Origin of the sequence: Klebsiella sp. MPUS7 (assembly GCF_009905335.1) — a bacterium.
GTDB lineage: Bacteria > Pseudomonadota > Gammaproteobacteria > Enterobacterales > Enterobacteriaceae > Klebsiella > Klebsiella grimontii.
Map to the genome: position 1 here is coordinate 4,763,917 of NZ_CP047604.1, position 115,343 is coordinate 4,879,259.

General features: G+C 54.1%; 104 protein-coding genes, 2 pseudogenes and 1 riboswitch (2 of these 107 only partly in view). Of the genes and pseudogenes, 47 read left to right on the forward strand and 59 right to left on the reverse strand.

Annotation, left to right across the window (positions count from 1 at the left end):
* From folK to panD, 4 genes are all read left to right on the forward strand, one after another.
* On the forward strand, positions 1-56 hold the 3' end of the coding sequence (folK, locus tag GUC22_RS22240) for a 2-amino-4-hydroxy-6-hydroxymethyldihydropteridine diphosphokinase (protein ID WP_064342180.1). 424 nt of this gene lie to the left of the window's left edge; 56 of the gene's 480 nt are visible here — the last part of the coding sequence; the start codon falls outside the window, past its left edge; it ends in the stop codon at positions 54-56.
* Positions 57-174: 118 nt separating this feature from the next.
* Positions 175-966, forward strand: coding sequence for a 3-methyl-2-oxobutanoate hydroxymethyltransferase (panB, locus tag GUC22_RS22245; RefSeq protein WP_004098680.1), 792 nt, complete (start codon positions 175-177; stop codon positions 964-966).
* Positions 967-977: 11 nt separating this feature from the next.
* Complete coding sequence (gene panC, locus GUC22_RS22250) at positions 978-1,832, forward strand: pantoate--beta-alanine ligase (RefSeq protein WP_154955227.1); 855 nt, start codon at positions 978-980, stop codon at positions 1,830-1,832.
* A 93-nt stretch (positions 1,833-1,925) separates the two neighbouring features.
* Positions 1,926-2,306 (forward strand): aspartate 1-decarboxylase, encoded by a 381-nt coding sequence (panD, locus tag GUC22_RS22255; RefSeq protein ID WP_004129045.1) that lies wholly within the window; start codon positions 1,926-1,928, stop codon positions 2,304-2,306.
* 1 nt (position 2,307) lies between these two features.
* On the opposite strand, the gene GUC22_RS22260 is transcribed toward panD, so the two are convergent.
* From GUC22_RS22260 to GUC22_RS22275, 4 genes are all read right to left on the reverse strand, one after another.
* Entirely contained in the window at positions 2,308-3,561 is a 1,254-nt protein-coding gene (locus GUC22_RS22260) for a polysaccharide deacetylase family protein (RefSeq protein ID WP_049130712.1), read from the reverse strand.
* Positions 3,562-3,618: 57 nt separating this feature from the next.
* The gene (locus GUC22_RS22265; protein WP_004872110.1) at positions 3,619-4,059 is read right to left on the reverse strand and encodes a PTS sugar transporter subunit IIA; all 441 of its coding nucleotides are present in this window, start codon (positions 4,057-4,059) and stop codon (positions 3,619-3,621) included.
* Positions 4,060-4,180: 121 nt separating this feature from the next.
* Complete coding sequence (locus tag GUC22_RS22270; RefSeq protein ID WP_004129040.1) at positions 4,181-4,951, reverse strand: ABC transporter permease; 771 nt, start codon at positions 4,949-4,951, stop codon at positions 4,181-4,183.
* Positions 4,948-5,874 (reverse strand): ABC transporter ATP-binding protein, encoded by a 927-nt coding sequence (locus GUC22_RS22275; RefSeq protein ID WP_004872112.1) that lies wholly within the window; start codon positions 5,872-5,874, stop codon positions 4,948-4,950. Before GUC22_RS22275 ends, GUC22_RS22270 begins: the two co-directional genes overlap by 4 nt.
* A gap of 107 nt (positions 5,875-5,981) precedes the next feature.
* Here GUC22_RS22275 and can point away from each other — a divergent pair, with 107 nt between their 5' ends.
* A complete protein-coding gene (can, locus tag GUC22_RS22280) occupies positions 5,982-6,644 on the forward strand; it encodes a carbonate dehydratase (RefSeq protein ID WP_004129036.1) in 663 nt (220 codons plus the stop codon).
* A 50-nt stretch (positions 6,645-6,694) separates the two neighbouring features.
* On the opposite strand, the gene hpt is transcribed toward can, so the two are convergent.
* On the reverse strand, positions 6,695-7,231 hold the full coding sequence (gene hpt / locus GUC22_RS22285; RefSeq protein ID WP_014227950.1) for a hypoxanthine phosphoribosyltransferase: 537 nt from the start codon (positions 7,229-7,231) through the stop codon (positions 6,695-6,697).
* Between the two features lie 203 nt (positions 7,232-7,434).
* Between hpt and GUC22_RS22290 the strand changes: the two genes are divergently transcribed.
* Positions 7,435-9,825: a glucose/quinate/shikimate family membrane-bound PQQ-dependent dehydrogenase gene (locus GUC22_RS22290; RefSeq protein ID WP_004872116.1), complete on the forward strand. Its 2,391-nt coding sequence runs from the start codon at positions 7,435-7,437 to the stop codon at positions 9,823-9,825.
* Between the two features lie 80 nt (positions 9,826-9,905).
* On the opposite strand, the gene cueO is transcribed toward GUC22_RS22290, so the two are convergent.
* Positions 9,906-11,489 (reverse strand): multicopper oxidase CueO, encoded by a 1,584-nt coding sequence (cueO, locus tag GUC22_RS22295; RefSeq protein ID WP_064342177.1) that lies wholly within the window; start codon positions 11,487-11,489, stop codon positions 9,906-9,908.
* 146 nt (positions 11,490-11,635) lie between these two features.
* On the opposite strand from cueO, the gene GUC22_RS22300 reads away from it, so the two are divergent.
* The 5 genes from GUC22_RS22300 to speD all read left to right on the forward strand — a co-directional run bounded on the left by GUC22_RS22300 (position 11,636) and on the right by speD (position 16,198).
* Complete coding sequence (locus GUC22_RS22300) at positions 11,636-11,983, forward strand: YacC family pilotin-like protein (RefSeq protein WP_004872121.1); 348 nt, start codon at positions 11,636-11,638, stop codon at positions 11,981-11,983.
* A gap of 266 nt (positions 11,984-12,249) precedes the next feature.
* Entirely contained in the window at positions 12,250-12,669 is a 420-nt protein-coding gene (locus GUC22_RS22305; RefSeq protein WP_024360328.1) for a hypothetical protein, read from the forward strand.
* Complete coding sequence (locus GUC22_RS22310; RefSeq protein ID WP_049130715.1) at positions 12,666-14,375, forward strand: FKBP-type peptidyl-prolyl cis-trans isomerase N-terminal domain-containing protein; 1,710 nt, start codon at positions 12,666-12,668, stop codon at positions 14,373-14,375. Before GUC22_RS22305 ends, GUC22_RS22310 begins: the two co-directional genes overlap by 4 nt.
* A gap of 150 nt (positions 14,376-14,525) precedes the next feature.
* Entirely contained in the window at positions 14,526-15,389 is an 864-nt protein-coding gene (gene speE, locus GUC22_RS22315) for a polyamine aminopropyltransferase (RefSeq protein ID WP_004872131.1), read from the forward strand.
* A gap of 14 nt (positions 15,390-15,403) precedes the next feature.
* Positions 15,404-16,198: an adenosylmethionine decarboxylase gene (gene speD, locus GUC22_RS22320; RefSeq protein WP_004872133.1), complete on the forward strand. Its 795-nt coding sequence runs from the start codon at positions 15,404-15,406 to the stop codon at positions 16,196-16,198.
* Positions 16,199-16,229: 31 nt separating this feature from the next.
* On the opposite strand, the gene yacL is transcribed toward speD, so the two are convergent.
* Both yacL and acnB read right to left on the reverse strand, forming a co-directional pair.
* Entirely contained in the window at positions 16,230-16,592 is a 363-nt protein-coding gene (gene yacL, locus GUC22_RS22325; protein WP_004129024.1) for a protein YacL, read from the reverse strand.
* A gap of 175 nt (positions 16,593-16,767) precedes the next feature.
* Positions 16,768-19,365, reverse strand: coding sequence for a bifunctional aconitate hydratase 2/2-methylisocitrate dehydratase (gene acnB / locus GUC22_RS22330; RefSeq protein ID WP_024360326.1), 2,598 nt, complete (start codon positions 19,363-19,365; stop codon positions 16,768-16,770).
* 355 nt (positions 19,366-19,720) lie between these two features.
* Here acnB and GUC22_RS22335 point away from each other — a divergent pair, with 355 nt between their 5' ends.
* Both GUC22_RS22335 and GUC22_RS22340 read left to right on the forward strand, forming a co-directional pair.
* Positions 19,721-21,307 (forward strand): DUF3300 domain-containing protein, encoded by a 1,587-nt coding sequence (locus tag GUC22_RS22335; protein WP_116944010.1) that lies wholly within the window; start codon positions 19,721-19,723, stop codon positions 21,305-21,307.
* 10 nt (positions 21,308-21,317) lie between these two features.
* Positions 21,318-22,112, forward strand: coding sequence for a DUF2950 family protein (locus GUC22_RS22340; RefSeq protein ID WP_098363127.1), 795 nt, complete (start codon positions 21,318-21,320; stop codon positions 22,110-22,112).
* 50 nt (positions 22,113-22,162) lie between these two features.
* Here GUC22_RS22340 and GUC22_RS22345 read toward each other — a convergent pair whose 3' ends face one another.
* The 5 genes from GUC22_RS22345 to pdhR all read right to left on the reverse strand — a co-directional run bounded on the left by GUC22_RS22345 (position 22,163) and on the right by pdhR (position 29,708).
* The gene (locus GUC22_RS22345; protein WP_004872139.1) at positions 22,163-22,447 is read right to left on the reverse strand and encodes a hypothetical protein; all 285 of its coding nucleotides are present in this window, start codon (positions 22,445-22,447) and stop codon (positions 22,163-22,165) included.
* Positions 22,448-22,609: 162 nt separating this feature from the next.
* Positions 22,610-24,034, reverse strand: a complete 1,425-nt coding sequence (gene lpdA / locus GUC22_RS22350) for a dihydrolipoyl dehydrogenase (RefSeq protein WP_004098637.1) — start codon at positions 24,032-24,034, stop codon at positions 22,610-22,612.
* Positions 24,035-24,241: 207 nt separating this feature from the next.
* The gene (aceF, locus tag GUC22_RS22355; protein ID WP_004872140.1) at positions 24,242-26,131 is read right to left on the reverse strand and encodes a pyruvate dehydrogenase complex dihydrolipoyllysine-residue acetyltransferase; all 1,890 of its coding nucleotides are present in this window, start codon (positions 26,129-26,131) and stop codon (positions 24,242-24,244) included.
* 14 nt (positions 26,132-26,145) lie between these two features.
* Positions 26,146-28,809 (reverse strand): pyruvate dehydrogenase (acetyl-transferring), homodimeric type, encoded by a 2,664-nt coding sequence (gene aceE, locus GUC22_RS22360; RefSeq protein WP_049090141.1) that lies wholly within the window; start codon positions 28,807-28,809, stop codon positions 26,146-26,148.
* A gap of 119 nt (positions 28,810-28,928) precedes the next feature.
* Positions 28,929-29,708 (reverse strand): pyruvate dehydrogenase complex transcriptional repressor PdhR, encoded by a 780-nt coding sequence (pdhR, locus tag GUC22_RS22365; protein ID WP_004098632.1) that lies wholly within the window; start codon positions 29,706-29,708, stop codon positions 28,929-28,931.
* A 652-nt stretch (positions 29,709-30,360) separates the two neighbouring features.
* On the opposite strand from pdhR, the gene aroP reads away from it, so the two are divergent.
* The 3 genes from aroP (at position 30,361) to GUC22_RS22380 (ending at position 34,264) form a co-directional block, all read left to right on the forward strand.
* Positions 30,361-31,731, forward strand: coding sequence for an aromatic amino acid transporter AroP (aroP, locus tag GUC22_RS22370; protein WP_098067371.1), 1,371 nt, complete (start codon positions 30,361-30,363; stop codon positions 31,729-31,731).
* Between the two features lie 176 nt (positions 31,732-31,907).
* On the forward strand, positions 31,908-33,314 hold the full coding sequence (locus GUC22_RS22375) for a glycoside-pentoside-hexuronide (GPH):cation symporter (RefSeq protein WP_004872145.1): 1,407 nt from the start codon (positions 31,908-31,910) through the stop codon (positions 33,312-33,314).
* The gene (locus GUC22_RS22380) at positions 33,314-34,264 is read left to right on the forward strand and encodes a family 43 glycosylhydrolase (protein ID WP_024360321.1); all 951 of its coding nucleotides are present in this window, start codon (positions 33,314-33,316) and stop codon (positions 34,262-34,264) included. The genes GUC22_RS22375 and GUC22_RS22380 overlap by 1 nt, the downstream gene beginning before the upstream one ends.
* 31 nt (positions 34,265-34,295) lie before the next feature.
* Here GUC22_RS22380 and ampE read toward each other — a convergent pair whose 3' ends face one another.
* Complete coding sequence (gene ampE, locus GUC22_RS22385) at positions 34,296-35,150, reverse strand: beta-lactamase regulator AmpE (RefSeq protein WP_024360320.1); 855 nt, start codon at positions 35,148-35,150, stop codon at positions 34,296-34,298.
* 9 nt (positions 35,151-35,159) lie between these two features.
* A complete protein-coding gene (ampD, locus tag GUC22_RS22390) occupies positions 35,160-35,711 on the reverse strand; it encodes a 1,6-anhydro-N-acetylmuramyl-L-alanine amidase AmpD (protein WP_004872150.1) in 552 nt (183 codons plus the stop codon).
* Positions 35,712-35,905: 194 nt separating this feature from the next.
* On the opposite strand from ampD, the gene nadC reads away from it, so the two are divergent.
* From nadC to GUC22_RS22405, 3 genes and pseudogenes are all read left to right on the forward strand, one after another.
* Entirely contained in the window at positions 35,906-36,799 is an 894-nt protein-coding gene (gene nadC, locus GUC22_RS22395) for a carboxylating nicotinate-nucleotide diphosphorylase (RefSeq protein WP_004872153.1), read from the forward strand.
* A 183-nt stretch (positions 36,800-36,982) separates the two neighbouring features.
* Entirely contained in the window at positions 36,983-37,414 is a 432-nt protein-coding gene (gene ppdD / locus GUC22_RS22400; RefSeq protein WP_004872155.1) for a prepilin peptidase-dependent pilin, read from the forward strand.
* Positions 37,415-37,424: 10 nt separating this feature from the next.
* Positions 37,425-38,369 (forward strand): annotated as a pseudogene (locus tag GUC22_RS22405) (ATPase, T2SS/T4P/T4SS family); the annotation flags it as partial.
* 37 nt (positions 38,370-38,406) lie between these two features.
* Here GUC22_RS22405 and GUC22_RS22410 read toward each other — a convergent pair.
* The 10 genes from GUC22_RS22410 to GUC22_RS22450 form a co-directional block, all read right to left on the reverse strand.
* Complete coding sequence (locus GUC22_RS22410; RefSeq protein WP_160183771.1) at positions 38,407-38,745, reverse strand: hypothetical protein; 339 nt, start codon at positions 38,743-38,745, stop codon at positions 38,407-38,409.
* On the reverse strand, positions 38,738-38,926 hold the full coding sequence (locus tag GUC22_RS22415; protein WP_160183772.1) for a hypothetical protein: 189 nt from the start codon (positions 38,924-38,926) through the stop codon (positions 38,738-38,740). The genes GUC22_RS22410 and GUC22_RS22415 overlap by 8 nt, the downstream gene beginning before the upstream one ends.
* A gap of 2 nt (positions 38,927-38,928) precedes the next feature.
* Positions 38,929-39,189 (reverse strand): hypothetical protein, encoded by a 261-nt coding sequence (locus tag GUC22_RS22420; RefSeq protein ID WP_160183773.1) that lies wholly within the window; start codon positions 39,187-39,189, stop codon positions 38,929-38,931.
* Positions 39,189-39,764 (reverse strand): hypothetical protein, encoded by a 576-nt coding sequence (locus GUC22_RS22425; protein WP_227673663.1) that lies wholly within the window; start codon positions 39,762-39,764, stop codon positions 39,189-39,191. Before GUC22_RS22425 ends, GUC22_RS22420 begins: the two co-directional genes overlap by 1 nt.
* A gap of 408 nt (positions 39,765-40,172) precedes the next feature.
* Complete coding sequence (locus GUC22_RS22430) at positions 40,173-41,009, reverse strand: hypothetical protein (protein ID WP_038991815.1); 837 nt, start codon at positions 41,007-41,009, stop codon at positions 40,173-40,175.
* A 162-nt stretch (positions 41,010-41,171) separates the two neighbouring features.
* Positions 41,172-41,339 (reverse strand): hypothetical protein, encoded by a 168-nt coding sequence (locus GUC22_RS22435; RefSeq protein ID WP_154598169.1) that lies wholly within the window; start codon positions 41,337-41,339, stop codon positions 41,172-41,174.
* Positions 41,329-41,460, reverse strand: a complete 132-nt coding sequence (locus GUC22_RS27525; RefSeq protein WP_256044401.1) for a hypothetical protein — start codon at positions 41,458-41,460, stop codon at positions 41,329-41,331. The genes GUC22_RS22435 and GUC22_RS27525 overlap by 11 nt, the downstream gene beginning before the upstream one ends.
* A 1-nt stretch (position 41,461) precedes the next feature.
* Positions 41,462-42,025 (reverse strand): helix-turn-helix domain-containing protein, encoded by a 564-nt coding sequence (locus GUC22_RS22440; RefSeq protein ID WP_049086393.1) that lies wholly within the window; start codon positions 42,023-42,025, stop codon positions 41,462-41,464.
* 57 nt (positions 42,026-42,082) lie between these two features.
* Positions 42,083-42,232 (reverse strand): hypothetical protein, encoded by a 150-nt coding sequence (locus GUC22_RS22445; RefSeq protein WP_154598168.1) that lies wholly within the window; start codon positions 42,230-42,232, stop codon positions 42,083-42,085.
* Positions 42,233-43,100: 868 nt separating this feature from the next.
* Complete coding sequence (locus GUC22_RS22450) at positions 43,101-43,655, reverse strand: recombinase family protein (protein WP_160183774.1); 555 nt, start codon at positions 43,653-43,655, stop codon at positions 43,101-43,103.
* Between the two features lie 229 nt (positions 43,656-43,884).
* Between GUC22_RS22450 and GUC22_RS22455 the strand changes: the two genes are divergently transcribed.
* Together GUC22_RS22455 and GUC22_RS22460 are read left to right on the forward strand one after the other, a co-directional pair.
* Positions 43,885-44,220, forward strand: a complete 336-nt coding sequence (locus GUC22_RS22455; protein ID WP_042893383.1) for a hypothetical protein — start codon at positions 43,885-43,887, stop codon at positions 44,218-44,220.
* A gap of 290 nt (positions 44,221-44,510) precedes the next feature.
* Positions 44,511-45,434 carry a hypothetical protein gene (locus GUC22_RS22460; RefSeq protein ID WP_160183775.1) on the forward strand — a complete coding sequence of 308 codons (924 nt, stop codon included), beginning with the start codon at positions 44,511-44,513 and terminating at the stop codon, positions 45,432-45,434.
* A gap of 202 nt (positions 45,435-45,636) precedes the next feature.
* On the opposite strand, the gene GUC22_RS22465 is transcribed toward GUC22_RS22460, so the two are convergent.
* Together GUC22_RS22465 and GUC22_RS22470 are read right to left on the reverse strand one after the other, a co-directional pair.
* Positions 45,637-46,455 carry a hypothetical protein gene (locus tag GUC22_RS22465; RefSeq protein WP_160183776.1) on the reverse strand — a complete coding sequence of 273 codons (819 nt, stop codon included), beginning with the start codon at positions 46,453-46,455 and terminating at the stop codon, positions 45,637-45,639.
* 31 nt (positions 46,456-46,486) lie between these two features.
* Positions 46,487-48,109 carry a recombinase family protein gene (locus GUC22_RS22470; protein ID WP_160183777.1) on the reverse strand — a complete coding sequence of 541 codons (1,623 nt, stop codon included), beginning with the start codon at positions 48,107-48,109 and terminating at the stop codon, positions 46,487-46,489.
* 52 nt (positions 48,110-48,161) lie between these two features.
* Between GUC22_RS22470 and GUC22_RS22475 the strand changes: the two are divergent.
* Together GUC22_RS22475 and hofC are read left to right on the forward strand one after the other, a co-directional pair.
* Positions 48,162-48,617: pseudogene (locus GUC22_RS22475) on the forward strand (ATPase, T2SS/T4P/T4SS family); the annotation flags it as partial.
* On the forward strand, positions 48,607-49,812 hold the full coding sequence (hofC, locus tag GUC22_RS22480) for a protein transport protein HofC (RefSeq protein WP_004872159.1): 1,206 nt from the start codon (positions 48,607-48,609) through the stop codon (positions 49,810-49,812). The pseudogene GUC22_RS22475 and the gene hofC, both read left to right, overlap by 11 nt.
* 29 nt (positions 49,813-49,841) lie before the next feature.
* On the opposite strand, the gene GUC22_RS22485 is transcribed toward hofC, so the two are convergent.
* Complete coding sequence (locus tag GUC22_RS22485; RefSeq protein ID WP_049087180.1) at positions 49,842-50,885, reverse strand: GMP reductase; 1,044 nt, start codon at positions 50,883-50,885, stop codon at positions 49,842-49,844.
* Positions 50,886-51,229: 344 nt separating this feature from the next.
* Here GUC22_RS22485 and coaE point away from each other — a divergent pair, with 344 nt between their 5' ends.
* From coaE to yacG, 3 genes are read left to right on the forward strand one after another with little or no spacing between them, the layout of a single operon-like run.
* Positions 51,230-51,850: a dephospho-CoA kinase gene (gene coaE, locus GUC22_RS22490; protein WP_004872162.1), complete on the forward strand. Its 621-nt coding sequence runs from the start codon at positions 51,230-51,232 to the stop codon at positions 51,848-51,850.
* Entirely contained in the window at positions 51,850-52,593 is a 744-nt protein-coding gene (gene zapD / locus GUC22_RS22495) for a cell division protein ZapD (RefSeq protein ID WP_024360317.1), read from the forward strand. The genes coaE and zapD overlap by 1 nt, the downstream gene beginning before the upstream one ends.
* A gap of 9 nt (positions 52,594-52,602) precedes the next feature.
* Positions 52,603-52,797, forward strand: a complete 195-nt coding sequence (gene yacG / locus GUC22_RS22500) for a DNA gyrase inhibitor YacG (protein WP_004872170.1) — start codon at positions 52,603-52,605, stop codon at positions 52,795-52,797.
* Positions 52,798-52,849: 52 nt separating this feature from the next.
* On the opposite strand, the gene mutT is transcribed toward yacG, so the two are convergent.
* The 24 genes from mutT to GUC22_RS22620 form a co-directional block, all read right to left on the reverse strand.
* Entirely contained in the window at positions 52,850-53,257 is a 408-nt protein-coding gene (mutT, locus tag GUC22_RS22505; protein WP_024360316.1) for an 8-oxo-dGTP diphosphatase MutT, read from the reverse strand.
* Between the two features lie 60 nt (positions 53,258-53,317).
* On the reverse strand, positions 53,318-56,023 hold the full coding sequence (gene secA, locus GUC22_RS22510; RefSeq protein ID WP_024360315.1) for a preprotein translocase subunit SecA: 2,706 nt from the start codon (positions 56,021-56,023) through the stop codon (positions 53,318-53,320).
* Between the two features lie 62 nt (positions 56,024-56,085).
* Positions 56,086-56,595 carry a secA translation cis-regulator SecM gene (secM, locus tag GUC22_RS22515; RefSeq protein WP_004872173.1) on the reverse strand — a complete coding sequence of 170 codons (510 nt, stop codon included), beginning with the start codon at positions 56,593-56,595 and terminating at the stop codon, positions 56,086-56,088.
* Positions 56,596-56,842: 247 nt separating this feature from the next.
* Positions 56,843-57,760 carry a UDP-3-O-acyl-N-acetylglucosamine deacetylase gene (gene lpxC / locus GUC22_RS22520; RefSeq protein ID WP_004098599.1) on the reverse strand — a complete coding sequence of 306 codons (918 nt, stop codon included), beginning with the start codon at positions 57,758-57,760 and terminating at the stop codon, positions 56,843-56,845.
* 100 nt (positions 57,761-57,860) lie between these two features.
* Positions 57,861-59,012 carry a cell division protein FtsZ gene (gene ftsZ / locus GUC22_RS22525; protein ID WP_004098597.1) on the reverse strand — a complete coding sequence of 384 codons (1,152 nt, stop codon included), beginning with the start codon at positions 59,010-59,012 and terminating at the stop codon, positions 57,861-57,863.
* Positions 59,013-59,074: 62 nt separating this feature from the next.
* Positions 59,075-60,331, reverse strand: a complete 1,257-nt coding sequence (ftsA, locus tag GUC22_RS22530; RefSeq protein WP_004098594.1) for a cell division protein FtsA — start codon at positions 60,329-60,331, stop codon at positions 59,075-59,077.
* On the reverse strand, positions 60,328-61,161 hold the full coding sequence (gene ftsQ / locus GUC22_RS22535) for a cell division protein FtsQ (protein ID WP_049087179.1): 834 nt from the start codon (positions 61,159-61,161) through the stop codon (positions 60,328-60,330). Before ftsQ ends, ftsA begins: the two co-directional genes overlap by 4 nt.
* Position 61,162: 1 nt before the next feature.
* Complete coding sequence (locus GUC22_RS22540; RefSeq protein WP_004872176.1) at positions 61,163-62,083, reverse strand: D-alanine--D-alanine ligase; 921 nt, start codon at positions 62,081-62,083, stop codon at positions 61,163-61,165.
* Entirely contained in the window at positions 62,076-63,551 is a 1,476-nt protein-coding gene (gene murC, locus GUC22_RS22545; RefSeq protein ID WP_024360312.1) for a UDP-N-acetylmuramate--L-alanine ligase, read from the reverse strand. Before murC ends, GUC22_RS22540 begins: the two co-directional genes overlap by 8 nt.
* 47 nt (positions 63,552-63,598) lie before the next feature.
* Positions 63,599-64,669, reverse strand: a complete 1,071-nt coding sequence (gene murG / locus GUC22_RS22550; protein ID WP_160183778.1) for an undecaprenyldiphospho-muramoylpentapeptide beta-N-acetylglucosaminyltransferase — start codon at positions 64,667-64,669, stop codon at positions 63,599-63,601.
* Complete coding sequence (gene ftsW, locus GUC22_RS22555; RefSeq protein WP_004128950.1) at positions 64,666-65,925, reverse strand: cell division protein FtsW; 1,260 nt, start codon at positions 65,923-65,925, stop codon at positions 64,666-64,668. The genes murG and ftsW overlap by 4 nt, the downstream gene beginning before the upstream one ends.
* Positions 65,925-67,241: a UDP-N-acetylmuramoyl-L-alanine--D-glutamate ligase gene (murD, locus tag GUC22_RS22560; RefSeq protein WP_024360310.1), complete on the reverse strand. Its 1,317-nt coding sequence runs from the start codon at positions 67,239-67,241 to the stop codon at positions 65,925-65,927. Before murD ends, ftsW begins: the two co-directional genes overlap by 1 nt.
* 2 nt (positions 67,242-67,243) lie before the next feature.
* Entirely contained in the window at positions 67,244-68,326 is a 1,083-nt protein-coding gene (gene mraY, locus GUC22_RS22565; protein ID WP_004098585.1) for a phospho-N-acetylmuramoyl-pentapeptide-transferase, read from the reverse strand.
* Complete coding sequence (murF, locus tag GUC22_RS22570; protein WP_024360309.1) at positions 68,320-69,678, reverse strand: UDP-N-acetylmuramoyl-tripeptide--D-alanyl-D-alanine ligase; 1,359 nt, start codon at positions 69,676-69,678, stop codon at positions 68,320-68,322. The genes mraY and murF overlap by 7 nt, the downstream gene beginning before the upstream one ends.
* Entirely contained in the window at positions 69,675-71,162 is a 1,488-nt protein-coding gene (murE, locus tag GUC22_RS22575; RefSeq protein ID WP_004872180.1) for a UDP-N-acetylmuramoyl-L-alanyl-D-glutamate--2,6-diaminopimelate ligase, read from the reverse strand. The genes murF and murE overlap by 4 nt, the downstream gene beginning before the upstream one ends.
* On the reverse strand, positions 71,149-72,915 hold the full coding sequence (locus GUC22_RS22580; protein WP_004098582.1) for a peptidoglycan glycosyltransferase FtsI: 1,767 nt from the start codon (positions 72,913-72,915) through the stop codon (positions 71,149-71,151). Before GUC22_RS22580 ends, murE begins: the two co-directional genes overlap by 14 nt.
* Before the next feature lie 15 nt (positions 72,916-72,930).
* Positions 72,931-73,296 carry a cell division protein FtsL gene (gene ftsL, locus GUC22_RS22585; RefSeq protein ID WP_002888550.1) on the reverse strand — a complete coding sequence of 122 codons (366 nt, stop codon included), beginning with the start codon at positions 73,294-73,296 and terminating at the stop codon, positions 72,931-72,933.
* Entirely contained in the window at positions 73,293-74,234 is a 942-nt protein-coding gene (gene rsmH, locus GUC22_RS22590) for a 16S rRNA (cytosine(1402)-N(4))-methyltransferase RsmH (protein WP_004128935.1), read from the reverse strand. The genes ftsL and rsmH overlap by 4 nt, the downstream gene beginning before the upstream one ends.
* Position 74,235: 1 nt before the next feature.
* Positions 74,236-74,694: a division/cell wall cluster transcriptional repressor MraZ gene (gene mraZ, locus GUC22_RS22595; protein WP_004108122.1), complete on the reverse strand. Its 459-nt coding sequence runs from the start codon at positions 74,692-74,694 to the stop codon at positions 74,236-74,238.
* A gap of 625 nt (positions 74,695-75,319) precedes the next feature.
* Complete coding sequence (gene cra, locus GUC22_RS22600) at positions 75,320-76,324, reverse strand: catabolite repressor/activator (protein ID WP_004098577.1); 1,005 nt, start codon at positions 76,322-76,324, stop codon at positions 75,320-75,322.
* A 180-nt stretch (positions 76,325-76,504) separates the two neighbouring features.
* Positions 76,505-76,996, reverse strand: coding sequence for an acetolactate synthase small subunit (gene ilvN, locus GUC22_RS22605; RefSeq protein ID WP_004098573.1), 492 nt, complete (start codon positions 76,994-76,996; stop codon positions 76,505-76,507).
* Positions 76,997-76,998: 2 nt separating this feature from the next.
* Positions 76,999-78,723 carry an acetolactate synthase 3 large subunit gene (gene ilvI, locus GUC22_RS22610; protein ID WP_004872187.1) on the reverse strand — a complete coding sequence of 575 codons (1,725 nt, stop codon included), beginning with the start codon at positions 78,721-78,723 and terminating at the stop codon, positions 76,999-77,001.
* 391 nt (positions 78,724-79,114) lie between these two features.
* The gene (gene leuO / locus GUC22_RS22615; RefSeq protein WP_098067380.1) at positions 79,115-80,083 is read right to left on the reverse strand and encodes a transcriptional regulator LeuO; all 969 of its coding nucleotides are present in this window, start codon (positions 80,081-80,083) and stop codon (positions 79,115-79,117) included.
* Positions 80,084-80,453: 370 nt separating this feature from the next.
* A complete protein-coding gene (locus GUC22_RS22620) occupies positions 80,454-80,660 on the reverse strand; it encodes a hypothetical protein (protein ID WP_128805007.1) in 207 nt (68 codons plus the stop codon).
* A 26-nt stretch (positions 80,661-80,686) separates the two neighbouring features.
* Here GUC22_RS22620 and leuL point away from each other — a divergent pair, with 26 nt between their 5' ends.
* The 9 genes from leuL to aroD all read left to right on the forward strand — a co-directional run bounded on the left by leuL (position 80,687) and on the right by aroD (position 90,878).
* Entirely contained in the window at positions 80,687-80,773 is an 87-nt protein-coding gene (gene leuL / locus GUC22_RS27635) for a leu operon leader peptide (protein ID WP_009654551.1), read from the forward strand.
* A gap of 95 nt (positions 80,774-80,868) precedes the next feature.
* A complete protein-coding gene (gene leuA / locus GUC22_RS22630) occupies positions 80,869-82,440 on the forward strand; it encodes a 2-isopropylmalate synthase (RefSeq protein ID WP_004128923.1) in 1,572 nt (523 codons plus the stop codon).
* The gene (gene leuB, locus GUC22_RS22635; RefSeq protein ID WP_004872190.1) at positions 82,440-83,531 is read left to right on the forward strand and encodes a 3-isopropylmalate dehydrogenase; all 1,092 of its coding nucleotides are present in this window, start codon (positions 82,440-82,442) and stop codon (positions 83,529-83,531) included. Before leuA ends, leuB begins: the two co-directional genes overlap by 1 nt.
* Before the next feature lie 2 nt (positions 83,532-83,533).
* Positions 83,534-84,934, forward strand: coding sequence for a 3-isopropylmalate dehydratase large subunit (gene leuC / locus GUC22_RS22640; protein WP_004872192.1), 1,401 nt, complete (start codon positions 83,534-83,536; stop codon positions 84,932-84,934).
* A 10-nt stretch (positions 84,935-84,944) separates the two neighbouring features.
* Positions 84,945-85,550: a 3-isopropylmalate dehydratase small subunit gene (gene leuD / locus GUC22_RS22645; protein WP_024360306.1), complete on the forward strand. Its 606-nt coding sequence runs from the start codon at positions 84,945-84,947 to the stop codon at positions 85,548-85,550.
* 405 nt (positions 85,551-85,955) lie between these two features.
* Positions 85,956-87,989, forward strand: a complete 2,034-nt coding sequence (locus GUC22_RS22650; RefSeq protein ID WP_004872195.1) for an FAD-dependent oxidoreductase — start codon at positions 85,956-85,958, stop codon at positions 87,987-87,989.
* Positions 87,990-87,999: 10 nt separating this feature from the next.
* Positions 88,000-88,863 carry a shikimate dehydrogenase gene (locus GUC22_RS22655; protein WP_024360304.1) on the forward strand — a complete coding sequence of 288 codons (864 nt, stop codon included), beginning with the start codon at positions 88,000-88,002 and terminating at the stop codon, positions 88,861-88,863.
* 11 nt (positions 88,864-88,874) lie between these two features.
* On the forward strand, positions 88,875-90,089 hold the full coding sequence (locus tag GUC22_RS22660) for an MFS transporter (RefSeq protein ID WP_024360303.1): 1,215 nt from the start codon (positions 88,875-88,877) through the stop codon (positions 90,087-90,089).
* A 33-nt stretch (positions 90,090-90,122) separates the two neighbouring features.
* Positions 90,123-90,878 carry a type I 3-dehydroquinate dehydratase gene (gene aroD, locus GUC22_RS22665; protein WP_024360302.1) on the forward strand — a complete coding sequence of 252 codons (756 nt, stop codon included), beginning with the start codon at positions 90,123-90,125 and terminating at the stop codon, positions 90,876-90,878.
* A 37-nt stretch (positions 90,879-90,915) separates the two neighbouring features.
* Here aroD and GUC22_RS22670 read toward each other — a convergent pair whose 3' ends face one another.
* The gene (locus GUC22_RS22670; RefSeq protein ID WP_004872203.1) at positions 90,916-91,812 is read right to left on the reverse strand and encodes a LysR family transcriptional regulator; all 897 of its coding nucleotides are present in this window, start codon (positions 91,810-91,812) and stop codon (positions 90,916-90,918) included.
* A gap of 216 nt (positions 91,813-92,028) precedes the next feature.
* Here GUC22_RS22670 and GUC22_RS22675 point away from each other — a divergent pair, with 216 nt between their 5' ends.
* A complete protein-coding gene (locus GUC22_RS22675) occupies positions 92,029-93,339 on the forward strand; it encodes an MFS transporter (RefSeq protein ID WP_049090147.1) in 1,311 nt (436 codons plus the stop codon).
* Positions 93,340-93,385: 46 nt separating this feature from the next.
* Here the strand turns inward: GUC22_RS22675 and GUC22_RS22680 are convergent, their stop codons facing one another.
* The gene (locus GUC22_RS22680; protein ID WP_004872206.1) at positions 93,386-94,570 is read right to left on the reverse strand and encodes a sugar efflux transporter; all 1,185 of its coding nucleotides are present in this window, start codon (positions 94,568-94,570) and stop codon (positions 93,386-93,388) included.
* A 231-nt stretch (positions 94,571-94,801) separates the two neighbouring features.
* Positions 94,802-94,954 (reverse strand): glucose uptake inhibitor SgrT, encoded by a 153-nt coding sequence (gene sgrT, locus GUC22_RS22685; protein ID WP_071830630.1) that lies wholly within the window; start codon positions 94,952-94,954, stop codon positions 94,802-94,804.
* 87 nt (positions 94,955-95,041) lie between these two features.
* On the opposite strand from sgrT, the gene sgrR reads away from it, so the two are divergent.
* The 4 genes from sgrR (at position 95,042) to thiQ (ending at position 100,114) form a co-directional block, all read left to right on the forward strand.
* On the forward strand, positions 95,042-96,697 hold the full coding sequence (gene sgrR / locus GUC22_RS22690) for an HTH-type transcriptional regulator SgrR (protein ID WP_004872209.1): 1,656 nt from the start codon (positions 95,042-95,044) through the stop codon (positions 96,695-96,697).
* 37 nt (positions 96,698-96,734) lie between these two features.
* A riboswitch (TPP riboswitch) is annotated at positions 96,735-96,828 on the forward strand.
* 31 nt (positions 96,829-96,859) lie between these two features.
* Positions 96,860-97,843: a thiamine ABC transporter substrate binding subunit gene (gene thiB, locus GUC22_RS22695; protein ID WP_004872211.1), complete on the forward strand. Its 984-nt coding sequence runs from the start codon at positions 96,860-96,862 to the stop codon at positions 97,841-97,843.
* A complete protein-coding gene (thiP, locus tag GUC22_RS22700) occupies positions 97,819-99,429 on the forward strand; it encodes a thiamine/thiamine pyrophosphate ABC transporter permease ThiP (RefSeq protein ID WP_049132165.1) in 1,611 nt (536 codons plus the stop codon). The genes thiB and thiP overlap by 25 nt, the downstream gene beginning before the upstream one ends.
* Positions 99,413-100,114: a thiamine ABC transporter ATP-binding protein ThiQ gene (gene thiQ / locus GUC22_RS22705; RefSeq protein WP_049132164.1), complete on the forward strand. Its 702-nt coding sequence runs from the start codon at positions 99,413-99,415 to the stop codon at positions 100,112-100,114. The genes thiP and thiQ overlap by 17 nt, the downstream gene beginning before the upstream one ends.
* Here the strand turns inward: thiQ and GUC22_RS22710 are convergent.
* Complete coding sequence (locus GUC22_RS22710) at positions 100,101-100,868, reverse strand: DedA family protein (protein ID WP_049132163.1); 768 nt, start codon at positions 100,866-100,868, stop codon at positions 100,101-100,103. The genes thiQ and GUC22_RS22710 overlap by 14 nt on opposite strands.
* A 128-nt stretch (positions 100,869-100,996) precedes the next feature.
* Positions 100,997-101,842: an arabinose operon transcriptional regulator AraC gene (gene araC, locus GUC22_RS22715; RefSeq protein WP_004128863.1), complete on the reverse strand. Its 846-nt coding sequence runs from the start codon at positions 101,840-101,842 to the stop codon at positions 100,997-100,999.
* A 337-nt stretch (positions 101,843-102,179) separates the two neighbouring features.
* On the opposite strand from araC, the gene araB reads away from it, so the two are divergent.
* The 6 genes from araB (at position 102,180) to rluA (ending at position 112,509) form a co-directional block, all read left to right on the forward strand.
* Positions 102,180-103,889 carry a ribulokinase gene (gene araB, locus GUC22_RS22720; protein WP_024360298.1) on the forward strand — a complete coding sequence of 570 codons (1,710 nt, stop codon included), beginning with the start codon at positions 102,180-102,182 and terminating at the stop codon, positions 103,887-103,889.
* Between the two features lie 10 nt (positions 103,890-103,899).
* Positions 103,900-105,402, forward strand: coding sequence for an L-arabinose isomerase (araA, locus tag GUC22_RS22725; RefSeq protein WP_024360297.1), 1,503 nt, complete (start codon positions 103,900-103,902; stop codon positions 105,400-105,402).
* Between the two features lie 73 nt (positions 105,403-105,475).
* Positions 105,476-106,171: an L-ribulose-5-phosphate 4-epimerase gene (gene araD / locus GUC22_RS22730; protein WP_004872223.1), complete on the forward strand. Its 696-nt coding sequence runs from the start codon at positions 105,476-105,478 to the stop codon at positions 106,169-106,171.
* A gap of 214 nt (positions 106,172-106,385) precedes the next feature.
* Positions 106,386-108,743 (forward strand): DNA polymerase II, encoded by a 2,358-nt coding sequence (gene polB / locus GUC22_RS22735; protein WP_160183779.1) that lies wholly within the window; start codon positions 106,386-106,388, stop codon positions 108,741-108,743.
* A 187-nt stretch (positions 108,744-108,930) separates the two neighbouring features.
* A complete protein-coding gene (gene rapA, locus GUC22_RS22740; RefSeq protein ID WP_160183780.1) occupies positions 108,931-111,837 on the forward strand; it encodes an RNA polymerase-associated protein RapA in 2,907 nt (968 codons plus the stop codon).
* Between the two features lie 12 nt (positions 111,838-111,849).
* The gene (gene rluA / locus GUC22_RS22745) at positions 111,850-112,509 is read left to right on the forward strand and encodes a bifunctional tRNA pseudouridine(32) synthase/23S rRNA pseudouridine(746) synthase RluA (protein WP_004872228.1); all 660 of its coding nucleotides are present in this window, start codon (positions 111,850-111,852) and stop codon (positions 112,507-112,509) included.
* Positions 112,510-112,590: 81 nt separating this feature from the next.
* On the opposite strand, the gene citX is transcribed toward rluA, so the two are convergent.
* Together citX and GUC22_RS22755 are read right to left on the reverse strand one after the other, a co-directional pair.
* On the reverse strand, positions 112,591-113,130 hold the full coding sequence (citX, locus tag GUC22_RS22750; protein WP_024360295.1) for a citrate lyase holo-[acyl-carrier protein] synthase: 540 nt from the start codon (positions 113,128-113,130) through the stop codon (positions 112,591-112,593).
* Positions 113,131-113,298: 168 nt separating this feature from the next.
* The gene (locus tag GUC22_RS22755) at positions 113,299-114,654 is read right to left on the reverse strand and encodes a 2-hydroxycarboxylate transporter family protein (RefSeq protein WP_004872233.1); all 1,356 of its coding nucleotides are present in this window, start codon (positions 114,652-114,654) and stop codon (positions 113,299-113,301) included.
* Positions 114,655-114,977: 323 nt separating this feature from the next.
* On the opposite strand from GUC22_RS22755, the gene GUC22_RS22760 reads away from it, so the two are divergent.
* Positions 114,978-115,343, forward strand: the start of a protein-coding gene (locus GUC22_RS22760; protein WP_004872236.1) for a sensor histidine kinase. 1,260 nt of this gene lie beyond the right edge of the window; only the first 366 of its 1,626 coding nucleotides appear in the window; its start codon is at positions 114,978-114,980; the stop codon falls past the right edge of the window.

Here is a 115,343-nt window from a genome sequence, read left to right on the forward strand (position 1 = left end):
CGGCATTACGGGCTGTTCTGGCAAATCTCGGCGCAGAAAAACCCGCCCTCTGGTAATAACCCTTCTTTTTTAGCAATTACGGCGATCGTGGTAATCGGTTGCCTAAAACCATTGCCCCCCTGAATGCTGCTGTTAGAATGCCGGTTAAAATGACTTTCATCATCAGGAAACGTTATGAAACCGACCACTATCGCCCTGCTGCAGAAATGTAAACAGGAGAAAAAACGCTTCGCCACTATCACCGCCTACGACTACAGCTTTGCAAAGCTGTTCGCCGATGAGGGTATAAACGTGATGCTGGTCGGCGATTCGCTGGGCATGACGGTGCAGGGCCACGATTCCACCCTGCCGGTGACCGTTGAAGACATCGCCTATCACACGCGCGCGGTACGCCGCGGCGCGCCGAACTGTCTGCTGCTCGCCGACCTGCCGTTTATGGCTTACGCCACGCCGGAACAAACCTTCGAGAACGCCGCTATTGTCATGCGCGCGGGAGCCAACATGGTCAAAATCGAGGGCGGCGCCTGGCTGGCGGATACCGTGAAAATGCTTGCCGAGCGTGCGGTACCGGTGTGCGGACACCTCGGTCTGACCCCGCAGTCGGTGAATGTCTTTGGCGGGTATAAAATTCAGGGCCGCGGCGATGCCGGGCAAGTTCTGCTTGATGATGCGCTGGCGCTGGAAGCGGCGGGCGCGCAGCTGCTGGTGCTGGAGTGCGTACCGGTTGAACTGGCGAAACGCGTCACCGAGGCGTTAACCATCCCGGTGATTGGTATCGGCGCGGGCAACGTCACTGACGGACAAATCCTCGTGATGCATGACGCTTTTGGTATTACCGGCGGTCATATTCCAAAATTCGCCAAAAATTTCCTTAGCACAGCGGGCGACATGCGCGCCGCGGTACGGCAATATGTTGCCGAAGTGGAGTCCGGCGTGTATCCGGGCGAAGAACACAGTTTCCATTAAGGAGTGTTGTTGTGCTGATTATTGAAACCCTGCCGCTGCTGCGCCAGCATATCCGCCGTTTACGCCAGGATGGCAAGCGCATTGCGCTGGTTCCCACCATGGGCAACCTGCACGATGGCCATATGAAGCTGGTTGATACCGCTAAAGCCAGCGCGGATGTCGTGGTGGCAAGTATCTTCGTCAACCCAATGCAGTTTGACCGCGCCGAGGATCTGGCGCGCTATCCGCGTACCCTGCAGGACGATTGCGAAAAGCTGAACAAACGGAAGGTCGATTTGGTCTTCGCGCCTGCCGCGGCGGAAATCTACCCGCAGGGTACCGAAAGCCAGACTTACGTCGATGTCCCGGGGCTATCGACAATGCTTGAGGGCGCCAGCCGTCCAGGCCACTTCCGCGGCGTTTCCACTATCGTCAGCAAGCTGTTCAACCTGATCCAGCCGGACGTCGCCTGCTTCGGCGAAAAAGACTTCCAGCAGCTGGCGCTGATCCGCAAAATGGTCGCGGATATGGGCTACGACATCGAGATTATCGGCGTACCGATTATGCGCGCGAAAGACGGGCTGGCGCTGAGTTCGCGCAACGGCTATCTCAGCGCAGAGCAGCGCAAAATCGCGCCGGGGCTGTATAAGGTGATGAATCGCGCGGCGGAGAAACTGGCGGCCGGCGAGCGCAACCTTGACGAAATTATCGCGATTGCCGGGCAGGAGCTGAACGAAAAAGGCTTCCGCGCCGATGATATCCAGATCCGCGACGCCGATACGCTGCTCGAATTGACCGAAAACAGCCAGCGCGCGGTGATCCTGATGGCGGCGTGGCTCGGCGAAGCGCGTTTGATCGACAACCAGATAGTGGCGCTCGCTCGGTAGACACGGGTTAAAAATCGGGCAATACTGCCAGGAATTTCCTCAAGGCGGACGTCACGCCCGCTTTGTTATCGTTAAGCTTTAAAGGTAGACGTTATGATTCGTAATATGCTGCAGGGCAAACTCCACCGCGTTAAAGTCACGCAGGCCGACCTGCACTATGAAGGCTCCTGCGCTATTGATCAGGATTTCCTGGATGCGTCCGGCATCCTGGAAAACGAGGCTATTCATATCTGGAACGTGACCAACGGTAATCGTTTCTCCACCTACGCCATCGCCGCGGAGCGCGGTTCGCGAATTATCTCCGTTAACGGCGCCGCGGCGCACTGTGCGAGCGTCGGTGATATTCTGATTATCGCCAGCTTCGTTATGATGCCTGACGAAGAAGCCCGCGCCTGGCAGCCGAAAGTGGCCTATTTTGAAGGCGAGAACGAAATGAAGCGCCAGGCAAAAGCTATTCCGGTACAGGTTGCCTGATCTACCCCTGCGGCTGGTTGCTTATCAGCCGCGACATGGTTTCCAGCGAATCCGTTCTTAATACATACAGCCTTTTCAATAAGAACGGATTATCCCCCGGTTTCACCTTTCCTCTTACCGTCGTCACCGCCAGATGAAAACCAGCGTCATTCGCCGCCTGAACCGCCGTGGCGTTATAGCCGCCAAACGGGTAAGAGAGATACTGTACGTGCGGATTAAACTGCGCCAGCGCCCGCCGCGAATGCTCAAAATCAAACAGAATATTGTGATAGCTGCGGCTGAGCAGAATTGGATGACGAGCGGCATCAACCCGATGGAGAAAATGGGTATGCGACTGCACGTCAAAAACGTCCTGAATCTGTTTTAGCTCGGAAATACTCATAAACTGCAGCGATTTCGGCGCCCATTTCTGCGGATGGCGCTTAATGCGCGACGAGATAATAAAAGCCGTGGCGTGAAAGCCATACTGCTTGAGGATCGGGTACGCGTAGCGGTTGACCGACTTCAGCCCATCGTCAAAGGTGATCACCACCGAGCGCGCCGGTAGGTTCACTTTATTACGCAGATAGCCCTCAAGCTGATACATACTCAGCGTGGTATAGCCCTGGTCGCGTAGCCAGGTCATCTGGTTGCTGAAGGCGCGAACGGAAGTCGTTGTTGAGGTATGGCGAAAGCGGGTGTTTTCTTCGTCACGAAGAATATGGTGGTAGGTAAGGATGGGGATGCCGTTATCTTCCTGGGCATCAAGGCTGCTCACCCACGCCAGCCGGTTGCCGATGCGAATCTGAAACCAGGTTTGATTCAGCCGATCTTTAAGCTTGCTGATAATCGGGTAACGCAAATTACTCGCCAGGGTGCCAAAGGGCGCGCTGCCAACGGCGGGGGCATCATATACCGGCGTATCTTTCCAGGTCATGAGGTTTTGGTTGCTCAGGGATTTATGCAGATCGCCCAGGCTGTCCTCAACCCGCTGCTTCCCCTGTACCGGCTCCAGGTGGCCTTTATCAATAAAGCCGGTCGCAAAGCCAAAATTAAACTCATAGTAATCCGCCGCCGTCGGCACTACCGCCAGAATCTGTCCTGCCCGCACGTTGCCGACGCTCACTACCTGATTGCCCACCTGTGCCCAGATATCGGCATCTTCGGTCGTCTGCATATAACGTGCCGGGACACCCTGCTGGCTTAACAAACTGGCTGAGGCGCCGAGCGTCGTGAACAGGAGAAGTAAAGCAAGAATTCGGGCAAACATGCGCATCGAACCAGTAGACAAGAACTGCCGTCATTGTAACAAAAGCATCATCAATACCAATGCTTAATTCCCGTACGGCTCATGCAGTAGTCGAAAAGGCGGATTTTTTTGCTGCTGATGCCAGAGGCTGCTCACCGCAGGACCTCCGGCGCTGACAATCGCGTGGCGGAAGGCTTCACTACTGAGGGACGGACGTAGCAGATACATACTTTCCAGTAATGGGTAGCTGATACCAGAAATCACTTCGCAGTGGGTGTGCTTGTGGCTCATCAGCGCAGCGACGCGATAAGGCGCCGCGCCGGTTTTATCAGTCAGAAAAATGACCCCTTTCCCGCCGTCAGTTTCGTGCAGCGCGTCGCACATCATGCGGCTCAGCATATTGCTGCTGAGATTACGCCAGTAGTTAACCGCCCGACACTGCGTCAGCGGCCCAAACTTTTTCTCCAGACGATCCAGCATCTCCTGCGCCAGTTCGTCATGACAGGTAATCACCCAACCTAACATCGCCTACCTCCTTAGCAGGCAAACAATTTAGCAAGGGAAGCGATAAATATCGGTGATGACAATCAAAATTGTTTGCTGGCGCTTCGCTTAACTGCGCAGCGAAGCGCCATTAACGGCTAAATTAGCTGCGCAGCCCGCGCCCGCGCTGGATCAGATACCAACACAAAATATAAAACGCGACGATAAACACCACCAGCACGCCGAAGGTTGTGGCGAGCGGAACATCGTTAATGCCGAGGAAGCCGTAGCGGAAGCCGCTGATCATGTAGACAATCGGGTTCAGATGCGACAGGCCTTGCCAGAACGGCGGCAGCAGGGTCAGCGAATAAAAAACCCCGCCGAGGTAGGTCAGCGGCGTCAGCACGAAGGTCGGAATGAGGCTGATATCATCAAAGGTTTTGGCAAACACCGCGTTCAGCAGACCAGCCAGCGAAAATAACACGGCGGTCAGCACCAGAGTCAGGGCGACAAATACCCATGAGTGAACCTGGAACGGAACGAAAAACAGCGAAATCGCCGTCACCAGAATCCCGACGCACAGACCGCGGGCAACGCCGCCGCCCACATAGCCGGCGATCACCACATGGGTGGGGACCGGCGCGACCAGCAGTTCTTCAATATTGCGCTGAAATTTCGCGCTGAAGAATGATGACGCGACGTTGGCGTAGGCGTTGGTGATCACCGCCATCATAATCAGGCCCGGCACGATAAACTGCATATAGGTAAAACCATGCATTTCACCGATGCGCGAGCCGATCAGATTGCCAAAAATGACAAAGTAAAGGGTCATCGTAATGACCGGCGGCACCAGCGTCTGGATCCAAATACGCATAAAGCGATGGATCTCTTTGGTCCAGATGCTTTTCAGCGCGACCCAATAAAGCTGCATCATGCTGATTCTCCTTTCCGATCGTGTACCAGCGTGACAAACAGCTCTTCCAGACGGTTAGCTTTGTTACGCATACTTAATACCTGTATTCCCTGCGCGCTCAATTGCGTAAATACGCTATTAATCCCCTGCTCGCGCAGCACCTCAACCTCCAGCGTCGACGTATCAACCAGACGATACTGATAGCCTTCCAGTACCGGTAATGGGCTTTTGGGAGCCAGATCGAGAATAAAGGTTTCTGATTTCAGCTTGGAAAGCAGCGCCTTCATCGAGGTGTTTTCCACCAGCTCGCCGTTCTGAATAATACCGATATTGCGACACAGCATTTCGGCCTCTTCCAGATAGTGGGTCGTCAGGATGATCGTGGTGCCTTTATCATTCAGATCTTTCAGGAATCCCCACATCGAACGACGCAGCTCAATATCCACTCCCGCCGTTGGCTCATCGAGAATCAGCAGCTTCGGTTCATGCATCAACGCGCGGGCAATCATCAGGCGGCGCTTCATGCCGCCGGAGAGCATCCGCGCGCGTTCGTTGCGTTTTTCCCAAAGATCGAGCTGTTTGAGGTACTTTTCGCTACGGGCGATGGCTTCTTTGCGCTCAACGCCGTAGTAGCCCGCCTGGTGAATCACAATCTGCTGCACGGTTTCAAAGGGGTTAAAGTTGAACTCCTGCGGCACCAGGCCGAGCTGGCGCTTGGCGTTCACCACATCCTTTTGCAGGTCATAGCCAAACACGTTGACCTCGCCGGAGGTTTTGTTCACCAGCGAACTGATAATGCCGATAGTGGTGGATTTTCCCGCGCCGTTCGGCCCCAGGAGCGCGTAAAAATCGCCCGCTTCTACCTGAAGATCGATTCCGCGCAGCGCCTGAACCCCGCCGGGGTAGGTTTTTTTGAGCTGTTTTAGTTCCAGAGCAATGGTCATTAAATGTCTCTTCTCGTGTCGTGACACGCGATGGGTTGTTTTAAAAAATGTGAGGTTAACCTATATTAGCGCAACGCACTTACTTGGTTACAGGCCCGTAAACATCCATGAACGATATAGATACACTCATCAGCAACAATGCACTATGGTCAAAAATGCTGGTGGAGGAAGACCCCGGTTTCTTTGAGAAACTGGCACAGGCGCAGAAGCCGCGCTTTCTGTGGATTGGATGTTCCGATAGCCGCGTCCCCGCTGAACGTTTGACCGGCCTGGAACCCGGCGAGCTGTTTGTACACCGTAACGTCGCCAACCTGGTGATTCATACCGACCTGAACTGCCTTTCCGTGGTGCAGTACGCGGTCGACGTCCTGGAAGTCGAACACATCATCATCTGCGGCCACTACGGCTGCGGCGGCGTGCAGGCGGCGATTGAAAACACCGAGCTAGGCCTTATCGACAACTGGCTGCTGCATATTCGCGATATCTGGTTTAAGCACAGCTCGCTGCTGGGGGAAATGCCCGAAGAGCGCCGCCTTGATACGCTGTGTGAATTGAATGTGATGGAGCAGGTTTACAACCTTGGCCATTCAACGATTATGCAGTCGGCGTGGAAGCGTGGACAGAAAGTGACAATTCACGGCTGGGCCTACGGCATTCACGACGGCATGTTACGCGATCTTGACGTGACCGCCGTCAGCCGCGAAACGCTGGAACAGCGCTATCGCCATGGAATTTCCAACCTTAAAAGCAAGCACGTCAATCACAAGTAATTCACGCGCCCCTCTTAATATCCCGGATAAGCCGGGATAGATAATCCGCGTTACTCGTCCAGCAGCGTCACTTTGCCGATATACGGCAGGTGGCGGTAGCGCTGAGCATAGTCGATGCCATATCCCACCACGAACTCGTCCGGGATCGCAAAACCGACAAACTCAACCGGCACCTTCACTTCGCGGCGACTTGGCTTATCGAGCAGCGTACAAATCGCCAGCGATTTTGGTTCACGCAGGCTGAGGATTTCGCGCACTTTTGACAGCGTGTTGCCAGAGTCGATGATGTCTTCCACGATCAGCACATCTTTACCGCGGATATCCTCATCCAGGTCTTTGAGGATTTTGACGTCACGGGTGGTGGACATGCCGCTACCGTAGCTGGAGGCGGTCATAAAATCGACTTCATGCGGTACCTGAACTTCACGGCACAGGTCGGCCATAAACATAAATGAGCCACGCAACAGCCCCACCAGCACCATTTCGCTGCCGCTATCTTTGTAGTGCTCGTTGATTTGGCGACCGAGCTCAGCAATACGGGCTTTGATCTCGGTTTCCGGGATCATCACTTCTACAGTATGTTTCATAAAACTAACCATTTGATTCTTAATGTAAATCATCAACTCCGCTGCGATTGCACCGACGTTGACCGGCAAGCCACGCAGTATACCAGCAAAAAGAAATATGCGATGCAGTGATTAATAAAGCCCATTTTGTGATTCCGATCACACTTGTTAAATCCTATAATTAATTGCAGTTAAAAAATTAACAAACAAACGAGTGTCCTTCTATGGCAGAAACAAAATCTCAACAATCACGGCTACTCGTGACGCTGACGGCTCTTTTTGCAGCGTTCTGTGGCCTGTATCTCTTAGCAGGCGGGGCCTGGCTGGTCGCCCTCGGCGGCTCATGGTACTACCCTGTCGCAGGTCTGGTGATGCTGGCCGTCACCGTCTTGCTGTTCCGCGGTAAGCGTTCTGCGCTTTGGCTGTACGCCGCGCTGCTGCTTGCCACCATGATCTGGGGCGTATGGGAAGTTGGCTTCGACTTCTGGGCGCTGACTCCGCGTAGCGACATCCTGGTCTTCTTCGGCATCTGGCTTATTCTGCCGTTTGTCTGGCGTCGTCTGCCGATTCCCTCCTCTGGCGCCGTTGCCGGGCTGGTTGTCGCCCTGCTGATTAGCGGCGGCATCCTTACATGGGCTGGCTTCAACGACCCGCAGGAGGTCAACGGTACGCTGAGCGCTGATGCAACGCCAGCGGCGCCAATTTCCGAGGTGGCCGATGGCGACTGGTCGGCGTATGGCCGCAACCAGGAAGGCCAGCGCTACTCGCCGCTGAAGCAGATTAACGCCGATAACGTGAAGAACCTGAAAGAGGCATGGGTATTCCGTACGGGCGATCTCAAGCAGCCTAACGATCCGGGTGAAATCACCAATGAAGTCACGCCGATTAAAGTTGGCGACACGCTCTATCTGTGTACCGCCCACCAGCGCCTGTTCGCGCTTGATGCGGCCACCGGTAAAGAAAAGTGGCATTTCGATCCGCAGCTCAACGCGGACCCGTCTTTCCAGCATGTGACCTGCCGCGGCGTTTCATATCATGAAGCCAAAGCGGATAACGCGCCGGCGGATGTGGTTGCCGACTGCCCGCGCCGCATTATTCTTCCGGTCAACGATGGCCGCCTGTTCGCCATCAATGCCGAAACCGGTAAGCTGTGTGAGTCCTTCGCTAATAAAGGCATTCTCAACCTGCAAACCAATATGCCAGTCACCACGCCGGGCATGTATGAACCCACTTCACCGCCGATTATTACTGATAAGACAATCGTCATCGCCGGCGCCGTGACCGATAACTTCTCCACCCGCGAGCCTTCAGGCGTTATTCGCGGCTTTGATGTGAATACCGGTAAACTGCTGTGGGCCTTTGATCCGGGCGCGAAAGATCCCAACGCGATTCCTGATGATGAACATCATTTCACCCTGAATTCACCAAACTCTTGGGCACCGGCGGCCTATGACGCGAAGTTGGATCTGGTCTACCTGCCTATGGGCGTGACCACCCCGGATATCTGGGGCGGCAACCGTACGCCCGAACAAGAGCGCTATGCCAGCTCCATCGTGGCGCTGAACGCCACGACCGGTAAACTGGCGTGGAGTTACCAGACCGTTCATCACGATCTGTGGGATATGGATATGCCGTCGCAGCCGACGCTGGCGGACATTGACGTGAACGGCAAAACCGTGCCGGTGATTTACGCTCCGGCAAAAACCGGTAATATTTTTGTCCTCGATCGCCGTAACGGTGAGCTGGTCGTCCCGGCACCGGAAAAACCGGTTCCGCAAGGGGCGGCGAAAGGTGACTACGTCGCAAAAACTCAGCCGTTCTCCGACCTGAGCTTCCGACCGAAGAAAGACCTGACCGGCGCGGATATGTGGGGCGCCACCATGTTCGACCAGCTGGTGTGCCGCGTTATCTTCCATCAGCTGCGCTATGAAGGGATTTTCACTCCACCGTCAGAACAAGGTACGCTGGTCTTCCCGGGTAACCTGGGGATGTTCGAATGGGGCGGTATTTCCGTCGATCCGAACCGCCAGGTGGCGATTGCTAACCCAATGGCGCTGCCGTTTGTCTCAAAACTGATCCCTCGCGGACCCGGTAATCCGATGGAGCAACCAAAAGACGCCAAAGGTTCGGGTACCGAGGCCGGTATTCAGCCGCAGTACGGCGTTCCTTACGGCGTCACGCTCAACCCGTTCCTGTCACCGTTCGGTCTGCCCTGCAAACAGCCGGCATGGGGCTATATCTCCGCGCTGGATCTGAAAACCAACGAAGTGGTGTGGAAAAAACGTATCGGTACGCCGCAGGATAGCCTGCCGTTCCCGATGCCGGTTAAGCTCCCGTTCACCATGGGTATGCCGATGCTGGGCGGCCCAATTTCGACGGCCGGCAATGTGCTGTTTATCGGCGCGACCGCGGATAACTATCTGCGCGCTTACAATATGAGCAACGGCGAGAAGTTATGGCAGGCACGTCTGCCGGCTGGCGGTCAGGCGACGCCGATGACCTATGAAGTGAATGGCAAGCAGTACGTTGTCATCTCTGCGGGCGGTCACGGTTCGTTTGGCACGAAGATGGGCGACTATATCGTCGCTTATGCTTTACCGGACGACGCGAAGTAAAAAAAGAAGGCCCGGTTTCCGGGCCTTCTCTCTATGGTACGTCTCTCTCTTTTCGCGCCAGGCGAGCCCGCTTAGACGAGCTACACCGTAAATCCAAGCATCATCCCCGTATCTTCATGCTCCAGCAGATGGCAGTGCGCCATATAGGCATGTTCTTTCGGCGCATCGTGATCAAATTTCACCAGCACTTCACTGACATCGCCTTCCACCCTGACGGTATCTTTCCAGCCGCTCCGGTGGGGTGCCGGCGCTTTACCGTTTTCGGACAAAATACGGAACTGAGTACCGTGAATATGGAAAGGATGCAACATCATGTCGCCTTTGCCGGAAATCACCCACCGCTCATACTGCCCTTTCGCCGCCGCAAACAGGGGAACATTCATATCAAAGGCTTTACCGTTGATTCGATTCGCATTATGGAAATCAAAACCTTGATGACCGTGCTTCATCTGCGCCATGCCGCCATGATTCATGTTTCCGTGATTCATATTCCCCATATCGCCATGATTCATCATCATGCCATGGTCCATGCCGGACATCGCCTGGTCGCCATATTTTTGCATCAGCGCCTGCATCCCCATCATATCGAGCATCGGATCCATAGAGAGCTGCAGAGTACGCTGAGTAAACCCCTGAAGGGAGGGCAGCGCTGGCATAGCGGCCAGAACATCCGGCAGCTTACCGGAAGCCTGGATAGTCAGTGGCTGCACGCGTAATACCGGCTGCGGCCGATCAAACGGAGCAATCGCCATCCCCATCTGGTTAACCGGTAGCGTAATTAAATCAAAGGGTTTCCCGTCAGTGGTATCCACCAACACTTCGAAACGCTCCCCCATCAGCACCGGCAGCTCGTTGACTTTCACCGGCTCAGCCAGCAGACCGCCATCGCTTGCCACCACGTACATGGGCCGCTTATCGCTGGTGGCGAAATTCAAAGAACGCGCATTACAACCGTTAAGCAGACGCAACCGTAGCCAGCCGCGAGGCGCGGCATGCTCCGGGTAAAGCGCCCCGTTAGTCAGCAGCGTATCGCCAAACCAGCCAACGGCTGCGCTCATGATATCGAGCTGATAATCAATCTCTCCCGCTGCGGTGAACTTTTTATCCTGCACAATCACCGGGACATCATCAATTCCCCACTGCTTTGGCAAGAGCAGCTTTTCGCTTTCCGCATCAGAAATCAGTACCAGCCCCGCCAGCCCCATCGCGACCTGTCTGCCGGTTTTGCCATGTTGATGAGGATGGAACCAACAGGTCGCCGCCCGCTGCGTTGGAGTAAAGGTCACCGTGCGGGAGCCTCCGGCGGCAATCACGCCCTGGGGACCGCCGTCAACGGCGCCGGGAACCTCCAGACCGTGCCAGTGTACGGTGGTCTCCTCCGCCAGCCGGTTATGAATATCGATGGTTGCCTGCTCCCCCTGCTTAAGCTGTAGGGCCGGGCCCAGCAGATTACCGTTATAGCCCCAGGTGGTCGCAAGATGAGAGCCGAACTGCGTTTTTCCGGCCTGGATGATCAACGAGATGCGATTGCGCGCGTCGGCGGTAAGTAGCTCCGGTACAGGCAACGATGGACGACTGGCGGCGAAAACCGAGCGACTCCATAGCGGCAATGCGCTGGCTACGCTTACCGCAGCGGTTAGTTTAAGAAACTCACGACGTTGCATTTTCACATCCTTTTTATTCTGCTGGTGAATAATTGAGCTTAAACCCTCCCCCAACAGGAAGGTCAAGTAGAAGAGTAAGAATAAAGCTCGGCGCAGTGTAACGAAGTATGCTAACGTTGTTCGTCCGTGATTCAATGGTAGAAAAAATGAAGACGCTTTTCAGAACAATAGTGCTTGGCAGCCTGCTCACTCTCTCCGCCAATAGCTATGCATTAAGCGAGTCCGAAGCGGAGGATATGGCTGATTTAACGGCAGTATTCGTCTTTCTGAAGAACGACTGCGGTTATCAAAATCTGCCCAACACGCAGATTCGCCGCGCCCTGGTCTTTTTTGCTCAGCAGAACCAGTGGGATTTAAGCAATTACGACAGCTTCAATATGAAAGCGCTGGGTGAAGATAGCTACCGGGACCTCAGCGGAATCAAAATCCCCACCACCAAAAAATGTAAAGCGCTGGCGCGTGACTCACTTAGCCTGCTTGCTTACGTGAAATAATCCCCCTCATTTCAAAAAATCGGTAGCCGTGAGAATACGGCTATGATGCGCCGTAATAATAGCGGCTCAATTAACTACGTGCTTTAATTTATATCTCAATTCATAGAATTCACTAACAATTCAAACTTAATTCATTAAGAATTTGACTCATCACCAAAACAAATATAATAAATAGACTTTCAAAAACAAAACTCTAATATTGCAATCTTCTTTTTTGCACACTATTATCGCCCAATAACACCCCTTTTTATCAATGGAATGAAACCTTGAACATATCCTTATTTACACGCATAGCGCCTCTGGCCGTCATTTTATTAGTGGGCTGTAATTCAACGCAGTCCAGACAATCCGCCAGATTAATGAAACCATTATCTGATACGACATTAAGCCAACAACAAACGGAACAGCAGAGAGTCGCAGATGAGCAAGCGCGTTTAGACTCCTGCCGTAAGGCTCTTGAGTCTCTGAAAGAAGTGAATCCAAAGCAGGCAGACAAACTCGGTAATGAGTTCACCGCCCTGCTGAGCGCTGCAACCCAATATAATTCTGTCCGCAGTAAAGTCGCTGAACCGACAAAACAGGGAATCGATTCGATGTACCAGTTCAAATCAATCAAGCTATGCGCTGATATTGAAAAGGCATTGATAGATAGTCTTGTTAAACGTGGTGAAAATGTTCAGCTATGAACGGGAAAATAGCTAAAAATTTCAATTCGGTATCGCTGGCAGCAGTGTTTGTGCTGGCGCTATCGCCGGACGCCTTTGCGGAAAAAGATGCGCTGATAAGCGTCACGACGAGTTCAAGCAGCGACGCTTCAGGCCCTGCATTTTTAAATTACGCTAAAGAGCAGCAGGCGCAGGAAAGTCGTGAGCCTGTTAAGCCCGTGGAGGAAAAAAGCAATAAAACAAAAACAACCAATAAAAAAAGCGTTCAGAGTACCAATGATATCTCCCGCCAGGCTGCAATAATTTCTCAAAAAGATAAACTCATCCGCCAGCTTCGACAGCAGCTGGAAGCTAAACCTGTGACGATTAATGCCGCAGCAGATAACCAAAAAGAGCTGACTGATAAAATTCAGCTGCTTGAGAAAAAATTAGCGGCTGCTGTAGCCGAAAAACAACGATTAATAGATAAAGAGCTAACGGCCGCAGCTGAAATAAAACAGAGCGTGGGCCAGCGTAACGCCTCCGAAAATAAAATAGTGCAGCAAGAAAAAAGGCTATTATTAGTAGAATCCGCAAAACAAAAAGCCGAGCTGCAGCTGACTGAGGCAACCGCTGAAAAACAGGCACTGATAAAGAAACTCGCCGCGGCGGAAACGGAAAAGCAAGATACGGCCTCCAGGCTCACGGCTGCTGCATCAGACAAACAAGCGCTCATTAGCAAGCTCGCTGCCGCTGAGTCAGCTCAGGGGCAAATGCGCGCAAAACTCACCGCGGCTGACGCCGCCCGGCAGGCGCTACAAACGAAGCTGGAGGCGGCTGAAACAGACCATAAAGTCGTGCTCGCGAAGCTCGCCGCCTATGAAACGAAAGAAAAGGATTTAACGACAAAACTGGCGGCTGCAGGGGTAGAAAAACAGGCGCTCACGGCTAAACTGGATTCCTTTATCATCAGCAAGCAGCTGTCATCCCTTCAGGAGGATGCCGCCGATAAAGATAAAGCCCAACTGCAAGCCAGCGCAGATGAAATTACCCGACTAAAAACCATGTTAGCTGATGCCGAAGCTAAAAAACCAGCGGCTATCGACCTTGCGAAAGCGCCCCTGCAGCAGGCTTACGCTATTGGCGTATCGATGGGCGCTGAAGTGCTACAGCTCTTATCCACCCGGGATTCCCAGGGCGTAAAAATGAGCAAAGATACCGTACTGCAGGGGATCCAGGATTCTTTTTCCGGAAATATCGCCCTTGATGAGAAAGCGCGCAATAAAGCTTTGTTCGATGTATCTAAAAAAGTCTTTCAGAACCTGAAGAAGATCGAACAGCAAACGCTTAGCGAAGGAAAGAAATATCAGCAAAAGTTCGCGCAGCAAAAAGGAGTGGTATTGAAAGATGGCGTTTACAGTCGCATAGATTATGCCGGTAAGGGCAAGATTCTCGATAGCGACATCGTTACCGTCACCATCAAAGAAACGCTTACTGACGGAACCGTCATTAACGATATGGAGGCGGAGGGTAAAGTGTGGTCTCAGTCCCTGAAATCTTATCCTCCACTGTTCCTTGGGCCCATAAAGCGGCTGGGAAATCACGGCGCTATTACGGTCGTGATCCCTCCCGAGCTCGCCTACGGCAGCGAAGGCAAACCGCCTAAAATCCCGCCGGGAGCGACCATGGTCTATTCGCTCAGAATCGTTGACGCCACTGCAGCACAACCGCAGGCTAAAAAACCCTGATCCTAACGCCTCCCGCCAGGGCGGCGTTCGCCATTTTCTTACCACGCCTCATTTGCTGAAATATCCGCCGTGCATCATCTTCTATAGTTGGCTATGATGTTGCGCTCATTTTAATGGGTGTAACAGATGTTAACAAAGGAGGATCTGCCCGTGGCCGATAGCAATCTGTGGCATGAAACGCTGCACGACCATTTTGGTCAGTATTTCAGCGTTGATAACGTTCTGTATCATGAGAAAACCGAGCATCAGGATTTAATCATTTTCGAAAACGCGGCGTTTGGTCGCGTGATGGCGCTGGACGGGGTGGTACAAACCACCGAGCGTGATGAGTTCATCTACCATGAAATGATGACCCATGTTCCGCTAATGGCCCACGGTCAGGCGAAACATGTGTTAATTATCGGCGGCGGCGATGGCGCCATGCTGCGCGAAGTCTCTCGCCACGGCAATGTCGAAAGCATCACTATGGTAGAAATTGACGCTGGCGTGGTGTCGTTCTGTCGTCAGTATCTGCCTAATCATAACGCTGGCGCGTACGACGATCCGCGTTTTACGCTGGTCATTGACGATGGCGTCAATTTTGTTAACCAAACGGCGCAAACGTTTGACGTCATTATCTCCGATTGCACCGATCCTATCGGTCCCGGCGAGAGCCTGTTCACTTCCGCATTTTATGAAGGCTGCAAACGCTGCCTCAATCCTGGCGGGATTTTCGTCGCTCAGAACGGCGTCAGCTTCCTGCAGCAGGATGAAGCCGTCGATAGCCATCGCAAGCTCAGTCATTACTTTAGCGATGTGAGCTTCTATCAGGCGGCGATTCCAACCTATTACGGCGGCATTATGACCTTCGCATGGGCCACGGACAACGAAGCCCTGCGCCACCTTTCCAGCGAAATCATCCAGGCCCGCTTTCATAAATCGAACCTGAAGTGCCGTTATTACAATCCGGCAATTCACGCGGCGGCATTTGCTTTACCGCAATATTTACTGAATGCGCTATCCACCGTTAAGTAAGGGGGTGATCTAAATTGAAAAAATTGAAGCTGCACGGCTTTAACAATCTGACCAAAAGCCTGAGTTTTTGCATCTATGATATCTGCTACGCGAAAACGGCAGAGGAGCGCGATGGCTACATCGCCTATATTGACGAACTCTACAACGCCAACCGCCTGACAGAAATTTTGTCCGAGACCTGTTCAATTATCGGCGCAAATATTCTTAACATTGCGCGTCAGGATTATGAGCCTCAGGGCGCCAGCGTGACGATCCTGGTCAGCGAAGAGCCTATCGATCCGCAGCTTATCGATCAGACCGAACATCCGGGCCCGCTACCGGAAACCGTTGTGGCGCATCTCGATAAAAGCCATATCTGCGTTCATACCTACCCGGAAAGCCATCCTGAAGGCGGGCTGTGCACCTTCCGTGCCGATATTGAAGTCTCAACCTGCGGGGTCATTTCACCGCTGAAGGCCCTGAATTATCTGATTCACCAGCTAGAATCCGATATTGTCACCATTGACTATCGCGTTCGCGGTTTTACCCGCGATGTGAACGGCATGAAGCACTTCATCGATCATGAAATTAACTCCATTCAGAACTTCATGTCCGAGGATATTAAGTCTTTGTATGACATGGTGGACGTGAACGTTTACCAGGAGAATATCTTCCATACCAAGATGCTGCTTAAGGAATTCGACCTTAAGCACTATATGTTTCACACCAGGCCGGAAGATTTAACCGAAGAAGAGCGCCGGGTCATCACTGACCAGCTGTGGAAAGAGATGCGTGAAATTTACTACGCAAGAAATATACCGGCGGTGTAACGCCCGGCGGAGCACGGAGGCTCCGCCAGACTTAGCGCTGCTGCATAAACTCACGATAGGCGGCAACGACCTGTAAAAAATCTTCAATACCGCACAGCGAGAGGCTTTCTTCGTCGTAGTAGCTCATCCCCTCTTCTATCTCATCGCCGGAAAAATCCAGCTGATTGGCGCGGATCATCACTTCTTCACCATCCAGCCATAATGTGTATTCATGACCGGCACGCTGCCAGGAACGTTCGCTGCCTTTGACGGTGCGCGCGGCCTGCTCGACTTCATCAAGCAGGGTAAGGTTATCTTTGACCTCTTCGTTGAACCAGTGGCCGATAGCCTCATGATCCATCGACATTCGCACCTTTACCACTCCGGTAATATCGCGCAGAAATTCGTAATCCATAGTCTTTTCCTCTGCAAGGGCAGTGCGTCACCGCTGCACTGTACCCATAGCGTCATTATCGCAGCAGTAAGGGAGAAAAAAAGCGTCGCGGACGGAGGGATTGGAAATAAAAATGCCCGGTGACGCAAAGTTCACCGGGCATTGAGGGGATTATGTACCGCTCTGACCTAGCGCATTACACCGCGGTCTGGAAAATAACCCCGTCAGCCTTCTCAGTGTACTGACCCAGCTGGTCGAAGTTCAGATAGCGGTAGGTATCCGCCGCGGTTTTATCCACCTGAGCCACGTAGGTCTGGTACTCTTCCGGCGTCGGCAGCTTACCGATAAGCGCGGCGACTGCCGCCAGCTCCGCAGAGGCCAGGAAGACGTTAGCGCCGGTACCTAAACGGTTCGGGAAGTTACGGGTTGAAGTAGAAACCACCGTCGCACCGTCAGCAACGCGCGCCTGGTTACCCATGCACAGGGAGCAGCCAGGGATTTCAATACGCGCGCCGCTCTTACCAAACACGCTGTAGTAACCCTCTTCAGTCAGCTGCGCGGCATCCATACGGGTTGGCGGCGCTACCCACAAACGGGTCGGCAGTTGACCTTTGTGGTTGTCCAGCAGCTTACCAGCCGCGCGGAAGTGGCCGATGTTGGTCATGCAGGAACCGATAAACACTTCATCGATCTTCTCACCCTGCACGTCGGACAGCAGACGCGCGTCGTCCGGATCGTTCGGCGCGCAGAGGATTGGCTCTTTGATATCGGCCAGATCGATATCGATCACCGCCGCATATTCTGCATCCGCATCCCCTTCCAGCAGTTCAGGTTCCGCCAGCCATTTTTCCATGCCCTGAACGCGACGTTCCAGCGTACGGCGGTCGCCGTAGCCTTCCGCGATCATCCACTTCAGCAGGACGATGTTGGAGGTCAGATACTCAACGATCGGCTCTTTGTTCAGCTTGATCGTGCAGCCTGCAGCCGAGCGCTCTGCGGAGGCATCGGTCAATTCAAACGCCTGTTCAACTTTCAGATCCGGCAGACCTTCGATCTCCAGAATGCGGCCGGAGAAGATGTTTTTCTTACCTTTCTTCTCAACGGTCAGCAGGCCCTGTTTGATCGCATACAGCGGGATGGCGTGCACCAGATCGCGCAGGGTAATGCCCGGCTGCATTTTGCCTTTAAAGCGCACCAGCACCGATTCCGGCATATCCAGCGGCATCACGCCGGTCGCGGCGGCAAACGCCACCAGGCCAGAACCTGCCGGGAAAGAGATACCAATCGGGAAACGGGTATGCGAATCACCGCCGGTACCGACGGTATCCGGCAGCAGCATACGGTTCAGCCAGGAGTGGATAACGCCATCGCCAGGACGCAGTGATACGCCGCCGCGGTTCATAATAAAGTCCGGCAGCGTGTGGTGCGTGGTGACGTCAACCGGCTTAGGATAAGCGGCGGTATGGCAGAAGGACTGCATCACCAGGTCGGAAGAGAAGCCCAGGCACGCCAGGTCTTTCAGCTCGTCACGGGTCATCGGACCGGTGGTGTCCTGAGAGCCTACGGAGGTCATCTTCGGTTCGCAGTAAGCGCCCGGACGAACCCCGGCTACGCCGCAGGCGCGGCCAACCATTTTCTGCGCCAGAGAGTAGCCGCGGCTGCTTTCCGCCACGTCTTTCGCCTGACGGAATACCTCGCTGTGCGGCAGGCCAAGCGCTTCACGCGCTTTGGTGGTCAGGCCACGACCGATGATTAGCGGGATACGGCCGCCTGCGCGTACTTCGTCGATCAGCACGTCGGTTTTCAGCTCGAAGGTCGCCAGCAGTTCGCCGGTTTCGTGGTTACGTACTTCACCTTTGAACGGATAAACGTCAATCACGTCGCCCATGTTCAGGTTGTTTACGTCCACCTCAATCGGCAGCGCGCCGGCATCTTCCATAGTATTAAAGAAGATAGGCGCAATTTTGCCGCCGAGAACCAGACCGCCGCCGCGTTTGTTCGGCACGTTCGGAATATCGTCGCCCATAAACCACAGCACCGAGTTGGTGGCGGATTTACGCGATGAACCGGTACCCACGACATCGCCGACGTACGCCAGCGGGAAACCTTTTTGCTGCAGTGCTTCAATCTGCTTAATCGGGCCGACGGCGCCTGGCTGATCCGGGTCGATGCCTTCACGGGCGTTTTTCAGCATTGCCAGCGCGTGCAGCGGAATGTCCGGGCGGGACCAGGCATCAGGAGCCGGAGACAGGTCATCGGTGTTGGTTTCGCCGGTGACTTTAAAAACGGTCACGGTGATTTTGTCAGCCAGCTGAGGACGGCTCAGGAACCACTCAGCGTCAGCCCAGGATTGCATCACCTGTTTGGCATATTCATTGCCCGCTTTGGCTTTCTCTTCAACATCGTAGAAGTTGTCGAACATCAGCAGGGTGTGGGACAGCGCTTTCGCGGCAATCGGCGCCAGTTTTGCGTCGTCCAGCGCGTCAATCAGGGGATGAATGTTGTAACCGCCCTGCATGGTGCCCAGCAGTTCGACAGCTTTTTCACGGGTAACCAGTGGAGAAGTTGCATCGCCTTTGGCGATCGCGGCAAGGAATCCGGCTTTAACATAGGCGGCTTCGTCGACGCCCGGCGGTACGCGGTTAATTAACAGGTCTAACAGGAATTCTTCTTCACCCGCTGGCGGGTTTTTCAGCAGTTCTACCAGCGCGGCCATTTGGGTTGCATCTAAGGGTTTCGGTACAATCCCCTCGGCGGCACGCTCAGCTACGTGCTTACGGTATTCTTCTAGCACGACGGTTCTCCTCGCTCTCATTGTAAAATGCGGTAGGCGATTCTCTTCACGCTCCTGTGAGACAGCAGTTTGTAGGGTAAATGCCCGATACCGCGTCGGCAGCATAGCAGGATTTTGGCGGGGTGTTAATCTGTTTACAAAAAAGCAACATTAAAAATTAGCTGAATCGTTAAGGGCAGAATATTGCAGGTTTTCTGTCAGTTTAGCGGTATATAAAATTAATTCTGTTACACATCATTGTCCAAAAACCCAACTAAAATCAAAAACGCAAATTCGCGATCTTTATACTCAGGCAATCCCCCGCTTGACGACAATACTCTGTCAAAACGGGCCAATCTTTGTGCCGGGAGTCCTTATGACGCTGCCTTTCAAACCCCATCTGCTCGCGCTGCTTTGCAGTGCCGGACTATTAGCCGCCGCGGGTACGCTCTACGTTAAAAGCCGGGAACCGCAAACGGCCCCCGAGCCACCCGCCGTTGCGCAGACGGCGCAGACCACCGCCGCCGCTCAGCCGGTTACCGCAACCTATACCCCCGCGCAGATAGACCAGTGGGTCGCGCCGATCGCGCTCTATCCGGACAATCTCCTGTCCCAGGTGCTGATGGCTGCGACCTATCCGAGTAACGTCGTTCAGGCGGTGCAGTGGTCGCAGGATAATCCCGCAATGAAGGGGGATGCGGCGGTACAAGCGGTGGCAAGCCAGCCCTGGGATCCCAGCGTAAAATCGCTGGTCGCCTTCCCTTCCCTGCTCGCGTTAATGGGAGAAAACCCGCCGTGGATAGAAAACCTGGGTAACGCATTTCTCGCCCAGCCGCAGGACGTCATGGATTCGGTGCAGCGCTTACGCGCCATCGCCCAGCAGACCGGAACGCTAAAATCTACGCCGCAGCAGAAAGTCATCACCGCCACAAACGCTGCGGCAACGTCGACAACCAGCACCTCCCGCAGCAGCAGCGCCGTGACATCCTCCCCTCCCGCCCAGGTGATTAAAATCGAATCCGCCGATCCGAACGTGGTGTACGTGCCGGCCTATAACCCTTCTGTAGTTTACGGCGCCTGGCCTAACACGGCCTACCCGCCGGTCTACCTGCCGCCGCCTCCGGGTGAACAGTTCACCGATAGCTTCGTCAAAGGTTTTGGCTATAGCCTCGGCGTCGCCACCACCTACGCCCTGTTCAGCAGCATCGACTGGGATGATGACGATCGCCATCATGACGATGACGATCACCACCACGATGATGATCATCACGGCGGCTACCCGCACAACGGCGATAATATCAATATCAACGTCAATAATTTCAACCATATTACCGGGCAGAATTTGCCGGATAATCACGCTAACTGGCAGCATAATCCAGCCTGGCGCGGCAATATTCCATACCCGAACAACAACATCGCGCAGCATTACCATCAGACCAATGTTCCCGGCGGGCTTAGCGCTACCCAACATCAACCCGTCGATCGTAACGCGCAGCGTCAGGCAGCCATGACTCAGCTACAGCAGCGTACCGGGCCTGCGGCTGCCGCGGATAACTCGCTTGCTCGCGCGCCGTCCCGCGATGCCCAGCGTCAGCTCGCATCGCAGCAGCTGCATCAGGTGACCCAGCGCAATAACTACCGCGGCTATGACGCCACGCCGGCGGTTAAACATAACGCCGTACAACAGCAGCATCGGGAAGCGGTAAAATCGCAAATTCAGCATCCAACGGCGCAGCAGCAACAGCGCCGCGAACAGCTGCGGACCACAACGCCCGCACAACGTCAACAGAAGCTGAATGACCTGCACGCCAATGCCCTGAGCGGTAACGATATCCGCTCTCCTTCCTGGCAGTCGCAGCAGGCGCGCGGCCTGCAGAGCCGTCATATCTCGGGTTTAAGCAGCGAGCAGCGCAGCGCGGCCAGAGAACAGCTTTCTGAACATCATGAACTGCGCCGCCGCTGAGGATAATCAGATGAAAAAATTATTAACAATGACTCTGCTGGCCCTGGCGCCCGCCATATCGTTGGCTCAACAGCAGTTTTCCTCTCCGCAACAGGCCGCCAGCGCGCTGGCCGAGGCGATCGGCAAGCATGATGAATCGGCGCTCAACGGGCTGCTCGGCGATAGCTGGCAGCAGTTTTTACCGCCGGATGGCATTGCCCCTGACGCCGTCGATCGCTTTCAGCGTGACTGGAAAGTGAGCCATCGTATCGTTCAGCAACAGGATAGCGCCTGGCTGGAGGTAGGTCAGGAAGCGTGGCGGCTACCGATCCCCATAATTCAGGATAAGAGCGGCTGGCGTTTTGATATGGCCGCTGCTGAAGATGAGATCCTGACTCGCGCGATTGGCCGCAATGAGCTGTCAGCCATTCAGGCAATGCATGCTTACGTTGATGCCCAGCAGGATTTCTATCGATTAAACCACGCCTGGGCGCAGAAGATTATCAGCAGCGATGGCAAGAAAGATGGCCTCTACTGGCCAGCCGCTCCCGGCGAAGCCCCCAGCCCGTTAGGACCGGCGTTTAGTCCCGTAGAACCCGGCGAGGGCTATCACGGCTATCGTTTCCGCATAATTAAAGACAGCGACAATCAGGGCGCCGCCCTGCTGGCATGGCCGGTGGAATGGGGAAAGACCGGCATCATGAGCTTTATGGTTAACCAGAATGATGAGGTTTATCAGGCTAATTTAGGTGATGAAACGCAGATCAAGGCGCGGGCGATTTCTCAGTTTTCGCCTGACTCCGGCTGGCAGGCCATCCATCAATAGTAAAATGCCCGGCGCGATATGGCGCTGCCGGGCAGTATCACTACGTTGGCTTAGCCCTGATGAGGCATCAGAGACGGGTAGCCGGCAAAAGCCGGTTTAGTGCTGGTCAACGCCGCTTCATCAGCGCTGATGCTACCGGAGTTCGCCGCCCATACGCCTTCGCTGGTCTTCGTTATTTGCTGATGCTGTATATTCAAATCCTGGCCCATAGCGGCAATATGGGTGCTTTCGGTACCGCCGCTGTTATCAGCCCAGGGAATCGCGGCATCCGCCGCGCAGGCCATACCAGAAACCAACGTTGCAGCCAGGAGAGTGGTGGTTAAAAGTCTTTTCATCGCATACCTCACATATAGTTAACTGTCTATAAGTTTACATAGTTACTATTTTTCAGGAATTAATAAGGTATGCAATTTTATTAACGGCGACACAGTTCTAAACATCACCGATAAAAAAAGCGGCTCACTGAGCCGCTTTTTGATTTTGCCTGAAAGAAAAACTTACTTTTTCTTCGCTTTCGCGTTCGGCAGGTCGGTGATGCTACCTTCGAAGACTTCTGCCGCCAGGCCAACGGACTCGTGCAGAGTTGGGTGAGCGTGGATGGTCAGCGCGATATCTTCAGCGTCACAGCCCATTTCGATCGCCAGACCGATTTCACCCAGCAGCTCGCCGCCGTTGGTGCCGACAATCGCTCCGCCGATAACGCGATGAGATTCTTTGTCGAAAATCAGTTTGGTCATACCGTCAGCGCAGTCGGAAGCGATAGCACGGCCAGAAGCAGCCCACGGGAAGGTGGCGGTTTCGTAGCTGATGCCTTTCTCTTTCGCTTCTTTCTCCGTCAGGCCAACCCATGCAACTTCCGGCTCGGTATAGGCGATGGACGGAATCACTTTCGGGTCGAAGTAGTGCTTCATGCCGGCGATAACTTCGGCAGCAACGTGGCCTTCGTGAACGCCTTTGTGCGCCAGCATCGGCTGACCGACGATATCGCCGATAGCGAAGATATGCGGCACGTTGGTACGCAGCTGTTTGTCAACGCGGATAAAGCCACGCTCGTCAACTTCAACGCCTGCTTTACCGGCATCGAGGTTTTTACCGTTCGGCACGCGACCGATAGCCACCAGCACGGCGTCATAGCGCTGCGCTTCAGCCGGGGCTTTTTTGCCTTCCATGGAAACGTAGATACCGTCTTCTTTCGCTTCAACGGCGGTCACTTTGGTTTCCAGCATCAGGTTAAATTTCTTACTGATGCGCTTGGTGAAGACTTTCACCACGTCTTTATCTGCTGCCGGGATCACCTGGTCGAACATTTCAACCACGTCAATCTCTGAACCCAGCGCATGGTATACGGTACCCATTTCCAGACCGATGATACCGCCGCCCATAACCAGCAGGCGTTTTGGTACGGTTTTCAGCTCCAGCGCATCAGTGGAGTCCCATACGCGCGGATCTTCATGCGGAATGAACGGCAGTTCGATCGGACGGGAACCCGCCGCGATGATAGCGTTGTCGAAGTTGATCACGGTTTTGCCGTTTTCGCCTTCCACTTCCAGGGTGTTAGCGCCGGTAAATTTACCCAGACCGTTAACCACCTTCACTTTACGCCCTTTGGCCATGCCAGCCAGACCGCCGGTCAGCTGAGTGATGACTTTTTCTTTCCAGGTGCGAATCTTGTCAATGTCGGTTTTCGGCTCACCGAAAACGATGCCGTGTTCGGCCAGCGCTTTCGCTTCTTCGATAACTTTAGCAACGTGCAGCAGTGCTTTAGAAGGGATACAGCCGACGTTCAGGCAAACACCGCCGAGGGTGCTGTAACGTTCTACGATGACGGTTTCCAGACCTAAATCAGCGCAACGGAAGGCAGCAGAATAACCTGCGGGGCCTGCCCCAAGTACCACGACCTGAGTTTTGATTTCAGTACTCATCATGACCTCTGTAATTTGTATCCGGCGGGTCTGACGCTATTGTTTTTACGCCCATGTCCACCGGGACGTTCTATCCGCAAGCATTTTACAAAATTGTTAACAATTTTGAAACAACAAACGGCAAACGATTTTGTCCTTTATTGCTGGTAACTTCAAAACGGATAAGAGATTACCAGAAAAAAGCCGGCCGTCAGGCCGGCTTTTCGCTTACATCACCAGGCGGCGAATGTCGCTCAGCATATTGTTGATGATGGTGATAAAGCGCGCACCATCAGCACCGTCGATCACGCGGTGGTCGAAGGACAGAGAGATCGGCATCATCAGACGCGGCACGAACTCTTTACCATTCCATACCGGCTCCATCGCGGATTTAGACACGCCGAGGATAGCCACTTCCGGCGCGTTCACAATCGGCGCGAAGTGGGTGGTACCCAGGCCGCCGATGCTGGAGATAGTGAAGCAACCACCCTGCATTTCGCCAGCGGTCAGCTTACCATCACGCGCTTTCTTAGAAATCACGGTCAGTTCACGAGACAGCTCGGTAATGCTCTTCTTGTTCACGTCTTTAAAGACCGGAACAACCAGACCATTCGGGGTATCAACCGCCACACCGATGTTGATGTATTTCTTCAGCGTCAGACGCTGAGCATCTTCAGACAGGGAGCTGTTGAAGCGCGGCATCTGCTCAAGCGCCGCGGCAACGGCTTTCATGATGAAAACAACCGGAGTGAATTTCACGTCCAGCTTACGCTTCTCAGCTTCGGCGTTCTGCTGTTTACGGAACGCTTCCAGATCGGTGATATCGGTTTTGTCGAAGTGCGTAACGTGCGGGATCATCACCCAGTTACGGCTCAGGTTAGCGCCAGAGATCTTCTGGATGCGGCCCAGTTCAACTTCTTCCACTTCACCAAACTTGCTGAAGTCCACTTTCGGCCACGGCAGCATGCCCGGGATACCGCCGCCGGTAGCAGCAGGCGCGGCTTCAGCGCGTTTAACCGCTTCTTTCACGTAGGCCTGAACGTCTTCGCGCAGGATACGGCCTTTACGACCGGAACCTTTCACTTTCGCCAGGTTGACGCCGAATTCGCGCGCCAGACGACGAATCAGCGGCGTTGCGTGAACGTAAGCGTCGTTTTCAGCAAACTCAGATTTGCCTTCCGCTTTTGCAGCAGGCGCTGCGGCAGGTTTAGCCGCCTGAGCCGGTGCTGCAGCAGGAGCCGGAGCGGCTGCGGCCGGAGCCGCGGCAGGCGCTGCGCCTTCCACTTCGAAGACCATGATCAGAGAACCGGTGGAAACTTTGTCGCCGGTGCTGATTTTGATCTCTTTCACGGTACCCGCGAACGGCGCCGGCACTTCCATGGAAGCTTTGTCGCCTTCAACAGTGATCAGTGACTGTTCAGCGGCAATTTTATCGCCCACTTTCACCATCACTTCGGTCACTTCAACTTCATCACCGCCGATATCCGGAACGTGAACTTCTTTAGAACCCGAAGCTGCCGGTGCAGCAGCAGCCGGAGCGGCTTCCGCTTTTGCCGGAGCTGCGGCAGGCGCTGCGCCCGCCACTTCGAAGATCATGATCAGGGAACCCGTGGACACTTTGTCGCCGGTGTTGATTTTGATCTCTTTCACGGTGCCCGCGAACGGCGCCGGTACTTCCATAGAAGCTTTGTCGCCTTCTACGGTAATCAGGGATTGTTCAGCGGCGATGGTGTCGCCCACTTTGACCATGATTTCCGTGACTTCAACTTCATCACCGCCGATATCCGGTACATGAACTTCTTTCGCGCTGGCGGCTGCCGGTGCTGCGGCGGCCGGAGCGGCTTCTTTCTTCTCTTCCTGCGCAGGTGCAGCGGCTGCTGCACCATCGGCGGAATCGAAAATCATGATCAGTTTACCGGTCTCGGTTTTGTCGCCGACGGAGACTTTGATCTCTTTAACGACGCCAGCCTGCGGAGACGGAACTTCCATAGAGGCTTTGTCGCCTTCTACGGTGATCAGCGACTGTTCAGCTTCAACTTTGTCGCCCACTTTGACCAGAATCTCGGTGATTTCAACTTCATCAGCCCCGATGTCCGGTACTTTGATTTCGATAGCCATTATTCTTTTACCTCTTACGCCAGACGCGGGTTAACTTTATCTGCATCGATGTTGAATTTAGTGATGGCTTCCGCAACCACTTTCTTATCGATTTCGCCACGTTTAGCCAGTTCGCCCAGCGCTGCTACCACTACGTAGGAAGCGTCAACTTCGAAGTGGTGACGCAGGTTTTCACGGCTGTCAGAGCGACCGAAGCCGTCGGTACCCAGTACGCGGTAATCATCGGCCGGTACGTAAGTACGAACCTGCTCAGCGAACAGTTTCATATAGTCAGTCGATGCGACTGCCGGAGCGTCGTTCATCACCTGAGCAATATACGGAACGCGCGGCGTTTCCAGCGGGTGCAGCATGTTCCAGCGTTCACAATCCTGGCCATCGCGCGCCAGTTCGGTGAAGGAGGTGACGCTATAAACGTCAGAACCTACGCCGTAGTCGTTAGCCAGGATCTGCGCGGCTTCACGAACGTGACGCAGGATAGAACCGGAGCCCAGCAGTTGAACTTTACCTTTGCTACCTTCAACGGTTTCGAGTTTGTAGATACCTTTACGGATACCTTCCTCGGCGCCTTCCGGCATGGCCGGCATGTGGTAGTTTTCGTTCAGCGTGGTGATGTAGTAGTAAACGTTCTCTTGTTTCTCACCGTACATACGCTCCAGACCATCGTGCATGATGACCGCAACTTCGTACGCGTAAGACGGATCGTAAGAGATACAGTTCGGGATGGTCAGAGACTGAATATGGCTATGGCCATCTTCGTGCTGCAGACCTTCGCCGTTCAGCGTCGTACGACCGGAAGTACCACCGATCAGGAAGCCGCGAGCCTGCTGGTCGCCGGCCTGCCAGCACAGGTCGCCGATACGCTGGAACCCGAACATGGAGTAGTAGATGTAGAACGGGATCATCGGCAGGTTGTTGGTGCTGTAGGAGGTCGCAGCAGCCAACCAGGACGCGCCTGCACCCAGTTCGTTGATACCTTCCTGCAGAATCTGGCCTTTCTCGTCTTCTTTGTAGTATGCAACCTGCTCACGGTCCTGCGGGGTGTACTGCTGGCCGTTCGGGCTGTAGATACCGATCTGACGGAACAGACCTTCCATACCAAAGGTACGCGCTTCATCGGCGATGATCGGCACGAGGCGGTCTTTGATGGATTTGTTCTTCAGCATCACGTTCAGAGCACGAACGAACGCGATAGTGGTAGAGATCTCTTTATTCTGCTCTTCCAGCAGTGGCCCGAAATCTTCCAGAGTCGGCAGCTCCAGCTTCTCATCGAAGTTCGGCTGACGGCTCGGCAGATAGCCGTGCAGTTTCTGACGCTGGGCGTGCAGATAGGTGTGCTCTTCGGAACCTTCCGGGAAGGTCACGTACGGCAGTTTTTCGATATCCGCATCGGCAACCGGCACGTTGAAACGATCGCGGACGTAGCGAACGCCGTCCATGTTCATTTTCTTAACCTGGTGGGCGATGTTTTTACCTTCAGCGGTGTCACCCATGCCGTAACCTTTAATGGTATGGGCGAGGATAACGGTAGCTTTGCCTTTGGTTTCCTGCGCTTTTTTCAGTGCAGCATAGACTTTCTTCGGATCGTGGCCGCCGCGGTTGAGGGCCCAGATCTGCTCGTCAGTCCAGTCGGCAACCAGCGCTGCGGTTTCCGGATATTTACCGAAGAAGTGCTCACGCACGTAGGCGCCATCTTTGGATTTGAAGGTCTGGTAGTCACCGTCAACGGTCTCTTCCATCAGCTGGATCAGTTTACCGCTGGTGTCTTTACGCAGCAGTTCGTCCCAGCGTCCGCCCCAGATAACCTTGATAACGTTCCAGCCAGCACCGCCAAAGATGCCTTCCAGTTCGTTAATGATCTTGCCATTACCGGTAACCGGGCCGTCAAGACGCTGCAGGTTACAGTTGATAACGAAGACCAGGTTGTCCAGTTTCTCACGGGTCGCGATGGTGATCGCGCCTTTGGATTCCGGTTCGTCCATCTCACCGTCGCCCAGGAAGGCGTAAACGGTTTGTTTGGAAGTATCTTTCAGACCACGGTGTTCCAGATATTTCAGGAACTTAGCCTGATAAATCGCGCCGATAGGGCCCAGGCCCATAGAAACGGTCGGGAACTGCCAGAATTCCGGCATCAGTTTCGGGTGCGGATAAGAGGACAGACCTTTACCGTGAACTTCCTGACGGAAGTTGTTCATCTGCTCTTCAGTCAGACGACCTTCCAGGAAGGCACGCGCGTAGACGCCCGGAGAGATGTGGCCCTGGAAGTAAACCAGATCGCCGCCGTCCTGCTCGTTGCGTGCGCGGAAGAAGTGGTTAAAGCACACTTCGTAGAAGGTTGCGGAAGACTGGAAGGAAGCCATGTGGCCGCCCAGTTCGAGATCCTTTTTCGATGCGCGCAGAACGGTCATGATGGCGTTCCAGCGGATCGCAGAACGGATACGACGTTCCAGATCCAGATTCCCCGGGTATTCCGGTTCATCTTCAACGGCAATAGTGTTTACGTAACCGCCGGTCGATGCGCCAGCAGCCACTTTCACCCCGCCTTTGCGGGCTTCAGAAAGGAGTTGGTCAATAAGATACTGAGCGCGCTCAACACCTTCTTCACGGATGACCGATTCGATCGCCTGTAGCCAGTCGCGAGTTTCGATCGGATCCACGTCATTGGGTAAACGTTCTGACATGGGGGGTATTCCTTATCTATCTAATCGTTGATTAATCTGGAACCTGTCCCATTGAATTCTCGCCAGAGAATGCAATAAGACAGGTTCTGCGTTTAGTTGCCGCGCTCTAAAAATGGCGCTTAAGAACCGGAGTTCTCATCTTTTCGTTGCTGTAAACGACGCAGCGAGCGTTCACGACGGCTCTGCTCACGGCTACGATCCAGCAAAATTTCCTCAATGAACGCCAGGTGACGATGCGACGCTTCACGCGCCTGCTCCGGTTCCCCGGCGATTATCGCCTCAAAAATGCGAGTACGATGATTGCTGACCTGCGGGAGCATCTCCCGACGGGCGTACAACAATTCAAAATTCTGGCGAACGTTCTGGGCCAGCATCGGCTCCATACAGCGTAGTAGATGGAGCAGCACCACATTGTGCGCCGCTTCGGTGACGGCAATTTGATACTGGACGACGGCATCGGATTCGGCGTCAAGATCGCCGGACTGCTGAGCCCGCTCAATGGCCTGATGCAGCTCGCGAATACGTTCGCGGTCTTCATCGTTGCTGCGCAGCGCTGCGTAATAAGCCGCAATGCCTTCAAGCGCGTGACGGGTTTCCAGCAGATCGAATTGGGATTCAGGGTGGTCGGACAGTAGCTCTACCAGCGGGTCGCTGAAGCTCTGCCACAGGCGGCTTTGTACAAACGTTCCGCCCCCCTGGCGACGAAGCAACAAGCCCTTAGCTTCGAGGCGTTGAATAGCCTCACGGAGCGAGGGACGGGAAACGTCGAACTGTTTTGCCAGTTCACGTTCTGGCGGGAGTTTTTCACCGGGGCGCAACGTCCCCTCAAGGATTAAAAACTCCAGCTGCTGCTCTATCACATCGGATAGTTTTGGTTGGCGGATCTTGCTGTAGGCCATATTCCCTGTCTCTGCCATTAGCCCGGAGTCAATTGGTCTTACCAATTCATAGTTCGTATCGCTAAAGTAACAAAGTATTCACCTTCTGTCCATACAGGTTTTGATTGAAATCATTAAACCTGGCACGTTTTAACAACCTTACAGAAATAACATTTCATAAATGTAACTTTGCACAAATGTTGTGTTTACTCACAAAGAGGTAGCGTTAACTTAATCGAAACGAAAAATTACGCTATCTGAACCGATTCAACTCACCAAGTAATGAATATAAATTCAATAAAATCGGATAAATGGCAAAGAAGAGGTAGGAGCGGAATATTGAGATGTGATTTACAAATGGTTTCTTTTTGCTCGCTTCGTCATCATCCCTTCATAAAGCAGGTGCATTCAGCGGCGCTTATCACTATTCTCCATGATACGAAAGGCCTTTTCATGAATTCCCTCTCCGCCTTGCGTAAAGAAATAAATACATCATCGGAATTTGATAATTACACAAACACAACAATATGCGCGTTGCATCACTCGGGGCAAAACGGAGCTCAGGCCCGCTGAAATTTCACTGACTATGCTATCAGGCAGGGATGGACAGCGAAGAAGTCACCTGAAGGATGACGCGGACAAACATAATAACCATAACCACACACGAGGTTTCATGATGGAAGGTCAACAGCATGGCGATCGGCTAAAGCGCGGCCTTAAAAACCGCCATATTCAGCTTATTGCGCTGGGAGGCGCTATCGGTACCGGCTTGTTTCTCGGTAGCGCATCCGTCATCCAAAATGCAGGTCCCGGTATTATTCTGGGCTACGCAATTGCCGGTTTTATTGCCTTCCTGATTATGCGTCAGTTGGGCGAGATGGTCGTTGAAGAACCGGTGGCCGGTTCATTTAGTCATTTTGCCTACAAATACTGGGGCGGCTTTGCGGGCTTCGCTTCCGGCTGGAACTACTGGGTTCTTTACGTGCTGGTCGCGATGGCCGAGCTGACCGCGGTCGGGAAATACGTTCAGTTCTGGTGGCCGGAAATTCCTACCTGGGTTTCTGCGGCCATTTTCTTTATCGCCATCAACGCGATCAACCTGACTAACGTCAAAGTGTTTGGCGAAATGGAGTTCTGGTTCGCTATCATTAAAGTTGTCGCCGTCGTGGCGATGATCCTGTTCGGCGGCTGGCTGCTGTTTAGCGGCAACGGCGGCCCGCAGGCCACCGTACGCAACCTGTGGGAGCAAGGCGGATTCCTGCCGCACGGCTTCACCGGGCTGGTGATGATGATGGCGATTATTATGTTCTCGTTCGGCGGTCTGGAGCTGGTGGGTATTACCGCCGCAGAAGCGGATAACCCGGAACAAAGCATTCCAAAAGCCACTAACCAGGTTATCTACCGTATTCTGATTTTCTATGTGGGCTCGCTGGCCGTTCTGCTTTCGCTGCTGCCATGGAGCCGCGTGACCGCCGATACCAGTCCGTTCGTCCTGATTTTCCATGAGCTGGGCGATACCTTTGTCGCTAACGCCCTGAATATCGTGGTCCTGACCGCGGCGCTTTCGGTGTATAACAGCTGCGTTTACTGCAACAGCCGTATGCTGTTCGGCCTGGCCCAGCAGGGTAACGCGCCAAAAGCGCTGATGAGCGTCGATAAACGCGGCGTGCCGGTCAACACTATTCTGGTCTCCGCGCTGGTGACCGCGCTGTGCGTCCTGATTAACTACTTCGCGCCGGAATCGGCGTTTGGTCTGCTGATGGCGCTGGTAGTTTCTGCCCTGGTGATCAACTGGGCGATGATCAGCCTCGCGCATATCAAATTCCGTCGCGCTAAGCAGCAGCAGGGCGTGGTGACCCGCTTCCCGGCGCTGCTGTATCCGCTGGGCAACTGGATTTGCCTGCTGTTCATGGCGGGAGTACTGGTGATCATGCTGATGACCCCTGGCATGGCGATCTCCGTTTACCTTATTCCGGTATGGATTGCCGTTCTCGGCGTCGGCTACCTGTTTAAGCAGAAAACGGCCAGCACCATTAAAGCATAATCATACATCTCCTGAATCTGTGCCCGCCCGCCGCAGGCGGGCACAGCGCATTGTTATCTGCTTCACACTTTCCCCCTGATAACCGATTTATCCATATCGTTAACCCTTTCCTACAACGCATTTATTTATTACCCGACTAATAATTCTCTCCATACCGCAACGGGGAGATCGCCGCGATGAATGGCAATAAGCTTTCAGTTAAAGAGAAAATAGGCTACGGGATGGGTGATGCCGGATGCAATATCATCTTCGGTGCCATCATGCTGTTTGTTAACTATTTTTATACGGATATTTTTGGCCTCGCACCTGCGCTGGTGGGTGTATTACTGCTCTCTGTACGCGTTATTGATGCGGTTACCGATCCGATTATGGGGGCGATGGCCGACCGTACCCGCAGCAAATATGGCCGTTTTCGTCCATGGCTGCTGTGGATTGCCTTCCCGTACGCGCTGTTCAGCGTCCTGATGTTTACCACGCCGGAGTGGACGTACAATAGCAAGGTTATCTATGCTTTCGTCACCTACTTCCTGCTCTCGCTAACCTATACCGCGATTAACATCCCCTACTGCTCACTGGGTAGCGTGATTACGAATGACCCGCAGGAACGCGTGGCCTGCCAGTCCTATCGCTTCGTGATGGTCGGTATTGCCACTCTTCTGCTATCCCTGACGCTGCTGCCGATGGCGGACTGGTTCGGCGGTGAGGATAAAGCCAAAGGCTACCAGATGGCGATGACCGTGCTGGCGTTTATCGGTATGTGCATGTTCCTGTTCTGCTTTGCCACCGTTCGTGAGCGCGTAAAACCCGCAGTCCAGACCAACGACGAGCTGAAAAAAGATCTGAAAGACGTCTGGAAAAACGACCAGTGGGTTCGCATCCTGCTGTTAACGCTGTGCAACGTCTGTCCGGGCTTTATTCGCATGGCCGCCACCATGTACTACGTCACCTGGGTTATGCAGCAAAGCACCCACTTCGCCACGCTGTTTATCAGCCTTGGCGTGGTCGGGATGATGATCGGTAGTATGCTGGCGAAAGTTCTGACCGACCGCTGGTGTAAACTGCAGGTGTTTTTCTGGACCAATATCGTCCTGGCCGTTTTCTCCTGCGCGTTCTATTTCTTCGACCCGCACGCCACCATGATGATTATGGCGCTCTACTTCCTGCTGAATATCCTGCATCAGATCCCCTCACCGCTGCACTGGTCGCTGATGGCCGACGTTGACGACTACGGCGAATGGAAGACCGGCAAACGCATCACCGGTATCAGCTTCTCCGGCAACCTGTTCTTCCTGAAGGTCGGTCTGGCTATCGCCGGCGCGATGGTTGGCTTCCTGCTCTCCTGGTACGGTTACGATGCTGGCGCGAAACAGCAAAGCGCATCCGCGATTAACGGTATCGTACTGCTATTCAGCGTTATCCCCGGCGTCGGCTATCTCATTACCGCGGGAGTGGTGCGTATGCTGAAGGTTAACCGCGAATTTATGAGGCAAATTCAGTCTGACCTCGAGAAACGCCGGGTCAACTATAGCGAGCTCAATGACTATCAGGAACTGAAAACCGGCGAACATGTAAGGAAAGCGTAATGAAAAACTGGCCGAATCCATTTATTGAACAACGCGCGGACCCGTATATTCTGCGCCATCAGGATAGCTACTACTTTATTGCCTCGGTGCCGGAGTACGACCGTCTGGAAATCCGTCGCTCAGCCACCCTTGAAGGTTTACGCGACGCGCAGCCGGTGGTCGTCTGGCGTAAACCGGACAGCGGCCCGATGAGCCAGCTCATATGGGCGCCGGAGCTGCATGAGATTGACGGAAAATGGTACATCTACTTTGCGGCAACCCACACGCACGATCTGGATGCGCTGGGGATGTTCCAGCACCGCATGTTCGCCCTGGAATGCGCGGACAGCGACCCATTAACCGGTAAATGGCAGGAAAAAGGGCAGATTAAAACGCCGCTTGATACCTTTGCGCTGGATGCCACGACTTTCCGCCATCAGGGTAAGCAGTGGTATCTGTGGGCGCAAAAAGATCCTGAAATTAAAGGCAATACCAACCTCTATCTGGCTGAACTGGAAAATCCGTGGACGCTAAAAGGTCAGCCGGTCATGCTGAGTCAACCCGAGTTCGACTGGGAGTGCCGCGGTTTCCTGGTGAACGAAGGCCCGGCGGTACTGTTCCACGGCGACAAGCTGTTCGTTAGCTATTCCGCCAGCGCCACCGACGAAAACTACTGCATGGGCTTACTGTGGATAGACGTTAGCGCCGACCCGCTCCGGCCGGAAAACTGGCATAAAGCGCCGCAGCCGGTATTCCGCACCAGTTATGAGAATCGTCAGTATGGGCCCGGACACAATAGTTTTACGCAGACGCCGGAGGGAGAAGATGTGCTGGTGTACCACGCGCGTAACTACACCGAAATCGAAGGCGACCCGCTGTACGATCCAAATCGTCATACGCGCCTGAAGCTTATTCGCTGGCAAGAAAACGGGATGCCTGATTTTGGCATCCCGGCAGCAGACACGTATTAAGAGTCATGCCTGCCCGCCAACGGGCAGGCGCTTAAATCAGCGTACCGTAAATGGTCAGCAGCGCCATAATCACCACCACCACCAGCGATGTTTTCTTCGCCATGGAGACCGCCGCCTTCGGCGTGGCCACTTTATCCACGTGCGGCTCACGCGCCAGCGAATACTGCGCCAGACGCGTCAATACCTGGTACTGAGAAGAGTGGCGGTCGCCCAGCGAGGCAAACCACGCCGGTAAGGCTTTTTCCCCGTGTCCAACCAAAGCGTACACCACGCCGACCAGGCGTACCGGAACCCAATCGACCACGTGCAGAATACCGTCGATACCCGACTGTAAGCGATGGCGCGGCGTCTGATAACGCGCCAGCCACGTTTGCCAGGCCCGCAGCGTACAGTAGGCGATCAGGGTTAACGGCCCCCACGGCCCGCCGACCACAAACCAGAACAGCGGAGCAAGATAATAGCGGTAGTTAATCCACAGCAGCGCATTTTGCAGCTCGCTCAGATACTCACGCTGGTCGCAGCCGGGCGGTACGCCGTGGATCAGGGTAAGTTCACTGGCCATGGCGTCGCAGGCGCGGCTATCATCGCGCGCCGCGGCCTTCAGGTAGGCGTGATAGTGCAAACGGACTTTACCTGCGCCGATGCACAGCAGGCCCAGCAGGATCCAGAACACCAGCAGCGGAACGTTAAACAGCTGCCCCTGCAGCAGGCGCTGAATAATAAACACCACTGCCGCCGCCGCGACCGTCATCAGTACGGTTGTCAGCAGGGAATAATGCTTTATCCGGCGAAACAGCACTTCCAGCCGATGATCGAGCTGCCAGTGCTCGCCCAGCTTAAACAAGCGCTCGGCAATGAGGACTAACAGCGTAGTGAACAACGTCATGGCATCTCCTTATTCTGACGATGGGGTTAACAGACCGCGAAATTTTACCCAGTCAAAAGCCGGGCCGGGATCCGTTTTACGCACTGGCGCAATATCGCTATGGCCGGTGATATTGTCGGCTATCGCCGGATAGAGCGGGATAAGCTGACGGGTAACGGCTGCCAGCTGCTGATACTGCGCGTCGGTATAAGCCAGCTCGTCGGTCCCTTCCAGCTCAATGCCTATCGAAAAATCGTTGCAGCGCTCGCGCCCGTGATAGCTTGAAACACCCGCGTGCCACGCGCGCTTGTCGAAAGGCACATACTGCACGATTTCACCATCGCGGCGAATCAGACAATGCGCCGAAACGCGAAGATGGGCAATCTCGGCAAAGAAAGGATGGGCATGGGGATCGAGCGTACCGCTGAACAGGGCATCAATCCACGGGCCGCCAAATTCGCCGGGCGGTAGGCTTATATTGTGCACCACCAGCAAAGAGGGAGTTTCATTATCCGGACGACTATCTTGATGCGGCGAAGGTACCCGACGCGCCTCGACCAGCCATCCCCCGTTCAACTGCATGTTGAGTCTCCTTTTACTAGCTTATGCATTCGCGGCACCGCGTCCAACAAATCCCCGGCATCATACGCCCTGTCGCTCAGCGGACTAACGCCAAAAGCTGAAACCGCCGGCAAAATGAAGCGGATGTGGTACAAAAACGTTGTTCAGGTTAGCATGTTTCCCACTTCTGAATCTTATCTATCTGGAGCTTTATCATGACGCCTCGTCGCTACAATCCCGACCGCCGCCGTGACGCGCTGCTGGAGCGTATTAATCTTGATATTACCGATGCCGTCGCCCAATCCCTGCGGGAAGATTTAGGCGGTGAAGTGGATGCGAATAACGACATTAGCGCACAATTATTGCCGCAGGACGCGCGCTCGCATGCGGTCGTGATCACCCGCGAAGATGGCGTATTTTGCGGTAAACGCTGGGTAGAAGAAGTCTTTATTCAGCTTGCGGGCGATGACGTTAACTTCACCTGGCATGTTGCCGATGGCGATGCGGTAAAAGCAAACCAGCCGCTGTTCGAGCTGGATGGCCCTTCGCGTATTCTGCTCACCGGCGAGCGCACCGCGCTTAATTTCGTGCAGACGTTGTCCGGGGTGGCGAGTGAAGTCCGCCGCTATGTCGATCTGCTGGCGGGCACCAAAACTCAGCTGCTCGATACGCGCAAAACGCTGCCGGGTCTGCGCACGGCGCTGAAGTACGCGGTCTTATGCGGCGGCGGTGCCAACCATCGCCTGGGCCTCTCCGATGCCTTTCTGATTAAAGAGAATCATATTATCGCTTCCGGCTCGGTACGGCAGGCGGTTGAAAAAGCGTTCTGGCTACACCCTGATGTGCCGGTAGAAGTGGAAGTCGAAACCCTTGAAGAGTTGGACGAAGCGCTGAAAGCCGGCGCCGACATCATTATGCTCGACAACTTCACTACCGACCTGATGCGCGAAGCGGTCAAACTCACCCAGGGTCAGGCGGCGCTGGAAGTCTCCGGCAACGTCACATTCGATACCATTCGTGAATTTGCCGAAACCGGCGTCGACTACATCTCCGTTGGCGCGTTGACGAAACACGTGCGCGCCCTCGACCTCTCTATGCGTTTTCGCTAATCCCCCTGCCCCGGTTTTCACTTTATGCCGGGGCTCGCTTTTGCGAACTGACTCGCATGCCAATAATCCCTCCATGCAAGCGGCCCAAAAAGCCTGGAACCCGGCTTCCTTAGGCGAAATCTGCGGCTCGTATCGCTAAAAAAAGCCCGGCAAAGTGCTCCCGAAGATAACAAGGAGCAACTTATGAACAAACAACATGGCTTTACCCTCATCGAACTCATGGTGGTCATCGGGATCATCGCCATTCTCAGCGCAATCGGCATTCCGGCCTATCAGAACTACCTGCGAAAAGCGGCGCTTACCGACATGCTACAAACCTTCGTCCCTTTCCGTACCGCCATTGAGCTATGCGCGCTGGAGCACGGCGGATTAACCCCCTGCGATGGCGGAAGCAATGGGATCCCCTCCCCCGCAACCACCCGCTACGTCTCCGCTATGACCGTAGCGACGGGCGTTGTCACGCTCACCGGCCAGGAAAGTCTCAATGGCCTGAGCGTCACTATGACGCCGTCCTGGGATAACGCTAACGGTATCACCGGCTGGCAGCGCGTTTGTAATATTACCGGCGATAGCGCACTCAAGCAGGCCTGTGAAGATGTGTTCCGTTTTAACTGAGGGGGCGGCAATGAAAACTGAACAATTGATCCCCCTGTGCCAGCGCTACAAGGCATTGCTGCTCGATAGCGATGAACACACCATTGCCATCGCCGTAGTCGATGCCCCTGCGCCGGAACTCATGGAAGCCCTGCGCTTCGCGACTCAGAAAAGGATTGATATCGAATGCTGGAGCCAGGACCGGATGGACAAACGGCTGCAGACGCCGGGAATATCAACGCTCGCCCCACCTGTTGAAGCCTCAGCCAGCGTCGTTGAACAGGTGAATAACCTTCTCGAACAAGCCCTGCGCCAGCGCGCGTCTGATATTCATATCGAACCCGGCGACGATCGCCTGAGAATTCGCCTGCGGGTAGACGGCGTACTCCATTCTCTTGCGCCGCTAGCCGCGGAGCTCGCCGCCCCAATCACCGCCCGACTTAAGGTGCTCGGTAATCTGGATATCGCCGAACATCGGGTACCGCAGGACGGTCAGTTCACCCTCACGCTCTCCGAGCGTCCGATCTCGTTTCGGATCGCCACGCTTCCCTGCCGCGGAGGGGAGAAAATCGTTCTGCGTTTACTACATCAGGTTGAACAAGCGCTGGACCTGGAGGCGCTGGGGCTCTCCTCCCAGCAGCTTGCCGCCTTCCGCTCGGCGCTAAACCAACCCCAGGGCCTGATGCTGGTTACCGGTCCGACGGGAAGTGGGAAAACCGTCACTTTATACAGCGCGCTACAGGCGCGGAATCGCGACGAGGTCAATATATGCAGCGTTGAAGATCCGCTAGAGATCCCCATTGTGGGGATGAATCAGACGCAGATTAACCCCCGGGCGGGTTTAACCTTTCACAGTGTACTGCGCGCCCTGCTCCGTCAGGATCCTGATATCGTAATGGTGGGAGAAATACGCGATGCGGAAACCGCTGAAATCGCGATAAAAGCAGCGCAGACCGGGCACCTGGTGCTAATTACAACTCTCTAATAACTTACTTTGATTTGTATCGCGGGTATTAAGCGGCTTCGAGGATATGGGACAGGGCAATCATTCGGATTCGTTCTTGTGTGTAACCTGCCAAACGGTACTTTTTCACCAATTCGTAGCCTACACGGTCAAGGCTCTCTAAAGCAGCTTCAGACAGCTTCACAATGATGTTATTTCGGTTGTCTCCACCCTCACAGTGAAACGGTGCTCTTGCTGCTGAAGCGGTCACACGTGTAATCTGTGGCTTAGGCTTAGGCGGCTGTCTACGGCTCTTTGAGCAATCAACACAGCTACCCGATGAGACATAACGGATAAATGAGCCGCAATGAATACACGGCTTATCAGAGTTAGTGAAAGTATTAGCCATTTAAGAGTCCTTCTAAGTAGCTGGTGATTCTTGCTTGCTGAAAACGTGTTGAACCATCGTTTGAACGCCTGATTAGCTTGCTCATCAAATGAGGGTGAATCTTACCAACCAGATTAGCGCCGATGATTAGACGCTTTTCAGAATCGTAATAGTTAATTGGTGCATTAATTGTATCTTCCATTATCAGCCCCCTCTTACCATATGTTTAATTGCCTCTTTCAAGGCTGCATCTCTTTGCTGTTCAATTGTTGGCTTAGGCTTCACCTTGTACGTGGTTACCGATTTAGATGGCTTCACTGTTGGCTTCGGTTTGTTACCTGAAGCAAGTAGCTTATAAGTTGATTCACTAATTTCTGCTTGACCGTTGAAATATTTAAATTCCATCGAGTCAGTAAGATGATTATAGCTGCCACGTTTGGACAGCCCTTTCATTGGAATACTCATTATTCGGTTACTTCTTCAGACTCAGTTACAATCACGTTTAAATAGCTTTCAAATGATTTAATTGAATCCAGAGCTTTACGGGCTTCAATCACAATCTTGTTTCGCTGGTGGACAGCTTCAGCGGCTTTCACTTTCAAACGCTCAATCATTTTGTCAATGGTTGATTCAGCTTCTGCTTTAGCTTTATCTGTGATTTCCTGAAGAGGATTATCTTTAGCGTTCTTTGGCATACGAATAAAGGTAACCATCCCAACAGATACACGGTGTACCATGAAACCTTGTTCAGCCATGCTTTGAATCACTTGTTGCTGGTTAGTGGGATAAACCTGCTTCACAATGAATCCGTGACGTTCTGAAGGATTAGCCAGATATTCAGCGACCTTCTGATTAATCAACACTGAACGAGATTCTACAGCATCCTGATATTCAGCCTCAGCTTTATTCATTCGGTCAGTGGCCTGTTGAATCCGTGGGAAGTACAACTTTTCAATATGCTGTTTCTGTTCGAACGGTAATAAGTGGGAAATGCTTGCAACTGGCGATTCAATTCTTACAGCTTGATTTAAATTAGTCATTAGTAATTACTCTTAGTCTGGTTTGCTTAGATTTCAGAAAGCACAAAACCGCATCCAGCCAACTTAATGTTACGGGACACGGTTCAATGTTTTCAAATTAGGGCTGTTCATCTTCTCAAGAGGAATTCCCGTCACTCGTTCGGGATGGATGCCAAAGAAGATAAACAGAAGGAAACTGAGGAGTCAGATAATAAATCGGGGATTGATGGATGGTGAAATACCCCCTAACTCATATAACCATTCTTTCATACATTAACAAATTGTCAACAGTTTCTAAGTGATTATTTCTCGGATAAACCTGACGAGCAACAACCTTTTACATGGCTGACATCCTAAAATCTTTTGATTGCCTCACTATAAAGCTTTAGATAAAAACCTTATAAAGCCACAATTATATAATTTCAAGCTTTACTCTCTGGCGCCACCATCTCGAACCATTTTTGCCAAATCATTAACTGAACTATCATTTTGAATGCTATGCTCTAGCTCAGACCAAACTTCCCAGTCAACATCAACTTCATCGATACTTTTATCACCGAAGCATATCGATATATACCGGACAATATTTCGGCAAACTAAATAGTAGTTCAATGCCTCAAGTCTTGAAGCTGGTTCAGGTGATGATAAATGGGTAAGTTCATTTCGTCTTTTTGAGATGACTTCATAAAGAGAAATCTGATTTTCAGATAACTCTTTTACACCCAACCTCCCCCACCGTTTAATTCTTTTACGACATGAGGAGAATTGATACTCTGCCATATGCCTGTCAATGCTTTTTCTTCTAATGCCTTCTATGCCATACTCTTCTACATCTTTCAAGGTGTATTTATCATCATTACAAATCCTCTGTAAATTTGAGGACAATTCCTTTTCGTAGACATAGAATTCATATTCTTCCAGCAGGCAAAACAAGTAAAGAATTGTTTGCGCCGACATAATTTCTTCAGGCTTAGTCATTTCATGAATATTAATGAACTTTCGCCCCCCACCTTTTCCTTTTTCTGGAGTTTTAAAGTCATTAATAACATGTATTGCAAGCTGGAATAGTTCGGATGTCTTCAGGGCTAATGGGAGGATTGTTTTATCCAATCTTGGACGGTTTGCTGCACTATGTAAACTTGGGCCAGTAGACCATTTCTCCTCCGAAAATGACATTGCCGAATTAGCAGCGACGGCCAACTCACAAGCGTAAAGTGCGGAATGAACATACAATTCCATTTTCTTTATTAAATCCACAGCTTTCATCTGTTGCCTCATTATCAATAATGAATACTTAGTGACGGCTATATTATATACTGCAATAGAATTGAGTGCTATAGCGAAAAGCAATAACTACCAATTTTATCAACTGAAAGGTTCATATTGTCTGCTTCCACTCACAGTAGTGATACCTTTGCATTGTTAAAGTCACACAACTATTATTTTATCACAACCACTAATCTCATTCATTTTCTTATTGAGCAACACCGCTAAGGTCTGCTGTCGTGTTAAATCATATTTTTCACCTAATTGACTCAATAGTTCAAGCGTCTTGACTGGCATATTGACTACTGAAGCCTGTTTCTTATCCGGCATTGTTTAACTCCTCTTTCACGATAATTTCTAAGGTCTTCTGACGGCTCAGGCCGTACAGCTTAGATAGCGCTTCTAGCTTTTTTATTAGTGCTGGCGCAATATGCACCACTACGTATTTCATTTTACAATTCCTCATAAACTGGCATTTTAATTGGTTCGTCGTCTTCCTCTGAATCACTGACAAAAAGATAATTCAGTTTACTTTCTGATTTAGGCTTTGGTTTAGAAAGACGGATAATAACTGGTTCAATCTCTTCTACAACGTCAATAACTGGATTCTCATCTCCTTCAATCACTGGAAAGGGAAGGACATTATTAGAATCACTGGTAATTATGGTCTCTGGTTCAGATACTGATTCAGGTTTATTATCTTGCTGGTGGCGTTTAATTAATTCAGGTGGCATGATTTCAACTGTGTACACCTTAGAACTATCATAACGCTGAATAGAACTAATAAGACATGATTCATGTAATTGGGTTAAAGCCCCTATAGCAACCTTTCGTCCAATACCAAACAATTCACACAGGTAATTAATTGAGGGGAAGACTTCTTGACCGTTTCTTTGAAGACCTACCATAAACAGGTAAATCATTTTAGCTGAAAGAGATAACTTAACACCGTTGAAAGAAGTGATTCGGGTTACATCACTATAAGCGGGGGTAAACGGGATTTCATAGAGTTTCATTCATGGGATTTTCCTAATATCAGAAATGCCTTTTAACAAGGCCGTATATTGTTCGGTTTAAGCTGTGATTACATTTTCACGAATCATGTTTTTAATCAGGGCTGAGTAGCTAACACCCTGTTTCGCTGCCATTTCAACAATTTTACGGTGAATGGCGTGTGATACTTCAACGCGGATTGTTACTTGCTGTGGGATGTCTTTTCTCATTGGGCTTTCCTTCATGCAATTCAATAAGCTACAGAAATACTGTAACAATACATTAACAATCTGTCAACATATTTGTTTGATTTTTAATCTCAAATAGTATAAGGGATTCTTTTTTGCATGATTAGTTGAAGGGTGGGGATACCAAAACGGTATAGGGGGTCTACCAAAAGGGAATGGGGGGTGTACCAAAACGGCATAGGGGGTATGCCAAAAGGAAACACTATTAGAATAAAGATAAGAATAGAGAACAGAATAACTAAATAGATTACTGTAAAGAGGGCTAACGCCCTGAATCACCATGATTTATTTACCTTAACCGATTGTAATCGATTGTTTTTTATGCTACCCTAAAACCTCTTAACAGATTCTTTTTGTTCTTTGTTTTTCATCTTCTTGTCTCTGAGTATCTTTTAAGAGTTCTTTAAAGAAGCCCCTCTAACCTCACCTTGCTTCGCTCATCGGTGATTCTGGTTTCCACCTTGTAGCCTTCAATAAATCATATCGGGATCCGTGAAAGAGGCTTTGAAGCTGGTGGATGAATTTTCACAAATATTATTTTTCTAAAAAATTTTCAGACCTATTTTTATTTCAGCTTTACCGGAAACTTTCAGCATATCTAAAGCAACTTTGAAGATTTTGGATAGTCTGAATCTCTCTGCTTAGTAGCGCCCTTTTCAAAGACTCCATACCAATGGCAAAAAATGAACATATCTGAGCCTGTGCAGCGTTCTAAGCGATTATTTAATGATGGTAATCCTGACCCATAGGTTAATAATAAAGACTGCTTAGAATGCGTTACAGGGATCCTGATAAACGCCAGACATAAAAAAGCCCCAATAAAGGGGCATTGTGAATCACTATCTAATTGTTACTTGTTCAGTCGATAGAAAGTTGCCTTACTGATTTCTAACTCTTTCTGTACCTGAGCAGGGGAATAACCTTGTGCAATCAGTTCCTGAACCTGTTCAGACGTTGCTTTGATAGGTCTGCCGCAATGCTTGCCTTCAGACTGAGCACGTTTAATCCCTGCTGTTCTGCGCTCTGCTATCAAGTCTTTCTCTAAAGAAGCCAATCCAGCCATCATCGTGAGCATCGCTTTACCCACTGGCGTTGATAGGTCGAACCCCTCACGCAAGCTGATAACCTTCACACCTTTAGCCTGTAAAGTCTCAACCGTTGAGAGAACATCGATAGTGTTACGGCCTAAGCGGTCAATAGCGATAACAATCAACGTGTCACCTTCACGGACATAGTTCAGCAGGTCACCGAACCCTTTACGCTCTGTAGCCTTAATGCCACCTGATACAGCCTCATCAGAGAACCACTTACCAACCTGATAACCAGCTTCTTTAATCTGCTGCTTCTGATTCTCAATAGTCTGGTCAGAAGTTGATACACGGACGTAAGCGATTACAGATGACATTATGGTGATTCCCTGAAAATTGTCTCAAAACCTAGTCTCAAAATAATACATGTATCAAAACTTAAAATCAACCTTTTGAGACGAGCTAATTACACCTTTAGAGACCCTTTTCAGCAGTATCAAAACCACTTCCTTTTGAGACTGCATCGACTGAGGGTTGATTGTAACCACATGACCAATCAATTATCTTAAAAGCCACTTGATAGCCCCTAACATAGACGGTAAGAGCATGTTACACACAGCGGCATTGATTGCCCCAATCATCGGTTATTGTTCGTTCAGTTGTGGGATGACCTCATACTTATGGTGTAAAGGTAAAGAGTTGAGCAAGTTGGGGTGGGTGCTTGCCATCTTTAACGTTGCAGCATTTTTATACCTGAATCACATATTGCTTATTGACCTGATTCAACGTGTGGCTGATACGTCTGATGGCTATATAAGCATCTTTGATGATGACTTTGTGTCGGATGTTTCCCGCAACACCATTCAGATTATGATTACCTATATAGCGGCCTCAACTGCTGGTGGTTACTTTGGAGCAAAGAAGAAATTTAAACAGGATTAAATTCACTGAATAATGCCTGTTCTGAATAAAGAACAGTTAATAGGCTACAGCTATTGATAATTCTTGTTTCGATAGGTGTTTTTAAGCCATCTATGAACACTGTTTTTCACTGTTAATTTAGCCATCTAAACGGCGATTCTTCAGCGTTAGCAAGTCATTGAAGGGGTCACTATGGAAATTTCAAGAATCGAAAAGGAATCCCGCCTAACCATAGCGCCTTATTAACTGTCACAATGACGAACTTTTCACTAAGATAATAAGGACTACGCAGCAAAGGATTTTCAAAGGAAATGAAAGAAACCATTTATAACATCTTCTACTTTTGTCCTGATGGTGTTCACATTACACATTGCGGAATCGTTTCTCATGAACGTGATGGTGACGAAAATCAAAAACTGGAATTTTTAAGTAAGCAGTTAGACACAGATTTAGCTTCTTGTAGGTCATTTCATGACATTCATCCTTCTGTACTCGATGATGACAAAAAACTGACACTTACAAGGTACAACACCAACTTGAGAGTGGGTAATAGTTACATGCCTTTTGAGTTAGCTCTTGAGGCTGTCAAAGCCCCTATTAACCCCTTAATGATTGTTACACCAGTGGTTCAGGGTAAGTTACAATATCATATAAAACATCCGGTTGATGAAAAATTAAGAAATGAACATACCCCTAACTATCATATTGAGGGGGTTCTTGACATTCCAGACTATCTTAATAAGTATTTGACGGGAGGTAAATTCCACCTCAAAAAGCTGATTAATGATGACCACATGGAGCCTGTGAAGCTTCTTTTTAATCAAAAACACTATATATCGAGCTTTAAGCTACTTGTTTCATTAATTGATACCATTGCTTACCTTGAATATGGTGACGTGAAAAGGAACTTCCAACAATGGCTCGATACCTATTCAGAAATCAGCAAGTTAGACATTACACCTGATGAAGTCTATCAGTTGAGAAACTCTTTATTGCACATGACCAACCTCAACTCCAGAGATGTTCTGAGGAAAAAGCATCGACGCCTAAGTATTGCCATTTGCAAAAGAGGTCATCCGACTCAGTATCATGATGAAATTGTATATTTCAACTTTACAGACTTTTTATTCATCTTTGATGAAGCTGTTGATAGATGGGTTGATAGCTACAAAGATAGTAAAAAGCAGTTAACTTTGATTGAAAGATATGATGAAGTATTGAGAGACAGCTTCTAAATAGCGAAAAGAGGGGGGCGAGCCGCCCCTATTATCTCAATAACGCCTGTAGGGTAAGATTAATTAAAAGACCCTTTACTATTGGATAGAGCTATCAGGCATGGATATACATCACCCTAAAGTAAAACTAGCTCACTATTTTCCATGAATTTATTCCTTTACATGACCATTAACTCACCGAATTAATTTATCAAATAAAAACTCATTCATTACCATTACCCTTATCCTTATCCTTACCCAAATTATTCATCTCTATTTCCTTTTCTAACATCATATCAAACCTCCTACTAAGAAAAGAATGCCCAATAAGTTTTTTGTCTTTTATATCTTTTAAAAATGAAGCAAACTCATCTCTTGATTCAATGTTTTCATAATTAAAATACAGGTCAGCTATTGCATTAACTCTCTCGCTCGCAGCCTGATACTGACTCAATCTTGAATTAACTTTATCCTCGGTTAATTTCAACTCAAAATTAATATCATCTAACTTCTTTTGTGATTCAGCATACGTCTTTTTCAATTCTTCTATGGAATTATCAATTTTAGCTTTTCTGGCATTTAAAATAGATACCCGAGTCTGCCCCCTTGCTTCAACTAAATTACTTTTTGAATTTTCTTTCTGTCTTGATAAATTTTCAGCATTTTCAGCCTCGACTTTTTTATCCGCAAGGTCAATCTCAATCTGATATTTTTCAAGCGCAGATACTTTGTCACTTTCTTTCTTCTTTTCAGAAACCCAGTTGTGGAATAGAGACAACCACCACTGAACAAATGGCATACCTATAAAAAGCACCACTCCTATAAAAATAGGAATCCAAAAGTAATCCATCCATAAATTAGACTGAGTAATCACTGCATGTATTCTTGCTTCAATATTTTCTTTACTCATAAAAAGAAATAATATATTAGTCCAATTACACGATACCCAAGAGAAGAAAACATACCCCCACAATGGACTTGAAATTCTGTCCCTAAAGGACTGCGCTATCTGGCTTACTGGCTCTTTAACAATCTCGTTCATATATCCCTTCTAAATGCGGTATAAATCAAAATTACTGTATCTTACTATTGAATTCTAATTCTTTCACCCAATCTGGTGCCTCTTCTAAGGCTATGTGACGGGGCTTAGTCGTGAACCCTTCAAAGTCGAATTCATCGCCATCAATCAGCGGTAAAATTTCTATCCACTGAGCACCATCAACCACCCTATCAAGTGGGAAGTTAAGCAGCTTCAAGCCGTTGTGTAAGAAGACATCACACTTCTTTCCAGCAGTGTTAAGTCGGATTTCTTTCACTATCCGCTTAATAATGATTTGAGCCTCCACCCTGTCTTTCTTCACAGTCAAATCCAAATGGCTGATTGTCTCAAGCTGGCTTGATTGTTCTCGTTGGTGAACCTCTGAGACAGCCTTTTCAGCGTCCTTAATACGACTGTTGAGGGCTTTCAAGTCCTTAGCCATTGATTCGGTATCATCTGCCAGCATAGCCAGCTTAATGAGCCTCTCACGCTGTTTCTGAAGCTGTTCTAATTCACTTTGAAGAGCACCAATAGCAGAGCCGTTATCACGATTGAGGGAAAGACGGTTAGTGTTATACAGAAGCCCCTGAACAAGGGCTTTATCGGCCAATCGGCGGTTGATACTTTTGGCATGACATCGCCCCTCATATCTCATTGAGCATCTATAGACCCCATGCCATTTTTCAGTTGCACAGTTAACAATTGTCACAAAACCACATTCAGCACAACGCATTACACCTTTGAAAAGGTTAGTAAGTAAGGGTTTGTCTGATGTTGGTCTGCGGCCTGAACCCTGTTTTAACTGCTGCACAGCGTAGAAATGTTCTTCACTAATAACAGCGGGGTAATAGTTGGGTATCTCCTTCACGCCTTTCGTAACTGTACAATTAGACGGCACTTTGAAACCAATCACAGAGCGGTTATCCAAGAGTGCTTTAACAGTAGTGTGAGACCAAGCGCCTTTCACAGGTTTGTGTTGATTCAGAGTATAGAAACCTTCTTCATTCATCTGTCTGGCGATTCGTACAAAAGGCAATCCCTCTAAGCGAAGCTGGAAGACACGCTGAACCGCTTTCACATTATCGGGTATTAGCTCAAAGTGAGACATATCATCAGACACTCTGAGCCACGCCACACAGCGCCGTGACATTATTTTACCCTTAGCCGCTTCTTCTCGTTTTGCATCCCATGCAGACCTTAACCGCTTTGATTTCGTAGCGGATTCTTCATTAGCACGTTGCATGATAAGCACAGCTTTAATCAAGCTGAGAGGGTCATTAAGACTTTCCTTCTTGTACCATGAGTTATCAGCCAATGTGACCACATCCACGCCAGCTAATAAAATCTTTCGCAGACGCTCCCTTGCAGTGTCAATGTCTTGACGGCTTACCCTATCCAGTGATTCAACTAACAACACTGAACCTGACTCAATAATCCCTGATTCAACAGCGGCTAAGAATTCACCAAATGCGCCTGATTTAGCGTTAGCGCCAGAGTAACCACTTATGCCGAGGTCTTGGAACCTGAGCGATTCATCCAAATGATAGTCTGGATTATTCTTGAGCCATTCATTTATGTACTTGTTCTGGCGTTTGGTTGAGTCTCCAGACGCCTGAATTTTAGAGGAAAATCGAATGTATGAGATTGCTTTTGGCATGAGTTAGTAAGTTACCATGATAGACTTAACAGGAGTTTATCATAAGAGATGTGTAGTCCTCTCAACGCTGCACACCAATTCAACCAGTGAAACGCTGGTCCGCCTGCAGCAGATGGGCGTTGCGCGCTGGATGATCTCATCCGCGCTTTCGCTGGTGGTGGCTCAGCGTCTGGTACGCAAGCTGTGCCCCCACTGCCGGCGGGAAACCGGCAGTTCGGCTGATGTTCCGCACAGTCTGTGGCCGCGGGCGCTTCCTCGCTGGCAGGCTCCGGGCTGTCAGCACTGCTATCACGGCTACTACGGTCGCCTGGCGCTCTTTGAGCTGTTACCCGTCAATACCACGTTACGGCAGGCGATAACTCAAGGTCTTAGCGCCGGGGAGATCGAGTCCCTGGCAAGGGAATCCGGCATGATGACGCTATTTGAGAGCGGCTGCCTGGCCGTCGAACGCGGGATGACCAGTCTGGAAGAAGTGGTACGCGTTTTGGGGATACCGCATGGCGACTAAACGACTGTGGCGCTGGCGCGGTATCACTCTCCAGGGCGCTCCCTGCCAGGGAACGCTCTGGCAGGATAATCGCCCGGAGGCATTGCAGGTTCTACAGCAGCAACGAATTATCCCGCTGACGCTGCGCCGCTGTAGCGTGCAAAACGCCCTCTGGCATCCGCGCTATAGCGGTGAAATCATCCGCCAGCTGGCGGCCCTTCTTCAGGCCGGCCTCCCGCTGGCTGAGGGGCTGGAACTGCTGGCTCAGCAGCAGCCCAATGCGCAATGGCAAGCGTTGCTGCAAACCCTGGCAGAGGATCTGGCGCAGGGCATTTCGCTTTCAGGCTCTCTGGAAAAATGGCCTGAAGCGTTCCCCCCGTTATATCTGGCCATGATCCGCACCGGTGAGCTTACCGGTAAACTGGAGCTATGCTGCGCCGAGCTGGCCCAGCAGCAGCGAGAACAGCTGCTCCTTACCGAGAAAGTGAAAAAAGCGCTGCGCTACCCGCTGATTATTTTGACTCTGGCGCTGCTGGTGGTCATGGGAATGCTGTGTTTCGTCTTACCGGAGTTTGCCGCTATATATCAAACTTTCAACACCCCGCTACCGTGGCTGACCCGCGTGGTAATGAGCGTCGGTGAGGGGCTAACTCGCTTTTGGCCATTGCTCGCGGCGCTGGGTATTTTGCCTGCGATACTCAACCGGCTGATTTGCCAGCGGCCAGGCTGGCTGCTGTATCGCCAGAAGCTGCTCCATACGCTGCCGGTGTTTGGCAAACTGCTATGCGGCCAGCGGCTTAGCCAGATTTTTACCGTACTCGCCTTGACGCAAAGCGCCGGTATCAGCTTTCTGCAAGGGCTGCAAAGCGTAGAGGAAACCCTGAATTGTCCGCTGTGGCGACAGAGGCTCCGCCAGGTTTGCCGGCAAATTACCCACGGCGATCCCATCTGGCAGGCGCTCGCCAACAGCGGAGGATTTACGCCGCTGTGTCTACAGCTGATTCGTACCGGTGAAGCTTCAGGTTCGCTGGATACCATGCTGGCCAATCTGGCTCGTCACCATAGCGAGCAGACGCATCAGCAGGCAGATAACCTGGCCACCTTACTGGAGCCGATGATGCTGGTTGTAACCGGAACGATTGTCGGCGTGCTGGTGGTGGCGATGTATTTACCCATTTTTCATCTGGGCGACGCCATTAGCGGGATGGGGGGATAACGCTGGCGCAAACGCGCCAGCGAGCGGCATTACAGGCTGTTGAACACGCGGTTCTCTTGTTCCTGTACGCGAATAAAAGTCGTACGTTTAGTCAGTTCTTTCAGGCGTGAAGCACCAACGTAGGTGCACGCGGAGCGCAGGCCGCCAAGAATATCGCGCGCGGTGTGTTCAACCGGGCCGCGCAGAGGCAGCTTAACGGTTTTGCCTTCCGCCGCACGATACTGGGCTACGCCGCCAACGTGACGGGTCATCGCCGACTCGGAGCTCATGCCGTAGAACAGCATGAATTTTTCACCGTTTTCTTCAACCACGGTGCCGCCGCTCTCTTCGTGACCAGCCAGCATACCGCCAAGCATCACAAAATCTGCGCCGCCGCCGAATGCTTTAGCCACATCTCCGGGCATAGTGCATCCGCCGTCGCTGATAATCTGCCCGCCAAGGCCGTGCGCCGCGTCGGCACATTCAATCACGGCGGAAAGCTGCGGATAGCCGACACCGGTTTTCACGCGGGTTGTACATACGGAGCCCGGGCCGATGCCAACCTTCACGATATCGGCGCCAGAAAGAACCAGCTCTTCGCACATTTCGCCGGTAACAACGTTACCTGCAATGATGGTTTTCTGCGGCCAGGCTTCGCGGGCTTTCGCGACAAACTGCACGAAGTGCTCGGAATAGCCATTCGCCACGTCAATGCACACAAAGCTAAGCTGCGGGTTCTGGATCAGAATCTGTTTGGTTTTTTCGAAATCCGCGTCGGAGGTCCCGGTGGAGACCATTACGTGCTGCACGACATCCGCAGATACGCTCTGAACAAACGCCTGCCACTGTTCAACGCTGTAATGCTTATGCACCGCGGTCAGAACGCCGAACGAAGCCAGAGCTTTAGCCATAGCGAACGTGCCAACGGTATCCATGTTAGCAGCAATAATCGGCACGCCAGTCCAGGTCTGGCCAGAGTGTTTGAAAGTGAATTCACGTTCCAGCTGTACGTCAGAACGGCTTTTGAGGGTAGAACGTTTCGGGCGGATAAGAACGTCTTTAAAACCAAGCTTTAAATCTTCTTCAATACGCATGTGCGAATTCCTGGGGTTAATTGCATTATTGTGAGAGCACAACTCCAGTGACGCTATCATACGCACGAATCATGGCCGCGCAAGACTGCGATTTTCACTTTTTTTACGCTACAATCGTATAAATTTACCTGGTGAATAGCCAAAAGCGAATTTGCGATATCCCATCGCTGGCGTATCATTTTTAACCATTTGATTTACATGCGCAAAAAAAAAATAGGTGGTGACAGCGCTTTATCGGTTGATATTACGCCGGTAAACCCACTGTCGCAGTGGCGTCGTCGCGTCGTAAATAACGGCGCCGTTAGTGAAAAATGTGCATGTAGTCAGTTTCAGGATTGAGGTGTATGACATACACGGTAGCGTTAACAGGCGGCATCGGCAGCGGTAAAAGTACCGTAGCCGATGCATTCTCACACCTCGGGGTTAACGTTATTGATGCTGACATTATCGCGCGCCAGGTGGTAGAGCCCGGCACTCCGGGGCTCAACGCTATTGCTCAACGCTTCGGTCCGCAGATACTTAATGAAGATGGCACCCTTAACCGTCGTGCTCTGCGCGAGCATATTTTCGCTCATGCAGAGGATAAGAGCTGGCTAAACGCGCTGCTGCACCCACAAATTCAGCAGGAAACGCGTCGCCAGATGCAGCTTGCCACCTCGTCTTATATTCTCTGGGTTGTACCTTTATTGGTCGAAAACCGTTTGTCCGCCAAAGCCGATCGCGTGCTTGTTGTTGATGTGCCCAAAGAGACGCAGATAGAGCGCACGATGCTTCGCGATCGGGTCAGTCGGCAACATGCGGAACATATTCTTGCCGCTCAGGCCACGCGCGAGCAGCGCCTTGCCGTTGCGGATGATGTTATTGAAAATATGGGTTCACCTGATGCCATCGCATCAGATGTCGCCCGCCTGCATGCAAAGTATCAACGGCTGGCATCGCAGGCCGCCTCACAGGAAAAACCGTAATGCATACCCCTGTTCTATTCGAACATCCGCTTAATGAAAAAATGCGCACCTGGCTGCGTATTGAGTTTTTGCTCCAGCAGTTGGCCGTACATCCGGCGATTACCAGCCATGCGGATGCACTTCACTTTTTCCGCAATATCGGCGACCTTTTAGATGTATTCGAACGCGGTGAAGTGCGTACCGATCTGATAAAAGAGCTGGATCGCCAGCAGCGGAAGCTGCAATCCTGGGCGGAAGTCCCTGGCGTTGATCGGGATCGTATCAACGAGTTGCGTCAGCAGCTGAAGCAATCTGGCAGTACGTTGATGTCGGCGCCGCGTATCGGCCAGTATCTGCGAGAGGATCGTTTGATCGCCCTGGTACGCCAGCGCTTAAGCATCCCAGGCGGCTGCTGTAGCTTCGATCTCCCGACGCTGCATATCTGGCTGCATATGCCGCAGGAATATCGCGATGAGCAGGTAGGCAAGTGGCTGGCCAGCCTGGAACCGTTGACCCAATCGCTGATGCTCATCCTCGATCTCATCCGCAACTCGGCCCCCTTCCGCAAGCAGACCAGCCTGAACGGTTTTTATCAGGACAACGGCGAAGACGCCGATCTGCTGCGTCTGCATTTGGATCTTGCCAGCCAGCTCTATCCCCAGATATCAGGCCATAAGAGCCGCTTTGCCATCCGCTTTATGCCGCTGGACAGCGAGCACGGTATCGTGCCGGAGCGTTTTGATTTTGAACTGGCCTGCTGTTAAGGAGAAAAGATGTCAGAAGAGATAACCGTCAACTGCCCAACCTGCGGAAAAATCGTGGTCTGGAATGAGCAGAGCCCGCATCGCCCGTTCTGTTCCAAACGCTGCCAGCTTATCGATTTAGGTGAATGGGCGGCGGAAGAAAAGCGCATCCCAAGCAGCGGCGATCTGTCGGATAGCGATGGCTGGAGCGAAGAAAAAGAGTAACTGACTCAGGGCGGGCACTCGCTGCCCCGCCCTAATTTGCCCGATGCCAGCGTTACCCCCGGCCGATCTGAGAATATTGAATTAATTTGGCAATGACAGGTTCGTTTGCCGGCGGAAAATCCTCCGCAACGAGCGCGCTCTGCGCAATCCAGCGGCCCGGTTGCCCTTCTTTACCCCACGGCTCGCCATCCCAGCTTTCCACCAGCCAGAACCACAGCGTGATATGACGATCGGGAAACTGATACTCCAGCTTATCAAACAGACGGGAAGCACGCACCGTAATGCCGACCTCTTCCTGCAATTCGCGAACTAAGGCCTGCTCAGACGACTCTCCTGCTTCGATTTTTCCGCCAGGGAATTCAAGTTTATTCGCCATATGCGCGTCGGCAGCGCGCTGGGTTATAAAAATTTCCCCTTGCGAATTACGGATAATACCCACTGAAATTTGCAGCGTTTTCATTGTCCTTGTTCCATAAAAAAGGCGCAGATATCTGCGCCCTGGTATTCAAGATTGTAAAGCTTAGCTCAGACGACCGTGGCACTGCTTATATTTTTTACCGGAGCCGCACGGACACGGATCGTTACGACCCACTTTACGCTCGCCGGTTTGTTCAGCCAGCGCCTCCGCGGCAGCGGTATCATCATCCTGGTGGCTCAACTGCTGCATCTGCGCCAGACGCTCAGCTTCTTCACGACGCTGCTGCTCCATCGCTTCCACCTCTTCCGGCATCCGCACCTGAACTTTGCTCAGCGTACTGATCACTTCATACTTTAGGGACTCCAGCATTGAAGCGAACATGGAGAAAGATTCACGCTTATATTCCTGCTTCGGATCTTTCTGCGCATAGCCGCGCAGATGGATGCCCTGACGCAGGTAGTCCATCGCTGCCAGATGCTCTTTCCACAGGGAGTCCAGCGTTTGCAGCATGACGCCTTTTTCAAAGTGACGCATCATTTCAGCGCCAACCACTTCTTCCTTGCGCTGATAGGTTTCAATGGCGCTCTGCAGAATACGCTCGCGCAGCGTTTCTTCATGCAGCTCCGGCTCTTTATCCAGCCACTCTTTGAGCGGCAGATCGAGGTCGAAATCATTTTTCAGACGCTCCTGCAGGCCTTCGATATCCCACATCTCTTCCAGCGACTGCGGAGGAATATGGGCATCGATGGTCGCTTTAAATACATCTTCACGAATGCTGTTAATCGTCTCGCTCACGTCGGTCACGTCGAGCAGCTCATTTCGCTGGGTGTAAATAGCGCGACGCTGATCGTTAGCCACATCGTCATATTCCAGCAGCTGCTTACGGATATCGAAGTTGCGGCTCTCGACTTTACGCTGCGCGTTGGCGATCGCTTTGGTCACCCATGGATGTTCGATAGCCTCACCCGGCTTCATACCCAGTTTACGCATCATGCCGGACACGCGGTCAGAAGCGAAGATACGCATCAGAGCATCTTCCATCGACAGATAGAAACGGGAAGAACCGGCGTCCCCCTGACGGCCTGAACGACCGCGCAGCTGGTTATCAATACGGCGAGACTCATGGCGTTCGGTACCGATAATATGCAGACCACCCGCAGCCAGCACCGCATCGTGACGAACCTGCCAGTCGGCTTTGATCTGCGCAATCTGTTCCGGAGTCGGGTCTTCCAACTGGGCGATCTCAGCCTGCCAGCTACCGCCGAGCATAATGTCGGTACCACGACCGGCCATGTTGGTCGCAATGGTCACCGCAGACGGATAACCCGCCTGAGCGACGATATCCGCTTCGCTGGCATGGAATTTCGCGTTCAGCACGTTGTGCTTGATGCCCGCCTTCGTCAATTCATTAGAGACCACTTCTGATTTTTCGATAGAAATGGTCCCCACCAGCACCGGCTGGCCAGCGGCGGTACGCTGTTTGATATCTTCGATAATGGCCTGGATTTTTTCCGCTTCGGTCATATAAACCAGGTCCGCCATGTCTTTACGAATCATCGGGCGGTTGGTCGGAACCACAACGGTATCCAGCTTGTAGATCGAACTAAATTCAAACGCTTCGGTATCGGCAGTACCGGTCATCCCCGCCAGCTTCTCGTACAGGCGGAAATAGTTCTGGAAGGTAATTGAAGCCAGCGTCTGGTTTTCGTTCTGAATATCAACGCCTTCTTTTGCTTCAACGGCCTGGTGCAGACCATCGGACCAGCGGCGCCCCTGCATCGTACGGCCGGTATGTTCGTCGACGATGATCACTTCGCCATCTTTAACGATGTAATCAACATCGCGGGTAAACAGCACGTGCGCGCGCAGCGCGGCGGTCACATGGTGCATCAGCATGATATTAGTCGGTGAGTACAGCGACTCGCCTTCTTCCATAATACCTTCGTTTACCAGCAGCTCTTCAATCAGCACCAGACCGCGTTCGGTCAGGTTTACCTGACGCGCTTTCTCATCAACGGAGAAGTGTCCTTCGCCGGTAAAGGTCTCGGAGTCTTCTTTATCCTGACGTACCAGGTGCGGAATGATCTTGTTCACTTTCTTATACATTTCCGAGCTGTCTTCAGCCGGGCCGGAAATGATAAGCGGGGTACGCGCTTCATCGATCAGAATGGAGTCGACTTCATCCACCAGCGCATAGTGCAGTTTGCGCTGCACGCGCTCTTCAGGACTGAACGCCATGTTGTCGCGCAGATAGTCAAAGCCATATTCGTTGTTGGTGCCGTAGGTGATATCGGCTGCGTAGGCTTCACGCTTGGCCGGCGCAGGCAGGCCGGACATGTTAATCCCAACGGTCATCCCCAGGAATTCAAACAGGGGGCGGTTGTTCTCCGCATCACGCTGTGCCAGATAATCGTTGACGGTGACCACGTGAACGCCTTTGCCGGTCAGCGCATTCAGATACGCAGGCAGCGTTGCGGTCAGCGTTTTACCTTCACCGGTACGCATTTCTGCAATACAGCGGTCGTTGAGGACCATGCCGCCGAGCAGCTGAACGTCAAAGTGACGCATACCGAAGACGCGCTTACTGGCTTCACGCACGACGGCAAAGGCTTCCGGGATCAGGCTCTCCAGGCTTTCACCTTTTTCCAGGCGAGCGCGGAACTCCGCGGTTTTCCCTTTCAGTTCGTCATCGGAAAGCTTTTCCATGGAAGGTTCCATGGCGTTGATCACGTTGACGGCTTTGCGCATACGACGCAGCGTACGGTCGTTACGGCTGCCGAATACTTTAGTTAATAATTTGATTAGCATAATAAAATCTCAAACGCCCCGCGCTGCGGAGTCACAAAAAAATAGAATGGTCCGTTTTTGGTTTAGCTGAGGCGTTGAGGCCCGGCGCGAATGCCGGTAACCTGGCTAATCCAGGTACAGACGCGAAACGCGCGGTGGGAAAAAGAGGGGTTGTATGCCGCCAGGCGAACAATGGCAGGAGGTGTACTCTCCTGCGTCAACAGCGCGCTAAGCGTGTCAAGCAGAGCCAGATGCTGCGCCTGAAGCGGTGAAGACTCTTCCGCTACCGGCAGCGCCTGCGGCGCCATCGCAAAAGAGAGATGGCGAATAACCGTACGAATGGCGTGCTGATGCCAGTAATCAACGGTGAAATTAGGTCGACGGCTGGAAGATTCCAGCAGCGCTAGCTGAGAAAAATTAACTTTCGCAGGATTATGGTTGCTGGACGTCGTTTTAGCGGGCGACGCGGTCTCATGTTCATGACCATTGCTAAGCGCAGGCAGGCCGAGACTAGCCGCGACCATCCCCAACAGGAGATGCGGCCAGAAATACCGTCTGCCAAACTGTCGCCAGCGCGTCAGCAATCCACTCACTTACGTTACCTTTTGTTGGTAGCAACCCTGAGAAATATTTTGCGTTCAAATACTAACATTAATACGTCTTCACGGCAGCAGGAATGAGGTCTCAGGCGGGGTAAAACCGTTTAAAAAAGGAACGAACGCGCAAAAAATGCAGTTAAAAATCAAAGCAGGACGCAGCGAGACTATAAAAAAGAAAACGACTGGCTCCCTGGCCGGAGAGAGTACCAGGTTACCAGTCGAATTTACTGCCGGGTCTGACTTATGCCAGAACCAGCGTCGGAGCGCGGAACGCCAGCGGCATTTCTGCGTCGTCCTCGAAGGTCACATACTCCCAGGCTTCCTGTTTTGCCAGAACAGCCTGCAGCAGTTTGTTATTCAGCGCGTGACCGGATTTGTATGCCGTAAATGCACCGATAATATTGTGACCACACATAAAGAGGTCGCCAATGGCATCCAGCATTTTGTGACGGACAAACTCATCTTCAAAACGCAGACCGTCTTCGTTCAGTACGCGATAATCGTCAACAACGATGGCACAATCGAAGCTGCCGCCCAGGCACAGGCCGCGGGACTGCAGATATTCGATATCACGCATGAAGCCGAAGGTACGCGCGCGGCTAATCTGGCGCATAAACGCATCAGCCGAGAAGTTCATTGCGTAGCGCTGGCTGCTGGAGTCAATCGCCGGATGGTTAAAATCAATGGTGAAGTCCAGTGAAAAACCATTATACGGTTTGAATTCAGCCCATTTATCGCCATCTTCAACGCGAACCGTCTCTTTGATACGCACAAATTTCTTAGCGCAGTTCAGTTCATCGATGCCGGCATCCAGCAACAGATAAACGAACGGAGCCGCACTACCGTCCATAATCGGGACTTCCGGCGCATCGACTTCAATAATAATGTTGTCGATACCCAAGCCAGCCAATGCAGCATTGAGGTGCTCGACCGTCGATATCCGCACGTCATGCTCGTTGACCAGGCAAGTACAGAGCATGGTATCACGCACAGATTTGGCATCAGCCGGAAAATCAACCGGTGGATTCAAGTCGGTGCGACGATAGATGACCCCGGTATTTGCCGGCGCAGGGCGTAACGTCAGGGTGACTTTCTTGCCGGTATGCAAACCGACGCCAGTCGCCTGAACGATACGTTTAAGAGTCCTTTGTTTGATCATCGTATAATCTCGCCAAGTTACCTATCCAACCGAAGTGTACTATACATTCGGCAGGCCAGTTTAGCACAAAGAGCGCAGATGCCCAACTTCCAGCCAATTCTTAATCGGCTTGCTTACGCAGGAAGGCTGGGATATCCAGATAATCCGGCTCTTTCGCCGCCTGCGGCGTATTGTCGTTGACCACTTTTGCGGCCGGTTTCTGCTCTTGAGTCAATGGAGACATACCGTGCTGCTGGTAACGATCCATCACCGGCTGCTGCACCTGCTTGTTAGTCACCAGAGTAATTTCCGGACGTTTGTCCATACCGATACCGGTGGCAACAACGGTTACGCGCAGTTCGTCGTTCATATCCGGGTCCAGAGAAGTACCGATAACCACGGTGGCGTTATCCGAAGCAAATGCGCGGATAGTATTACCCACGGTCTCGAACTCATCCAGACGCAGATCGAAGCCCGCAGTGATGTTGACCAGAACGCCACGCGCGCCGGACAGATCGATATCTTCCAGCAGCGGAGAAGAAATCGCCATTTCAGCCGCTTCTTCCGCACGGTCTTCGCCGCTCGCCACGCCGGAGCCCATCATGGCGTAGCCCATTTCAGACATCACGGTACGCACGTCCGCAAAGTCGACGTTCATCAGGCCAGGACGGGTGATCAGTTCAGCGATACCCTGCACCGCGCCTTTCAGCACATCGTTTGCGGCGCCGAAGGCGTCAAGCAGAGAAATGCCGCGGCCCAGTACTTTCAGCAGCTTGTCGTTCGGGATGGTGATCAGCGAGTCGACGTGCTTGGATAGCTCGGTGATACCCTGCTCAGCGAACGCCATACGTTTCTTGCCTTCAAAATTGAAAGGCTTCGTCACCACGGCAACGGTCAGGATACCTAAATCTTTTGCAACTTCAGCAACCACTGGCGCAGCACCGGTTCCGGTACCGCCGCCCATGCCGGCTGCGATAAACACCATGTCGGCGCCGTCAAGAGCGGCACGCAACGCTTCACGGTCTTCATCCGCTGCGTTACGGCCGACTTCCGGGTTTGCGCCTGCGCCCAGACCTTTGGTAATACCGCTACCGATCTGAATAGTCTGGCCAACAGCCGTTTTGCGCAGAGCCTGCGCGTCGGTGTTCACCGCGAAAAACTCAACACCCTCAATGCGTTCGCGCACCATGTGCTCAACGGCGTTACCGCCGCCGCCGCCGACGCCGATGACTTTAATCACCGCGTCGTTGGTCAGTTCCATAGGTTCAAACATAATTTCTCTCTCCGTTGTGCCTGTCGCCTGAGATCGCTAATTTTCTGCGTTCTCTTAAAAAATTAAAACTCTTTTCGCAACCAACTGTTGAGTCGTTTGATCCACGACCCGACCGTTACGCGTTTTTCCACTTCTGCTTCACCACTGAGATGAGATTCCTTCCCGTAGTGCAGCAACCCAACCGCCGTCGAGTAATACGGCTCCTGGGCATAATCCGTTAATCCGGTAATGTTCAGCGGCGCGCCAATTCTCACCTGCGTATGGAATACGCGCTGCGCGCAGGCGGCAAGTCCTTCTATTTGCGCTGCACCGCCGGTTAATACAATGCCTGCCGCCAGGTGGTGCTTCACACCTTGCTGACGCAGCTGTTCCTGCAGTTGCAGAATCTCTTCATTCACGAGGTTGAGCAATTCGGTATAGCGTGGCTCAATCACCTCTGCCAGCGTCTGACGCTGCAGGCTGCGGGGCGGACGCCCGCCCACGCTCGGTACTTCGACGTTTTCATCTTTACCAACGATGGAGCCCAGCGCACAGCCGTGACGCACTTTAATGGCTTCCGCGTCGCTCGGCGGCGTACCGAAAGCGTAAGCAATATCGCTGGTCACCACGTTGCCCGCGTACGGGATCACTTTGGTATGACGCAGCGCGCCGCCGGTATATACCGCGATATCCATTGTACCACCGCCGATGTCCACCACGCAGACACCCAGTTCACGTTCGTCTTCCGTTAATACGGAATAGCTGGCGGCTAAACCGGCGAAAATGAGCTGATCAACTTTCAGACCGCAACGTTCCACCGCTTTGACAATATTTTTCGCCATATCGTTATGGCAGGTAATCAAATGCACTTTCGCCTGCATACGTACGCCAGACAATCCGACGGGGTTTTTGATTCCCTCCTGGTAGTCGATGGCGTACTCCTGCGGGATAACGTGCAGAACGCGATGTTCGTCGCGCACGCGAACCGATTTCGCGGTATGTACCACGTTTTCAACGTCGTCCTGCGTCACTTCTTCTTCTGAAATCGGCACCATGCCAATTTCATTTTGACAGCTGATATGTTTGCCTGAAAGCGCCAGATAGACTGACGAGATCTGGCAATCCGCCATCAGTTCGGCCTGGTCAATGGCGCGCTGTACGCATTTCACCACGGATTCCAGGTCGTTCACTCCGCCTTTATCCATACCACGCGATGGGCAACTGCCCACGCCAATGATATTAATCATACCGTCGGGCAGAACTTCCCCTACTAAAGCGGCAACCTTAGCGGTGCCAATCTCCAGTCCAACTACCAGTTTTCTGTCCGTCGCCTTGATCATTGTTGTTCTGCCTGTGCCTGATTCTGTTGTTGTTGAGTTTCCTCTACGGGAACCGGTACCCAACCGACTGCCGCTCCCGAGTCATAACGCAAATCAACGTAGCTTATCCGTTTGCCGTCGGTCTGCGCCTGCTGCTGAAGAACCGGGTAGAGTTCCATAAAGCGCTGAAGCCGTTTCATGGTGTCACCCCGGCCAAGGTTGAGCTTAATATCGTTATTCAGCGTCAACTGCCAGGAACGACGCGCGGTCATTGCCGCCACTTTCAACGTGAACTTATCCTTTGCCAGCACCTGCCCCATGTCGCGGTATCCCTGAAGAACTTCGTTCTCGCTGCCTTCCGGGCCGTACAACATCGGTAAATTCTGTTTACTGGTGCGATCTGACGGCACGCTGAAAGAATTTCCGTCCACGTCTACCATATGCTGATCATTCCAGCGCGCAATCGGCACATATTCAACCAGATGAATCTTCAATTCGTCCGGCCACTGCTTTCTGACGCTCGCCTGCTTAATCCACGGCAGACGTTCAATCTGGCTTTGAATTATATTGACGTCCTGCGTCATAAAGGTGCCCGGCGACCCTAATGCCAGAATCGCCTGACGGATATCATCGTTGCGCGTGTAGTGACGCTCACCGGTGACCACCATCTTTGACAGCGGTAATCGCTGTGCATCCTCCATCCAGCCCAGAACCATCCATCCGCTGACCAGCACGGTACAGAGCACCGCCAGCAGGAAGAAAATACCAGCCAGACGAGAGCCATTACTTCGACGCGAAGAAGTTTCTTCTTCCTCTTCGTGGTTCCGCGTATTCAGCGCAGCCTGCGACATATCACCCCGCCAGGTCCAGAATTCGTACAACAAGCTGCGAGAAGCTCATCCCGGCCTGACGCGCCGCCATTGGCACCAGGCTATGGCTGGTCATGCCAGGAGAGGTGTTTGCTTCCAGCAGATAAAACTGGCCATCGCTGTCCAGCATCACATCAATTCGTCCCCAGCCGTAACAGCCAAGACTCTCCCAGGCTTTTTGTACCAGAGCCTGGATTTCCGACTCGCGCGCGGGATCTTCAAAACCTGGGCAGAAATATTGCGTTTCATCAGAGAGATACTTTGCTTCATAATCATAGAAGGTTCCAGCCGCCTGGATACGTATTGACGGTAAAATTTCTTCTCCGACGATGGCGACAGTAAATTCCGGCCCACTGAGCCATTTTTCAATCAGAACTTCATCATCATGCTGAAAAGCCAGCGCCAGTGCATTTTGTAATGCACAACTTTCGTTGACTTTGGACATACCGACGCTGGAGCCTTCCCGGCTCGGTTTTATAATTAATGGCAGTCCGAGGGCCGAGATTTGCTGTTCAACTTCAGCAGAAAGCCCCGCGTCGAACTGTTTACGCGTTAGCGCAACCCATGGCGCAACGGGTAACCCCGCGCCCTGCCACAGTAATTTACTGCGCAGCTTATCCATTGAGATAGCCGAAGCCATCACGCCGCTGCCCGTGTAGGGGAGTTGAATGAGCTCCAGCAGCCCCTGCAACGTACCATCTTCGCCGCCGCGGCCGTGCAACGCAATAAACGCTTTCTGAAAACCCATATTTTTCAATTGGGTAATATCGGTATCGCGCGGGTCGACAGGATGCGCATCGACACCAGCTTCACGCAGACCGGCAAGCACCGCCGAACCTGAATTGAGCGAGACTTCACGTTCAGCGGAGGTTCCGCCGAAGAGGACCGCGATTTTATCAGCCATGGCGTTCCTCCTGCGTTGTTTGCGGTTGCAATTTGATTTCCGCCAGGTGACGAGCGATTTTTCCGATATTTCCCGCCCCCTGAACCAGCACCAGATCGTTGCCGGTCAATACCGAAGCCAACATTTCCGCCGCTTGCGCCGGGTCGGAAACCAGGATCGGGTCGACTTTACCGCGCCCGCGAATCGTACGGCACAGCGAGCGGCTATCGGCGCCAGGAATGGCGGCTTCGCCAGCGGAATAAACGTCCAGCATCAGCAGCGCGTCAACCTGGGTCAGCACGTTGGCGAAATCGTCGTACAGATCGCGCGTACGGGTAAAACGATGCGGCTGAAACAGCATAACCAGATTTTTATCCGGCCAGCCAGCGCGCGCCGCTTTGATGGTGGCATCCACTTCCGTAGGATGATGGCCATAATCATCGATCAGCATCGCGGTGCCGCTTTTACCGTTAACCTCAGCTAACGGGTATTCGCCAAGGAAATCAAAACGACGGCCGGTACCCTGGAAGCTTTCCAGCGCGCGCAGGATAGCTTCATCATCAATACCCTCTTCCGTCGCAACGGCCACCGCCGCCGCCGCATTCAGCGCATTGTGGCGACCTGGAGCGTTCAGCGTTACCTGAATAACATCTTTATCCTGACGTACCAGACGGAAATGCCCCTGGGCGCCGACCTGACGATACTCTTCCACGCGAACGTCGGCATCATCGCTGAAGCCGTAGGTGGTTATCTGGCGGCCAACGCGCGGCAGCAGTTCACGGATAACCGGATCGTCCACGCACATCACCGCACGACCGTAGAACGGCAGATTGTGCAGGAAGTTAATAAACGTCTGCTTCAGGTTTTCGAAGTCGCCATGGTAGGTATCCATATGATCGGCTTCGATATTGGTCACGATAGCAACCATCGGTTGTAAATGCAGAAACGAAGCGTCGCTTTCGTCCGCTTCGGCAATCAGGTAGCGGCTGTGGCCAAGACGGGCGTGGACGCCAGCGGCTTTCACCAGACCGCCGTTTACGAAGGTTGGATCAAGTCCCGCTTCAGCATAAATGCTCGATACCATCGCCGTGGTCGTGGTTTTTCCGTGCGTGCCAGCAATGGCAATGCCGTGACGAAAACGCATCAGCTCCGCCAGCATCTCGGCGCGACGAATAACCGGAATACGCGCTTCGTGGGCGGCGACAATCTCCGGGTTATCCGCAGAAATTGCGCTGGAAACGACGACAACGCTCGCATCGCGCACGTTCTCAGGGCGATGGTTGAAATAAATCGTGGCGCCAAGCTGAGCCAGCTGCTGAGTCACCGGATTCGGCGCCAGATCGGAGCCGCTAATCTGATAACCTTCGTTGGCCAGAACTTCGGCAATACCGCCCATGCCGGCACCGCCAATGCCAACAAAGTGAATGTGCCGGACGCGACGCATCTCGGGCACTATGGAACGCAGTTTTGCCAGATCTTGTGTATTCATTCTTTACGCCATCAACTTCTTTATTCGGACGGTGATCATCACCGCGATTAGCGCGCCAGTGCTGCGGCGCTCACTTCTTCTGCTACCCGTTCGGTAGCGTCCGGAATCGAGGCTCTACGCGCTCGCTCCGCCATATCCAGCAGCGTTTCGCGATCCCAACTTGCCAGGGTTTGCGCGACGGCCTCCACGGTAAACTGCGGCTGCTCAAGGATCTTCGCTGCCCCGGCTTTCTCCAGCGGCAGCGCATTCCAGTACTGCTGACGATCTTTGTGCTGAAAAGGCACAAACAGCGCCGGTAAACCAGCGGCGGCAATTTCGCTCACCGTCAGCGCTCCGGAACGACACACAACAACATCGGCCCAGGCATATGCCGCCGCCATGTCGTCAATAAACTCGGTAACTTTGTGCTGAGGCTGCCCGGCATCGCAATAGGCCTGCTGCACGGTTTCCTGACCGCCTTTACCGCTCTGGTGCCAGATGGTGACAGAAACACCGAGCTTCGCCGCCACCTGCGGCATCGTCTGATTGAGCACGCGCGCGCCCTGCGAACCGCCCACCACCAATACGCGAATCGGTCCCTGACGTCCGGCTAACCGCTGCTCCGGCAGCGCCAGCGCCAACACATCGGTGCGAACCGGGTTACCCACAACATCAGCATGCGGGAAAGCGCCGGGGAACGCCTGCATCACTTTTTTAGCGATTTTCGCCAGCCATTTATTCGTCAGGCCGGCAATACCGTTCTGTTCATGCAGCACAACCGGGATCCCCAGCGACCATGCCGCCAGACCGCCGGGGCCGGAAACGTATCCGCCCATACCCAGCACCACGTCCGGCTGAAAACGCTGCATAATCGCCCGCGCCTGACGCCAGGCGTTGAAAATACGCACCGGCGCCAGCAGCTGCGCCTTCAGGCCCTTGCCGCGCAGGCCGGAAATCTGAATGAAATCAATTTCAATGCCGTTCTTCGGCACTAAATCCGCTTCCATACGATCCGCGGCGCCCAGCCAGCGAACCTGCCAGCCCTGGTCCATTAAATGGTGCGCAACCGCCAGTCCCGGGAACACATGTCCGCCGGTACCGCCTGCCATCACCATTAACCGCTTTTCCTGACCGCTCATCGAACACCCCGTGTAAACGCCTGGGCTTTTTCCAGGCGCGTTTCATAATCAATTCGTAACAGCAACATGATGGCCGTCGACATAATCAGCAAGCTTGACCCGCCGTAGCTGATCAGCGGCAGCGTCAGGCCTTTAGTTGGCAGCATACCCGCCGCCGCGCCGACGTTAACCAAAGCCTGGAAGCTAAACCAAATTCCAATGGCGCAGGCCAGAAATCCGGAGAAACGGTGGTCAATCTCCAGCGCCTTACGGCCAATGGACATGGCGCGAAAAGCGACGAAGAATACCATTAAAAGAGCGAGTACCACACCGATATAACCGAGCTCTTCGCCGATAATGGCGAAGATGAAATCGGTATGCGCCTCCGGCAAATACTCCAGTTTCTGCACCGAATTGCCCAGGCCTTGCCCCCACATTTCGCCGCGACCAAAAGCCATCAGCGACTGGGTCAGCTGATAGCCGCTGCCGAACGGATCTTCCCACGGGTTCCAGAAAGAGGTTACGCGGCGAATACGATACGGCTCGGCGAGAATCAGCAGGACAACCGCTGAGATCCCCATCCCGATAATGGCGATGAACTGCCACAGCTTGGCCCCCGCCAGGAACAACATGGCCAGGGTGGTCACAAACAGCACGACGACGGTCCCGAGGTCAGGCTGCGCCAGCAGTAAAATCGCCAGTACGAAAATCACGCCCATCGGCTTTAAAAAGCCGCGCAGGTTGTTACGCACTTCGTCGCCTTTACGCACCAGGTAGTTGGCGATGTAGCAGAACAGCGACAGCTTGGTGAACTCCGCAGGCTGGATACGCAGCGGCCCCAGCGCAATCCAGCGCGATGCGCCGTTGACCGAGCTGCCGACCACCAGAACAATCAGCAGCATGACGATAGAGGCGATCAGCATCGCGGTACTATGGCGCTGCCAGAACTCCATCGGCAGGCGCAGCGTCACCATCGCCAGCCCTAAAGCCAGCAGGATGTATAAGCCATCGCGCTTGGCAAACAGAAATGGATCGTTAGCCAGACGCTGGCCTACCGGCATCGACGCCGAGGTCACCATAATGAAGCCGATCGCGGCCAGGCCAAAGGTCAGCCACAGCAGCATCCGGTCATACATGACCAGACTATCGGTATCTTTTTGCCGCGAGCCCATCACCCAGCCTTTCAGCGCGGCGAACAGCCATGCGAAAATAAACATTCCCGGCAGACGCGGCAGTCTCAGCCGTGGCATTTTCAGGCGCGGGAGTGATAAACGCATCAACCTAACTCCTTCGCCAGGCGAGCAAAGACGTCGCCGCGTTGTTCAAAGTTTTTAAACTGATCGAGGCTGGCGCACGCCGGGGATAGCAGAACCATATCGCCCGGGACAACCTGTGGCGCAATCTGGCGCATCGCCTGCTCCATGGTTTCCGTTTGCACAGCGACATCCGGGCGAAGGGCAGCCAGCTGCGCGCCGTCGCGGCCAAAGCAGTACAGGCGGACGTTGTCGCCGGTCAGGTAACGGCTTAACGGCGTGAAATCAGCCGATTTCCCATCGCCGCCCAGCAGCAGATACAGCGTTCCGTCAAGCTGCAGTCCATTGAGCGCCGCTTCAGTACTGCCGACGTTCGTGGCTTTAGAATCGTTGATCCAGCGCACGCCGTTGTGCTCCAGCACCTGCTGGAAACGATGCGCCAGGCCGGTAAATGTCGTCAGCGCTTTCAGGCTGCTGGCGCGCGGCAAACCTGCGGCGTCCGCCAGGGCCAGCGCAGCCAGGGCGTTACTGTAGTTGTGCTGGCCGCTAATCTTCATCTCTTTGACGTTGAGCACTTTCTCGCCTTTAACGCGCAGCCAGGTTTCCCCTTGCTGACGATTCAGGTGATAGTCGCCAACGTCTACGCCGAAGCTGATGCAACGATCGTCAGCGCCGCGTACCGGCATGGTTAACGCATCGTCGGCGTTGACGATACAGGCTCGCGCATTTTCGTAAACTCGCAGTTTGGCGGCGCGGTACTGCTGGAGCCCCAGCGGATAGCGGTCCATATGATCTTCGGTGACGTTAAGGATCGTCGCCGCTACCGCCCGCAGGCTCGAAGTGGTTTCCAGCTGGAAGCTGGAAAGCTCCAGGACATAGAGTTCGCGCTCAGGATCCAGCAGCATCAGCGCCGGCAGGCCAATATTGCCGCCTACGCCGACGTTCAGACCCGCCGCCTTCGCCATTTCCCCTACCAGCGAAGTGACGGTGCTTTTACCGTTAGACCCGGTGATAGCAATAATCGGCGCCTGCGCCTCGCGGCAGAACAGTTCGATATCGCCGACAATTTCTACGCCTGCATCCGCCGCCGCGCTCAGGGAAGGATGCGCCAACGCGATGCCCGGGCTGGCGACAATCAGGTCAGCCGTCAACAGCCAGTCTTCGTTCAGACCGCCAACATAGCGCTCAACGGCTTCCGGCAGTTTATCCAGCCCCGCAGGCGCAACGCGGGTATCCATCACCCGCGGCGTCACGCCGCGGGCCATGAAAAAGTCCACGCATGACAGGCCGGTCATACCCAGCCCAATAATGACGACTTTTTTACCCTGATAATCTGCCATGATTAACGTACCTTCAGCGTCGCCAGGCCTATCAGCACCAGCATCAGCGAAATAATCCAGAAGCGCACGATCACGCGCGGTTCCGGCCAGCCTTTCAGTTCATAGTGATGGTGGATCGGCGCCATGCGGAAAATGCGCTGACCGCGCAGCTTGAAGGAGCCGACCTGCAGAATCACCGAGAGCGTTTCCACTACGAATACGCCGCCCATAATCACCAGCAGAAACTCCTGGCGCAGCAGCACGGCGATAATACCCAGCGCGCCGCCGAGCGCCAGAGAACCCACATCGCCCATAAAGACCTGCGCCGGATAGGTGTTAAACCACAAGAAGCCCAGCCCCGCGCCGACAATCGCCGTACAGACGATCACCAGTTCACCGGCATGACGCAAATAAGGGATATGCAGGTAGTTGGCGAAATTCATGTTACCCGTCGCCCACGCGACCAGCGCGAATCCGGCGGCAACAAATACGGTCGGCATAATCGCCAGCCCATCGAGGCCGTCGGTCAGGTTGACCGCATTCCCGGTTCCGACGATGACAAAGTAGGCCAGCAGGACGTAGAACAGGCCCAGCTGCGGCATGACGTCTTTGAAGAACGGCACCACCAGTTGAGTCGCCGGCGTATCTTTCCCCGCCATGTACAGCGCAAAGGCAACGCCCAGCGCAATCACCGACATCCAGAAGTATTTCCAGCGGGCAATCAGGCCTTTGGTATCTTTACGCACCACTTTGCGATAGTCATCGACGAAGCCGATGATGCCGTAGCCGACCAGAACCGTCAGTACGCACCAGACGTAGGGGTTGGATGGGTAAGCCCACAGCAGAACGGAGACCACAATGGCGGTCAGGATCATAATCCCACCCATCGTTGGCGTACCGCGCTTACTAAAGTGAGATTCCGGGCCATCATTACGCACAACCTGGCCAAAGGAGAGTTTTTGCAGACGGGCAATCATGCGCGGGCCCATCCACAAAGAGATGAACAGCGCGGTCAGCAGGCTGACGATGGCGCGAAACGTCAGGTAGGAAAAGACGTTAAAGCCTGAATAATATTTGACCAAATGTTCGGCCAGCCATACTAACATGTTCCGTTCTCCTGTAATGCGCGTACTACCACTTCCATGGCGGCACTACGTGAACCCTTCACTAAAATGGTCATAATTTTGTGTTCTGACAGCAGCGCTTGCAGCCGCGTTACCAGCAGCGCTTTATCGTTAAAGTGTTCACCGACGCCGCTGGCGCCGCTGATCTCCGCGCTCAAGGAACCTACGCTCAGTACGCGATCGAGCCCGGCTGCTTTTGCCGCTTCGCCCACCTGGCGATGGCACGCCTGGCTTTCCGCGCCGAGTTCAGCCATATCGCCGACCACCAGCACCCGGTAGCCCGGCATCTCAGATAGCACCTGCACCGCGGCGGTCAGCGAGCCGACGTTAGCGTTATAGGAATCATCCAGCAGGAGCTGGCTATCGGTCAGCTGAATCGGGAATAAACGCCCCGGCACCGCTTTCAGATCTTTCAGCCCCGCTTTAATTGCCTCATGCGTCGCGCCTACCGCCATGGAAAGCGCCGCTGCGGCCAGCGCGTTGGCGATGTTATGGCGCCCCGGCAGCGGCAGCAGCACATCAACGCTGCCGGTTGGGGTTTGCAGAGTAAATTCGGTCCCGTGCGAAGTCACATGAACGTTGGTTGCCGTGAAGTCGCTATTGGCGGCGTTCGGCGAGAAGCGCCAGGTTTTACGATCGCCAATGACGCTTTGCCAGTTCAGCCAGTCATTATTGTCGGCGTTCATAATCGCGATGCCGTTGAGCGGCAGGCCGGTGTAAATTTCGCCCTTCGCTTTCGCCACGCCTTCCAGGGAACCAAAACCTTCCAGGTGCGCGGCGGCCAGGTTATTCACTAACGCCGCTTCAGGTCGCGTCAGGCTGACGGTCCAGGCAATTTCGCCCTGGTGATTGGCGCCTAGTTCGATAACCGCGTAGTCATATTCTTTGGTGAGACGCAGCAGCGTCATCGGCACGCCGATATCATTGTTCAGGTTGCCAGCGGTATACAGCGTATTGCCGCACTGGCTCAGAATCGCGGCGGTCATCTCTTTGACCGAGGTCTTGCCTGAAGATCCGGTCAGCGCGACCACGCGCGCCGGAACCTGCTGGCGCACCCACGCGGCCAGTTCGCCGAACGCCAGACGCGTATCCTTCACCACCACCTGCGGCAAATCGCAGGCCAGCCGCCGGCTGACCAACAATGCGCCCGCGCCGGCAGCCTTAGCCTGTTCGGCAAAGTCATGTGCGTCAAAGCGCTCGCCTTTTAGCGCCACGAACAGGCAGCCTGCCGTGACCTTACGGGTGTCAGTGGTGACGTCTTCAATCGCCACATCGCTGCCGTGCAGCTCGCCGCGCGTAATGTCGGCAAGCTGGCTGAGAGTCAAGCGAATCATGCTACCGCCCCCAGCAGACGCGCCACGGTGACGCGATCGGAGTAATCGAGTCGGCGATTGCCGACAATTTGATAATCCTCGTGACCTTTACCCGCCACCAGAACGACGTCGTTTTCTTTCGCCTGCATTACCGCGTTGGTCACCGCCTCCGCGCGCCCTTCCACCGCTTTGGCATGGCCCGCATCGAGCATACCGGCCAGGATATCGTTGATAATCGCCCGCGGCTCTTCGGTACGCGGGTTGTCATCGGTGACAACCACGATATCGGCAAACTCTTCGGCGATCGCCCCCATCAGCGGGCGCTTGCCTTTGTCGCGATCTCCGCCGCAGCCGAACACGCACCACAGTTTACCGTTGCAGTGCAGACGCGCCGCCTGCAGCGCTTTTTCCAGCGCGTCGGGCGTGTGGGCATAATCAACCACGACGGTCGGTTTACCCGGCGCGCTGAACACTTCCATACGCCCGCAAACCGGCTGCAGGCGCGCGGCGGTTTTCAGCAGTTCGGCCAGCGGATAGCCCAGCGCCAGCAGAGTGGCTAACGCCAGCAGCAGGTTGCTAACGTTGAAGGCGCCCATCAGGCGGCTTTCGATCTCGCCGTTGCCCCAACTGGAGGCAAACTGAATGGTGGCGCCGCTGTCGTGATAGTTCACGGCGGTTGCTTTCAGCCAACGCCCCCGGCAGTTCGGGTTAATGTGGTCTTCCATTGATACGGCCACCGCATCCGGCAGCTTCGCCAGCCAGCGGCGACCGACTTCATCGTCCGCATTGACAATCGCCTGACCGCAATGATGGGTTGAATAGAGCAGCCATTTCGCCGCTTCGTAATGCTCCATATCACCGTGATAATCAAGGTGATCGCGGCTCAGGTTGGTGAAGACCGACGCGGCAAACTGCAGCGCGGCGACGCGATGCTGCACCAGCCCGTGGGAAGAGACTTCCATCGCGGCGAACGTCGCCCCCTGCCCTGCCAGGCCAGAGAGTACGTGTTGAACATCAACCGCCGAACCGGTGGTGTTTTCCGTGGGGATAACTTTCTCCAGCAGGCCATTGCCTACGGTTCCCATGACCGCGCTGGTTTCTCCCAGCAGCTGCGCCCATTGCGCCAGCAGTTGGGTGGTGGTGGTCTTGCCGTTAGTCCCGGTGACGCCAACCAGGCGCAGTTGTTCCGAAGGCTGATGGTAAAAACGTCCGGCCAGCGCGGATAAGCGCTCGTTGAGTTGGCTCAGATAGATAACCGGCACACCGTGCATTTCACGGATTTCGCCATCATGAGCCTCATCTTTGGCCTCAGCAATAATGGCAGCAACACCTTGCGCTATCGCCTGCGGGATATAACGACGCCCGTCCGCCTGATGACCTAAAACCGCGACAAAAAGATCGCCAGAAGCAGCCACCCGGCTGTCCAGCGTCATTTCTCGCAGAATTCGCTCCGGCGCATTTGGCACCCACGGAGCGAGAAGGTCGCGCAAATTACGATCTGCCACCTGTTCCCTCGCCTTGATTAATCACTAATTCACTTTTTTCAGCCGTTGCCAGCGCATCCGGTTCAATGTTCATGGTACGCAGTACGCCGCCCATGATGGCACCGAAGACCGGCGCGGAAACGGCGCCGCCATAGTATTTACCCGCCTGCGGATCGTTGATCACCACCACCAGCGCAAAACGCGGGTGGCTGGCGGGCGCAACGCCTGCGGTGTAAGCAATATATTTGTTGATGTAGCGGCCATCAGGCCCCACTTTCTTCGCCGTACCGGTTTTAATAGCGATGCGATAGCCTTTAATCGCCGCCTTCACGCCGCCGCCGCCGGGCAGCGCTACGCTTTCCATCATGTGAACAACGGTACGAACGAGTGATTCCGGGAAGACGCGCTCGCCCGGAACCGGTGGATCAACTTTGGTAATCGACAGCGGGCGATAGATGCCGTAGCTGCCGATCGTTGCGTAGACTCGCGCTAACTGTAACGGGGTTACCATTAGCCCATAGCCGAAAGAAAAGGTGGCCCTCTCTATGTCAGACCACCGTTGTTTTTGAGGGTATAAGCCACTGCGTTCTCCGACCAACCCCAAATTGGTCGCTTTTCCAAGTCCAAAACGTGAGTAAGTGTCTACTAACGCTGAGGACGGCATCGCTAACGCCAGCTTGGAAACACCGACGTTACTCGACTTCTGTAGCACCCCGGTCAGGGTCAATTCGCTGTAGCGCGCCACGTCTTTGATTTCGTGGCCGTTAATTCGATAGGGAATGGTGTTCAGTACGGTATTTTCGTTAACAATGCCGCGCTGAAGCGCCGTCATCACTACCATCGGTTTTACCGTTGAACCTGGCTCAAACACGTCGGTAATGGCGCGGTTACGCATGGTATCTTTGGAGGTGCCCGCGAAATTGTTCGGGTTGTAGGATGGGCTGTTGGCCATCGCCAGCACTTCGCCGGTGTTGACGTCAACCAGAACCGCAGTACCTGACTCCGCTTTGTTAAACGCCACCGCATTATTCAGCTCGCGATACACCAGCGCCTGCAGGCGCTCATCAATGCTCAGCGCCAGGTTATGCGCGGCCTGGCTATCGGTAGACGAGATATCTTCGATGACCCGCCCGTAGCGGTCTTTACGCACGATACGCTCGCCGGGCTGGCCGGTGAGCCACTTATCAAAGCTCTTCTCAACGCCCTCAATCCCCTGGCTATCGACGTTAGTGAAGCCAATGAGGTGAGCGGTTACTTCGCCCGACGGATAGTAGCGGCGCGACTCTTCCCGCAGATGAATGCCCGGCAGCTTGAGTTTGCGGATGTAATCGGCCATATCAGGGTTAACCTGACGCGCCAGATAGATAAAACGCATCCGCGGATTGGTATTGATACGCGATGCCAGCTGATCCAGCGGCATATTCAGCGCATCGGCCAGCGCCTTCCAGCGGTTGTCGAGCGTCACGCCGCCGGCTTCATGCAGCTCTTTCGGGTCAGCCCAGATGGCTTTTACCGGTACGCTCACCGCCAGCGGGCGGCCGGAACGATCGGTTATCATGCCGCGCGCGGTGGAGACCTCCTGCACGCGCAGAGAACGCATGTCCCCCTGACGTACCAGCATGTCCGGGCTAATTACCTGTAGCCAGGCCACGCGGCCCAGCAGGAAGCCCAGCGCCAGCAGAATACAGCCGCACAGCAACGCAAAACGCCAACTGATAAAGTTGGCCTGTTCTTCCTGACGTTTTGCTTTTGGCGTTTTCGGCGCTGCTTTCATGCGTCGCAATAATCCTTATTTCTGTACAACGATATTTTCTTGTGATGGATCGACGTGCTGCATCTGCAGCTTCTCGGTCGCGATCCGCTCAACCCGACTGTGATCGCCGAGAGCGTTCTCTTCGAGGATCAGGTTGCGCCATTCAATATCCAGCGCGTCGCGTTCCAGCACCAGCTGTTCGCGCTGCGCGGTTAAGAGGCGAGTATGGTGCGCCGTTGTCACCACCGTAATCGCCGTGATAATGATGCAAATGAACAGGCAGAGTGGCAGCTTCCCAAACCGCAGAAGGTCGTCTCCGATCACGCCAGGCAAAGCATGGCGCTCGTTGCTTCCTATCGACCCTTTCACCTTGCTTAGGGCTTCTGTCACTCTGCCGATCATGCGTTCGTCCTCTCTGCAATACGCAGAACTGAACTACGGGCACGAGGATTTTCAGCTACCTCTTTTTCGCCCGGCATCAACTTGCCTAATGCTCTTAGCTCACGGCCGCCCAGTTTTTTAAGCTGCTCTTCGGTCATCGGTAACCCTGCCGGAACCTGCGGACCGCGGCTTTGCTCGCGCATAAAGCGCTTCACAATACGGTCTTCCAGCGAGTGGAAACTGATGATTGAGAGCCGCCCGCCCGGGGCCAGCACGCTGAGCGAGCTTTTTAGCGCCTGCTCTATCTCCTCCAGTTCACTGTTCACCCAAATGCGCACCGCCTGGAAGGTACGGGTCGCGGGATGTTTGAATTTGTCTTTCACCGGCGTCGCCGCCGCAACGACTTCCGCCAGCTCTTTGGTGCGGGTCATCGGTTCGATGCGGTTGCGTTCGACGATGGCGCGGGCGATGCGTTTACCAAAGCGCTCTTCGCCAAAGGTTTTGATAACCCAGGCGATGTCCGCCTCGTCGGCGGTTTGTAGCCATTCAGCGGCAGATTGACCGCGCGTCGGATCCATACGCATATCCAGCGGGCCATCGCGCATAAACGAAAAACCACGTTCAGCGTCATCCAGCTGCGGCGAGGAGACGCCAAGATCGAGCAAAATACCGTCGATCTTACCGGTGAGATTGCGCTCGCCAACATAGTCGGCCAGCTGAGAAAAAGGACCATGAACGATGGAAAAGCGGGGATCATCGATAGTTTTCGCGACGGCGATAGCCTGCGGATCGCGATCGATCGCCAGCAGACGTCCCTCCGCTCCCAGCTGGGAGAGAATCAGGCGCGAGTGGCCGCCGCGACCAAAGGTACCATCAATGTAGATACCATTTGGACGAATATTCAGGCCGTTAACGGCTTCATCCAGCAGTACCGTAGTGTGTTTATAATTTTCCATCATTTTACAAAGACAAATCCTGCAGGCGCTCCGACAGTTCCCCGGAAGCGGACTGCTCAGCGTCGATATCTTCCTTGACCCGTTGATACCAGGTCGTTTCATCCCACAGCTCAAACTTATTGAACTGCCCGACCAGCATCACTTCTTTTGTCAGCCCGGCATGTTGCCGCAGCACCGGCGCTATTAATAGCCGCCCGGCGCTATCCATCTGACATTCGCTGGCATGTCCCAAAAGCAAACGCTGTACGCGCCGCTCGGTGGGGTTCATGCTCGATAAACGCGATAATTTTTGCTCAATGATTTCCCATTCAGGCAAAGGGTAAAGCAGCAGGCACGGGTGATGGATGTCAATGGTGCACACCAATTGACCGGAAGCATCCTCGATCAGCCCGTCGCGGTAGCGCGTCGGTACGGCCAGACGGCCTTTGCTGTCGAGATTGACTAACGTTGCCCCACGGAACATGCCAGCCTCACCCCTTTTCGCCACTTTACCCCACAAATTCCCACAAGAAGGAGTTTACGGAGCGGAGGAAAAGCTTGTCAAGCCAGCACGAATGCCAACAGAGCTCAAAAACCCATTATTTACAGCCGATATTCGCCCTGAGGAAAAATCAACCAACAAACGAGGCAAATTAACGTTATGAATATCGGTAAGAAAACAACCAACAAACTTGTAACAGTTAAAGCAGCAAAATATCTTCGCGGGGAAAATATAAAGTGTCAGTTTGCGACGCGAGCGGCATTTTAGGCCATTCTGGTGACCGTTAACAGTACCAGTTTTCGCAGGAGAGGCACTCTTACTGCGGAGTACAGCGCTTATGGCTTTCATAATAGCGAGGAAACGGGTGTTAATTCAGCAACTCACCCGCCGAATGTAACAAAATAATACAACTAAATTCATTAATCCCTTAATGGGCTAATTAAAGCGCAAAATAAAGAAGGCTAAGAATAAAATTAAAAGAGATGTCAGGAAGATTAAGGATTTGTCTGAAAGATGCTTAACCCTGCAATTTTTACGTCATCTCATCGAATTATCGCCAGACGCGTAACCGTCTGGCGAATGCGTAACGAATAATCCTGATAACGCACTAGCGGCGGTTCAGACTGCCGCGGCGATAAAGATTGCGCCGAATGCGGCTTAACCCCGGTTTCGGCTTCCGCGGTTCATCAAGGCTGGCGAGCACAATCTCCAGCACGCGTTCCGCAACGTCGCGATGACGCTGAGCAACGGCTAAAACGGGGCACTGGAGGAAATCCAGCAGCTCATTATCGCCAAAAGTGGCAATCGCCAGTTCCGAAGGCAGCTTCCCTTCCCGGCGCAGCGTGACGTCCATCACCCCCTGCAGTAACGGAAATGAAGTTGTAAACAGCGCCTGAGGCATCGGATGAGTTTCCAGCCACTTTTCGAAAAGCTGGGCCGCGGCTTCGCGCTCGTAGCTGTTAGCGTAGAGGAAATGCACCTCTCGCGGATCGTCCTTCCACGCCGTACGGAATCCCTGCTCACGCAGGAAGCTCACCGAAAGTTCCGGCAGTGCGCCAAGGTACAGCACCGTTTCAGCAGGGAATTTACGTAACTCCGCCCCAAGCATTTCAGCGTCGTCCTGATCGGCGCCGACGACGCTGGTGAAGTGCTCACGATCGAGCGCGCGGTCAAGGGCAACAATCGGGAACGGATCGTTAGCCCAGCGCTGATAGAACGGATGCTCAGGAGGTAATGAGGTGGAAACGATAATCGCATCGACCTGACGCTGCAGCAGATGCTCAATGCAACGCATTTCGTTATCCGGTTGATCTTCGGAACAGGCGATCAGCAGCTGATAGCCGCGCTGGCGCGCCTGACGCTCCAGGTAATTTGCGATGCGCGTATAGCTGGTGTTTTCCAGGTCCGGGATAACCAGGCCAATGGAACGCGTACGTCCTGCACGCAAGCCTGCAGCAACCGCATTCGGGTGATAGTTGTGCTCACGAACAACCGCCATCACCTTTTCAACAGTTTTATCGCTGACGCGATACTGCTTCGCTTTACCATTAATCACATAGCTAGCGGTAGTTCGAGAGACACCGGCCAGCCGGGCGATTTCATCCAGTTTCACAATTGCCCCTTGGGTAATAAGTACAGAACATAACCATTCTTCAGGTATGGATTCGTTTTTATAACATCTAAGCGCAGAAAAGTAAGTGCAGCAACCGCTTTAGTCCACAGTTCCCACCGATTTCGCAAAAAAATAGCCCGACAGGGGGTGTCGGGCTATTTTTACGTCAGTTTGCGCTGCTCAGCGCATGATTTTGTCGCCACGCGACAATCCGACAACGCCGGAGCGGGCTACCTCAACAATACGAGCCACATCGCGCAGCGACGCTAAAAACGCATCAAGCTTGTCGCTGGTTCCCGCCAACTGAACGGTATAGATAGACGGCGTGACGTCGATAATTTGTCCGCGGAAGATTTCCGTATTGCGCTTGACCTCATCGCGCCCATAGCCGCTGGCCTGCACTTTCACCAGCATAATCTCGCGCTCTACGTGCGCGCCTTGCCCGAGTTCGTTAACGCGCAGAACGTCCACCAGCTTGTGCAGCTGCTTTTCGATCTGCTCAATCGCTTTCTCATCGCCAACGGTCTGAATCGTCATTCTGGATAACGTCGGATCGTCCGTCGGCGCTACCGTCAGGCTTTCAATATTATAACCGCGCTGTGAAAAGAGGCCGATCACGCGGGATAAAGCGCCCGATTCGTTCTCCAGTAATACTGATAATATCCGGCGCATAATCAGGTCCTCTCCGTTTTGCTCAGCCACATCTCGTCCATACCGCCGCCACGAATTTGCATGGGGTATACATGCTCACTGCCGTCAACCGTGACATCGACAAAAACCAGTCGATTGTTACGTACCTGCTCCAGCGCCTCGGCTAGCTTCGCTTCCAGCTCCTGCGGGTCGCTAATACGAATTCCCACATGGCCGTAGGCTTCCGCTACGCGAGCAAAATCAGGCAATGACTCCATATAGGACTGCGAATGACGGCCGGAGTAGAGCATATCCTGCCACTGCTTCACCATCCCGAGATAGCGGTTATTAAGGTTCAGCACCAGCACCGGCAGCTCGTACTGCAGCGCGGTGGAGAGCTCCTGAATATTCATCTGGATGCTGCCGTCGCCGGTCACGCAAATCACCGTTTCTTCCGGCAGCGCCATCTTCACGCCCAGCGCGGCGGGAAGGCCGAATCCCATGGTCCCGAGACCACCGGAGTTAATCCAACGCCGCGGTTTGTCGAAAGGATAATAGAGCGCCGCGAACATCTGATGCTGACCGACGTCGGACGTCACGTACGCATCGCCGTGAGTCAGCCGCCAGATGGTTTCAATTACCGCCTGCGGTTTAATCTTGCCGCTTTGCGTGTCGTATTGCAGGCAGTGACGCGCGCGCCACTGTTCAATCTGCTGCCACCAGTCGCGGATTTCATCCAGCGGCTGCTGGGTCTCCTCGTGTTCGAGCAGCTCCAGCATCTGTTCCAGCACCAGGCGGGCGTCGCCAACGATAGGCACGTCGGCAGGCACCGTCTTGGATATAGAAGTAGGATCGATATCGATATGCAGTACCGTCGCGTTCGGACAGTACCTGGCCAGATTATTTGTCGTACGATCGTCGAAGCGCACGCCAACGGCGAAAATCACGTCGGAATTGTGCATGGTCATGTTGGCTTCATAAGTGCCATGCATGCCCAGCATCCCCAGCGCCTGCTGGTGCGATGCCGGAAAGGCGCCGAGCCCCATCAGCGAAGACGCCACCGGCAGCTTCAGCTTCTCAACCAGTGTATACAGCTGCGGTTCACATTGCGCGTTAATCGCCCCGCCGCCGACATACACCACCGGTTTTTTTGCCGCTACCAGCGTCTGCAGCGCACGTTTAATCTGCCCTTTATGGCCCGACGTCGTCGGGTTATACGAGCGCATGCTAACCGTATCCGGCCAGACGTACGGCAGTTTTTTGGCCGGATTGAGGATATCTTTCGGTAAATCGACGACAACCGGACCGGGACGCCCGCTGGCCGCCAGCCAAAACGCTTTTTTCAGCACGCCAGGAATATCTTCGGTTTGCTTGACCAGAAAGCTGTGTTTGACCACCGGTCGGGAGATGCCAACCATGTCGCACTCCTGGAAAGCATCGTAGCCGATTAAGGAGGTCGCAACCTGGCCGGAAAGAATCACCAGCGGAATGGAATCCATATAAGCCGTCGCAATGCCGGTTATCGCGTTAGTCGCCCCCGGACCGGAAGTGACCAGCACCACCCCGACTTCGCCGGTTGCGCGGGCAAGGCCATCCGCCATATGAACGGCAGCTTGCTCATGGCGGACCAGAACGTGATCGATACCGCCCAGGGTGTGTAACGCGTCATAGATATCGAGGACAGCGCCCCCGGGATAACCGAATACCTGCTTGACGCCCTGATCGACCAGCGACTGGACGACCATTTCGGCTCCTGACAACATCTCCATGGTTTGCCTCCCGGCTTATTGTTTTTAACGACAGCGGAATCCGATTTCCGCGCGCTCGCACAAGACGAAGCGCAATGGCTTCGTAGTGAGGTGAATAGACTGCATGCCGTTACCATAACTGCTCGCTAACGGGCAGGCAATTGGCGACCGTCGGCGCATAAGAGGCATTAAAAGGATAAAAGAAAGGTTTGCAGGTAAAACACGGTGAAAAACTTCGGAGATAAGAAAATATGATAGTCAATACTCGGGGAAAATAACCAACTACAGCAAATCATCCATTTTTTAACTGACAGCGCGAGAGGCTGAGAAATGCAAACAGAATAAAATTCTACATTTAGTGAATTTTGTCACACAAAGCAGGAGCCGAAGCCCCCGTTTGTATTGCGACCGTTTATCGCTTGCAGATATTCACCAGCAATTCTTCCATCCACTGATGGCCTTTATCACGGCCCGCCGCTTCATGCCAGGAAAGATAGCAGGTACGGCTATTCACTTTCAGCGGCAAAGGTAATATTTGCAAATCCAGCTTATCGGCAAACTCGCTGGCTAACCAGCGCGGTGCGATAGCGACCATGTTGGTTTGAGAAACCACATTTAATACGCTGACCATCGCGTTCCCCTGATAGGCAATACGCGATTGTTTATCAGCAGTGTCGTACCATGGCTGGCTAAATGAGGCGTAACGATCGAGAGCGACAACGGCGTGCTCCTCCTGATAAATATCGTTTTCCATCATCGGGCCAGAAATACGTGGATGTTTACGGCTCGCCACCAAAACCATTTCATCTTTAAATAAAGGCACGCAGGCAAACTCAGGGCGACGAAACTCTTCATAGCCAACGACGAATTCGATTTCCTGATAACGTAATTGATGTTCCGTGTTTTGATTCAATGCCGATTTAAAGACCAAATGAATGTTGGGCGCGATCTCGCCAACTTTATTGAAAATAACCGAAGTCAACGCGTTATCCAGCGGGCTGCAAACGCATAAATTAAACACCCGCTCGCTGCTAAGCGGCTCAAAGCCCGAGCCCGGCAATTCGTTCTGCACTAATTGCAATGCCTGCCGTACAGAACCAAATAGCTGATAAGCGCGCGCCGTTGGCTGGATGCCGCGTCCATAACGAACAAACAGCTCATCATTAAACATCACTTTCAGCCGTGATACCGCATTGCTGACCGCCGGCTGCGACATGCCCAGGGAATGCGCCGCACGGGTGATATTTTGTTCCTGCATAACCGCATCGAATACGGTTAGCAGATTGAGGTCGACCATCCGCAGCTGAGGTTTAGTGTTTTCTACCTCAGAGGTTGATTTATATTCAGTATCTTCTTTTAACATATTTAACTCCACTGTCACGCTAAATTCCCTTTGCCAAAGTGCAGTAATTAATTCTGAAATATCATTTATCATGCATATGACATTTGCAAAAGAGCAAAGATGAATTTTAGGAATATATCAAGGTTATGAGTAGCACCAGAAAATCGGCTTTTAAACCTTCCCGTGACAACCCAAACCATATCGTTTACTTGATGGAATTAAGTGTACCCATAAATATTAAAAATAAACAATAACAGCAACGGTTAACTATAATTTAAGCGCTATTACAATATCAATTTAACCCTCCCCTAAAATTCACATTTTATTATCATTGATAATTCACTTTCATATGTATGAACACATTCACAAAACAAATAAATTTAGCGTTTTCATTAAGATATGAAGCTGATCATGCGCCATATCCACGAAGCGGCAATTGAAAATGAAAATTATCAAATGGTGAAATTATCTCAACATGTCCCGATACCCTAAAAAGGATCATCGGCAAAAAAGCGCGATTGTCAGCACAATTAGCTAATTCCCCTCTCAGGTAAAAAGGCCTTTTCTTCACCCAAGGGTTGACATCAAACCCCATATCCAGTAACTCTAAAAGCATAACGATTTCATCTGGAGCATGACGCAATGATTCGCAGCATTCGCTTTCTCAGCCTACTACTACTAAACGCATCCATTTTGCGCGGTAGGCTGTTGGGCGACGTTCATCGTTAAGTCATCTTCCAGCAAGACTATAAAACCCGCGCCAATGCGCGGGTTTTTTTATGCTCGCAAGCAAGGCGCCAGGACAGAGAACAAGGATCTAAACCATGAGCCAGCAAGTCATTATTTTCGATACGACCTTACGCGACGGTGAACAAGCGTTACAAGCCAGCCTGAGTGTGAAAGAAAAACTGCAGATTGCTATGGCCCTTGAGCGGATGGGCGTTGACGTGATGGAAGTCGGTTTTCCGGTCTCATCCCCTGGCGACTTTGAGTCCGTACAAACCATTGCGCGCACCATCAAAAACAGCCGCGTTTGCGCGCTGGCGCGCTGCGTAGAAAAAGATATCGACGTTGCGGCGGAATCATTAAAAGTCGCAGAAGCGTTCCGTATTCACACCTTTATCGCCACCTCGCCGATGCATATCGCGACCAAGCTGCGCAGTAACCTGGATGAAGTTATCGAACGGGCGATCTATATGGTGAAACGCGCGCGTAACTACACTGACGATGTCGAGTTTTCCTGTGAAGACGCTGGCCGTACGCCGATCGCCGATCTGGCTCGCGTTGTTGAAGCCGCGATTAATGCAGGCGCAACGACCATCAATATTCCGGATACCGTCGGCTACACCATGCCGTTCGAATTCGCCAACATTATCACCGGTCTGTACGAACACGTCCCCAATATCGACAAAGCCATCATCTCCGTCCATACCCATGACGACCTGGGCATCGCGGTCGGTAACGCCCTCGCCGCGGTCCACGCCGGCGCTCGTCAGGTGGAAGGCGCGATGAACGGTATCGGCGAACGCGCCGGTAACTGCTCTCTGGAAGAGGTGATCATGGCCATCAAAGTGCGCAAAGACATTATGAATGTGCACACCCGCATTAATCACCAGGAAATCTGGCGTACCAGCCAGACCGTGAGCCAGATCTGCAATATGCCGATTCCTGCCAACAAAGCGATCGTCGGTACCGGCGCCTTCGCCCACTCTTCCGGTATTCACCAGGATGGCGTGCTGAAGAATCGCGAAAACTACGAAATCATGACGCCAGAATCTATCGGGCTGAACCAGGTACAGCTGAACCTGACTTCCCGCTCCGGCCGCGCAGCGGTGAAACACCGTATGGAAGAGATGGGCTATAAAGAAACCGACTACAACATGGACCATTTGTATGATGCGTTCCTGAAGCTGGCGGATAAGAAGGGCCAGGTATTCGACTATGACCTGGAGGCGTTAGCCTTCATTAACAAACAGCAGGAAGAACCGGAGCATTTCCGCCTCGATTACTTCAGCGTGCAGTCCGGTTCCAGCGATATCGCAACCGCCTCCGTGAAGCTGGCCTGCGGCGATGAGACAAAAGCTGAGGCCGCTAACGGTAACGGCCCGGTGGACGCCATTTATCAGGCCATTAACCGCATCACCGGCTATGAGATTGAGTTAGTTAAATATGACCTGAACGCTAAAGGCCAGGGTAAAGACGCGCTGGGTCAGGTTGACATCGTGGCTAACTACAACGGCCGCCGCTTCCACGGCGTGGGTCTGGCGACGGATATTGTGGAGTCTTCCGCGAAAGCCATGGTTCACGTCCTGAACAACATCTGGCGCGCCGCTGAAGTCGAAAAAGAGTTGCAACGCAAAGCTCAGAATAAAGAGAACAATAAGGAAACCGTGTAATGTCGAAGAATTACCATATTGCTGTTTTACCAGGTGATGGTATTGGCCCGGAAGTGATGAACCAGGCGTTGAAAGTACTGGAAGCCGTTCGCCACCGTTTTGATATGCGCATTACCACCAGCCAGCATGACGTGGGCGGTATCGCCATTGACCGTCAGGGCACTCCGCTGCCTCAGTCTACCGTCGAAGGCTGCGAGCAGGCCGACGCGATTCTGTTCGGCTCCGTTGGCGGACCGAAATGGGAGCATCTGCCGCCCGCGGAACAGCCGGAGCGCGGGGCGCTGCTGCCTCTGCGTAAGCACTTCAAATTATTTAGCAACCTGCGTCCGGCTAAGCTGTACCAGGGTCTGGAAGAATTCTGCCCGCTGCGCGCCGATATCGCCGCCAACGGCTTCGATATTTTATGCGTCCGCGAACTGACCGGCGGCATCTACTTCGGCCAGCCGAAAGGCCGCGAAGGCAGCGGCCAGCACGAGAAAGCGTTTGATACCGAGGTGTATCATCGCTTTGAGATTGAGCGTATCGCCCATATCGCCTTCGAGTCCGCCCGCAAGCGTCGCCACAAAGTGACCTCGATTGACAAAGCGAACGTGCTGCAGTCTTCTATTTTGTGGCGTGAAATCGTCAGCGAAATCAGCAAACAGTATCCTGACGTTGAGCTGTCGCATATGTATATCGACAACGCTACCATGCAGCTGATTAAAGATCCGTCCCAGTTTGACGTTCTGCTGTGTTCCAACCTTTTCGGCGACATTCTGTCTGACGAATGCGCCATGATCACCGGTTCAATGGGAATGCTGCCGTCCGCCAGCCTCAACGAGCAGGGCTTCGGCTTATACGAGCCCGCAGGCGGCTCCGCGCCGGACATCGCCGGTAAGAACATCGCGAACCCGATCGCGCAGATCCTCTCGCTGGCGCTGCTGCTGCGCTACAGCCTGGATGCCGATAGCGCGGCAACAGCGATTGAAAATGCGATCAACCGAGCATTAGAAGAAGGCGTGCGTACCGGCGATTTAGCCCGCGGCGCGGCGGCGGTCAGTACCGATGAAATGGGCGATATCATTGCCCGCTATGTCGCTGAAGGGGTGTAATCATGGCGAAGACGTTATACGAAAAGTTGTTTGATGCTCACGTGGTTTATGAAGCGCAAAACGAAACCCCGCTGCTGTACATAGACCGCCATCTGGTTCACGAAGTGACCTCGCCGCAGGCGTTTGACGGCCTGCGCGCGCATAAACGTCCGGTGCGTCAGCCGGGTAAAACCTTCGCCACGATGGATCACAACGTTTCGACGCAGACGAAAGACATTAATGCGTCCGGCGAGATGGCGCGTATCCAGATGCAGGAGTTAATTAAAAACTGCAAAGAGTTCGGCGTTGAGCTGTATGACCTGAACCACCCTTTCCAGGGCATCGTCCACGTGATGGGGCCGGAACAGGGCGTCACCCTGCCGGGTATGACCATCGTCTGCGGGGACTCCCACACGGCAACCCATGGCGCATTCGGCGCGCTGGCCTTCGGTATCGGCACCTCTGAAGTCGAGCACGTTCTGGCGACGCAGACCCTGAAGCAGGGGCGCGCCAAAACCATGAAGATCGAAGTCAAAGGCAAAGCCGCGCCGGGCATCACTGCCAAAGATATCGTCCTGGCGATTATCGGTAAAACCGGCAGCGCCGGCGGGACCGGTCACGTCGTGGAGTTCTGCGGTGAAGCCATTCGCGATTTAAGCATGGAAGGCCGTATGACCCTGTGCAATATGGCGATCGAAATGGGCGCGAAAGCGGGCCTGGTGGCGCCGGACCAGACCACATTTGATTACGTCAAAGGCCGTCTGCACGCGCCGAAAGGCGTAGATTTTGCCGACGCCGTCGCTTACTGGAAAACCCTGACCACCGACGATGGCGCGACGTTTGATAGCGTTGTCACCCTGCAGGCGGAAGAGATTGCCCCGCAGGTCACCTGGGGCACTAACCCGGGCCAGGTGATCTCCGTTACCGACATCATTCCGGATCCGGCCTCATTCTCCGACCCGGTAGAGCGCGCGAGCGCTGAGAAAGCGCTGGCCTATATGGGGCTGAAATCTGGCGTGCCGTTAACCGAAGTCGCCATTGATAAAGTCTTTATCGGTTCCTGCACCAACTCGCGTATCGAAGACTTACGCGCGGCGGCCGAGATCGCCAAAGGCCGCAAAGTCGCGCCGGGCGTTCAAGCGCTGGTCGTACCGGGTTCCGGTCCGGTGAAAGCGCAGGCCGAAGCAGAAGGCCTGGATAAAATCTTTATTGAAGCCGGTTTTGAGTGGCGTTTACCGGGCTGCTCCATGTGCCTGGCGATGAACAACGACCGTCTGAATCCGGGCGAGCGCTGTGCCTCCACCAGCAACCGTAACTTTGAAGGCCGTCAGGGCCGCGGCGGACGCACTCACCTGGTCAGCCCGGCAATGGCAGCGGCGGCGGCCGTGACCGGTCATTTCGCCGATATCCGTAGCTTGAAATAAGGAAACCATCATGGCAGAGAAATTTACCCAACATACCGGCCTGGTGGTTCCGCTGGACGCCGCGAACGTCGATACCGATGCAATTATTCCAAAGCAGTTTCTGCAGAAAGTCACGCGTACCGGTTTTGGCGCCCATCTGTTTAACGACTGGCGCTTCCTGGACGACAAAGGCGAACAGCCTAACCCGGAATTCGTGCTGAACTTCCCGGAGTATAAAGGCGCCTCTATCCTGCTGGCGCGGGAAAACTTCGGCTGCGGCTCCTCGCGCGAGCACGCACCGTGGGCGCTGACCGATTACGGCTTTAAAGTCGTTATCGCCCCCAGCTTCGCCGATATCTTCTACGGCAACAGCTTTAACAATCAGCTGCTGCCGGTCACGCTGAGCGAAGCGCAGGTCGATGAGCTGTTTAAACTGGTCCACTCTCAGCCCGGCATTAAATTTGAAGTCGATCTGGAATCCGAGGTGGTTAAAGCTGGCGATAAATCCTATAGCTTTAAAATTGACGCTTTCCGTCGTCACTGCATGCTTAACGGTCTGGACAGCATCGGCCTGACTCTGCAGCACGAAGAAGCGATTTCAGCCTATGAGCAAAAACAACCGGCCTTTATGAATTAAGGCGACCCGCAGTTTATAACCCAGCCCGAACTTCGCTTCGGGCTTTTTTTTCGTCGGGCGAAAATGAGATCTGGCGCACATATATCAATATTGGTCGCCCTGGCAAAACAAATTTTTATCCGTAAAAAATATAAATCATTATCAATTGGGCATCTATTCAATCATTCCCCCACTCTTTTTGTGTCATTCCACAAGTACAAGTAAAAAATCGATTGAAATATTTAAGATAAAAACATGAATATGTAAATTGATTGTTAATCCCATAGAATCCCGCTATAGCTCCACGCAAAAAAAAGCATTATTTTTCTATTAGACCCCTCGTTATCTTTCCCCACAGAGAAATATTAACTTTGGACAGGCCAGAATCGCCGTAAGCGGCCATCAGGCATCCAGTGGAGAGAGCATATGAGCCACTACCCCCATCTTTTTTCCCCGTTGACCATTAACGGAATGACGATAAAAAACCGCATCATCATGCCGCCGATGGGGACCAACCTGGCGAGCCTGAACGGTGAAGTCACCCAGGAACAGATTGACTACTATGAGCTACGCGCGCGGGGCGGCACAGGACTCATCACTATCGAGAATATTTGTATCGATTTTCCTTTCGCCTCTAACGGCACCACGCAGCTGCGTATCGATAACGATCAATATATTCCGCGCCTGTTCAAATTAACCGAAACCTTACATAAACACGGTGCCTGCGTCGGTATTCAATTAAACCACGCTGGCGCTTCAGCCTATGCGTATCGCCTGAATGGTGAAATGCCGCTTTCTTCTTCAAGCACCCCGTCCAAAAAGAACGGTAATATTCCCCGTCCGATGACGCACGACGAGATTTATCATGCCGTCGATAAATTTGGTGATGCCGCGGAACGCGTACGCCGCGCCGGATTCGACTGCGTGGAAATTCACGCCGGCCACTCTTATTTAATTAGTCAGTTTTTATCACCGCTGTTTAATAAGCGCACCGATGAATTTGGCGGTAGCGTAGAGAATCGCGCCAGAATATTAACCTTAATCGTCGATAAGGTACGCGCCTGCGTAGGTCCGCGTTTCCCGGTCAGCCTGCGTATTAGCGCCGATGATTTCCTGGAGGGCGGGAATACGCTCGAAGATTCACTGCGGATCCTCGAACTGTGCGAGGAAAAAGTAGATATTATCAACGTCTCCGCAGCGCAAAACGACAACCTGAATTTCCAGATAGACCAGATGTCTCTGGAAGATGGCTGGAAGCGCTACCTCTCCCGCGCGGTACGTGACAAATTCCACAAACCCACGGTGATTGCCGGCAACATCCGTACCCCGAAAGTCGCAGAAGATATTATCGCCAGCGGCGATGCCGACCTGATTGCCATCGGTCGCGGGCTGATCGCCGAGCCGGAGTGGGTGCAAAAAGTTCAGAGCGGTAACGAACGTTTGATGCGGAAATGCATCTCCTGCAACATTGGCTGCGCGGATCACCGTATCGCCCGCTCGCGCCCTCTGCGCTGCTCGATCAACCCGGATATCATCCACGGCGACGCTTACAAACAGCAGCGCGTGATCCGTGATACCAACGTCGTGGTTATCGGCGCGGGTACGGCGGGCATGGAAGCCGCCTGCACCGCGGCTGAAGTCGGCTGCCATACCTGGCTGCTGGAAGAAAAACACAGCATCGGCGGGCTGGCCAGCGAGATCTCCCTGCTGCCGGAGAAAAAGCGTATCGCTGATTTTCCGCAGTTTATGAAAAACCGTATCGCCTCCCTCGATAACCTGATGCTGCAGGTCGGCAAGCGCGCCACCGTGGCGTCCGTTTCCGCTTTGCGCCCGAATTTAATCGTCAACGCCACCGGTTCAGTTCCCCTGCTGCCGCCGATTGAAGGGCTGCGTGAAAACATCGATGTCGAAGGCGGCAACGTCTTCTCCATTACCAACATGATTCATCATCTGGACCAGTTTGCCGATGCAACGGGTAAACGCATCGCCGTCGTCGGCGCGGGCGCCGTGGGTCTGGACGTTATTGAATACTTCTCCGCGCGCGGCGCCAGCGCCGTGCTTATCGAGATGCAGGACGCGCCGGGACGCGACCTGGACATCATTACTAAAAATGCCATGTTGACCATGCTCGATGAACATCACGTGGAACAGCACATGCGCACGCAGCTGGTTGCCGTTACCCCAACGCATTTCACCGTTAAAAATGCGGATGGCGCCTTCGACATTCCTTTTGATTACGGCTTCGTCTGCCTGGGAATGCGCGCCAACACCGCCGGTCTCAATGAGATTGAGCAATGGGCCAGAGCCAATAACGTAAAAATAATGAACATCGGCGACAGCCTGATGGCCCGGCGAATTATTGATGGCGTGCGCGAAGGGCGCAACGTGCTGGATACCCTCGAAGATATGGGGGCTCTCGGCAACCGCGAATCGACAAAAATTCCATTTCTAACATATTGAGGATTTTATCATGGCAGAACGTATTACCGGACACACCGAGCTGATTGGCCTGATTGCGACCCCGATTCGTCACAGCATGTCGCCGACCATGCACAACGAAGCTTTTGCCCATCTGGGGCTGGACTATGTTTACCTGGCGTTCGAAGTGGGTAATGAAGAGCTGAAAGATGTGGTACAGGGCTTTCGCGCGTTAAAACTGCGCGGCTGTAACGTCTCGATGCCGAACAAAACGGAGATTTGCCAGTATCTGGACAAACTCTCTCCGGCTGCAGAGCTGGTTGGCGCGGTGAATACCGTGGTGAACGACAATGGCGTACTGACCGGCCACATCACCGATGGCACTGGATATATGCGCGCGCTCAAAGAAGAAGGCATCGACATCATCGGCAAAAAGATGACCGTGCTGGGCGCCGGCGGCGCGGCAACCGCCCTCTGCGTACAGGCCGCGCTGGACGGCGTCAAAGCGATCTCCATCTTCAACCGCAAAGATAAATTCTTCGCCAATGCAGAACAGACCGTCGCCAAAATCCGTAACAACACCCGCTGCGAGATCCACCTGTTCGATCTGGACGATCATGACAAACTGCGCGCCGAGATCGACAGCAGCGTCATTCTCACCAACGCCACCGGCGTGGGCATGAAACCGTTTGAAGGCCAGATGCTGCTGCCTGACGACAGCTTCCTGCGCCCGGACCTGATCGTGTCTGACGTGGTCTATAACCCGCGCAAAACCTATCTGCTGGAAGTGGCCGAGAAAAAAGGCTGCCGCACCATCAACGGTCTGGGGATGATGCTCTGGCAAGGCGCGCGCGCTTTTGAAATCTGGACAGGCAAAGAAATGCCGGTTGAACACATCAAAAGTATCCTGTTCTAAGGATGGGCGCGATGAAAAATCCATATGTCCCAACGGCAGCTGGGCTCTATCTAAACTACCTGATCCACGGCATGGGGGTGCTATTAATTACCCTCAATATGGCGAATCTGCAGGAACAGTGGGGAACCGACGCGGCCGGCGTCTCCATCGTCATTTCGTCGCTCGGGATTGGCAAGCTCGCCACGATCGTCACCGGATTCCTGTCCGATCGTTTTGGCCGTAAACCCTTTATCTATCTCGGGATTGCCAGCTATGTGGTGTTCTTTCTCGGTATTCTGCTGACGAAAAATATCTATCTGGCCTACTGCTGCGGCATTATGGCGGGACTGGCGAACAGCTTCCTCGACTCCGGTACCTACCCGGCGCTGATGGAATCTTTCCCAAACTCCGCCAGCCGCGCAAATGTGCTGATTAAGGCCTTTGTCTCTGCCGGGCAGTTCCTGCTGCCGTTCATTATCAGCCTGCTGATTTGGGCGAATATGTGGTACGGATGGTCGTTTATTATCGCTGCGGCATTGATGCTCCTGAGCGCCGTCTACCTGATAAAAATGCCGTTCCCGGACCATCGGGCGAAAAAGGAGAGCGCAGAAAAATCGCCGGCTGCCGCCGCTGCCCCACAGGCGGACTCCAGTAAACTGGATATGGTTATCTTTACCCTGTACGGCTATATCGGTATGGCGACGTTTTATCTGGTCAGCCAGTGGCTAGCGCAGTATGGCGAGTTCGTTGCCGGTATTCCTCACGAGTCGGCAATTAAACTCCTGAGCGTCTATACTGCGGGTTCCCTGACGTGCGTATTCGTCACCGCCGCCTTTGTCAAAGAGGTATTTAGTTCAGCCGTCGCCATGATTGTCTACACCTTCCTGTCGATGATTGCATTGCTGATCGTTTGCCTGTTCCCGACGCCAATGGTGGTTACCGGCTTCGCCTTTATCATCGGTTTCTCCGCCGCCGGCGGCGTACTGCAGATAGGCGCGACCATTATGGCCATGAGCTTCCCGAACGGGAAAGGCAAAGCCACCGGGATCTTTTATACCGCAGGCAGTCTGGCCAGCTTTACGATCCCGCTGATCACGGCAAAACTATCGAAGATAGGTATCGCCAGCATTATGTGGTTCGATCTTCTGATCGCTATCGTCGGCTTTGTGATCGCCCTGTACATCGGTTATCGTCAGCTTCAGGTTCGCGCCGCTGCCAGAACATCCCATGTTGCAGCAACCGCCTGATGGTCAATGACAAAAAGAATAATGGATACCAACATGACTCAAGCAGTAACAGTAAAAAACATCACCTTCCAGGAAGGGGAAACCTTAATTTGCGTACCGCTGATCGGTAAAACGCTTGCCGAGCTGCAGACCAACGCTCGCGCGCTGGCTACCGCCGGAGCTGACATTATCGAATGGCGCGTCGATCACTTCACCCAGGTCAGGGAAATTGAGCAGGTCCTGCTGGCGCTGGGTGAAATTCGCCAGCTGCTGGATGCGATCCCGCTGCTGTTCACCTTCCGCAGCAAAAAAGAGGGTGGCGAAACGGAAATCAGCGATGAAGCCTACTTTGAGCTAAATCGCCAGGCGGCCGTCAGCGGTCTGACCGACGTGATTGATATCGAGCTGTTTAACGACGAAGCGCAAATTCGCTCGCTGGTGAATGATGCCCATGCTGCTGGCGTAAAGGTCATCATGAGCAATCATGATTTCCATAAAACGCCGGCCCAGGAAGATATCATCTACCGCCTGCGCCGCATGCAGGATCTCGGCGCTGACCTGCCGAAGATCGCGGTTATGCCGCAGTCGCCGCAGGATGTCCTGACGCTGCTCTCGGCAACGCTGACCATGAAAGAGAAGTACGCCACTCGACCGTTAATCACCATGTCGATGGGTAAATCCGGCGGCGTCAGCCGGGTAACCGGCCGTTTGTTCGGTTCAGCGATGACCTTCGGGACCGTAGGCCAGGCTTCTGCGCCGGGACAAATTGCCATTACCCAACTGCGTGAACTGATGGATATCCTTTCCTGATAAAACATCGCCCGGAGGTCTTCCTCCGGGCATCATGCTAGCGGATTTTTTGACTGTCATTAATAATGACATCTTTAAATGACTGAATAGCTGGAGAAAGTACCCGCTCTTTCATCGTTGCCAGGTAGATATAACGTGGAGGAATCGCATTTTTGATCGTCAGGATATGCACGTTGTAATACGAGAGCGCGGAAATTCGCGGCATAATCGCAATCCCATAATCAATACTGACCAGCCCCGCCATCGCCGTATCCTCATCAACGTAGCAGGCAATATCCGGCACCAGTTTTTGCTGCATAAACACGTTATCAATAAAAGGTCGCAGACCGCTATTTTCTGAAAAATAGATATAGGGGTAGTGGATTGTCTCCACCAGGTCGACTTCATTTTCATAGAGCCTGGCCAGAGGGTGATCTTTTGCCGTCACCACCACCAGTTCTTGCTGAATAATAGGAATGAAATCAATATCCGGTTCATCCGCAATATAAGAACAAATAGCCAGATCGCTTTTCCCGGCCTTGAGTTCCTGCAGAAGCGTTAACGACGTACCCTGCGTAAAGGAAAATGTCACATTGTGACGAGATGGTGAAAGTGAATACTTATTAATTAACTGCGGAACAACATACTCTCCCATGGTATAAATAAACGCGATGCGTATATTCTCTTTGTTCTCTGCGCTATTTTTTTGCAACGTCATGCGGCCATTTTCTAACGAGGCCAGCGCATCTTCCACGTAGGGAAGAAAGCGCTTACCGTTCTGCGTAATCTTGATATTGCGCCCCTGCCTGGCGAATAGCGCCACGCCCAGCTCTTTCTCCAGTTCAGATATGGCATGGCTCAGCGAGGGTTGAGTGATAAAAAGGCTGGAGGCGGCTTCAGTGTAGTGCTCGGTTTCTGCCAGCCGCTTAAAATAATAAAGTTGCTTTAGGTTCATTATTTTTGCTCGTATACTATAAGAATAAAACTAATGCCCCTAATATACCATACAAGCCATCTATGATGAGCCGAAACGGAGAAATACCGGCGTTATATCAAATATTGTTTTACGTAACAAAGCATGACTTCTCATCGATAGAGTCAATACTTAAGCAGAATATTTCTGCATGCATAAATACATGCAAAAATATTTTAAACTTTAAAGGAAATCACTATGAGGACGATCGATGCTCAGGAACGGCCGATTTTGCCGTCGGCCGCGCAGAAGCGAACTAAAACGCGAATTGTAATTTTAATGTTACTATCGATAGGGACGATGATAAATTATCTCGATCGTACTATTTTAGGTATTGTTGCTCCCAAGTTAACAAGCGAAATACATATTGACCCGGCGATGATGGGGATCGTTTTTTCTGCTTTCGCCTGGACCTACGCGCTGGCACAAATTCCCGGCGGGATGTTTTTAGATCGCTTTGGCAATAAACTGACCTACGCGCTTGCTATTTTCTTCTGGTCAACCTTTACCTTATTACAAAGTTTTTCTGTCGGGCTAAAGTCTCTGCTGCTGCTGCGTTTAGGCTTAGGTATCAGCGAAGCCCCCTGCTTCCCGGTTAATAGCCGGGTCGTCAGTAAATGGTTCCCCCAGCATGAACGCGCTCGCGCGACGGCAACTTACACCGTCGGTGAATATATTGGCCTGGCCGCATTCTCCCCGCTACTTTTTTTAATTCTTGAACATCATGGCTGGCGAACGTTATTTATTCTGACCGGCGGTCTGGGCATCGCGTTTACTTTTGTATGGTGGAAGTTTTATCACGAACCGCATCAATCAAAAACGGCAAATAAAGCAGAGCTGGAGTATATCGGCGTAGAAAATACGGCTGCCGCCAATGAAAACATCCCTTTCAACTGGCCGGATGCGAAGCGTCTACTCTGCTGCCGACAAATCATTGGCGCCAGTCTTGGGCAATTTGCCGGTAACACCACGCTGGTGTTCTTCCTGACATGGTTCCCGACTTATCTGGCCAACGAACGCCACTTACCGTGGCTACACGTGGGTTTCTTCGCCTCCTGGCCGTTCCTGGCCGCCGCTATCGGGATATTTTTCGGCGGCTGGGCATCCGATAAAATATTAAAGAAAACCCAGTCGGTTAATATTAGCAGGAAGCTGCCTATTATTTCCGGACTGCTGCTTTCGAGCTGCATCATCCTTGCTAACTGGGTCGACAGCAATACCGCAGTGATTATTATCATGTCGGTAGCTTTTTTCGGCCAGGGGATGGTCGGTCTCGGCTGGACGCTTATTTCTGATATTGCACCAAAAAATATGGGCGGCCTGACCGGCGGGATCTTCAACTTCTGCGCAAATATGGCGTCAATTATCACCCCATTAATTATTGGCGTCATCATATCAATGACTGGAAATTTTTTCTACGCGCTAATTTATATCGGTTTAACCGCACTAATTGGCGTTATCGCCTATATTTTTATTATCGGTGATATCAAAAGAATTGAATTGAAATAACCGGCCCAGACATTGCCCCGGCTTCCTGCCGGGGCAATGAAAACGCTTAGATATCTTTCACCCTGCTGGTCATAAACAGCGTCACCAGGGAAATCGCGGCAATCGTCCAGTAGACGCTGGCGTGCCCATAGCTTTGCGACAGCGCGCCCTGAATGACCCCGGCCAGAATGACTCCGGTGGAAATACTGTTGGTAAACAGCGTCGTCGCGGCCCCCGCCCTTCCGGGCATCAGATCCTGAAACCACAGCATGCCAATCCCGGCCACAATGCCGATAAAGACGGCATTAAACAGCTGTAAAATCAGCAGCGCAACCCGGTCGTGAAACAGAATCAGGCCGATATAAAACAGCACGCCCGCCGCAACCGCCGTCACCATCATATTGCGCTTGCCCCAGCGCTTAACGTAGTAGCCCGCCAAAATCATCGCTGGGATCTCCAGCCCGGCAGCGGTGCCCATCAGGATCCCAGCAAGGCTGTCCGGCAGGCCAAGATCGCTGCTGATCCACAGAGGCATATCAATGATATACATGGTATTGCAGGTCCACATCAGCGTGGAGGCGATAAACAGCATCCGCACGTTTTTATCGTGCCACCCTCCGGCCTGCACCAGCACTTCGGCCCCTTCCGAGGGTTGTTCAACGCGGGCGACCGACGGTAGCTTAAAAGCGATCAGCGCCAGGCTAATGACAAAGATCCCGGCGGCAATGGAGAACATGGTGGTGAAGCCATAATTCAGCGCCAGCATAAAAGCCAGCGGTGGGCCAATGACCCACGCTAGCGAGAGCTGCGCACGCATTATCGAACTGAACATCACCACTTCGCGCGCCGAGCTATCGGCATATTCCCGCGCCAGAGCGAAGAGCTGCGGCATCGCGGCATTCGCCACGGAGGCCAGCATAACCCCGCAGGTAATCAGCGTCAGATAGTGGCGATTGAACGCAAACAGCAGCGCGTTTCCCACCGCCATCAGGCAGCAAAACATAATCAGCCGTCGACGATCGCCTCGACTATCGGAGCGTTTAGCCAGCGCCAGGCTGACCAGAATCCCGGCAATGGCGTTAACGGTATAGAACAGCCCCACCCAGAAAGGCTGCGCACCGACTTCGCGGCTAAGAAATAAGCTGAGCGTCGGCGCCTGCAGCGCGCCTGCGATCCCCATCATGAAAGCGACAAGCATAAAAGCGGCGTAAACGCCGTTAAGCCGACGCCCCATCGTCATTAACCACAGCATGAAATATCCTTAAACACGCGAAGAAGAAAACGAAAAAAGCCAGCAGAAGTTTTCTGCTGGCGGGTGATTCTATACTCTATGGATTTCGAGTTGCGGGCAGGCGGCCAGAACGTAAGTCCCTGGGAACATAGATAACTATGTGACCCGGGCGAGCGGGCGCAGCCAACGCACCTGCAGCTTGAAAGACGACGAGTATAACACCAATACTCAGTCACACATGATGTCTGCAAGTCAATGTTCAGAGGTCTGCGACGTAACTCCCCACTGCATCAGTTCACCGAGAATTTCCTGCTGTCTTCCTGCCATCAGGCGGGCCAGCCAGGACGCATCCTGCGTCGCAGAAAAGTAGCATTGGTAGAACTGTTTTGCGGTTGACCTCATCATATCCACCTCCTCGCTTCATCGACGTGGATTATTGCCTTAATATAGGAAGTAATAAATTGCTGAGTTTTTATCAGGAGTTCCCCTTTTATGTCTTCCGGTCGTTTACAACAGCAGTTCATCCGCCTGTGGCAGTGCTGCGATGGCAAGTCGCAGGAGACAACGCTGAATGAACTGGCAGAGATGCTAAGCTGCTCGCGTCGTCATATGCGTACCTTACTCAACATGATGGAGGCGCGCGGCTGGCTGACCTGGGAGGCGGAGGCCGGACGCGGCAAGCGTTCCCGGCTCGCTTTTCTCTATACCGGTCTCGCGCTGCAGCAGCAGAGGGCGGAAGATCTGCTGGAGCAGGACAGAATCGATCAGCTGGTACAGCTGGTTGGCGATAAAGCCGCCGTCCGGCAAATGCTGGTTTCCCATTTAGGCCGCAGCTTTCGCCAGGGTCGGCATATCCTGCGCGTGCTCTACTACCGGCCGATGAAAAATTTGCTGCCCGGCAGCGCGCTGCGCCGCTCGGAAACCCATATCGCCCGGCAGATTTTTAGCGCTCTCACCCGGGTAAATGAGGAAAATGGGGAACTGGAGGCCGATATTGCTCACCATTGGCAGCAGATCACCCCGACCCACTGGCGCTTTTTCCTGCGTCCGGGGATTCATTTTCATCATGGTCGCGAACTGGAGATGGAGGATGTCATCACCTCCCTGCAGCGCAGCAACGCGCTGCCGCTGTTTTCTCATATCGAGCGTATCGACTCCCCTACCGCCTGGACTCTCGACATTCATCTCAGCCAACCCGACCGCTGGCTACCGTGGTTGTTAAGCCAGGTACCGGCCATGATCCTGCCGCACGAGTGGCAGTCGATGGACAATTTCTCCAGCATCCCCGTCGGCACCGGGCCCTACTCGGTGGTGCGCAATAACCAGAACCAGCTCAAAATTCACGCCTTTGACGACTATTTCGGCTACCGGGCGCTGATCGATGAAGTGAACGTCTGGGTCCTGCCGGAAATCAGCGAAGAGCCCAACGGCGGGTTAACGTTACAGGGCACCACGCAAAGCGAGAAAGCGGTAGAAAGCCGTCTGGAAGAGGGTTGTTATTACCTGCTGTTCGACGCCCGCAGCCCGCTCGGCGCCAACGCGGCGGTACGCCAGTGGTTAAGCTATCTGTTCCAGCCCGCCAGCCTGCTCTACCACGCCGGCGAGCACTATCAGGGAAACTGGTTCCCGGCCTATGGTCTGCTGCCCCGCTGGCATCACGCGCGCAGCCACGCCTGCGAAAAACCGCCGGGCCTGGAAACGGTCAGGCTGACCTACTACCAGGACCACGTCGAGCATCGCGTGATCGGCGGGATCATGGCGACGCTGCTGGCCGAGCATCAGGTTAAGCTGGAGATTCAGGAACTGGAATACCAGGAGTGGCACCGCGGTGAAGCGGTCAGCGACGTGTGGCTTAACAGCGCCAACTTTACCTTGCCGATCGATTTTTCCCTGTTTGCCTGGCTGTATGAAGTCCCGCTAATTCGCAACTGTATTCCCATCGACTGGGAGGAAGACGCAAGCCGCTGGCGCGCGGGAGAGCTTAACCCCGCCACCTGGAGCCAGCAGCTGCTGGCCAATCAAACCGTGGTGCCGCTCATCCACCACTGGCTGATGATCCAGGGGCAGCGCAGTATGCGCGGCGTACGCATGAACACGCTCGGCTGGTTTGACTTTAAATCCGCGTGGTTCGCGCCGCCGGAACCGTAATGCTTTCAGTCCGCTGACAAAATCATTACACTAACTGCCGTTCTCAACGGGGTGCTGAATTATGGCTGAGAAAATACCCGTCGAACCTGATCCGGATAACGCCGGCGAAGGGATTTGAGGCCCACTCAAAATCCTTTGCCACCCCTTTTTCTGAGGTGCAAAGTGTTGAAAAAATTACTCCCGCTGCTGGCGCTGGTCGCCGCGCCCGTTTTTGCCAAACCGCTACTCACCGTTTATACCTACGACTCGTTCTCCGCCGACTGGGGCCCCGGCCCGGCGGTTAAAAAAGCCTTTGAAGCCGACTGCGGCTGCGAACTGAAGTTCGTGGCGCTGGAAGACGGCGTCTCGCTGCTCAATCGTCTGCGCATGGAAGGCAAAAACAGCAAAGCCGACGTGGTGCTTGGGCTGGATAACAACCTGCTGGAAGCCGCCTCGCAGAGCAAACTGTTCGCCAAAAGCGGCGTACCGGCCAGCGCGGTCAGCGTACCCGGCGGCTGGGACAACGACACCTTCGTCCCGTTCGATTACGGCTACTTCGCTTTTGTTTACGATAAAAACAAGCTGAAAAATCCGCCGAAAAGCCTGAAAGAGCTGGTTGAGGGCGAGCAAAAATGGCGGGTGATTTATGAAGATCCGCGTACCAGCACGCCGGGTCTGGGGCTGCTGCTGTGGATGCAAAAAGTGTACGGCGATAAAGCGCCGGAAGCCTGGCAGAAGCTGGCGGCGAAAACCGTCACCGTCACCAAAGGCTGGAGCGAAGCCTACGGCCTGTTCCTGAAAGGCGAGAGCGATTTGGTGCTGAGCTATACCACCTCCCCGGCCTACCATATTATTGAAGAGAAGAAAGATAACTACGCCGCGGCGAACTTCGCGGAAGGTCACTATTTACAGGTTGAAGTCGCCGCCCGCACCGCGGCCAGCAAGCAGCCGGAGCTGGCGGAAAAATTCCTCAAATTTATGGTCTCGCCGGGCTTCCAGAACGCGATCCCGACCGGCAACTGGATGTATCCGGTCACCCAGGTTGCGCTTCCGGCGGGCTTTGACGCGCTGATGAAACCGCAAACGACCCTCGAATTTACCCCGCAGCAGGTGGCCGCCGAACGCCAGAACTGGATCAGCGCATGGCAACGCGCCGTCAGCCGCTAGCTTTCGCCTGGCTCCTACCGGGAGTCACGGCGGCCATCATTCTGGTCGTCGTGGCGCTGGCCGCCTTTCTGGCGCTGTGGTTCAGCGCGCCGGAAGCGGCCTGGGGCGTGCTGATCGGCGATAGCTATCTCTGGCACGTCGTACGCTTCTCTTTCTGGCAGGCCTTTCTTTCGGCGCTTTTTTCGGTGCTGCCGGCGATATTTCTCGCCCGCTCCCTCTATCGGCGTCGATTCCCCGGGCGAACGCTGCTGCTGCGCCTTTGCGCAATGACCTTAATTCTGCCGGTGCTGGTGGCGGTCTTCGGCATCCTCAGCGTCTACGGCCGTCAGGGCTGGCTGGCCGAATTATTTAACGCTTTCGGCTGGCAGTGGTCGTTCTCGCCCTACGGGCTGCAGGGGATCCTGCTGGCGCACGTATTCTTTAATATGCCGATGGCCACGCGCCTGCTGCTACAAACGCTGGAAAATATCCCCGGCGAGCAGCGGCAAATCGCCGCCCAGCTCGGCATGCGCGGCTACGTCTTCTTCCGTCTGGTGGAGTGGCCGTGGCTGCGCCGGCAAATTGCTCCGGTCGCGGCGCTGATCTTTATGCTCTGTTTCGCCAGCTTTGCGACCGTGCTGTCGCTGGGCGGCGGCCCGCGGGCAACCACCATCGAACTGGCGATTTACCAGGCCCTTAATTTCGACTACGACCCGGGCCGCGCGGCGATGCTGGCGCTGATCCAGATGATCTGCTGCCTTGGGCTGGTGCTGCTTAGCCAACGGCTGAGCAAAGCCCTCGCCATCGGGGCCAGTAATATTCGCGGCTGGCGCGATCCCGACGACCGGCTGTACAGCCGGCTGTGCGACATGGCGTTGATTGGCGCGGCGCTTTTGCTGCTGCTGCCGCCGCTGCTGGCGGTGATACTCGACGGTCTGAACAGCAATCTGTTTCGCGTGCTGCATCAGCCCGCGCTGTGGCAGGCGCTCGGGACGTCGCTGCGCATCGCGCTTGCCGCCGGGCTATTAAGCGTCATCCTGACCATGATGCTGCTATGGAGCAGCCGCGAGCTTCGCGCCCGCCGTCGCCCGCTGGCCGGGCAGGCGCTGGAGCTAAGCGGGATGCTGATCCTCGCCATGCCGGGCATCGTGCTGGCCACCGGCTTCTTCCTGCTGCTCAATAACAGCGTGGGCCTGCCCGATTCCGCCGACGGTATCGTGATTTTTACCAATGCGCTGATGGCGATCCCCTACGCGCTTAAAGTGCTGGAGAATCCGATGCGCGATATCGCCGCCCGCTACGGTACCCTCTGCCAGTCGCTGGGGATGCACGGCTTTACCCGTCTCAGGGTGGTTGAGCTTCGCGCGTTAAAGCGCCCGCTGGCCCAGGCGCTGGCCTTCGCCTGCGTGCTGTCGATTGGCGACTTCGGCGTGGTGGCGCTGTTCGGTAACGAAGATTTTCGTACCCTGCCGTTCTACCTGTATCAGCAGATCGGCTCTTATCGTAGCCAGGACGGCGCCGTGACCGCCCTTCTGCTCCTGCTGCTGTGCTTTTTACTCTTTAGCGTGATTGAAAAACTTCCGGGGCGCGATGCTAAAACTGAATGATGTGACCTGGCTTTACCAGCATCTACCGATGCGTTTTACGCTTGCCGTCGAACGCGGAGAACGCATCGCGGTGCTTGGCCCCAGCGGCGCCGGGAAAAGTACGCTGCTGAACCTGATTGCCGGTTTTCTGCCGCCTGCCAGCGGCAGTATCGACATCGACGGCCAGCCTCATACCCACACGCCGCCCGCGCGTCGTCCGGTATCGATGCTGTTTCAGGAAAATAACCTCTTTAACCACCTCACCATCCGCCAGAACATTGCTCTGGGAATGCATCCGGGGCTCAAGCTGAACGCGGAACAAACCGCCCATTTGCGGACCATCGCCGAACAGATGGGGATCGATGCGATGTTAGAACGGCTGCCGGGCGAGCTTTCCGGCGGCCAGCGTCAGCGCGCGGCGCTGGCGCGCTGTCTGGTACGCAAGCAGCCGGTGCTGCTGCTGGATGAGCCCTTCTCGGCGCTCGACCCCGCGCTGCGCCAGGAGATGCTGGCGCTGGTTGCCGACGTCTGCCAGCAGCAGCGGCTGACGCTATTAATGGTATCGCACAGCGTGGAAGATGCGGCGCGCATCGCGCCGCGGTCGATAGTTGTGGCCGAGGGACGAATCGCCTGGGATGGCGACACCGCCTCGCTGCTCAGCGGCAACAGCAGCGCCTCGGCGCTGCTGGGCATTAGCGCAAAATAACCTTCTGCAGGGTCTCGAGATAGACCGGCATCAGCGGATGGCGGAAGGCGAAAACCAGCGCGGCCCCGGCGGCGCACACCGAAAGCGGAGCGAGCCACAGCAGACGCGAACGCGGCAGAAAGCGGGTTAACCGATCGGCGGAATTTTTAGCGCAGCGCCACAGCCGCCAGCACAGCCACGCCGCCAGCCACGCCAGCAGCGCCGCGCCCAGCAGCAGCCACTTAAAGCTGGCGCTATTCTCATCGGCCGGGATATCAATGGCCGCCCCGGCGAGGATCCCCGGTAAGAAGTAGAGCGGCGGCCACAGCAGGCAGCCAATGATATTGGGCGGGATGAATTTCGCGACCGGCAGATCGAGCATTCCGGCGACCATCGGCACCAGCGGGCGCGTCGGCCCGACAAATCGGCCAATCAGAATGGTCAACATGCTGTGCTGATGCAGCGCATGTTCGGTTTTATCCAGCAGCGCTTTATTTTTCTTCAAAAAAGACCAGCGGTGCAGCGGCTTTTTGAAGCGCCAGCCCAGCCAGAACGAAATCCAGTCACCGAGCAAACAGCCGATAATCCCCGCCAGCCACGCCTGCCAGAAGTTAACCTCGCCGCTGCCGATCAGCGCCCCCAATCCGGCCATCATCACCGTTCCCGGTAAGATAAGCCCGACCAGCGCCAGCGACTCGAGGAAGGCGACCAGCAGAACGGCTATCAGGGAATAGACCGTAGATTGAGTAATAAAGTGTTCCAGCAATGCTTGCATAATGTACCCGGTTTAAAAACGAAGCACGGATTCTCCGGAGCCGTTAATACTTCGTCAAGCCATCATTTGTTTGTATAGTTTACTGGCTGTGTTAATAACCCGGGCTATCATTTCACTTTCTTTACTTTTTATTCACACCCGGCGCGAAACTCGCTCGGGCTGGCGCCGGTACACTTCTTAAATACGCGCGAAAAGTAGAGCTGATCCTCAAAACCGACGTTACGGCCAACGGTGGCGATCGGCATCCGCGTGGTGCTCAGCAGCAGCTTGGCCTGGCTAATGCGCTGATCCTCCCGCCACCCCAGCACGCTGATCCCCAGCTGCTGGCGGAACAGATGCGACAGGCGCGACGGCGACAGGCACACGTGCTGGGCGACGCTGGCGATATCAAAATGGCTGTCCGCCAGATGGTCGCTGATGTACTGGCAGGCATCGCGCACCCTGTTATCCAGCGGCGGATGCAGCGATTCGTTGATGGCCTCCATGCGCCTGAGCAGCAGCTGTTCCATGAGATTGATCGCCAGCAGTTCGGAGTAACGCCCGGCCCCCTGCCCGGCTTCCACAATCTGCCCGAACAGTTCGCCAAAGCGCGTCTGCCACTGCTCATCCGGGCGAAAAAAACCGGTCTGGGCGAAAATCGTCGGCCAGTTTAGCCATTCATGCCAGTAGGCGCGCGGCCGGAAATAGACCCACTGGTGATACCACTCGCGGGCATCGGGGTGACGGCCATAATGGTGAATCTCTCCCGGCGGAAACAGCAGCATATCGCCGGGCCGGCAGATAAACTGCTCCCCGTGGTTATTGATCACCCCTTCGCCGCGAATCGTCAGGTTCAGGATATAGCCTTTCATCCCCAGCGGGCGGTCAATAAAGAAATCCAGATAGCCATCGGCGTCAATCGGCGTCAGGCCCGTCACCAGATGGGCGTTAAAAGAGTAACCCGGCAACAAAGGATCGTTTTGCGTTTCGGCCATAAACTCTGCTCTCCTGGAGACATTAAGGACACCAATTGTCCATACCTTGCATTTTATCCTCTGGCTGACAGCGCGTGCTGCGACGCGGGTTATAAATTGAATTAAAACCCGCCGCCTCTCGGCAAAAACTGAGCACAGCGCACAATTCAGGCGCTTTTAGCGCATAACTGAAGTGTCTATAAAGACGGCAGGAAAGTCCACATTGAATATTTGCACGGCGTCACACTTTGCGACGTCACAGCAATATAGTCCATAAGATTAGCGAATACAGCCTGACGGTTTTCAGCCCAGATATCTACTGTTTCACCATGAATGATTTTTAGCATGGAGTAACAGCATGGCAATTGCGATTGGCCTCGATTTTGGTAGTGATTCAGTACGCGCCCTGGCGGTAGAGTGCGCAACGGGCGAAGAGCTCGCCGCAAGCGTCGAGTGGTATCCGCGCTGGCAGGAGGGGCTATTCTGCGATGGCCCGAACAACCAGTTCCGCCATCATCCACGCGACTATATCGAATCGATGGAAGCCGCGCTGAAAAGCGTCCTCGCATCCCTTAGCGCCGAACAGCGCGCTGCCGTGGTGGGTATCGGCGTGGATAGCACCGGCTCAACCCCCGCGCCCATCGACGCCGACGGCAACGTCCTGGCGCTGCGCGACGAATTCGCCAGCAACCCCAACGCCATGTTCGTCCTGTGGAAAGACCACACCTCGGTGGAAGAAGCGGAGGAGATTACCCGCCTCTGCCACCAGCCGGGCAAAGAGGATTACTCCCGCTATATCGGCGGTATCTACTCCAGCGAATGGTTCTGGGCCAAAATCCTCCACGTTACCCGCCAGGATAGCGCCGTCGCCGAAGCCGCCGCGTCGTGGATTGAGCTATGCGACTGGGTACCCGCACTGCTTTCCGGTACCACCCGCCCGCAGGATATTCGTCGCGGCCGCTGCAGCGCCGGGCATAAATCGCTGTGGCACGAAAGCTGGGGCGGCCTGCCGCCAGCCGGTTTCTTCGATGAACTCGACCCGATTATTAACCAGAATCTGGCCTATCCGATGTTCAGCGAGACCTGGACTGCGGATGTCCCGGTCGGCACCCTGACCGCCGAGTGGGCCGCGCGCCTGGGCCTGCCGCAAACCGTCGCCATCTCCGGCGGCGCTTTCGACTGCCATATGGGCGCCGTCGGCGCCGGTGCGCAGCCAAACGCGCTGGTCAAAGTGATCGGCACCTCCACCTGCGACATTCTGATCGCCGATAAACAGAGCGTCGGCGAGCGTACGGTGAAGGGTATTTGCGGCCAGGTCGACGGTAGCGTTGTGCCTGACTTTATCGGTATGGAAGCGGGGCAATCCGCGTTTGGCGACATCTACGCCTGGTTTGGCCGCATCCTCGGCTGGCCGCTGGAGCAGCTGGCGCAGGCCCACCCGGAACTCAAAGAGCAGATCAAAGCCAGCCAGAAACAGCTGCTGCCCGCGCTGACCGACGCCTGGGCGAAAAACCCGTCTCTCGACCACCTGCCGGTGGTGCTGGACTGGTTTAACGGCCGCCGTACGCCGAATGCCAACCAGCGTCTAAAAGGGGTCATTACCGATCTCAACCTCGCCACCGACGCCCCGGCGCTGTTCGGCGGGCTGATTGCCGCCACCGCCTTCGGCGCCCGCGCCATTATGGAGTGCTTCACCGACCAGGGTATCCCGGTCAATAACGTGATGGCGCTCGGCGGCATCGCGCGGAAAAACCCGGTGATCATGCAGGCCTGCTGCGATGTGCTGAATCGCCCGCTGCAAATCGTCGCCTCCGATCAGTGCTGCGCGCTGGGCGCGGCTATCTTCGCCGCCGTCGCCGCGGGCGTATATCGCGATATCCCCGCCGCGCAGGAAAACATGGCCAGCCAGGTGGAAAGTACCCTGCAGCCCCGCCCGGCCCAGGCGCAACGCTTCGAACAACTCTACCAGCGCTACCAGCAGTGGTCGCTTAGCGCGGAACAACGTTATCTTCCTTCGACTGCAAAGGCGGAAACCGCGCCGCAATCGCAGGCAGCTCTCACCCATTAAGGATATAAAAATGACTATTTTTAATAATTATGAAGTGTGGTTCGTCATCGGTAGCCAGCATCTGTATGGCCCTGAAGCGCTACGTCAGGTTACGAAGCACGCAGAACATGTGGTGAACAGCCTGAATGCGGAAGCCAAACTGCCGTGCAAACTGGTGCTTAAGCCGCTGGGTACTACCCCGGATGAGATCACCCATATCTGCCGCGACGCCAATTACGATGACAAGTGCGCCGGGATGGTGGTGTGGCTGCATACCTTCTCACCGGCGAAAATGTGGATTAACGGCCTCACGATCCTCAACAAACCGCTGATGCAGTTCCATACCCAGTTCAACGCGGCCCTGCCGTGGGACAGCATCGATATGGACTTTATGAACCTGAACCAGACCGCGCACGGCGGCCGCGAGTTCGGCTTCATCGGCGCCCGCATGCGTCAGCAGCACAGCGTGGTGACCGGCCACTGGCAGGATAAAGAAGCGCATCAGCGCATCGGCGCGTGGATGCGCCAGGCGGTCTCTAAACAAGATACCCGCCACCTGAAAGTCTGCCGCTTCGGCGATAACATGCGCGAAGTGGCAGTGACCGACGGGGATAAAGTCGCCGCGCAGATCAAGTTTGGCTTCTCGGTTAACACCTGGGCGGTGGGCGATCTGGTGCAGGTCGTCAATGCGGTCAGCGACGGCGAAATCAGCGCGCTGATTGATGAGTATGAAAGCAGCTATCGTCTGACGCCCGCGGTGCAAATCCACGGCGATAAGCGGCAGAACCTCCTCGACGCCGCGCGCATTGAGCTGGGGATGAAGCGCTTCCTGGAACAGGGCGGCTTCCACGCGTTTACCACTACCTTTGAAGATTTACACGGCCTGAAACAGCTTCCGGGTCTCGCCGTGCAGCGTCTGATGCAGCAGGGCTACGGCTTTGCGGGCGAGGGCGACTGGAAAACCGCCGCTCTGCTTCGCATCATGAAGGTGATGGCAACTGGTCTGCAGGGCGGCACCTCTTTTATGGAGGATTACACCTATCACTTCGAGAAAGGCAACGATCTGGCGCTGGGCTCGCATATGCTGGAAGTCTGCCCGACCATCGCCACCGCGGAGAAACCGATTCTCGACGTCCAGCCTCTGGGCATCGGCGGTAAAGCCGATCCGGCGCGCATCATCTTCAACACCCAGACCGGCCCGGCGATCGTTGCCAGCCTGATCGATCTCGGCGATCGCTATCGTCTGCTGGTGAACACCATTGAGACGGTGAAAACTCCGCACGATCTGCCGAAACTGCCGGTCGCCAACGCCCTGTGGAAAGCGCATCCGGATCTGCGCACCGCGTCCGAAGCCTGGATCATCGCCGGCGGCGCGCACCACACCGTCTTCAGCCATGCGCTGACCCTCGACGATATGCGCCAGTTTGCTGAGCTGCAGGATATCGAGCTGACCGTGATTGATAACGAAACCCGTCTGCCCTCCTTCAAGGATGCGCTGCGCTGGAACGAAGTGTATTACGGTTCAAAACGCTAAGAGACCGCCCTCTCACCTTCTCCCCTGGGGAGAGGGTGAGGGGAACTGACTCGCCAGCAATTCGGAGCACAGTATGTTAGAAGATCTCAAACGCCAGGTTCTCGAAGCCAACCTGGCCCTGCCTAAGCACAATCTGGTTACCCTCACCTGGGGCAACGTCAGCGCCGTCGACCGTGAACGGGGGGTGCTGGTAATTAAACCCTCCGGCGTCGACTACAGCGTAATGCGCGCCGAAGATATGGTGGTGGTCAGCCTGGAGACCGGCGAAGTGGTTGAAGGCCAGAAAAAACCCTCTTCGGATACCCCAACCCACCGCCTGCTGTATCAGGCATTCCCGACGCTGGGCGGCATTGTTCATACCCATTCGCGTCACGCCACCATCTGGGCGCAGGCCGGACAGTCGATTCCCGCCACCGGCACCACCCACGCCGACTACTTCTACGGCGCGGTCCCCTGTACCCGTCTGATGACCGACGAGGAGATCAACGGCGAGTACGAATGGGAAACCGGCGCGGTGATCGTCGAAACCTTCCGTGAAAAAGGCATCGATCCAGCGCAAATGCCCGGCGTGCTGGTGCACTCGCACGGCCCGTTTGCCTGGGGGAAAAACGCCGAAGACGCGGTGCATAACGCTATCGTGCTGGAAGAGATCGCCTATATGGGCATCTTCTGCCGCCAGCTGGCGCCGCAGCTGCCGGAGATGCAGCAAACGCTGCTGGATAAACACTATTTGCGCAAGCACGGCGCGAAAGCCTATTACGGGCAGTAGCGCCACGGTTTCCCGGCTCGCGCTACGCTTAGCCGGGCTACAGGTGCACAGCCGTCTGCAGGACGGGTAGACGGGTAGCCCGGATAAGGCGTTTACGCCGCAATCCGGGAAACAGCGCGCAACCCAACCTCCGGACTATACCTGTATAAAACCCCAGCATCATTCCGTGAACCAGGCTATAATCAGGCCTGGTTTTCACTCATGAGAGCACGGCGTGACGCAGCCACGAGCAGGTTTTTTACTCACCCGTCACTGGCGGGATACCCCACAGGGCACCGAACTGACTTTCTGGCTGGCGACCGATGACGGCCCGCTTGAGGTTACGCTGCCGCCGCAGGAATCCGTAGCGTTCATTGCCGAATCCCAGCGTCCGCAGGTTGAACGCCTGCTGCAGGGGGAAAACGGCCATCGCCTTGCTGCGCTCAATCTGCAAGATTTTCATCGCCAGCCGGTTTTTGGCCTTTACTGCCGCGCTCACCGCCAGCTGATGCGGCTGGAAAAAAAGCTGCGTGAAAACGGCGTCACGGTATATGAAGGCGACATCCGCCCGCCGGAGCGCTATCTGATGGAGCGCTTTATTACCGCCCCGGTGTGGGTGGAAGGCGAGGCGCGCGGCCAGCAGCTGGTCAACGCGCGAATGAAGCCCAACCCCCACTACCGTCCGCCGCTGAAATGGGTTTCGCTGGATATCGAAACCAGCCGCCACGGCGAGCTCTACTGCATCGGCCTTGAAGGCTGCGGCCAGCGGATCGTCTATATGTTAGGTCCGGAGCCCGCCACCCCGCCTGCCGTCGATTTCACGCTGGAGTACGTCGCCAGCCGCCCGCTGCTGCTGGAAAAGCTTAACGCCTGGTTTGCCGCTCACGACCCGGACGTGCTGATCGGCTGGAACGTGGTGCAGTTCGATTTACGCGTTCTGCAAAAGCACGCTGAGCGCTATCGCATCCCGCTGATGCTCGGGCGCGGCAACAGCGAACTGGAGTGGCGCGAGCACGGTTTTAAAAATGGCGTCTTCTTTGCTCAGGCCAATGGCCGACTGATTATCGACGGCATCGAGGCGCTGAAATCCGCGTTCTGGAATTTCTCCTCTTTTGCCCTGGAATCGGTCGCCCGCGAACTGCTCGGCGAGGGCAAAGCCATCGATAACCCCTGGGATCGGATGGATGAAATCGACCGCCGCTTTCATCACGATAAACCGGCGCTGGCGACATACAACCTGCAGGACTGCGAGCTGGTTACGCGCATCTTCCATAAAACCGAGATCATGCCCTTTTTACTGGAGCGCGCGACGGTCAACGGCCTGCCAGCGGATCGCCACGGCGGTTCGGTCGCCGCCTTCAGCCATCTCTATTTCCCGCGCATGCACCGGCTCGGCTACGTTGCGCCGAACCTTGGCGCAGTACCGCCGCAGGCCAGCCCCGGCGGCTACGTGATGGACTCGCGCCCCGGCCTGTACGACTCGGTACTGGTGCTGGACTACAAAAGCCTGTATCCGTCGATTATCCGCACCTTCCTGATCGATCCGGTGGGGCTGGTTGAAGGGCTGGCGCATCCCGATGACGCTCACAGCACCGAAGGCTTTCTTGGCGCGCGCTTCTCGCGAGAAAAACACTGCCTGCCGGGGATTGTCGGGCAGATCTGGCACGGGCGCGACGAGGCCAAGCAGCATAAAAACAAGCCACTGTCGCAGGCGCTGAAGATCATTATGAACGCCTTCTACGGCGTGCTCGGCACCAGCGCCTGCCGCTTTTTCGATCCCCGTCTGGCCTCCTCCATCACCATGCGCGGCCACGCGATTATGCGCCAGACCAAAGCGCTGATTGAATCCCAGGGCTACGACGTTATCTACGGCGATACCGACTCCACCTTCGTGTGGCTCAAGCGGGCCCACAGCGAAGAGGAAGCCAGCAGCATCGGCCGCTCGCTGGTGGCCTTCGTCAACGAATGGTGGGCGGCGGAGCTCGCTAAAGATGGGCTGGCCAGCACCCTGGAGCTGGAGTTTGAAACCCACTTCTGCCGCTTTCTCATGCCCACCATCCGCGGCGCGGATACCGGCAGTAAAAAACGCTATGCCGGAATGATTCAGGAAGCGGATGAGCAGCGCATGGTGTTTAAAGGCCTGGAAACGGTGCGTACCGACTGGACGCCGCTGGCCCAGCAGTTTCAGCAGGAGCTTTATCTGCGCATTTTCCGTCATCAGCCCTATCGCGATTACGTACGCGAAACCATCGATAAGCTGATGAACGGCGAGCTTGACGATCGGCTGGTCTACCGCAAACGCCTGCGCCGTCCGCTGGCGGAGTATCAGCGCAACGTGCCGCCGCACGTGCGCGCGGCCAGGCTCGCTGATGAGCAAAACGTCAGGCTGGGCAGGCCGCAGCAGTATCAGCAGCGCGGCAGCATTAAATACGTCTGGACCACCGGCGGGCCGGAGCCGGTGGACTATCAGCAATCGCCGCTGGATTATGAACACTACCTTTCTAAGCAATTAGAGCCGGTCGCCGAAGGAATACTTCCCTTTGTCGACGACGATTTTGCTACAATAGTGACGGGACAACTGGGGCTATTTTGATTTTTCCTCACCCATTCCGCTGGCGCAAAAGCCGTAAAATGAAGGGTGAGGAGGACGTGACGAACGTTCCGCCATCCAGTAATATAGCGCCCTTTCCATTCCTGGACCCAATTTTGACGTATCTCCGATTCTCCATGGAGATGATCAACTATTGCCTGCAATCAAAGAACTAAAGAGCCGAACATATATGCCTTTTACACTTGGTCAACGCTGGATTAGCGACACAGAGAGCGAACTGGGATTAGGGACGGTCGTTGCGCTGGACGCGCGCATGGTGACTCTGCTTTTCCCCGCCATCGGCGAAAACCGTCTGTACGCACGCAACGACTCCCCGATCACCCGCGTGATGTTCAACCCGGGCGATACCATCACCAGCCATGAAGGCTGGCAGCTCCAGGTTGACGAAGTTAATGAAGAGAACGGTCTGCTGGCCTACACCGGTACCCGCCTCGATACCCAGGAAGCCAACGTCACCCTGCGTGAAGTGCTGCTCGACAGCAAACTGGTCTTCAGCAAACCGCAGGACCGTCTGTTCGCCGGGCAGATCGACCGCATGGACCGTTTCGCCCTGCGCTATCGCGCGCGCAAATTTCAGAGCGAACAGTACCGCATGCCGTGGAGCGGCCTGCGCGGCCAGCGCACCAGCCTGATCCCGCATCAGCTGAATATCGCTCACGACGTTGGCCGCCGCCACGCGCCGCGCGTCCTGCTGGCGGACGAAGTGGGTTTAGGTAAAACCATTGAAGCCGGGATGATCCTGCATCAGCAACTGCTCTCCGGCGCTGCCGAACGCGTCCTGATCGTCGTTCCGGAAACCCTGCAGCACCAGTGGCTGGTGGAAATGCTGCGCCGCTTTAACCTGCGCTTTTCGCTGTTTGACGATGAGCGCTACGCCGAAGCGCAGCACGACGCCATTAACCCGTTCGAAACCGAACAGCTGGTTATCTGCTCGCTGGACTTCGTGCGCCGCAGCAAGCAGCGCCTGGAGCACCTGTGCGATGCCGAATGGGACCTGATGGTCGTCGATGAAGCGCACCATCTGGTGTGGAGCGAAGACGCGCCAAGCCGCGAATATCAGGCTATTGAACAGCTGGCCGAGCGCGTGCCGGGCATTCTGCTGCTCACCGCGACGCCGGAACAGCTCGGGATGGAGAGCCACTTCGCCCGCCTGCGCCTGCTCGACCCTAACCGTTTCCATGATTTCGCTCAGTTTGTTGAAGAGCAGCAGAACTACCGTCCGGTTGCCGACGCCGTCGCTCTGCTGCTGGCCGGGAATAAGCTGAACGACGCCGAGCTGAACGCGCTGAGCGATCTGATCGGCGAACAGGATATCGAACCGCTCTTGCAGGCGGCCAACAGCGATCGCGATGATGCCCAGGCCGCTCGCCAGGAGCTGGTCTCCATGCTGATGGACCGTCACGGCACCAGTCGCGTACTGTTCCGCAACACGCGTAACGGCGTGAAAGGCTTCCCGAAACGCGAGCTGCACACGCTTCGCCTGCCGCTGCCGACCCAGTACCAGACGGCTATCAAGGTTTCCGGGATTATGGGCGCCCGTAAAACCGCCGAAGAGCGCGCCCGCGATATGCTCTATCCGGAGCAGATTTATCAAGAGTTTGAAGGCGACACCGGCACCTGGTGGAACTTCGACCCGCGCGTTGAGTGGCTGATGGGCCATCTCACCAGCCACCGTTCGCAAAAAGTGCTGGTCATCTGCGCCAAAGCGGCCACCGCGCTGCAGCTGGAGCAGGTCCTGCGCGAGCGCGAAGGCATTCGCGCGGCGGTGTTCCACGAAGGGATGTCGATTATTGAACGCGACCGCGCCGCCGCCTGGTTTGCCGAAGAAGATACCGGCGCGCAGGTGCTGCTGTGTTCTGAAATCGGCTCAGAAGGCCGTAACTTCCAGTTCGCCAGCAATCTGGTGATGTTCGATCTGCCGTTCAACCCGGATCTGCTGGAGCAGCGTATCGGCCGTCTTGACCGTATCGGCCAGGCTCACGATATTCAGATCCACGTTCCCTATCTGGAGAGAACCGCCCAGTCGGTGCTGGTACGCTGGTATCACGAAGGTCTGGACGCGTTCGAGCATACCTGCCCGACCGGCCGTACCGTTTACGACAGCGTGCATAACGAACTGATTAACTATCTCGCCGCCCCGGAAAATACCGACGGCTTCGACGAGCTGATCAAAGCCTGCCGCCAGCAGCATGACGCGCTGAAAGCGCAGCTGGAGCAGGGCCGCGACCGCCTGCTGGAGATCCACTCCAACGGCGGTGAAAAAGCCCAGCAGCTTGCGGAAAGCATTGAAGAACAGGATGACGACACCAGCCTGATCGCCTTCTCCATGAACCTGTTTGATATCGTCGGCATCAACCAGGACGATCGCGGTGAAAACCTGATTGTCCTGACCCCCTCCGACCATATGCTGGTTCCGGATTTCCCGGGTCTGCCGGAAGATGGCTGCACTATTACCTTTGAGCGTGATGTCGCCCTGTCCCGCGAAGACGCGCAGTTCATCACCTGGGAGCATCCGCTGATTATCAACGGTCTGGATCTGATCCTCTCCGGCGATACCGGCAGCAGTACCATTTCGCTGCTGAAGAACAAAGCGCTGCCGGTGGGAACCCTGCTGCTGGAGCTGATTTACGTCGTTGAAGCACAGGCGCCGAAGCATCTGCAGCTCAACCGCTTCCTGCCGCCGACGCCGGTGCGCATGCTGCTCGACAAAAACGGCAACAACCTCGCCGGTCAGGTAGAGTTCGAAAGCTTTAACCGTCAGCTGAGCGCGGTCAACCGCCACACCGGCAGCAAGCTGGTTAACGCCGTCCAGCAGGACGTCCACGCGATTTTACAGCAGGGCGAAGGCCAGGTCGCCAAAGCGGCCCAGGCGCTGATCGACGCCGCGCGTAAAGAAGCCGACGACAAGCTGACGGCCGAGCTGTCGCGCCTTGAAGCGCTGCGCGCCGTGAACCCGAACATCCGCGATGATGAACTGGCAGCTATCGAGAGCAACCGTCAGCAGGTGATGGACGCGCTGGCTCAGGCAGGCTGGCGTCTTGATGCGCTGCGCTTAATCGTCGTCACCCACCAGTAACGGAACGCGAATATGGCGATGGAAAACTACAATCCGCCGCAGGATCCCTGGCTGGTTATTCTTTACCAGGATGAGCACATTATGGTGGTCAACAAGCCGAGCGGCCTGTTGTCCGTGCCGGGGCGGCTTGCTGAGCACAAAGACAGCGTGATGACGCGCATTCAGCGCGACTTTCCGCAGGCCGAGTCGGTACACCGACTGGATATGGCGACCAGCGGCGTGATTGTGGTGGCCCTGACCAAAGCGGCAGAGCGCGAGCTAAAGCGGCAGTTCCGCGAACGCGAGCCGAAAAAGCAGTACGTCGCCCGCGTCTGGGGGCATCCGGAAAAAGCGGAAGGTCTGGTGGATTTACCGCTGATTTGCGACTGGCCGAACCGGCCAAAGCAGAAGGTGTGTTACGAAACCGGCAAAGCGGCGCAAACCGAGTATGAAGTGCTGGAGTTCGCGGCGGACAACACCGCCCGCGTGCGCCTGAAGCCGATTACCGGGCGTTCGCATCAGCTGCGCGTGCATATGCTGGCGCTGGGCCATCCGATTCTCGGCGACCGCTTTTATGCGTCGCCGGAAGCGCTGGCGATGGCGCCGCGTCTGCTGCTGCACGCCGAAACGCTGACCATCACCCATCCCGCTTTCGGTAATTCGATGACCTTCCGCGCGCCGATCGACTTCTGATCGTTTATCTCTGTCCCGGGTCGTGCCGCCAGCGGCTCACCCGGGCTATCCGTCGCTCATCATCGCAACGGGAAACAGGCGTTAGTCGCGGGCAAACCACGCATCAATCATCTGCTCGACGCGGGCAACAACCTCCCCGGTATCATGACGGCGGCTGCGGGCGCAGGCATGCGCGGGCTCGTCGCACAGCAGGCAGCGGCGCTGGTTCTCCCCCATAGACTGACGGCCCACCAGGCCATTCTTCGGGCAAATCACATCAATATCCCACAGGCGGCCCAGCGGGTGAGTATGCTCGAGGTCGGTACAGAAGGCTTTGATTTCGCTGGCGGCGTGATCGACGCACCACAGCGCTTCCGGCCCGGTCGGCAGCCACAGCACCTGGCGATCCAGCGTCTGCCAGCGGTGTTTCCACAGCATCTGATCGCAGGCCTGCAGCGCCACGCCCATCATATTACGGTAGCGAATGCTGTCTTTCACCGCGCCCGGCGTCACCAGGGTCAGCGAAATCAGCGGCCGTTGATAATGGGCTAACCAGTCGGCCTGGCGAGCCGAACGCTGCTCTTTCGCCGCCAGCAGCGCTTCCATGCTTACGCCCTCACGGGCGAGAGTATCCACTGACATTTGTTTCTCTCCTCACTTAATAAAAGGCAGCGGACAGGCTGCCGTCGCGGTCGCGAATAATGGCGCTGATTGTATCGCTAAACGATCCCTGTTTTGGAGACGGGGCGCAGAAATTTTCTGCGCTATTTAGCACGAAAAAGCAGACTTAGCTGTTATATAAAAGTTAAATCACGCCAGAAAGTGACTGAGGAACAGCAATCCCAGCGATACATTAATCGCGCCGCCGATTCTTGTTGCGATCTGGGCGAACGGCATCAGGTTCATGCGGTTGCCGGAAGTCAGAATCGCCACATCGCCGGTGCCGCCCTGCCCGCTCTGGCAGCAGGAGACAATCGCCACGTCAATCGGGTGCATGCCAATCTTTTTGCCGACCAGGAAGCCGGTCGCCACCAGCGCCGATACGGTGCTGATAATCACCAGCAAATTGGTAAGGGTAAAGGCGTTGACCAGCTCCTGCCACGGCGTGATCGCCACGCCGACGGCAAACAGAATCGGATAGGTCACCGCCGTGCGGAAGAACTTATATACCATCTGCGAGCCCTCCTGCAGACGCGGAGAGACGCCGTTTACCAGCTTAAGCAGCACCGCGAGAAACAGCATTCCCACCGGCGCGGGCAGGCCGATGGTCTTCTGGCCAAGCATACCCAGCATATAGAGCAGCACCGCCAGCAGCGCGCCGGAGGCCAGCGTCGTCACGTCCATTTTGCCCTCGGCGGGCGTTTCGCGGTGCGTCTCGTTGCGGCGGTTCGGCATCAGCTGCCCCTCGCCGGTCAAATGCGGGAAACGCTTGCCCAGCTGGTTTAAACCGCCGGCGATCACAATCGCCGTCAGGCTGCCCAACATCACCATCGGCAGCACGCGACCGAGCGCAACGCCCTGATCCATATGCATCAGCGCGGCGTAGCCAATCGACAGCGGAATCGCCCCCTCGCCGACGCCGCCGGCCATGATTGGCAGGACGATAAAGAAAAACACCTGAAACGGCTCCAGCCCCAGGGCGGTACCCACGCCGACGCCGACCACCATACCGACGATTTCTCCGCACAGCATCGGGAAGAAAATCCGCATAAAGCCCTGAATCAGCGTGGTACGGTTCATGCTCATAATGCTGCCGACGATAATGCAGCAGATATAAAGGTAAAGAATGTTGGTCGACTTATAGAATTTGGTAGTCGACTCCACCACCACATCCGGCAGCAGGCCGTAGTGAACCAGCGCAGAAGGAATAAAGGTCGCGCAGATGGCCGCCGCGCCGAGTTTACCGAGTATCGGCAGGCGCTTACCGAATTCGCCGCAGGCAAAGCCGAAAAAGGCCAGCGTCGCCACCATCACGACGATATCGCTCGGCAGCTTGCCGCCCAGACAGTCCAGCGCGATCAGGCCGCCGGCCAGCAGGAAGAGCGGCAGCGGGATAATACCGACTTTCCAGTTATCGAGGATATGCCACCAACGCTGCTTAAGCGGCGCTTTTGGCGTATTAATAGGGTCGATGGTTGCAGGGAATGCATTGTCTGTGGTGCTCATAATTAAGCCCTCTGGTTATTATTATTTTTCAGGTTAGAGGGCCATGCACAGAGTTAATGTGAGGATCGGCAGATTAAAAACGAAGTTTTAATGGTCACTATGGTTTTTATGGTTTCTATTATTATTGTGAAACCGCTCTGATTTATAGCCGTGGTTTTTAAGGTTTTTAAATCCAGCGCCTGATTAACCTTGATAAATTCCCCGCCAGCGGATAATTGTGGTTCCCTGACGCCCGCGTGGACGTCCACCGGTCACCCTCAGCCACGATGCCGGTAGCGAAAAAATGATACGCTGCCGCATCCCTGATACTGTGCATTATACTTATGAAGGTTTCATTTCAGTTTAAGCTGTTCATTTCGCTGGTCGCTTTTTTCTCAGTGCTGTTCGCGCTCCTGGGAGTCTATTACTATTTCGACGCCAGCCATCAGCTTTATCAGGAAATGAGCGCCCGCGCGAGAATACAGGCGGAAGAAATCGCGCTGATGCCTAATTTACGTCAGCAGGTGACGCGTGAAGATGCGCAGGCGATAAAGCCTTTTATGCAAAATATCGCCGCCCACAGCGACGCCAGCTTTATTGTTATTGGCGACAAGCGGGGCGTGCATCTGTTTCACTCGGTCCACCCGGAGTGGGTCGGCACGCGACTGGTTGGCGGCGATAACCAGCCGGTGCTCGAGGGGCAAAGCACG

Bases quoted from the DNA above. Each gene is read 5' to 3' on its own strand.
- GUC22_RS27525 (WP_256044401.1), bottom strand. From the start codon at position 41,460: ATGAAATACGTAGTGGTGCATATTGCGCCAGCACTAATAAAAAAGCTA.
- secA (WP_024360315.1), bottom strand. From the start codon at position 56,023: ATGCTAATCAAATTATTAACTAAAGTATTCGGCAGCCGTAACGACCGT.
- GUC22_RS22265 (WP_004872110.1), bottom strand. From the start codon at position 4,059: ATGTTAGGTTGGGTGATTACCTGTCATGACGAACTGGCGCAGGAGATG.
- GUC22_RS22755 (WP_004872233.1), bottom strand. From the start codon at position 114,654: ATGAGCACCACAGACAATGCATTCCCTGCAACCATCGACCCTATTAAT.
- aceF (WP_004872140.1), bottom strand. From the start codon at position 26,131: ATGGCTATCGAAATCAAAGTACCGGACATCGGGGCTGATGAAGTTGAA.
- cueO (WP_064342177.1), bottom strand. From the start codon at position 11,489: ATGCAACGTCGTGAGTTTCTTAAACTAACCGCTGCGGTAAGCGTAGCC.
- GUC22_RS22375 (WP_004872145.1), top strand. From the start codon at position 31,908: ATGAATGGCAATAAGCTTTCAGTTAAAGAGAAAATAGGCTACGGGATG.
- leuL (WP_009654551.1), top strand. From the start codon at position 80,687: ATGATTCGCAGCATTCGCTTTCTCAGCCTACTACTACTAAACGCATCC.
- leuD (WP_024360306.1), top strand. From the start codon at position 84,945: ATGGCAGAGAAATTTACCCAACATACCGGCCTGGTGGTTCCGCTGGAC.
- murF (WP_024360309.1), bottom strand. From the start codon at position 69,678: ATGATTCGCTTGACTCTCAGCCAGCTTGCCGACATTACGCGCGGCGAG.
- araD (WP_004872223.1), top strand. From the start codon at position 105,476: ATGTTAGAAGATCTCAAACGCCAGGTTCTCGAAGCCAACCTGGCCCTG.
- hofC (WP_004872159.1), top strand. From the start codon at position 48,607: ATGGCGACTAAACGACTGTGGCGCTGGCGCGGTATCACTCTCCAGGGC.
- sgrT (WP_071830630.1), bottom strand. From the start codon at position 94,954: ATGATGAGGTCAACCGCAAAACAGTTCTACCAATGCTACTTTTCTGCG.
- GUC22_RS22655 (WP_024360304.1), top strand. From the start codon at position 88,000: ATGGCAGAACGTATTACCGGACACACCGAGCTGATTGGCCTGATTGCG.
- ftsZ (WP_004098597.1), bottom strand. From the start codon at position 59,012: ATGTTTGAACCTATGGAACTGACCAACGACGCGGTGATTAAAGTCATC.
- rapA (WP_160183780.1), top strand. From the start codon at position 108,931: ATGCCTTTTACACTTGGTCAACGCTGGATTAGCGACACAGAGAGCGAA.
- lpdA (WP_004098637.1), bottom strand. From the start codon at position 24,034: ATGAGTACTGAAATCAAAACTCAGGTCGTGGTACTTGGGGCAGGCCCC.
- sgrR (WP_004872209.1), top strand. From the start codon at position 95,042: ATGTCTTCCGGTCGTTTACAACAGCAGTTCATCCGCCTGTGGCAGTGC.
- thiQ (WP_049132164.1), top strand. From the start codon at position 99,413: ATGCTAAAACTGAATGATGTGACCTGGCTTTACCAGCATCTACCGATG.
- GUC22_RS22485 (WP_049087180.1), bottom strand. From the start codon at position 50,885: ATGCGTATTGAAGAAGATTTAAAGCTTGGTTTTAAAGACGTTCTTATC.
- GUC22_RS22430 (WP_038991815.1), bottom strand. From the start codon at position 41,009: ATGAAAGCTGTGGATTTAATAAAGAAAATGGAATTGTATGTTCATTCC.
- ftsL (WP_002888550.1), bottom strand. From the start codon at position 73,296: ATGATCGGCAGAGTGACAGAAGCCCTAAGCAAGGTGAAAGGGTCGATA.
- GUC22_RS22650 (WP_004872195.1), top strand. From the start codon at position 85,956: ATGAGCCACTACCCCCATCTTTTTTCCCCGTTGACCATTAACGGAATG.
- murC (WP_024360312.1), bottom strand. From the start codon at position 63,551: ATGAATACACAAGATCTGGCAAAACTGCGTTCCATAGTGCCCGAGATG.
- thiP (WP_049132165.1), top strand. From the start codon at position 97,819: ATGGCAACGCGCCGTCAGCCGCTAGCTTTCGCCTGGCTCCTACCGGGA.
- GUC22_RS22540 (WP_004872176.1), bottom strand. From the start codon at position 62,083: ATGGCTGATAAAATCGCGGTCCTCTTCGGCGGAACCTCCGCTGAACGT.
- GUC22_RS22620 (WP_128805007.1), bottom strand. From the start codon at position 80,660: ATGCTTTTAGAGTTACTGGATATGGGGTTTGATGTCAACCCTTGGGTG.
- leuC (WP_004872192.1), top strand. From the start codon at position 83,534: ATGGCGAAGACGTTATACGAAAAGTTGTTTGATGCTCACGTGGTTTAT.
- GUC22_RS22270 (WP_004129040.1), bottom strand. From the start codon at position 4,951: ATGATGCAGCTTTATTGGGTCGCGCTGAAAAGCATCTGGACCAAAGAG.
- murG (WP_160183778.1), bottom strand. From the start codon at position 64,669: ATGAGCGGTCAGGAAAAGCGGTTAATGGTGATGGCAGGCGGTACCGGC.
- GUC22_RS22435 (WP_154598169.1), bottom strand. From the start codon at position 41,339: ATGCCGGATAAGAAACAGGCTTCAGTAGTCAATATGCCAGTCAAGACG.
- zapD (WP_024360317.1), top strand. From the start codon at position 51,850: ATGCATACCCCTGTTCTATTCGAACATCCGCTTAATGAAAAAATGCGC.
- GUC22_RS22675 (WP_049090147.1), top strand. From the start codon at position 92,029: ATGAGGACGATCGATGCTCAGGAACGGCCGATTTTGCCGTCGGCCGCG.
- coaE (WP_004872162.1), top strand. From the start codon at position 51,230: ATGACATACACGGTAGCGTTAACAGGCGGCATCGGCAGCGGTAAAAGT.
- GUC22_RS22380 (WP_024360321.1), top strand. From the start codon at position 33,314: ATGAAAAACTGGCCGAATCCATTTATTGAACAACGCGCGGACCCGTAT.
- can (WP_004129036.1), top strand. From the start codon at position 5,982: ATGAACGATATAGATACACTCATCAGCAACAATGCACTATGGTCAAAA.
- GUC22_RS22415 (WP_160183772.1), bottom strand. From the start codon at position 38,926: ATGGAAGATACAATTAATGCACCAATTAACTATTACGATTCTGAAAAG.
- GUC22_RS22440 (WP_049086393.1), bottom strand. From the start codon at position 42,025: ATGAAACTCTATGAAATCCCGTTTACCCCCGCTTATAGTGATGTAACC.
- GUC22_RS22340 (WP_098363127.1), top strand. From the start codon at position 21,318: ATGAAAAAATTATTAACAATGACTCTGCTGGCCCTGGCGCCCGCCATA.
- GUC22_RS22660 (WP_024360303.1), top strand. From the start codon at position 88,875: ATGAAAAATCCATATGTCCCAACGGCAGCTGGGCTCTATCTAAACTAC.
- GUC22_RS22260 (WP_049130712.1), bottom strand. From the start codon at position 3,561: ATGCGCATGTTTGCCCGAATTCTTGCTTTACTTCTCCTGTTCACGACG.
- ftsA (WP_004098594.1), bottom strand. From the start codon at position 60,331: ATGATCAAGGCGACGGACAGAAAACTGGTAGTTGGACTGGAGATTGGC.
- GUC22_RS22425 (WP_227673663.1), bottom strand. From the start codon at position 39,764: ATGACTAATTTAAATCAAGCTGTAAGAATTGAATCGCCAGTTGCAAGC.
- rsmH (WP_004128935.1), bottom strand. From the start codon at position 74,234: ATGATGGAAAATTATAAACACACTACGGTACTGCTGGATGAAGCCGTT.
- yacG (WP_004872170.1), top strand. From the start codon at position 52,603: ATGTCAGAAGAGATAACCGTCAACTGCCCAACCTGCGGAAAAATCGTG.
- ampE (WP_024360320.1), bottom strand. From the start codon at position 35,150: ATGACGTTGTTCACTACGCTGTTAGTCCTCATTGCCGAGCGCTTGTTT.
- ilvN (WP_004098573.1), bottom strand. From the start codon at position 76,996: ATGCGCCGGATATTATCAGTATTACTGGAGAACGAATCGGGCGCTTTA.
- GUC22_RS22420 (WP_160183773.1), bottom strand. From the start codon at position 39,189: ATGAGTATTCCAATGAAAGGGCTGTCCAAACGTGGCAGCTATAATCAT.
- panD (WP_004129045.1), top strand. From the start codon at position 1,926: ATGATTCGTAATATGCTGCAGGGCAAACTCCACCGCGTTAAAGTCACG.
- mutT (WP_024360316.1), bottom strand. From the start codon at position 53,257: ATGAAAACGCTGCAAATTTCAGTGGGTATTATCCGTAATTCGCAAGGG.
- GUC22_RS22455 (WP_042893383.1), top strand. From the start codon at position 43,885: ATGTTACACACAGCGGCATTGATTGCCCCAATCATCGGTTATTGTTCG.
- GUC22_RS22710 (WP_049132163.1), bottom strand. From the start codon at position 100,868: ATGCAAGCATTGCTGGAACACTTTATTACTCAATCTACGGTCTATTCC.
- GUC22_RS22335 (WP_116944010.1), top strand. From the start codon at position 19,721: ATGACGCTGCCTTTCAAACCCCATCTGCTCGCGCTGCTTTGCAGTGCC.
- mraZ (WP_004108122.1), bottom strand. From the start codon at position 74,694: ATGTTCCGTGGGGCAACGTTAGTCAATCTCGACAGCAAAGGCCGTCTG.
- ftsQ (WP_049087179.1), bottom strand. From the start codon at position 61,161: ATGTCGCAGGCTGCGCTGAATACGCGGAACCACGAAGAGGAAGAAGAA.
- pdhR (WP_004098632.1), bottom strand. From the start codon at position 29,708: ATGGCCTACAGCAAGATCCGCCAACCAAAACTATCCGATGTGATAGAG.
- GUC22_RS22410 (WP_160183771.1), bottom strand. From the start codon at position 38,745: ATGGCTAATACTTTCACTAACTCTGATAAGCCGTGTATTCATTGCGGC.
- yacL (WP_004129024.1), bottom strand. From the start codon at position 16,592: ATGGATTACGAATTTCTGCGCGATATTACCGGAGTGGTAAAGGTGCGA.
- aroP (WP_098067371.1), top strand. From the start codon at position 30,361: ATGATGGAAGGTCAACAGCATGGCGATCGGCTAAAGCGCGGCCTTAAA.
- nadC (WP_004872153.1), top strand. From the start codon at position 35,906: ATGACGCCTCGTCGCTACAATCCCGACCGCCGCCGTGACGCGCTGCTG.
- GUC22_RS22450 (WP_160183774.1), bottom strand. From the start codon at position 43,655: ATGTCATCTGTAATCGCTTACGTCCGTGTATCAACTTCTGACCAGACT.
- citX (WP_024360295.1), bottom strand. From the start codon at position 113,130: ATGTCAGTGGATACTCTCGCCCGTGAGGGCGTAAGCATGGAAGCGCTG.
- rluA (WP_004872228.1), top strand. From the start codon at position 111,850: ATGGCGATGGAAAACTACAATCCGCCGCAGGATCCCTGGCTGGTTATT.
- GUC22_RS22670 (WP_004872203.1), bottom strand. From the start codon at position 91,812: ATGAACCTAAAGCAACTTTATTATTTTAAGCGGCTGGCAGAAACCGAG.
- GUC22_RS22445 (WP_154598168.1), bottom strand. From the start codon at position 42,232: ATGAGAAAAGACATCCCACAGCAAGTAACAATCCGCGTTGAAGTATCA.
- hpt (WP_014227950.1), bottom strand. From the start codon at position 7,231: ATGAAACATACTGTAGAAGTGATGATCCCGGAAACCGAGATCAAAGCC.
- GUC22_RS22580 (WP_004098582.1), bottom strand. From the start codon at position 72,915: ATGAAAGCAGCGCCGAAAACGCCAAAAGCAAAACGTCAGGAAGAACAG.
- GUC22_RS22470 (WP_160183777.1), bottom strand. From the start codon at position 48,109: ATGCCAAAAGCAATCTCATACATTCGATTTTCCTCTAAAATTCAGGCG.
- ppdD (WP_004872155.1), top strand. From the start codon at position 36,983: ATGAACAAACAACATGGCTTTACCCTCATCGAACTCATGGTGGTCATC.
- GUC22_RS22290 (WP_004872116.1), top strand. From the start codon at position 7,435: ATGGCAGAAACAAAATCTCAACAATCACGGCTACTCGTGACGCTGACG.
- GUC22_RS22275 (WP_004872112.1), bottom strand. From the start codon at position 5,874: ATGACCATTGCTCTGGAACTAAAACAGCTCAAAAAAACCTACCCCGGC.
- araB (WP_024360298.1), top strand. From the start codon at position 102,180: ATGGCAATTGCGATTGGCCTCGATTTTGGTAGTGATTCAGTACGCGCC.
- aroD (WP_024360302.1), top strand. From the start codon at position 90,123: ATGACTCAAGCAGTAACAGTAAAAAACATCACCTTCCAGGAAGGGGAA.
- GUC22_RS22300 (WP_004872121.1), top strand. From the start codon at position 11,636: ATGAAGACGCTTTTCAGAACAATAGTGCTTGGCAGCCTGCTCACTCTC.
- GUC22_RS22680 (WP_004872206.1), bottom strand. From the start codon at position 94,570: ATGCTGTGGTTAATGACGATGGGGCGTCGGCTTAACGGCGTTTACGCC.
- GUC22_RS22465 (WP_160183776.1), bottom strand. From the start codon at position 46,455: ATGAACGAGATTGTTAAAGAGCCAGTAAGCCAGATAGCGCAGTCCTTT.
- araC (WP_004128863.1), bottom strand. From the start codon at position 101,842: ATGGCCGAAACGCAAAACGATCCTTTGTTGCCGGGTTACTCTTTTAAC.
- ampD (WP_004872150.1), bottom strand. From the start codon at position 35,711: ATGCAGTTGAACGGGGGATGGCTGGTCGAGGCGCGTCGGGTACCTTCG.
- murD (WP_024360310.1), bottom strand. From the start codon at position 67,241: ATGGCAGATTATCAGGGTAAAAAAGTCGTCATTATTGGGCTGGGTATG.
- aceE (WP_049090141.1), bottom strand. From the start codon at position 28,809: ATGTCAGAACGTTTACCCAATGACGTGGATCCGATCGAAACTCGCGAC.
- GUC22_RS22310 (WP_049130715.1), top strand. From the start codon at position 12,666: ATGAACGGGAAAATAGCTAAAAATTTCAATTCGGTATCGCTGGCAGCA.
- panB (WP_004098680.1), top strand. From the start codon at position 175: ATGAAACCGACCACTATCGCCCTGCTGCAGAAATGTAAACAGGAGAAA.
- lpxC (WP_004098599.1), bottom strand. From the start codon at position 57,760: ATGATCAAACAAAGGACTCTTAAACGTATCGTTCAGGCGACTGGCGTC.
- GUC22_RS22460 (WP_160183775.1), top strand. From the start codon at position 44,511: ATGAAAGAAACCATTTATAACATCTTCTACTTTTGTCCTGATGGTGTT.
- ftsW (WP_004128950.1), bottom strand. From the start codon at position 65,925: ATGCGTTTATCACTCCCGCGCCTGAAAATGCCACGGCTGAGACTGCCG.
- araA (WP_024360297.1), top strand. From the start codon at position 103,900: ATGACTATTTTTAATAATTATGAAGTGTGGTTCGTCATCGGTAGCCAG.
- ilvI (WP_004872187.1), bottom strand. From the start codon at position 78,723: ATGGAGATGTTGTCAGGAGCCGAAATGGTCGTCCAGTCGCTGGTCGAT.
- GUC22_RS22345 (WP_004872139.1), bottom strand. From the start codon at position 22,447: ATGAAAAGACTTTTAACCACCACTCTCCTGGCTGCAACGTTGGTTTCT.
- leuA (WP_004128923.1), top strand. From the start codon at position 80,869: ATGAGCCAGCAAGTCATTATTTTCGATACGACCTTACGCGACGGTGAA.
- leuB (WP_004872190.1), top strand. From the start codon at position 82,440: ATGTCGAAGAATTACCATATTGCTGTTTTACCAGGTGATGGTATTGGC.
- mraY (WP_004098585.1), bottom strand. From the start codon at position 68,326: ATGTTAGTATGGCTGGCCGAACATTTGGTCAAATATTATTCAGGCTTT.